Origin of the sequence: Halomonas aquatica (genome assembly GCF_040196335.1) — a bacterium.
In the GTDB taxonomy this organism is placed as follows: domain Bacteria; phylum Pseudomonadota; class Gammaproteobacteria; order Pseudomonadales; family Halomonadaceae; genus Halomonas; species Halomonas aquatica.
In genome coordinates this window covers 341,133-452,075 of record NZ_JBEGCJ010000001.1, presented here as the reverse complement: position 1 = coordinate 452,075, position 110,943 = coordinate 341,133, and the positions used below count along the sequence as shown (strand labels likewise).

The 110,943-nt window shown below is 66.3% G+C and carries 111 protein-coding genes, 2 pseudogenes and 1 riboswitch (2 of these 114 running past the window's edge); of the genes and pseudogenes, 66 read left to right on the top strand and 47 right to left on the bottom strand.

Annotated features, from left to right (window positions below):
* A protein-coding gene (gene recC, locus ABE960_RS02050) for an exodeoxyribonuclease V subunit gamma (RefSeq protein WP_349760553.1) crosses the window boundary here: on the bottom strand, positions 1-1,581 show its beginning. The gene continues 2,118 nt to the left of window position 1, outside the view; the window shows 1,581 of its 3,699 coding nt (coding positions 1-1,581); its start codon is at positions 1,579-1,581; its stop codon lies off the left edge, out of view.
* A 136-nt stretch (positions 1,582-1,717) separates the two neighbouring features.
* Between recC and ABE960_RS02045 the strand changes: the two genes are divergently transcribed.
* Positions 1,718-2,368 (top strand): flavin reductase family protein, encoded by a 651-nt coding sequence (locus ABE960_RS02045; RefSeq protein WP_349760552.1) that lies wholly within the window; start codon positions 1,718-1,720, stop codon positions 2,366-2,368.
* 20 nt (positions 2,369-2,388) lie between these two features.
* Here the strand turns inward: ABE960_RS02045 and ABE960_RS02040 are convergent, their stop codons facing one another.
* The 8 genes from ABE960_RS02040 to dctP all read right to left on the bottom strand — a co-directional run bounded on the left by ABE960_RS02040 (position 2,389) and on the right by dctP (position 10,674).
* Entirely contained in the window at positions 2,389-3,342 is a 954-nt protein-coding gene (locus tag ABE960_RS02040; RefSeq protein WP_349760551.1) for a D-2-hydroxyacid dehydrogenase family protein, read from the bottom strand.
* On the bottom strand, positions 3,339-4,091 hold the full coding sequence (locus tag ABE960_RS02035; protein ID WP_349760550.1) for a haloacid dehalogenase type II: 753 nt from the start codon (positions 4,089-4,091) through the stop codon (positions 3,339-3,341). Before ABE960_RS02035 ends, ABE960_RS02040 begins: the two co-directional genes overlap by 4 nt.
* Before the next feature lie 102 nt (positions 4,092-4,193).
* Positions 4,194-4,796: a 2-hydroxychromene-2-carboxylate isomerase gene (locus tag ABE960_RS02030; protein ID WP_349760549.1), complete on the bottom strand. Its 603-nt coding sequence runs from the start codon at positions 4,794-4,796 to the stop codon at positions 4,194-4,196.
* Between the two features lie 10 nt (positions 4,797-4,806).
* On the bottom strand, positions 4,807-6,324 hold the full coding sequence (locus tag ABE960_RS02025) for a malonate--CoA ligase (RefSeq protein ID WP_349760548.1): 1,518 nt from the start codon (positions 6,322-6,324) through the stop codon (positions 4,807-4,809).
* Positions 6,321-7,706: a malonyl-CoA decarboxylase gene (locus ABE960_RS02020; protein ID WP_349760547.1), complete on the bottom strand. Its 1,386-nt coding sequence runs from the start codon at positions 7,704-7,706 to the stop codon at positions 6,321-6,323. Before ABE960_RS02020 ends, ABE960_RS02025 begins: the two co-directional genes overlap by 4 nt.
* 27 nt (positions 7,707-7,733) lie before the next feature.
* Entirely contained in the window at positions 7,734-9,062 is a 1,329-nt protein-coding gene (locus tag ABE960_RS02015; protein WP_349760546.1) for a TRAP transporter large permease, read from the bottom strand.
* Entirely contained in the window at positions 9,063-9,584 is a 522-nt protein-coding gene (locus ABE960_RS02010; protein WP_349760545.1) for a TRAP transporter small permease subunit, read from the bottom strand.
* A gap of 91 nt (positions 9,585-9,675) precedes the next feature.
* Positions 9,676-10,674: a TRAP transporter substrate-binding protein DctP gene (gene dctP, locus ABE960_RS02005; RefSeq protein WP_349760544.1), complete on the bottom strand. Its 999-nt coding sequence runs from the start codon at positions 10,672-10,674 to the stop codon at positions 9,676-9,678.
* A gap of 232 nt (positions 10,675-10,906) precedes the next feature.
* Between dctP and ABE960_RS02000 the strand changes: the two genes are divergently transcribed.
* Positions 10,907-11,587 carry a GntR family transcriptional regulator gene (locus ABE960_RS02000; RefSeq protein WP_349760543.1) on the top strand — a complete coding sequence of 227 codons (681 nt, stop codon included), beginning with the start codon at positions 10,907-10,909 and terminating at the stop codon, positions 11,585-11,587.
* A gap of 13 nt (positions 11,588-11,600) precedes the next feature.
* Here the strand turns inward: ABE960_RS02000 and ABE960_RS01995 are convergent, their stop codons facing one another.
* Complete coding sequence (locus tag ABE960_RS01995) at positions 11,601-12,092, bottom strand: methylated-DNA--[protein]-cysteine S-methyltransferase (protein ID WP_349760542.1); 492 nt, start codon at positions 12,090-12,092, stop codon at positions 11,601-11,603.
* A gap of 121 nt (positions 12,093-12,213) precedes the next feature.
* The gene (locus ABE960_RS01990; RefSeq protein ID WP_349760541.1) at positions 12,214-13,158 is read right to left on the bottom strand and encodes a DMT family transporter; all 945 of its coding nucleotides are present in this window, start codon (positions 13,156-13,158) and stop codon (positions 12,214-12,216) included.
* 104 nt (positions 13,159-13,262) lie between these two features.
* Here ABE960_RS01990 and ABE960_RS01985 point away from each other — a divergent pair, with 104 nt between their 5' ends.
* Complete coding sequence (locus ABE960_RS01985; protein WP_349760540.1) at positions 13,263-14,129, top strand: LysR substrate-binding domain-containing protein; 867 nt, start codon at positions 13,263-13,265, stop codon at positions 14,127-14,129.
* Between the two features lie 86 nt (positions 14,130-14,215).
* Complete coding sequence (locus ABE960_RS01980) at positions 14,216-15,727, top strand: protein adenylyltransferase SelO (RefSeq protein ID WP_349760539.1); 1,512 nt, start codon at positions 14,216-14,218, stop codon at positions 15,725-15,727.
* 81 nt (positions 15,728-15,808) lie between these two features.
* Here ABE960_RS01980 and ABE960_RS01975 read toward each other — a convergent pair whose 3' ends face one another.
* The 3 genes from ABE960_RS01975 to ABE960_RS01965 form a co-directional block, all read right to left on the bottom strand.
* Positions 15,809-16,204 (bottom strand): cupin domain-containing protein, encoded by a 396-nt coding sequence (locus ABE960_RS01975; protein WP_349760538.1) that lies wholly within the window; start codon positions 16,202-16,204, stop codon positions 15,809-15,811.
* 329 nt (positions 16,205-16,533) lie between these two features.
* A complete protein-coding gene (gene katG, locus ABE960_RS01970) occupies positions 16,534-18,714 on the bottom strand; it encodes a catalase/peroxidase HPI (protein WP_349760537.1) in 2,181 nt (726 codons plus the stop codon).
* 329 nt (positions 18,715-19,043) lie between these two features.
* Positions 19,044-20,048 carry a LysR family transcriptional regulator gene (locus ABE960_RS01965; protein ID WP_349760536.1) on the bottom strand — a complete coding sequence of 335 codons (1,005 nt, stop codon included), beginning with the start codon at positions 20,046-20,048 and terminating at the stop codon, positions 19,044-19,046.
* A 291-nt stretch (positions 20,049-20,339) separates the two neighbouring features.
* Between ABE960_RS01965 and ABE960_RS01960 the strand changes: the two genes are divergently transcribed.
* The 7 genes from ABE960_RS01960 (at position 20,340) to ABE960_RS01930 (ending at position 27,265) form a co-directional block, all read left to right on the top strand.
* A complete protein-coding gene (locus ABE960_RS01960; protein WP_349760535.1) occupies positions 20,340-21,839 on the top strand; it encodes a CoA-acylating methylmalonate-semialdehyde dehydrogenase in 1,500 nt (499 codons plus the stop codon).
* Between the two features lie 153 nt (positions 21,840-21,992).
* Positions 21,993-23,231 carry an ABC transporter substrate-binding protein gene (locus tag ABE960_RS01955; RefSeq protein WP_349760534.1) on the top strand — a complete coding sequence of 413 codons (1,239 nt, stop codon included), beginning with the start codon at positions 21,993-21,995 and terminating at the stop codon, positions 23,229-23,231.
* A gap of 65 nt (positions 23,232-23,296) precedes the next feature.
* A complete protein-coding gene (locus ABE960_RS01950) occupies positions 23,297-24,166 on the top strand; it encodes a branched-chain amino acid ABC transporter permease (RefSeq protein WP_349760533.1) in 870 nt (289 codons plus the stop codon).
* A complete protein-coding gene (locus ABE960_RS01945; protein ID WP_349760532.1) occupies positions 24,163-25,107 on the top strand; it encodes a branched-chain amino acid ABC transporter permease in 945 nt (314 codons plus the stop codon). Before ABE960_RS01950 ends, ABE960_RS01945 begins: the two co-directional genes overlap by 4 nt.
* The gene (locus ABE960_RS01940) at positions 25,104-25,874 is read left to right on the top strand and encodes an ABC transporter ATP-binding protein (RefSeq protein ID WP_349760531.1); all 771 of its coding nucleotides are present in this window, start codon (positions 25,104-25,106) and stop codon (positions 25,872-25,874) included. Before ABE960_RS01945 ends, ABE960_RS01940 begins: the two co-directional genes overlap by 4 nt.
* Positions 25,874-26,575 (top strand): ABC transporter ATP-binding protein, encoded by a 702-nt coding sequence (locus ABE960_RS01935; RefSeq protein ID WP_349760530.1) that lies wholly within the window; start codon positions 25,874-25,876, stop codon positions 26,573-26,575. Before ABE960_RS01940 ends, ABE960_RS01935 begins: the two co-directional genes overlap by 1 nt.
* A 102-nt stretch (positions 26,576-26,677) precedes the next feature.
* Positions 26,678-27,265, top strand: coding sequence for a peroxidase-related enzyme (locus ABE960_RS01930; protein ID WP_349760529.1), 588 nt, complete (start codon positions 26,678-26,680; stop codon positions 27,263-27,265).
* A 137-nt stretch (positions 27,266-27,402) separates the two neighbouring features.
* Here the strand turns inward: ABE960_RS01930 and ABE960_RS01925 are convergent, their stop codons facing one another.
* From ABE960_RS01925 to ABE960_RS01915, 3 genes are read right to left on the bottom strand one after another with little or no spacing between them, the layout of a single operon-like run.
* Positions 27,403-27,855 carry a very short patch repair endonuclease gene (locus ABE960_RS01925; RefSeq protein WP_349760528.1) on the bottom strand — a complete coding sequence of 151 codons (453 nt, stop codon included), beginning with the start codon at positions 27,853-27,855 and terminating at the stop codon, positions 27,403-27,405.
* A 26-nt stretch (positions 27,856-27,881) separates the two neighbouring features.
* Positions 27,882-29,012 carry a hypothetical protein gene (locus tag ABE960_RS01920; protein ID WP_349760527.1) on the bottom strand — a complete coding sequence of 377 codons (1,131 nt, stop codon included), beginning with the start codon at positions 29,010-29,012 and terminating at the stop codon, positions 27,882-27,884.
* On the bottom strand, positions 28,972-30,486 hold the full coding sequence (locus ABE960_RS01915) for a DNA cytosine methyltransferase (protein ID WP_349760526.1): 1,515 nt from the start codon (positions 30,484-30,486) through the stop codon (positions 28,972-28,974). The genes ABE960_RS01920 and ABE960_RS01915 overlap by 41 nt, the downstream gene beginning before the upstream one ends.
* A 303-nt stretch (positions 30,487-30,789) precedes the next feature.
* Between ABE960_RS01915 and ABE960_RS01910 the strand changes: the two are divergent.
* The 15 genes and pseudogenes from ABE960_RS01910 to ABE960_RS01840 form a co-directional block, all read left to right on the top strand.
* Positions 30,790-31,065 (top strand): annotated as a pseudogene (locus ABE960_RS01910) (carboxymuconolactone decarboxylase family protein); the annotation flags it as partial.
* Between the two features lie 65 nt (positions 31,066-31,130).
* Positions 31,131-31,247, top strand: a riboswitch (TPP riboswitch).
* Entirely contained in the window at positions 31,237-32,625 is a 1,389-nt protein-coding gene (locus tag ABE960_RS01905) for a sodium:solute symporter family transporter (protein WP_349760525.1), read from the top strand. Its footprint overlaps the riboswitch before it by 11 nt.
* Positions 32,626-32,696: 71 nt before the next feature.
* Positions 32,697-34,385: a dihydroxy-acid dehydratase gene (gene ilvD, locus ABE960_RS01900; protein ID WP_349760524.1), complete on the top strand. Its 1,689-nt coding sequence runs from the start codon at positions 32,697-32,699 to the stop codon at positions 34,383-34,385.
* Positions 34,386-34,710: 325 nt separating this feature from the next.
* Positions 34,711-34,902, top strand: a complete 192-nt coding sequence (locus ABE960_RS01895; protein WP_349760523.1) for a hypothetical protein — start codon at positions 34,711-34,713, stop codon at positions 34,900-34,902.
* A gap of 49 nt (positions 34,903-34,951) precedes the next feature.
* The gene (locus ABE960_RS01890) at positions 34,952-36,196 is read left to right on the top strand and encodes an arginine deiminase (protein WP_349760522.1); all 1,245 of its coding nucleotides are present in this window, start codon (positions 34,952-34,954) and stop codon (positions 36,194-36,196) included.
* A 67-nt stretch (positions 36,197-36,263) separates the two neighbouring features.
* Entirely contained in the window at positions 36,264-37,175 is a 912-nt protein-coding gene (gene arcC, locus ABE960_RS01885; protein WP_349760521.1) for a carbamate kinase, read from the top strand.
* Between the two features lie 9 nt (positions 37,176-37,184).
* Positions 37,185-38,579, top strand: coding sequence for a F0F1 ATP synthase subunit beta (gene atpD / locus ABE960_RS01880; RefSeq protein WP_349760520.1), 1,395 nt, complete (start codon positions 37,185-37,187; stop codon positions 38,577-38,579).
* Positions 38,576-38,989, top strand: coding sequence for a F0F1 ATP synthase subunit epsilon (locus ABE960_RS01875; protein WP_349760519.1), 414 nt, complete (start codon positions 38,576-38,578; stop codon positions 38,987-38,989). Before atpD ends, ABE960_RS01875 begins: the two co-directional genes overlap by 4 nt.
* 20 nt (positions 38,990-39,009) lie before the next feature.
* Positions 39,010-39,294: an AtpZ/AtpI family protein gene (locus ABE960_RS01870; protein WP_349760518.1), complete on the top strand. Its 285-nt coding sequence runs from the start codon at positions 39,010-39,012 to the stop codon at positions 39,292-39,294.
* A complete protein-coding gene (locus tag ABE960_RS01865) occupies positions 39,284-39,586 on the top strand; it encodes an N-ATPase subunit AtpR (protein WP_349760517.1) in 303 nt (100 codons plus the stop codon). The genes ABE960_RS01870 and ABE960_RS01865 overlap by 11 nt, the downstream gene beginning before the upstream one ends.
* The gene (locus tag ABE960_RS01860) at positions 39,577-40,296 is read left to right on the top strand and encodes a F0F1 ATP synthase subunit A (RefSeq protein ID WP_349760516.1); all 720 of its coding nucleotides are present in this window, start codon (positions 39,577-39,579) and stop codon (positions 40,294-40,296) included. Before ABE960_RS01865 ends, ABE960_RS01860 begins: the two co-directional genes overlap by 10 nt.
* Positions 40,293-40,580: a F0F1 ATP synthase subunit C gene (locus ABE960_RS01855; RefSeq protein ID WP_349760515.1), complete on the top strand. Its 288-nt coding sequence runs from the start codon at positions 40,293-40,295 to the stop codon at positions 40,578-40,580. The genes ABE960_RS01860 and ABE960_RS01855 overlap by 4 nt, the downstream gene beginning before the upstream one ends.
* A gap of 3 nt (positions 40,581-40,583) precedes the next feature.
* Complete coding sequence (locus ABE960_RS01850) at positions 40,584-41,354, top strand: F0F1 ATP synthase subunit B family protein (RefSeq protein WP_349760514.1); 771 nt, start codon at positions 40,584-40,586, stop codon at positions 41,352-41,354.
* Complete coding sequence (locus ABE960_RS01845) at positions 41,344-42,885, top strand: F0F1 ATP synthase subunit alpha (RefSeq protein ID WP_349760513.1); 1,542 nt, start codon at positions 41,344-41,346, stop codon at positions 42,883-42,885. The genes ABE960_RS01850 and ABE960_RS01845 overlap by 11 nt, the downstream gene beginning before the upstream one ends.
* On the top strand, positions 42,882-43,790 hold the full coding sequence (locus ABE960_RS01840) for a F0F1 ATP synthase subunit gamma (protein WP_349760512.1): 909 nt from the start codon (positions 42,882-42,884) through the stop codon (positions 43,788-43,790). The genes ABE960_RS01845 and ABE960_RS01840 overlap by 4 nt, the downstream gene beginning before the upstream one ends.
* A 40-nt stretch (positions 43,791-43,830) precedes the next feature.
* Here the strand turns inward: ABE960_RS01840 and senA are convergent, their stop codons facing one another.
* Complete coding sequence (senA, locus tag ABE960_RS01835) at positions 43,831-45,180, bottom strand: selenoneine synthase SenA (protein WP_349760511.1); 1,350 nt, start codon at positions 45,178-45,180, stop codon at positions 43,831-43,833.
* Between the two features lie 28 nt (positions 45,181-45,208).
* On the opposite strand from senA, the gene senB reads away from it, so the two are divergent.
* Entirely contained in the window at positions 45,209-46,198 is a 990-nt protein-coding gene (gene senB / locus ABE960_RS01830; RefSeq protein ID WP_349760510.1) for a selenoneine biosynthesis selenosugar synthase SenB, read from the top strand.
* A gap of 9 nt (positions 46,199-46,207) precedes the next feature.
* On the opposite strand, the gene selD is transcribed toward senB, so the two are convergent.
* On the bottom strand, positions 46,208-48,538 hold the full coding sequence (selD, locus tag ABE960_RS01825) for a selenide, water dikinase SelD (protein WP_349760509.1): 2,331 nt from the start codon (positions 48,536-48,538) through the stop codon (positions 46,208-46,210).
* A 177-nt stretch (positions 48,539-48,715) separates the two neighbouring features.
* On the opposite strand from selD, the gene egtD reads away from it, so the two are divergent.
* The gene (gene egtD, locus ABE960_RS01820) at positions 48,716-49,690 is read left to right on the top strand and encodes an L-histidine N(alpha)-methyltransferase (protein WP_349760508.1); all 975 of its coding nucleotides are present in this window, start codon (positions 48,716-48,718) and stop codon (positions 49,688-49,690) included.
* Between the two features lie 93 nt (positions 49,691-49,783).
* Here egtD and ABE960_RS01815 read toward each other — a convergent pair whose 3' ends face one another.
* On the bottom strand, positions 49,784-50,068 hold the full coding sequence (locus ABE960_RS01815) for an XRE family transcriptional regulator (protein WP_349760507.1): 285 nt from the start codon (positions 50,066-50,068) through the stop codon (positions 49,784-49,786).
* Positions 50,069-50,457: 389 nt separating this feature from the next.
* Between ABE960_RS01815 and ABE960_RS01810 the strand changes: the two genes are divergently transcribed.
* From ABE960_RS01810 to ABE960_RS01785, 6 genes are all read left to right on the top strand, one after another.
* Complete coding sequence (locus ABE960_RS01810) at positions 50,458-50,907, top strand: APC family permease (RefSeq protein WP_349760506.1); 450 nt, start codon at positions 50,458-50,460, stop codon at positions 50,905-50,907.
* 153 nt (positions 50,908-51,060) lie between these two features.
* On the top strand, positions 51,061-52,041 hold the full coding sequence (gene glaH, locus ABE960_RS01805) for a glutarate dioxygenase GlaH (RefSeq protein ID WP_349760505.1): 981 nt from the start codon (positions 51,061-51,063) through the stop codon (positions 52,039-52,041).
* A 100-nt stretch (positions 52,042-52,141) separates the two neighbouring features.
* Positions 52,142-53,338, top strand: a complete 1,197-nt coding sequence (gene lhgO / locus ABE960_RS01800) for an L-2-hydroxyglutarate oxidase (RefSeq protein ID WP_349760504.1) — start codon at positions 52,142-52,144, stop codon at positions 53,336-53,338.
* 195 nt (positions 53,339-53,533) lie between these two features.
* Entirely contained in the window at positions 53,534-54,493 is a 960-nt protein-coding gene (locus ABE960_RS01795) for a TAXI family TRAP transporter solute-binding subunit (protein WP_349760503.1), read from the top strand.
* A gap of 6 nt (positions 54,494-54,499) precedes the next feature.
* Positions 54,500-55,009, top strand: a complete 510-nt coding sequence (locus ABE960_RS01790) for a DUF1850 domain-containing protein (protein WP_349760502.1) — start codon at positions 54,500-54,502, stop codon at positions 55,007-55,009.
* A gap of 37 nt (positions 55,010-55,046) precedes the next feature.
* On the top strand, positions 55,047-57,038 hold the full coding sequence (locus tag ABE960_RS01785; RefSeq protein WP_349760501.1) for a TRAP transporter permease: 1,992 nt from the start codon (positions 55,047-55,049) through the stop codon (positions 57,036-57,038).
* 97 nt (positions 57,039-57,135) lie between these two features.
* Here the strand turns inward: ABE960_RS01785 and ABE960_RS01780 are convergent, their stop codons facing one another.
* Entirely contained in the window at positions 57,136-57,261 is a 126-nt protein-coding gene (locus ABE960_RS01780; RefSeq protein WP_349760500.1) for a hypothetical protein, read from the bottom strand.
* A 257-nt stretch (positions 57,262-57,518) separates the two neighbouring features.
* On the opposite strand from ABE960_RS01780, the gene purE reads away from it, so the two are divergent.
* Both purE and ABE960_RS01770 read left to right on the top strand, forming a co-directional pair.
* On the top strand, positions 57,519-58,040 hold the full coding sequence (purE, locus tag ABE960_RS01775) for a 5-(carboxyamino)imidazole ribonucleotide mutase (protein ID WP_349760499.1): 522 nt from the start codon (positions 57,519-57,521) through the stop codon (positions 58,038-58,040).
* 39 nt (positions 58,041-58,079) lie between these two features.
* Positions 58,080-59,192 (top strand): 5-(carboxyamino)imidazole ribonucleotide synthase, encoded by a 1,113-nt coding sequence (locus ABE960_RS01770; protein WP_349760791.1) that lies wholly within the window; start codon positions 58,080-58,082, stop codon positions 59,190-59,192.
* A 78-nt stretch (positions 59,193-59,270) separates the two neighbouring features.
* On the opposite strand, the gene ABE960_RS01765 is transcribed toward ABE960_RS01770, so the two are convergent.
* The gene (locus ABE960_RS01765) at positions 59,271-59,822 is read right to left on the bottom strand and encodes a DUF2231 domain-containing protein (protein ID WP_349760498.1); all 552 of its coding nucleotides are present in this window, start codon (positions 59,820-59,822) and stop codon (positions 59,271-59,273) included.
* On the bottom strand, positions 59,819-61,258 hold the full coding sequence (locus ABE960_RS01760; RefSeq protein ID WP_349760497.1) for an ethylbenzene dehydrogenase-related protein: 1,440 nt from the start codon (positions 61,256-61,258) through the stop codon (positions 59,819-59,821). Before ABE960_RS01760 ends, ABE960_RS01765 begins: the two co-directional genes overlap by 4 nt.
* 145 nt (positions 61,259-61,403) lie before the next feature.
* Here ABE960_RS01760 and ABE960_RS01755 point away from each other — a divergent pair, with 145 nt between their 5' ends.
* Both ABE960_RS01755 and ABE960_RS01750 read left to right on the top strand, forming a co-directional pair.
* Positions 61,404-62,618, top strand: coding sequence for a cation:proton antiporter (locus ABE960_RS01755; RefSeq protein WP_349760496.1), 1,215 nt, complete (start codon positions 61,404-61,406; stop codon positions 62,616-62,618).
* A gap of 124 nt (positions 62,619-62,742) precedes the next feature.
* Positions 62,743-63,462 carry a glutamine amidotransferase-related protein gene (locus tag ABE960_RS01750; protein WP_349760495.1) on the top strand — a complete coding sequence of 240 codons (720 nt, stop codon included), beginning with the start codon at positions 62,743-62,745 and terminating at the stop codon, positions 63,460-63,462.
* Between the two features lie 96 nt (positions 63,463-63,558).
* On the opposite strand, the gene ABE960_RS01745 is transcribed toward ABE960_RS01750, so the two are convergent.
* From ABE960_RS01745 to ABE960_RS01715, 7 genes are all read right to left on the bottom strand, one after another.
* On the bottom strand, positions 63,559-64,323 hold the full coding sequence (locus ABE960_RS01745) for a transporter substrate-binding domain-containing protein (protein ID WP_349760790.1): 765 nt from the start codon (positions 64,321-64,323) through the stop codon (positions 63,559-63,561).
* A 155-nt stretch (positions 64,324-64,478) separates the two neighbouring features.
* A complete protein-coding gene (locus ABE960_RS01740) occupies positions 64,479-65,210 on the bottom strand; it encodes an ABC transporter permease (protein ID WP_349760494.1) in 732 nt (243 codons plus the stop codon).
* On the bottom strand, positions 65,210-65,914 hold the full coding sequence (locus tag ABE960_RS01735) for an ABC transporter permease (RefSeq protein ID WP_349760493.1): 705 nt from the start codon (positions 65,912-65,914) through the stop codon (positions 65,210-65,212). Before ABE960_RS01735 ends, ABE960_RS01740 begins: the two co-directional genes overlap by 1 nt.
* 28 nt (positions 65,915-65,942) lie before the next feature.
* Complete coding sequence (locus ABE960_RS01730) at positions 65,943-66,713, bottom strand: ABC transporter ATP-binding protein (protein WP_349760492.1); 771 nt, start codon at positions 66,711-66,713, stop codon at positions 65,943-65,945.
* A 276-nt stretch (positions 66,714-66,989) separates the two neighbouring features.
* Positions 66,990-67,976 carry a succinylglutamate desuccinylase gene (locus ABE960_RS01725; RefSeq protein ID WP_349760491.1) on the bottom strand — a complete coding sequence of 329 codons (987 nt, stop codon included), beginning with the start codon at positions 67,974-67,976 and terminating at the stop codon, positions 66,990-66,992.
* Positions 67,966-68,814 (bottom strand): DUF1338 domain-containing protein, encoded by an 849-nt coding sequence (locus tag ABE960_RS01720; protein ID WP_349760490.1) that lies wholly within the window; start codon positions 68,812-68,814, stop codon positions 67,966-67,968. Before ABE960_RS01720 ends, ABE960_RS01725 begins: the two co-directional genes overlap by 11 nt.
* 116 nt (positions 68,815-68,930) lie before the next feature.
* Complete coding sequence (locus tag ABE960_RS01715; protein WP_349760489.1) at positions 68,931-69,470, bottom strand: lipocalin family protein; 540 nt, start codon at positions 69,468-69,470, stop codon at positions 68,931-68,933.
* A gap of 127 nt (positions 69,471-69,597) precedes the next feature.
* Between ABE960_RS01715 and ABE960_RS01710 the strand changes: the two genes are divergently transcribed.
* Positions 69,598-70,503: a class I SAM-dependent methyltransferase gene (locus ABE960_RS01710; RefSeq protein ID WP_349760488.1), complete on the top strand. Its 906-nt coding sequence runs from the start codon at positions 69,598-69,600 to the stop codon at positions 70,501-70,503.
* 69 nt (positions 70,504-70,572) lie between these two features.
* Here ABE960_RS01710 and ABE960_RS01705 read toward each other — a convergent pair whose 3' ends face one another.
* Positions 70,573-71,646 carry a tartrate dehydrogenase gene (locus ABE960_RS01705; protein ID WP_349760487.1) on the bottom strand — a complete coding sequence of 358 codons (1,074 nt, stop codon included), beginning with the start codon at positions 71,644-71,646 and terminating at the stop codon, positions 70,573-70,575.
* A gap of 111 nt (positions 71,647-71,757) precedes the next feature.
* Between ABE960_RS01705 and ABE960_RS01700 the strand changes: the two genes are divergently transcribed.
* Both ABE960_RS01700 and ABE960_RS01695 read left to right on the top strand, forming a co-directional pair.
* Positions 71,758-72,708: a LysR family transcriptional regulator gene (locus ABE960_RS01700; protein ID WP_349760486.1), complete on the top strand. Its 951-nt coding sequence runs from the start codon at positions 71,758-71,760 to the stop codon at positions 72,706-72,708.
* The gene (locus ABE960_RS01695) at positions 72,705-74,033 is read left to right on the top strand and encodes a glycosyltransferase (RefSeq protein WP_349760485.1); all 1,329 of its coding nucleotides are present in this window, start codon (positions 72,705-72,707) and stop codon (positions 74,031-74,033) included. Before ABE960_RS01700 ends, ABE960_RS01695 begins: the two co-directional genes overlap by 4 nt.
* 6 nt (positions 74,034-74,039) lie before the next feature.
* Here ABE960_RS01695 and ABE960_RS01690 read toward each other — a convergent pair whose 3' ends face one another.
* From ABE960_RS01690 to glcD, 10 genes are all read right to left on the bottom strand, one after another.
* Complete coding sequence (locus ABE960_RS01690) at positions 74,040-74,720, bottom strand: TVP38/TMEM64 family protein (RefSeq protein ID WP_349760484.1); 681 nt, start codon at positions 74,718-74,720, stop codon at positions 74,040-74,042.
* Positions 74,721-74,808: 88 nt separating this feature from the next.
* Positions 74,809-74,940, bottom strand: a complete 132-nt coding sequence (locus ABE960_RS01685; protein WP_349760483.1) for a hypothetical protein — start codon at positions 74,938-74,940, stop codon at positions 74,809-74,811.
* Between the two features lie 48 nt (positions 74,941-74,988).
* Positions 74,989-75,795: a M90 family metallopeptidase gene (locus ABE960_RS01680; RefSeq protein WP_349760482.1), complete on the bottom strand. Its 807-nt coding sequence runs from the start codon at positions 75,793-75,795 to the stop codon at positions 74,989-74,991.
* A 4-nt stretch (positions 75,796-75,799) separates the two neighbouring features.
* Positions 75,800-77,371, bottom strand: coding sequence for a GNAT family N-acetyltransferase (locus ABE960_RS01675; protein ID WP_349760481.1), 1,572 nt, complete (start codon positions 77,369-77,371; stop codon positions 75,800-75,802).
* A gap of 173 nt (positions 77,372-77,544) precedes the next feature.
* Positions 77,545-79,311: a PHA/PHB synthase family protein gene (locus ABE960_RS01670; RefSeq protein ID WP_349760480.1), complete on the bottom strand. Its 1,767-nt coding sequence runs from the start codon at positions 79,309-79,311 to the stop codon at positions 77,545-77,547.
* A 161-nt stretch (positions 79,312-79,472) separates the two neighbouring features.
* Complete coding sequence (locus ABE960_RS01665; protein ID WP_349760479.1) at positions 79,473-80,393, bottom strand: DMT family transporter; 921 nt, start codon at positions 80,391-80,393, stop codon at positions 79,473-79,475.
* Positions 80,394-80,459: 66 nt separating this feature from the next.
* The gene (locus tag ABE960_RS01660; RefSeq protein WP_349760478.1) at positions 80,460-80,861 is read right to left on the bottom strand and encodes a heme-binding protein; all 402 of its coding nucleotides are present in this window, start codon (positions 80,859-80,861) and stop codon (positions 80,460-80,462) included.
* Positions 80,862-80,918: 57 nt separating this feature from the next.
* A complete protein-coding gene (gene glcF / locus ABE960_RS01655) occupies positions 80,919-82,151 on the bottom strand; it encodes a glycolate oxidase subunit GlcF (RefSeq protein WP_349760477.1) in 1,233 nt (410 codons plus the stop codon).
* A gap of 21 nt (positions 82,152-82,172) precedes the next feature.
* Positions 82,173-83,291, bottom strand: coding sequence for a glycolate oxidase subunit GlcE (gene glcE / locus ABE960_RS01650; RefSeq protein WP_349760476.1), 1,119 nt, complete (start codon positions 83,289-83,291; stop codon positions 82,173-82,175).
* A gap of 9 nt (positions 83,292-83,300) precedes the next feature.
* Entirely contained in the window at positions 83,301-84,800 is a 1,500-nt protein-coding gene (gene glcD / locus ABE960_RS01645; protein WP_349760475.1) for a glycolate oxidase subunit GlcD, read from the bottom strand.
* Positions 84,801-84,993: 193 nt separating this feature from the next.
* Between glcD and glcC the strand changes: the two genes are divergently transcribed.
* Together glcC and ABE960_RS01635 are read left to right on the top strand one after the other, a co-directional pair.
* Positions 84,994-85,773: a transcriptional regulator GlcC gene (gene glcC / locus ABE960_RS01640; protein WP_349760474.1), complete on the top strand. Its 780-nt coding sequence runs from the start codon at positions 84,994-84,996 to the stop codon at positions 85,771-85,773.
* Between the two features lie 162 nt (positions 85,774-85,935).
* Positions 85,936-86,460, top strand: coding sequence for a gamma carbonic anhydrase family protein (locus tag ABE960_RS01635; RefSeq protein WP_349760473.1), 525 nt, complete (start codon positions 85,936-85,938; stop codon positions 86,458-86,460).
* Positions 86,461-86,489: 29 nt separating this feature from the next.
* On the opposite strand, the pseudogene ABE960_RS01630 reads toward ABE960_RS01635, so the two are convergent.
* Positions 86,490-86,597: pseudogene (locus ABE960_RS01630) on the bottom strand (L-lactate permease); the annotation flags it as partial.
* A 214-nt stretch (positions 86,598-86,811) separates the two neighbouring features.
* On the opposite strand from ABE960_RS01630, the gene ABE960_RS01625 reads away from it, so the two are divergent.
* The 4 genes from ABE960_RS01625 to ABE960_RS01615 all read left to right on the top strand — a co-directional run bounded on the left by ABE960_RS01625 (position 86,812) and on the right by ABE960_RS01615 (position 88,722).
* Positions 86,812-87,519 carry a glutathione S-transferase N-terminal domain-containing protein gene (locus ABE960_RS01625; RefSeq protein ID WP_349760789.1) on the top strand — a complete coding sequence of 236 codons (708 nt, stop codon included), beginning with the start codon at positions 86,812-86,814 and terminating at the stop codon, positions 87,517-87,519.
* A gap of 25 nt (positions 87,520-87,544) precedes the next feature.
* Complete coding sequence (locus ABE960_RS14840; protein WP_432765325.1) at positions 87,545-87,979, top strand: glutathione S-transferase N-terminal domain-containing protein; 435 nt, start codon at positions 87,545-87,547, stop codon at positions 87,977-87,979.
* A complete protein-coding gene (locus ABE960_RS14835) occupies positions 87,945-88,235 on the top strand; it encodes a glutathione binding-like protein (protein ID WP_432765324.1) in 291 nt (96 codons plus the stop codon). The genes ABE960_RS14840 and ABE960_RS14835 overlap by 35 nt, the downstream gene beginning before the upstream one ends.
* Positions 88,236-88,401: 166 nt before the next feature.
* Positions 88,402-88,722: a phasin family protein gene (locus ABE960_RS01615; RefSeq protein WP_349760472.1), complete on the top strand. Its 321-nt coding sequence runs from the start codon at positions 88,402-88,404 to the stop codon at positions 88,720-88,722.
* Between the two features lie 150 nt (positions 88,723-88,872).
* On the opposite strand, the gene ABE960_RS01610 is transcribed toward ABE960_RS01615, so the two are convergent.
* Together ABE960_RS01610 and uraD are read right to left on the bottom strand one after the other, a co-directional pair.
* Positions 88,873-89,496 (bottom strand): phosphoribosyltransferase, encoded by a 624-nt coding sequence (locus tag ABE960_RS01610; RefSeq protein ID WP_349760471.1) that lies wholly within the window; start codon positions 89,494-89,496, stop codon positions 88,873-88,875.
* A 104-nt stretch (positions 89,497-89,600) separates the two neighbouring features.
* A complete protein-coding gene (gene uraD / locus ABE960_RS01605; protein WP_349760470.1) occupies positions 89,601-90,125 on the bottom strand; it encodes a 2-oxo-4-hydroxy-4-carboxy-5-ureidoimidazoline decarboxylase in 525 nt (174 codons plus the stop codon).
* 186 nt (positions 90,126-90,311) lie between these two features.
* Between uraD and uraH the strand changes: the two genes are divergently transcribed.
* The 11 genes from uraH (at position 90,312) to ABE960_RS01550 (ending at position 99,509) form a co-directional block, all read left to right on the top strand.
* Positions 90,312-90,665 (top strand): hydroxyisourate hydrolase, encoded by a 354-nt coding sequence (gene uraH, locus ABE960_RS01600; RefSeq protein WP_349760469.1) that lies wholly within the window; start codon positions 90,312-90,314, stop codon positions 90,663-90,665.
* Between the two features lie 47 nt (positions 90,666-90,712).
* A complete protein-coding gene (locus ABE960_RS01595; RefSeq protein ID WP_349760468.1) occupies positions 90,713-91,924 on the top strand; it encodes a urate hydroxylase PuuD in 1,212 nt (403 codons plus the stop codon).
* 143 nt (positions 91,925-92,067) lie between these two features.
* Positions 92,068-92,811 carry a GntR family transcriptional regulator gene (locus ABE960_RS01590; protein WP_349760467.1) on the top strand — a complete coding sequence of 248 codons (744 nt, stop codon included), beginning with the start codon at positions 92,068-92,070 and terminating at the stop codon, positions 92,809-92,811.
* Between the two features lie 169 nt (positions 92,812-92,980).
* Complete coding sequence (gene puuE, locus ABE960_RS01585) at positions 92,981-93,913, top strand: allantoinase PuuE (protein ID WP_349760466.1); 933 nt, start codon at positions 92,981-92,983, stop codon at positions 93,911-93,913.
* A gap of 72 nt (positions 93,914-93,985) precedes the next feature.
* Positions 93,986-94,522, top strand: a complete 537-nt coding sequence (locus ABE960_RS01580) for an ureidoglycolate lyase (protein WP_349760465.1) — start codon at positions 93,986-93,988, stop codon at positions 94,520-94,522.
* Positions 94,519-95,370 (top strand): bifunctional allantoicase/(S)-ureidoglycine aminohydrolase, encoded by an 852-nt coding sequence (locus ABE960_RS01575; protein ID WP_349760464.1) that lies wholly within the window; start codon positions 94,519-94,521, stop codon positions 95,368-95,370. The genes ABE960_RS01580 and ABE960_RS01575 overlap by 4 nt, the downstream gene beginning before the upstream one ends.
* Positions 95,371-95,481: 111 nt before the next feature.
* Complete coding sequence (locus tag ABE960_RS01570) at positions 95,482-96,243, top strand: GntR family transcriptional regulator (RefSeq protein ID WP_349760463.1); 762 nt, start codon at positions 95,482-95,484, stop codon at positions 96,241-96,243.
* 100 nt (positions 96,244-96,343) lie between these two features.
* Entirely contained in the window at positions 96,344-97,144 is an 801-nt protein-coding gene (gene modA, locus ABE960_RS01565; protein ID WP_349760462.1) for a molybdate ABC transporter substrate-binding protein, read from the top strand.
* Complete coding sequence (gene modB / locus ABE960_RS01560) at positions 97,144-97,812, top strand: molybdate ABC transporter permease subunit (protein ID WP_349760461.1); 669 nt, start codon at positions 97,144-97,146, stop codon at positions 97,810-97,812. The genes modA and modB overlap by 1 nt, the downstream gene beginning before the upstream one ends.
* The gene (locus ABE960_RS01555; RefSeq protein ID WP_349760460.1) at positions 97,805-98,965 is read left to right on the top strand and encodes an ABC transporter ATP-binding protein; all 1,161 of its coding nucleotides are present in this window, start codon (positions 97,805-97,807) and stop codon (positions 98,963-98,965) included. The genes modB and ABE960_RS01555 overlap by 8 nt, the downstream gene beginning before the upstream one ends.
* A gap of 10 nt (positions 98,966-98,975) precedes the next feature.
* Positions 98,976-99,509, top strand: a complete 534-nt coding sequence (locus ABE960_RS01550) for a DUF192 domain-containing protein (protein ID WP_349760459.1) — start codon at positions 98,976-98,978, stop codon at positions 99,507-99,509.
* Here the strand turns inward: ABE960_RS01550 and ABE960_RS01545 are convergent.
* A complete protein-coding gene (locus tag ABE960_RS01545; protein ID WP_349760458.1) occupies positions 99,504-100,370 on the bottom strand; it encodes a DMT family transporter in 867 nt (288 codons plus the stop codon). The two genes, ABE960_RS01550 and ABE960_RS01545, sit on opposite strands and share 6 nt — an antisense overlap.
* A gap of 208 nt (positions 100,371-100,578) precedes the next feature.
* Between ABE960_RS01545 and ABE960_RS01540 the strand changes: the two genes are divergently transcribed.
* The 3 genes from ABE960_RS01540 (at position 100,579) to ABE960_RS01530 (ending at position 103,507) form a co-directional block, all read left to right on the top strand.
* Entirely contained in the window at positions 100,579-101,598 is a 1,020-nt protein-coding gene (locus ABE960_RS01540; RefSeq protein ID WP_349760457.1) for a DctP family TRAP transporter solute-binding subunit, read from the top strand.
* A 123-nt stretch (positions 101,599-101,721) separates the two neighbouring features.
* Positions 101,722-102,198: a TRAP transporter small permease gene (locus ABE960_RS01535; RefSeq protein ID WP_349760456.1), complete on the top strand. Its 477-nt coding sequence runs from the start codon at positions 101,722-101,724 to the stop codon at positions 102,196-102,198.
* Complete coding sequence (locus ABE960_RS01530; RefSeq protein ID WP_349760455.1) at positions 102,188-103,507, top strand: TRAP transporter large permease; 1,320 nt, start codon at positions 102,188-102,190, stop codon at positions 103,505-103,507. The genes ABE960_RS01535 and ABE960_RS01530 overlap by 11 nt, the downstream gene beginning before the upstream one ends.
* Before the next feature lie 67 nt (positions 103,508-103,574).
* Here the strand turns inward: ABE960_RS01530 and ABE960_RS01525 are convergent, their stop codons facing one another.
* Together ABE960_RS01525 and ABE960_RS01520 are read right to left on the bottom strand one after the other, a co-directional pair.
* Positions 103,575-104,102, bottom strand: coding sequence for a macro domain-containing protein (locus ABE960_RS01525; protein ID WP_349760454.1), 528 nt, complete (start codon positions 104,100-104,102; stop codon positions 103,575-103,577).
* 31 nt (positions 104,103-104,133) lie between these two features.
* Positions 104,134-104,958, bottom strand: coding sequence for a carbon-nitrogen hydrolase family protein (locus tag ABE960_RS01520; RefSeq protein WP_349760453.1), 825 nt, complete (start codon positions 104,956-104,958; stop codon positions 104,134-104,136).
* A 395-nt stretch (positions 104,959-105,353) separates the two neighbouring features.
* Between ABE960_RS01520 and ABE960_RS01515 the strand changes: the two genes are divergently transcribed.
* From ABE960_RS01515 to ABE960_RS01495, 5 genes are all read left to right on the top strand, one after another.
* On the top strand, positions 105,354-106,331 hold the full coding sequence (locus ABE960_RS01515; protein WP_349760452.1) for a TAXI family TRAP transporter solute-binding subunit: 978 nt from the start codon (positions 105,354-105,356) through the stop codon (positions 106,329-106,331).
* A 125-nt stretch (positions 106,332-106,456) separates the two neighbouring features.
* Positions 106,457-109,051, top strand: a complete 2,595-nt coding sequence (locus ABE960_RS01510; RefSeq protein ID WP_349760451.1) for a TRAP transporter permease — start codon at positions 106,457-106,459, stop codon at positions 109,049-109,051.
* Between the two features lie 13 nt (positions 109,052-109,064).
* Entirely contained in the window at positions 109,065-109,493 is a 429-nt protein-coding gene (locus ABE960_RS01505) for a universal stress protein (RefSeq protein ID WP_349760450.1), read from the top strand.
* A 301-nt stretch (positions 109,494-109,794) separates the two neighbouring features.
* Positions 109,795-110,610, top strand: coding sequence for a DUF2189 domain-containing protein (locus ABE960_RS01500; RefSeq protein ID WP_349760449.1), 816 nt, complete (start codon positions 109,795-109,797; stop codon positions 110,608-110,610).
* A 135-nt stretch (positions 110,611-110,745) separates the two neighbouring features.
* Positions 110,746-110,943, top strand: the start of a protein-coding gene (locus ABE960_RS01495) for a putative pterin-binding protein (protein ID WP_349760448.1). Its footprint extends 318 nt past the window's final position; 198 of the gene's 516 nt are visible here — the first part of the coding sequence; the start codon lies at positions 110,746-110,748; the stop codon falls past the right edge of the window.

The window sequence follows — 110,943 nt, the reverse complement described above, 5'->3', positions numbered from 1 at the left end:
GAAGCGGGCGCGCAGGGCGGGCACCTCGAGGAGGTCCAGCAGATCGCTCACCGAGAGGCGCAGCTCCGGCAGGCGCAGCAGTTGCTCCAGGGCGATCAGCAGCGGCAGGCGGTGGCGGCTGGCCTGGTCGGAGAGGGTGAAGGGTATGTGGCGCGGGTCGTCCGGGTCGAGGCGGCCGAACACCGCCTGCACGGCGGCGGCGTACTGGTCCACGTCGGGCACCATCACCAGCACGTCCCGCGGCTTCAGGGTGTCGTCCTCGCTGAAGGCGGCGAGCAACTGGTCGTGGAGGATCTCTACCTCGCGCAGGGCGCTGTGGGCGATCTGGAAGCGCAGCGAGCCGTCCCGGGCCGGGTCGACGGCGGGCCAGGTCTCGCGGGTCTCGCGCAGCGGGCGCAATTCGAGGATGTCGTCCTGCAGCTGGCGCAGCAGGCGGGGCTCGGCCTCACTATTTCCCTCATCATTTCCTTCATCCAGCGGCGAGTCGAAGAGATCGATACGCAGCGCCTCGGCCTCGAACATCTCGCGGTAGCCCTGGGCCTCGTCGAACTCGTCGAGCAGGCGCAGGTAGTCGCGTCCCTGCTTGCCCCAGGCGGCCAGCAGCGGCTGGGCGTGCAGGTGCAGTTCGGTCTCGGCGAGGTCCGCCGGCATGCCGGGGCGGCGTTGCTGGCGCTTCCTTTCGGCACGCAGCAGATCCTTGTGCTCGATGATGTCGGCCCAGAAGTGGCGGCAGGGATTGTGCACGCAGAGCAGTACCTGGCTGACCCGCGACATGGCGGCCAGGGCCTCGAGGGTCTGGGCGGGCAGCGAGGAGATGCCGAACACCACCACCCGGCGCGGTAAACCCGCCAGGTGGGTGCCTGTAGTCAGCTCGCGGCAGGCCTCGAGGAAGCGCTCATGGACCATGGCGCGGCTTGAGGCCAGGCCCTCTGGGCCCTGGGCTTGCAGGATGTCGTCGCGAAGGGCACGCCACAGCTCGGCCTGCCAGCGCTGCTCCGGGGGCAGGCCGCGGCGCTCGCCCCGGGCGGAGATCAGCACGTCCTCGCCCGCCGCCCAGGCGGTCAGCCAGTCGGCGCGGTAGACCTGGTACTGGTCGAAGAGGTCGGCCAGCCGTTCGGCCAGCTGGTGGCGCTTGCGCAGGTCGTCGTCCTCGGCCAGGAAGCGGGCCAGGGGAGCGAAGACCGGGTCATCCAGCAGGGCAGGGAGGAGGCGCATCAGCCGCCACAGCAGCCGCGGCTTGTCGAAGGGCGAGACCGGCGGCACGGCGTCTTCCCCCTCCCTTTGTGAAAGGACACTGCGGTAGGCCTGCCACAGGAAGCGAGCCGGCAGGGTGACGTCCAGGGCGGCGGCGATGCCGGCGCCGCCGTTGGCCTCGCCTTCGGACGGGTCTTGCGCGAGGGCCAGTTTCAGCCACTGGCTGATGCCGTTGCTCTGCACCAGGATCGTCTCGTTCTCCAGCGGCCCTAGCGGGTGGCGGTGCATCCACTCCACCGCCAGGCCGCGCAGGGCTTCCAGGCGGTTGCCGTGGATCACCATGAAGCCGGGGGCGAGCTCGGGATTCCGTGGAGCGGGGGGAGGCATGGCGATTCCTTCGCGACGAGCGGGCAGGGGTCCATGGTGCCGCAAATCGGCGCCGGCTTGAATCGATGAGGGCTCGGCGATGGCCGGCCGAGCGGTTACCATCGGAAATCCTTCATCCGCGACCGGAGAGATGTCCATGAGCGACTACCTGCTGGACGAGCACGGCCTGAGCCCCGGCAAGATCTACCGCCTCTTCTCGGGCAGCATCTGCCCCCGGCCCATCGCCTGGGTGTCGACCCGGGACGCCGAGGGCCACCACAACCTGGCGCCGTTCTCCTTCTTCAACGTGGTGAGCGTCAATCCGCCGGTGTTGGGCTTCTCGCCGCTGCTCGATGGCGACGGCAACGCCAAGGACACCATCCGCAACCTGGACGAGGTGCCCGAGTGCGTGGTGCACATCGGTGGCGAGGGGCTGGTGGAGGAACTCAATGCCACCAGCACCGGCCTGCCTCGCGATGAGGACGAATTCATCTTCGCGGCGCTGGAGAAGGCCGAGATGCCCGGTGTCTCGGTGCCGCGTGTGGCGGCCGCGCCGGTGGCCTTCGGCTGCCGCCTGCGCGAGATCATCCGCTTCGGCGACCAGCCCCTGGCCGGCAACCTGGTGCTCGCCGAGGTGGTATCCATCCACGTCGATGAGGCCATCTGGGACGGGCGCCACGTCGACCGCGAGGGTCTCAGGCCCATCGGGCGGATGGCCGGCAACGACTATGCCCGCTCCACCGACCTCTTCGTGGTGGAGCGCCCGGCCTCGGGCAATGGCATGAGCCAGAAGGACGCCGGGCGCTGAGCCGCCGGACTGGCGGCGGTTCAGTCGCCTCCGGCGTGGTCTGCGACTGGTTGGCCCGCCGCGAAGGCCATCAGGTTGGCGAAGGCGTCGCCGAAATAGAGCTCGTAGCTGTCCTTCTCCACATAGCCCAGATGCGGCGTGGCCAGCAGGTTGGGCAACTCGAGCAGGGGATGGGTGACGACCGGCTCCTCATCGAAGACATCCAATGCGGCCTGTCCCGGTCGTCCGGCCCGCAGTGCCGCCTCCAGGGCCCCGGTCGCGATGAGCGGGGCGCGGGCCGTGTTGACCAGCACGGCGCTCGGCTTCATGCGCGCCAGGTGATCCGCGGTGACGATGCCGCGTGTCTCGTCGTTCAGGCGAAGGTGCAGGCTCAGCACGTCGCTGTGCTCGAACAGTGCCTCCTGGCTGTCCGCGAAGTCGAGCCCTGCCTCGGCGGCGCGCTTGCGACTGCCCTCGCGCCCCCAGACCAGCACCTTCATCTCGAAGGCCTGCGCGTAGCGTGCCATCAGGGCGCCGATCTTGCCGTAGCCGAAGATGCCGAGGGTACGGCCCCTGAGGCCGGTGCCCAGGGTGCATTGCCAGCGGCCGGCGCGGAGGTTGGCCATCTCCTCCGGAAGATGTCGCATGGCGGCGAGCACCAGGCCCCAGGTCAGTTCCGCCGCGGCATGGGGCGAGCCGGTGCCGGCCATCACCGTGATCCCCCGCCGACGACACGCCTCGAGATCGACATGGGCCACGCCGCCGCCGGTCTGGCTGATCACCTTCAGGGCCGGCAGGCGGTCAAGGAGCTCGGCCGTGATCGGCGTACGCTCGCGGATCAGCACCAGCGCCTCGGCATCGGCCAGGCGTTCGGCCAGGGTGTCGAGATCGGTGACGGTGTCGTGGTGCAGCGCCACGTCGTGACTGGCTAGCCGGTCGAAGGCGTCGAGGTGGCGCACGGCGTCCTGGTAGTCGTCGAGGATCACGATCTTCATGAGCGGGGGTTCTCGGGGAGACCAAGCTGGTCGGCCAGGTCATGGAAATCGTCGGCCACCCGGTCGAAGCGAGGATCGACGGTGAGGTCGGGGATGGCGTCGGGACCGTGCTCCAGGGGGCGTTTCACGAAGGCGGTGCGAAAGCCCTCGTTGTAGGCCGCCTGCAGGTCGTTCTGGTGGGCGGCGACCAGCATGATCCGCTCGGGTGGCAGGTCGAGCAGGTGCGCCACCATCTGGTAAGCCTCCGGGTCACGCTTGTAGTGGCCGGCGAGCTCCGCCGAGAGCACGCAGTCCCAGGGCAGGCCGGCGCGTTTAGCCATGTTCACCAGCAGGGAGACGTTGCCATTGGAGAGGGTGGTCAGCACGTAGCGCTGGCGAAGCCGGGCAAGGCCCGTCACGCTGTCCGGCCAGGGGTCCAGGCGGTGCCAGACGCGATTCAGGTGCTCCCGGTCGGCCTCGTCGAGGGCCTCGGCGAGGCCGAATTCGTCCAGCAGGCGCTCAAGAGTCATGCGGTGCAGGTCGTCGAGCCGTGTCCACGGCAGCTCGCCGCGCCGCACCCGATCCATGGCCGGGGCGTAGCCGCCCCGCCAGGCATCGGCGAAGGCGGCCCAGTCCACCTCGAGGCCGCGCGCGGCGCCCAGCGCCTCGCCCTCACGGATCACGCTGCTGCGCCAGTCGACCACGGTGCCGAAGACATCGAAGGCCAGGGCCCTGACATCGGCCAGGTCGGAAGGGGGATGGGAAATCATGAGTCTCCATAACGAAACAAGTCAGGCAGGAAAAGGTCAGGCGGTAACGAGTCGAGAGCATGCCCCGGGTCGAGTGATCCGGCCATCCACAGAGGTGTCCGCTCAGCCTCGACGGCCGACGGCGTCCTCGACCAGCTCCAGATGATCCTGTCCCCAGAACGGCTCGCCGTCGACCATGTACCAGGGCGCCCCGAAGCAGCCATCGGCCAGGGCCGCCTGGCAGGTATCCTCGAGGCGCTGTCGTCCGGCATCGCTCTGCGCCTCGTCGAGCAGCGCCCGGCCGTCCAGCCCGCAGGCATCGGCGATCTCGCGCAGTGTATCGAGGTCCGCGATGTTGCGCTCCTCGACCCAGCAGGCTCGCATCAGGGCGAGGGACAGTTCGGCGATTTCGTGCCCCTGGGCCTTGGCCGTCAACGCCAGCCGGCCCGACGGACGATCATCGGTGGGGAAGTACGCCGGCTCCGGGTTGAGGGGAATGCCGAGGCGCTGCGGCCAGCGCTGGAGCTCGACCAGGCGGTAGGCCTGGCGCTCGGGCGCGCGCTTGGCCAGCGGCAGTCCACCCGTCTTGGGGAAGATCGAGCCCATGCTGATCGGCACATAATCGATGACGGCGCCGTGCCGGGCGGCAATGTCGCCGAGGCGTGCATGGCCGAGGTAGCTCCACGGCGAGACATGGGTGTAGTAATAGCGTATCGATTTCGACATGGAGTGCGCCTCAGCGGTAGGTGTCTCGGTACTGCTCGCGCAGCTGGTTCTTCTGTACCTTGCCCATGGTGTTGCGCGGCAGGTTGTCGGTGAAGAAGACCCTCTTGGGCTGCTTGTATTTCGCCAGTTGGCCCTGCAGGAAGTCGAGCACCTGCGCCTCGCTCAGCGTGGCCCCCGGCTCAGGGACCACCACAGCGGTGACGCCCTCGCCGAAATCCGGGTGGTGCACTCCGATCACCGCGGACTCGTTGACGCCCTCGAGCTCGTCGATCACCTGCTCGACTTCCTTGGGATAGACATTGTAGCCCCCCGAGATCACCAGGTCCTTGTCGCGGCCGACGATATGCACATAGCCGCGCTCGTCGACCATCGCCAGGTCGCCGGTGATGAAGAAACCGTCCTCGAGCAGCTCCTCCCGGGTCTTCTCGGGCATGCGCCAGTAGCCGACGAAGACATTGGGCCCGCGGATCTCCAGCATGCCGATATCGCCCTTCGGCACCGGCTCGCCGGTCTCGCGGTCGGTGATGCGATACTCCACGCCGGGCAGCGGCATGCCCACGGTGCCGGCGCGGCGCTCTCCGTCATAGGGGTTGGAGAGGTTCATGTTTGTCTCGGTCATGCCGTAGCGCTCGAGGATCGCATGGCCGGTCATCTTCTCGAAGGCCTGGTGGGTCTCGGCGGTCAGCGGGGCCGAGCCGGAGACGAACAGGCGCATCTCGGCGGTCACCTGAGGGGTCAGGCGCGCATCCTGGACGAGGCGGGTGTAGAAGGTCGGCACGCCCATCATCACCGTACCGCGAGGCATCTCCTCGAAGATCACGTCGGCATCGAACTTCGGCAGGAACAGCATGCTGGAGCCGGCCATCAGGGTGACGTTGCAGGCCACGAAGAGCCCGTGGGTGTGGAAGATCGGCAGGGCATGAATCAGCCGGTCGCGCTCGTTGAAGTGCCAGGCCTCGACCAGGGTGGCGGCGTTGGAGCCCAGGTTGCGGTGGGTGAGCATGGCTCCCTTGGAGCGTCCGGTGGTGCCCGAGGTGTAGAGGATCGCCGCCAGGTCGTTGGCGTCGCGCTCGACGATGTCTTCGCGCGGCGTGGCGCGCTCGGCGGCCTCCATCAGGCTGCCCTCTGCCTGGGTGCCGAGGGTCGCAACCTGTGGGCAGCCGTTATCTGCGGCGATGCTGCGCGCCATGTCGACATCCTCTGGCCGGCAGACGAACAGTGCCGGTTCGGCATCGGCCAGGAAGTAGTGGATCTCCTCACCCGTGTAGCCGGTATTGAGCGGCAGGTAGACCCCGCCGACCCGCAGGGTGGCCAGGTAGAGCAGGATCGCTTCGGGGCTCTTGTCGACCTGCACGGCGACGCGGTCGCCCGGCGTCACGCCCAGTGAGGTCAAGGCGCCGGCCAGGCGTTCGGTGGCGGCGAGGGCCTCGTCATGGCGGTAGCCATGCCCCTGGAGCGTGGTGATGAAGTCGGCACCGCCGCGCTCGCGCATGCGTCTGGCGAAGGTGTTGAAGAGGTTCTGGTTCATTTGGCGGTTTCTCCCTTGAGCAGCTTGCGGGCACGGCGGTTCAGGTCACGTACGGCCGAGGAATGGGCGATCGTGCCGCTGGTGATGTATTGCTCGTGGTTGCGTTCGATGTTGTCGAGGACATAGAGGTAATTGACCATCAGGCCGGCGGACTGCTGCATGCCCTTGCGCGACACGTCGCCCAGCCAGTTGAGGCGATGCAGCTCGGCGCCGTTGCCGAGGTGGAAGCGGGCCACCGGGTTGAGCGGCAGTCCCCTGGCGTTCTTCTCCTCGAGCAGGTAGCGCGCGGCGAGCGGCTTGACGAGGTCGCCAAGGCGTTCGGAGCGCTCCTTGTCCTTCGGCCAGCCCGGGTCGTCGAGCGCCTCGAGCAGGGCCAGGGCCTCGGTGTCCAGGGGGCTTCCCTTGTCGACCTCCTTGTCTCGGTTGGGCTCAAGATAGGTCGCCTCCAGCCAGGCACGGAAGCCGGGCACCGGCGAGAGCGTCACGAAGTGCTTCAGGTCCGGCAGCTCCTGCTTCAGCTCCTGGACGACCTGCTTGATCAGGAAGTTGCCGAAGGAGGTGCCGCGAAGGCCGGTCTGGCAGTTGCTGATGCCGAAGAAGGCGGCGGTGTCGGCGGCTTCCGGGTCCTCGATGTCGTAAGTGTCGGGGTCGATGATCGCCTGTATCTGGTCCGGCAGTCCCTTGTGCAATGCCACCTCCACGAAGATCAGCGGCTCGTCGCCGATGGCCGGGTGGAAGAAGGCGAAGCAGCGGCGGTCGCGGTCATCCAGACGACGGCGCAGGTCGTTCCAGTCGTGGATCTCGTGCACCGCCTCGTAGCGGATGAGCTTCTCGAGGATCGCCGCGGGCGTGTTCCAGTCCATGCGCTTGAGCACCAGGAAGCCGCGGTTGAACCAGGAGCCGAAGAGGTGCGCGAAGTCCGCATCCACTGCCCGCAGCTCCGGCTGGTCGCGCAGCAGGTCGAGCAGGTCCTCGCGCATGTGTACCAGCTCGTGGGTGCCGCCGCTGGTCAGGTTGAGTCGGCGCAGCAGCTCCTGGCGGCTCGGTTCGCAGGCATCGAAGAGCACCTGCAGGTCACGGTTGTCGCGGGTCTCGCGGTAGGTGGCGTAGGCCGCGTCGACCGCCACCGGGTCGGCGGAGAACTCCGCGGTCAGGCGCTCGAAGAAGCGTTGCTTCTCGGCGGCGTCGAGCCGCGCGTAGATGTCCAGGGCGCGGCTGGCCAGGGCGATGCTGGAGGCCTCGCCATCGCTTTGCAGCAGGGCCCGGCAGGCCTCCAGCAGATGGGTGTGGACGAAGTGGGTGCGATCGTCCGTTCGCCGCCGGAGCAGGGCATCACGCCGGGTGATGTTGCTGAAGAGCTCCTGCAGAAAGCTGATGTTCATGACGTCTTGCTCCTGGTCGACTGCGCGTCAGTTCATGATCAGATCGGGCAGCCAGGTGGCGATGCCGGGGAAGATGCACAGCAGGACGATGCCGAGCACCATACACAGGGCATAGGGCAGGCTTCCGAGCAGGAGGTCCCTGAGAGCGATGTCGGGGGCGATGCCCCTGATGATGAACAGGTTCAGGCCCACAGGTGGCGTGATCAGGCCGATCTCCAGGTTGATGGTCAGCACCACCGCGAACCAGTAGGGATCGAAGTTGGCCGCCAGGATGATCGGCAACAGGATCGGGGCGGTCATCACGATCACCGCCACCGGGGGCAGGAAGAAGCCGGCTACCAGCAGGAAGACGTTGATCACCCCCATCAGTACCCAGCGGTTGACCTCGAGATCGGCGATGGCGCCGGCCACGGTCTGGGTGATGAACAGGGAGGAGAGCGCATAGGCGAAGATCTCGGCACAGGCGATGATCAGCATGATCATCACGCTCTCGCGCAGGGCATCGCGGAAGACCACCTTGAGCGGCTTCACCTGCCACATGCGGTAGACCAGGATGGCCAGCGCCAGGCACAGGAAGGCACCGGCGCCCGCCGCCTCGGACGGCGTGGCGACCCCGCCATAGAGGGCAAAGAGGATGCCGGTGACTACCACCAGGAAGGGCAGTACGCGCACCAGGGCCTTCATGTTGCTCTCGACGTTCTCCTTGATCTGGTTCGCTGCCGCGGCCACCGGGCTAGGGGTGTCGTAGCCGCCGGCCATCTTGCAGGCGATCAGCGTCCAGGCCATGAACAGCAGGGCCAGCATCAGCCCTGGCATGGCACCGGCGATGAAAAGGCGGCCGATGGAAGTCTCGGTGGAGATGCCATAGACGATCATGGTGACCGAGGGCGGGATGAGGATGCCCAGGGTACCGCCCGCGGCGATGCAGCCGGCCGCCACGCCGTCGGGGTAGCCTCGCTTGCGCATCTCGGGGATGCCGAGCTTGCCGATCGCCGCGCTGGTGGCCGGTGAGGAACCCGACAGGGCGGCGAAGATCGAGCAGGCGCCGATGTTGGCGATGGCCAGGCCCCCGGGCACCTTGCCGAGCCACAGGTCCAGCGAGCGATACAGGTCGCGGCCGGTCGGCGACGAGGCCACGGCGGCGCCCATCAGGATGAACATGGGGATGGCGACGAAGCCGAAGGAGGCGAGGCTGCCGAAGAAGGTCTCGCCGAAATAGGTCAGCTCGCTCATGCCCTGGTTGAGGACGAGTGCGGTCAGGGAGACGCCGCCCAGGGCGAAGGCGATCGGGGTGCCGATGGCCATCAGCACGAACAGCGCCACGACAATGAGAATTCCGCTGGTTACCGGGTCCATTCAGGTGTCTCCGCGAAGGATTTCTGCGACGTACTGCAGTGACAGCAGGCTGATGCCCACGGCCATGGGCAGCAGGGCCGGCCAGAGGGGAGGGTTCCACACCGTGCCGGTGGTCCAGCCCCCGTGCAGGGCTTCCAGCACATAGAGCCAGGAGGCATAGGCCAGGGCGACGCAGAAGGCCAGGCCCACCAGCGAGGCGACGAGGTTCATCAGCCGCCGGGTCAGGCCACCCAAGGCGTCGGGCAGGACCGTCACGGCCACGTGGCCCCCGGTCAGCAGGACGTAGGGGGCGCCGAGCAACATGGCGGCCGTGATGGAGAAGACGGCGAATTCGGTCTGCCAGATGGTGCTCTCGCCCAGCATGTAGCGCATGAAGATCATGTGGCAGACGACCAGCACGCCCACCAGCAGCAGGGCGCCGGCGAGGACGGCGGTGGCGCTGGATAGCGTGTCCATCAGGCGTATGTAGAGGCCGATCACGCCACGCCTGGGCGCAATCGTGTGGCTGTGTGTGTCCATCATGCGTCTTCCGGTGTCGAGGAGATGAGGGCCGCCCCAGCCGGGGCAGCCTTGGAAGGAAGGGCCGGGTGATTCAACCGGCCCATGGGCCCGCTCACTCGACGGCCAGGGCCGCGTCGATCAGCGCCTGCCCGTTGGGCACGTTCTCGGCGAAGGTCTTGTAGGAGCTCTCCTGGGCGATGGACAGCCAGGCCTGGTAGTCCTCCGGCGACATCTGCACGACCTCGACGCCGTTCTCTGCGAACACGTCGGCCATCTTCTGGTCGAGCGCCGCGGCTTCTTTGGCGAAGTAGGCCTCGGCCTTCTCGCCGGCCGCGTTCAGGGCCTGCTGCTGCTCCTCGGTGAGGTTGTCCCAGCTCTGCTCGGAGATCAGGATCGGCTCGTACATGAACCACAGGGCATTCTCGCCGGGGGCGGTCAGGCAGCTTACCTGCTCGTAGATGCGGTAGGAGACGAAGGAGCCGGAGGAGGTGTTGGCCCCGTCGAGCACCCCGGTCTGCATCGCGGTGTAGATATCCGAGGAGGGCATCGAGGTGATCGAGGCGCCGGCGGTGGCCAGCATCTCGTCGAAGGCCGGACCCGCGGCACGCATGGTCTGCCCCTCGACGGTGTCCGGCGAGGTGATGCAGCGAATGTCGGAGGCGAAGCCGCCGGCCAGCCAGGCATCGGCCAGCACGCGGGCACCAGCCTCATTGATGACCTCCTTGATCATGCCCATGAACTCGGAGTCGTTGAGGCGCTGGGCACGCTCATGGTTGCGCACCAGGCCCGGCATCAGGGTGGCGGAGAATTCCGGGTGGCGACCGCTGGCGTAGTCGAGCGGCAGCGAGGTCATGTCGAGGCGGCCCCGCACCAGGGCGCCCCACTGCTCCTTGGCCTTGAACAGCGACTGGCCCGGATAGACCTGGATCTTCAGGTCGACGCCGGCGGCCTCGACCTCATTGGCCATCATCTGGACCATCTCATCACGCACGTCACCCTGGCCACCCGGGAACTGGTGGGAGGCGCGCAGCACGGTCTCGGCGCTGGCGGAGGAGGCGAAGGCGAGGGTCAGCGCGGCGGCGGCCGCCACGGGGGTGAGCTTGGCATTCATGGTTGGCATCTCCTGGGACTCTTGTTTTTGTGCAATGTTTTTGTGAGGCGTTGTTGTGAGGTGTCGTTGTGAAATGAGCGTGTGTAGTTGTTGTGAAACATCTATCAGCTATGCTGATATATATTTCAATAGTCTCTAGGCATACCAGTGTCAATATTAGAGGCTTAGACATAGGTGGGGGCAGCCCGATGTCCCATCGTCGATTCTCGCCAGTTTGTCAGGGAGATACCCCGTGAAGACCAAGCGCTCAAATGCCCAGCGACTCAGGGATTCGCTGGAAGACGACATCATCAATGGACGACGGACGCCCGGCGAGAGGCTCGACCCCGAGTCGCTGTGCCGGGAGTTCGATGTTTCCCGGACCCCGGTGCGGGAAGCCATCCAGCAATTGGTGGCGAGTGGCCTGGTGACGGTGGAGCCGAAGAAGGGAACCTTCGTGGCCAGGGTGGGCCTCGACCAGCTGATCGAGATGTTCGAGGTGATGGCGGAGCTGGAGGGCATGTGCGGACGCCTCGCCGCCCGGCGCATCTACGAGGAGGAACTCGTTGCCTTGCGCGAGGCGATGGAGCGCTGCGAGGCGGCGGCGAGGGCCGGCGACACCGACGAGTACTACTACGAGAACGAGGGCTTCCACCACGCCATCTATGCGGCCAGCCACAATGCCTTCCTGGCCGATGAGGCGCGCCAGCTCAAGCAACGCCTCAAGCCCTATCGCCGCCTGCAGCTGCAGGTCCGCAAGCGCATGAGTCGTTCCCTGGCCGAGCATCGCGAGATCCTGAACGCCATCGAAGGCGGTGATGCCGATTCGGCGGAGCAGATCATGCGCGAACACGTGCTGATCCAGGGCGAGCGTTTCAGCGACTTCGTCGCCAGCGTGCGACGCTTCGAGGCCTGCCAGGGAGATGTCGACTGATCATGCGGACCCGTCAGGTCAGTTCCAGCGGGACCTCGCCGGCCTCGAAGGCGAGCAGCCACTGCTTGCGGCCGATACCTCCGGCATAGCCGGTCAAGCCACCATCGCTGCCGATAACCCGATGGCAGGGCACCACGATGGCCAGCGGGTTGCGCCCATTGGCGGCTCCAACCGCGCGCTGGCCGCCCTTGCAGTTGAGCTGCTCGGCGATCTCGGCATAGTTGCGCGTCTCGGCGAAGGGGATGGTGGATAGCGCCGTCCATACCCGTTCCTGGAAGGAGGTGCCCTCGGCCGCCAGTGGCAGGTCGAAGGTCCGTCGGCGCCCGTCGAAGTACTCGGCGAGCTGGGTGATGGCGCGTTCCGTCAAGGAACTGGGCCGGGGCGCCTCGTCCTCGTTGTCGACGAAGTCGATCTCGGTGAGCCCGGTGTCGTTGGCGCGAAGGCGGATCAGGCCCAGGGCATCGGAGCGGGGCGGCCGGAAGTAGTCGAGTGCCTCGGTGCTCATCGTCTTGGCTCCAGGGTGGTGGGTGGAAGCCCTGCCTCGGGAAGCCCTTCCTCGGGAAGCCCTTCCTCGGGAAGAGCTTCCGGATGGCTCTTCCATGAGTGTATCGCATTGCGCTCCGCTGTCAGCGGGCGGCGGTCATGCTGCCGGCGAGTACCAGAACCGCCGCCATCGGCAGTCTCCAGTCCGGCGTGGTGACCCCGGCAATCACCAGGAATAGGGTGGCCAGCACCGGTACGGCGTGGGCCAGGTTGCCCAGCCGGTGAGCCTGCGGATCGCCGAGGGCGCGGTCCCAGGCGAGCATGGCGATGCCGTAGGGCCCCAGTCCCAGGGCGGCGGTGGCCAGCAGTGCCTGAGGCGAGGGCGGCTCGATTACCCCCTCCATCGCCAGACTGGCGACGCCGGTCATGACGCTGGCGATCAGCAGCAGATGCGGCATGCGCTCGCCGAGGCGATAGCCGGGGACCTGGCTTGCCAGCGAGAAGATCGCCCAGCACAGCGCCGCCACGAACGCCAGCAGGTAGCCGCCCCAGGCCCCTGAGAGGCCCCCCGACAGCGCCTGGGGCACCACCAGCAGGGCGGCGCCCGAGAAGGCCAGCAGGGTGCCGCCCAGGGTGGCCAGCGGCAGGCGCCGCAGCACGAGCCAGCGGTTCGCCAGCAGGAAGAGCACCGGCCAGGTGTAGGTGATCAGTGCCGCCTCGGCGGTCGGGACCCTGTCGAAGGCGACGAAGCAGGCGCCCACCGCCCCGGCCACCAGCAGCGCTCCCCCGGCGTGCACCGCCATGTTCTTCACCGCCTGATCCTTCACCTCTATGCCCTTCAAAACCGGGCCAGGCACTCCTCCGCCATGCCCCCGATCGCCTGCCGACTCGTGCCGATGCCTGCGGCTCGCCATGGGCAGGGTGCCCAGGGCACCGGCCAGCAACGCCAGGGCCGAGAGGCGCAGCGGCGGCAGTTCCCCGGCGGCGCTCACCAGCAGGGGGACCAGCGCCCATAGGAGCACGGCGAGACCGGCGGCGCCGGCGCCGTGCCAGTGGGAACGGGTGATGCGTAACGTATGGCTCAGCATGGTCGTGACCTCCCTGCCCGGTGAGTGACGACGGCATGCTATCCGGTCCATAATCATCACAAAATCAATCCTTATTGATGTATCTCATCAAGGATGGTGATGTCATGCGCGCCCCGACATTCGACCTCGGCCTGCTGCGGACCCTGGTGGCGGTCGCCGATACCGGCAGCGTCACCGCCGCCGCGCGGCGCCTTTCCTATACACAATCCACCGTCAGCATGCAGCTGCAGCGCCTCGAGAGTGCGCTGGGCCTGGTCCTGCATGAGCGGGAAGGGCGGCGGTTGCGGTTCACCGCCGAGGGAGAGCGACTGCTGGGTCATGCCCGCCGTCTGCTGGCACTCAACGATGAGGCGCTCGCCGACATGCGCACGCGCCGGGTCACCGGTGAGCTGAACCTGGGGATTCCCGAGGACTACGCCAGCCTGCTCACCTCGGTGTTCTCCTGGTTTCACCAGCTCTATCCCGAGGTGCGTCTGCAGGTTACCTGCGGCACCAGTGCCCACCTGATGGATCAGGTCCGCAACGATGAGCTGGACCTGGCGCTGGTAACCCGCCAGCGCCGTTCGCCAGGCGGCGAGATGATCCGTCGCGAGCCGCTTGCCTGGGCGGTGGGCTTGCAGCACCAGCCCTCGCTGACCGACCCGCTGCCGCTGGCGCTCTACTCCCCCGGGGCCGACCTGTTCCGGGAGGTGGCTGAACAGGCGCTGGCCGCCGCGGGCCGGGACTGGCGGGTGGCCTACATCAGCCAGTCCATGGCCGGCCTGGGCCCGGTGGTGCAGGCTGGCCTGGCCATCGTGGTGGTGACCCGCAGCATGCTGACGCCCCAGTTGCGTGCCCTGGACGAGGGCAGCGGCCTGCCCCCGCTACCGGCCGTGGAGCTGGCCCTGCACCGCGCCGCACGGCGGCCCACCGAGCCGGCCCGGCGCCTGGCCGAGCTGATCCGCGAGCAGCTCGCCCTCGGGGAGGGATGAGCACGGGTCGATAACCACAATTCCGAGCGATATACTCGGGTATTCATCTATCGGCTGTCGTGCGGCAGCCGCCGATCGGAGTCGCCATGTTTCCCGAGTTCACACTGCGCTATGCCCGACTGCCGGAACGCTTCTACCTGCACTTCGACCCCGTTCCGGTGAAGGCTCCGCGACTGGTGGCCTTCAACCGGCCGCTGGCCGAGCAGCTGGGCTTCGACCTGGCGGCCTTCGACGAGGCCCTCGATGAGGGGCAGGCCTCCGAGGCGTTCGCCGGCAATGCCGTGCCGGACGGCGCCGAGCCCCTGGCTCAGGCCTATGCCGGCCACCAGTTCGGCCACTTCAACCCCCGGCTGGGCGACGGCCGGGCCGTGCTGCTGGGCGAGGTGACCGATCGAGAGGGAGTCCTGCGCGATATCCAGCTCAAAGGCGCCGGTTGCACGCCCTTCTCGCGTGGCGCCGACGGGCGGGCGCCCCTCGGCCCGGTGCTGCGCGAGTACCTGGTCAGCGAGGCGATGCACACCCTGGGCATTCCCACCACCCGTGCCCTGGCCGCGGTGACCACCGGCGAGCGTGTCTTCCGCCGGGTGCCCGAACCCGGCGCCGTGCTGACCCGGGTGGCCTCGAGCCACCTGCGCGTGGGCACCTTCCAGTACTTCGCCGCCCGCGACGACGAGGAGGCCCTGCGCATCCTCGCGGACTTGACCATCGAACGGCACTATCCAGACCTCGCGGCGCAGCCCCCGGAGACACGCTACCTGGCGCTGGTGGAGGCCGTCCTGGCGCGCCAGGCCAGACTCGTGGCCGGCTGGATGGGGCTGGGCTTCATCCATGGCGTGATGAACACCGACAACATCTCGGTCGCCGGCGAGACCATCGACTACGGGCCCTGCGCCTTCATGGAGGCCTACGATCCCGAGCAGGTGTTCAGCTCCATCGACGAGGGCGGGCGCTACGCCTATCGCAACCAGCCCTGGGTCGCCCAGTGGAACCTGGCGCGCTTCGCCGAGACCCTGATCCCGCTGATCGATGACGATGCGGATCGCGCTGTGGAGCGCGCCACCGCGCTGATCCAGGCCTATCCCGACCGGTACGAGGCCGAGTGGCTGGCGGTGATGCGTGAAAAGCTCGGACTCGAGCAGGCAGAGGAGGGCGACCACGAACTGGTGGAGGCCTTCCTCGAGGCCATGAAGGCGGGCCAGGCCGACTTCACCCTCGCCTTTCGCACCCTGGCCGATGCCGTCGAGTCCGGCGCGGGAGAAGACCCGAGCAGGGGCGAAGGCGAGGCAGCGCTGCTGGGGCTCTTCGAGTCGCGCGAGGCCATCGAGGCCTGGCTGCCCCGCTGGCGCGAGCGACTGGCCCGGGAGGAGGTCGACCCGGCGGTGATCGCCGCGCGGCTGCGCTCGGTCAACCCGCTCTATATTCCGCGCAACCACAAGGTGGAGGAGGCCCTGGCCGCCGCGGTCGAGGGCGATTTCGCCCCCTTCGAGGCGCTGCGCGAGGTGCTGGCGCGCCCCTTCGAGGCGCAGCCCGGCCACCAGGCCTACGCCATGCCGGCCCCGGCCACCGAGGCGGTCTTTCGCACCTTCTGCGGGACTTGATCCCTCCCTGTTCTCCACAAAACGACGGCCGACACTGTCGGCCGTCGCGGATGATGCGCCGCAGTCACGAATGACGAGGCGTCACTCCGGCTGGAACACCATGATGTCCTCGCCCTTTGGTCCGATCTGGAAGACGAGGAACCTGGCGCCTTCATCACCGATTACGCGCCCGACCATCGGCTGGTCGGGCCGTTCATGGATCACCTCGCCCGCCGAGGCTCGTTGCGGCTCCTGCCCCTCGACATCGGCCTGGATGGTCCCCTCCAGGACATAGACGAAGACATGGCCCGGATGGATGTGGCGCTCGTAAACCTTCCCGGGCTCTTCCTCGAACAGGACGACGTTCGCCTCCATGCCCTCCATGCCTTCCAGATCCGTGGTGAGCAGCGAGGTGGGGTCGCCGACCGCGAGCATGGGCATGCCCAGCGCCACGACGAACGTCGAGGCGGCACAGGCGTTAGGGATGTTCAGGTTCATGATGGCCTCCCCCGTCTGGGAGACGGTAGGGTGTGTTGGATGAGCGGAATGCATCCAGGCCATGGAGAGAGGTGGGCCTGCTCGGACAGAAACTCTGTCCGGTCATGTCGCGAAGCCGTCCTGGGCCCGGCCTGCATTTCGGGGCGACAGCCATCTGTCGCCTTTCTTTGGAATAGACCGGTCCGGCAAGACGGTCAAGGCAGGCCTGGGGCACTGAGGACGCCCACGAAAAGAGGCCGCGCCGCCCGGATGGGCTGGCGCGGCCTGTGGGTCATGGACCTCGGTGTGCCGCCCCGGCCCCACCGCCTCGGCGGGTCCGGGAAAGGGCCTCACTCCAGGTCGAAGCGGTCGGCGTTCATGACCTTGGTCCAGGCGGCCACGAAGTCCTTCACGAACTTCTCCCTGGCGTCGTCCTGGGCGTAGGCTTCCGCCAGGGCGCGCAGTTGGGAGTTGGAGCCGAAGACCAGGTCCACGCGGGTCCCGGTCCACTTCACCTGGCCGGTCTTGCGGTCACGGCCCTCGAACACATCCTCGTCGGTTGCGGTCGGCTTCCACTCTGTCTCCATGTCGACCAGGTTGACGAAGAAATCGTTGGTGAGGGTGCCGGGACGGTCGGTGAGTACCCCGTGCTTCGAACCGCCCTGGTTGGTATCCAGGGCCCGCAGACCGCCCACCAGCACGGTCATCTCCGGGGCGCTGAGGCCCAGCAACTGCGCGCGGTCGACCAGCATCTCCTCGTCGGAGACGGTGAACCTGGCGCGGCGGTAGTTGCGGAAGCCATCGGCCTCCGGCTCGAGGGGCTCGAAGGATTCGGCGTCGGTATGCGCCTCGGTCGCATCGCCGCGTCCGGGCGAGAACGGCACGACGACGTCGACGCCGGCGGCCTTCGCGGCCTGTTCGATCCCGACATTGCCGGCCAGCACGATCACGTCGGCCACGCTGGCGCCGGTGTCGGCCGCGATACCTTCCAGTACTCGCAGCACCTTGGCCAGGCGCTCGGGCTCGTTGGCTGCCCAGTCCTTCTGGGGGGCCAGGCGAATGCGGGCGCCGTTTGCGCCGCCGCGCAGGTCGGAGCCACGGAAGGTCCGCGCGCTGTCCCAGGCGGTGGCGACCATGTCGCTGATAGAGAGGCCGCTGTCGGCGATCCGGGTCTTGACGTTATCCACGTTGTATCCGGTCTTGCCGGCCGGCACCGGATCCTGCCAGATCAAGTCCTCCGCCGGCACTTCCGGGCCGAGGTAGCGGACCTTCGGGCCCATGTCGCGGTGGGTCAGCTTGAACCAGGCGCGGGCGAAGGCGTCGGCAAACTCCTCCGGGTTCTTGTGGAAGTGCTGGGAGATCTTGCGGTATTCCGGATCCTCGCGCATGGCCATGTCGGCGGTGGACATCATGATCGGCACGCGCTTGCTGCCATCTTCCGGATCCGGGGCCATGTCACTCTCGGTGAGCCCCTTCGGCTGCCACTGGTTGGCACCTGCCGGGCTCTTGGACAGCTCCCACTCGTAGCCGAACAGCACGTCGAAGTAGCTCATGTCCCACTTCGTCGGGGTCGGCGTCCAGGCGCCTTCCAGGCCGCTGGTGGTGGTATCACGGCCCTTGCCACTGCCATGGCTATTCTTCCAGCCGAAGCCCTGGGCCTCGATGGGCGCGGCCTCTGGCTCGGGCCCCACCAGGTCCGGGTCGCCGGCGCCATGGGTCTTGCCGAAGGTGTGACCGCCGGCGGTCAGGGCGACCGTCTCGTAGTCATTCATCGCCATGCGCGCGAAGGTCTCGCGGATGTCCCTGGCCGAGGCCAGCGGGTCCGGGTGGCCGTCTGGACCTTCCGGATTCACGTAGATCAGGCCCATCTGCACGGCGGCTAGCGGGTTCTCGAGATCACGGTCGCCGGTGTAGCGGCTCTTCGGCTTGTCGCTGGTGGCCAGCCACTCTTCCTCGGCCCCCCAGTAGATGTCCTCTTCCGGGGCCCAGATATCCTTGCGCCCGCCACCGAAGCCGAAGGTCTTGAAGCCCATGGTTTCCAGGGCGACGTTGCCGGTAAGGATGAACAGGTCGGCCCAGGAGAGCTTGTTGCCATACTTCTGCTTGACCGGCCAGATCAGGCGGCGTGCCTTGTCCAGGTTGCCGTTGTCCGGCCAGCTGTTGATCGGCGCGAAGCGCTGGTTGCCGGTGGAGGCGCCACCGCGGCCATCGGCGGTGCGGTAGGTGCCGGCAGCGTGCCAGGCCATGCGGATGAAGAAGGGCCCATAGTGGCCATAGTCGGCCGGCCACCACTCCTGTGAGTTGGTCATCACGTCGGCCAGGTCCTTCTTGACGGCCGCGAGGTCGAGGGTCTTGAACGCCTTGGCGTAGTCGAAGTCCTCGCCCATGGGATCAGACGTCGGGCTGTGCTGATGCAGGATGCTCAGGTTCAGCTGGTTCGGCCACCAATCCTTGTTCATGTTGCCCCTGCCACCCATGCGCGTGTTGGAACCGTGCATCACCGGGCATTTGCCTGCTTGTTGTTCACCCATGTCGCTCTCCGATCGTTGCTGCATTGATGGATCTGTTCCGTATGGATAGACGACGTCTGTCCTGGAGGACAGTGTAGTCTTTCAGCTGGCGTCGTCAGTCTGGCCAATGACATCCGCCGTCATCACATCCTTTCACGCTACCCCGCGACGATTCACGGGTTCCAAGTGCCTTTTCCGACCATGCCGATAGTTATTTCATATCGGCAATCTTGCATGCATAAGCGAATGCCGTGTCGCCCCCCATGCTCGCTGTCATCTTCGCAGCAATCTTCACAGCAATCTTCACAGCAATCTACGCAGACACCTGCGCTGCCAAGGCGGCAGGCATGTCATTCCGCTCTTGGGGAATAAGATGTTGGGGAAGCCGCTGTTGGTGATGAAGAGGTTGGAGAAGGAAGATCGGGGATCACCAGTGCCCGGGTCTCGCCCATCAGGAAGGCGCGGTTGGCCTCCAGGGCCTCGCGCAGGAAATCCCACAGCAGGCGGACTCTCGCCAGGCGGCGCTGCTCCTGGCGGGCGGTGATCCAGAACTGGCGCACGATCTCCACGTCGTCATCCAGCACGTTCACCAGTTCATCCGAGGTGCTCGCCATGAAGCAGGGCAGCACGGCGAGCCCCGCGTCGTGGAGGCAGGCGGCATGCTGGGTGGTCACGCTGGTGCTGCGCATGGCGAAGTGCGGTCCGGGGCGGCCCACCACCGAGGGGTCGAGCAGGGGGTCCAGGTAGCTGAGCTGCTCGCTGAAGATCAGGTCATCGACATAGCCGACCAGCCGGTGCTCGCCCAGCTCGGGTAGCCGGGACGGGGTGCCGTGGCGGGCGAGATACTCTCGGCTGCCGTAGAGCCGCAGCCGGTAGTCGCACAGCCGCGAGATGACCAGCCCGGGGCTCACCGGGCGCTCCACGGTGATGGCGAGGTCCGCCTCGTGCCGGCTCAAGTTGACCACCCGGGGCAGGGCGAGCAGGTCCAGGGTCACCCCCGGATGGCGTTCACAGAAGGCCGAGAGCAGCGGGGCGATCACCCAGGTGCCGAAGCCCTCGGTCACGCCCAGGCGGATCTGGCCGCTGATCTGGTGGTTCTTGTCGGTGAGGCTCTCACCCGCCTCGAAGGCGTGGCGGGCCATCTCCTCGGCGTGGGCGAGTAGTTGCTGGCCGGCCTCGGTGAGGTGGTAGCCATGGGTGCTGCGCTCGAACAGCTGGGTGTTGAGCGCCTGCTCGAAGCGTCGGGTGCGCCGCGACACGGTGGAGTGGTCCAGCCCCAGGCGCCGGGCGGCATCGGTGAGCCGCTCGCTGCGCGCCACTTCCAGGAAGATCTGGATGTCCTGCCAGTCCAGCATGGGGCGTCTCCAACGGTCGCTGGTTGTGCGTAAATGCACAAGCAATGTGCCTGAGTGCCCGTTGTCACGCCATCCGACGTCTGTATAGACTCGAGAGCATCACGCTTCGTGTAATCATACACACAAAGTCTAATGTCCCGCCGGCCTGCCACCACGATCCCTCGCCGATCAAGACATGGCCGGGTCACTTCCGGCCGAGACATCATCCCCAATGACGTCACCAACAGCGACATTACCAACAGCGACATCACCAACAATCAGGCCGCACGAGCCACAGAGGAGCACGCCACCATGAGCCTTCGCGAAACCCCCATGTACATCGACGGCAAGCCCGTCCAGTCCCAGAGCCAGGAGTGGCGTGACGTGGTCAACCCGGCCACCCAGGAAGTGGTCGCCCGTGTGCCGTTCTGCACCGCCGAGGAGGTGGAGCAGGCCGTGGCCAGCGCCAAGGAAGCCTTCAAGACCTGGCGCAAGGTGCCGCTGGGCAAGCGCATGCGCATCATGCTCAAGCTCCAGGCGCTGATCCGCGATAACACCGACGAGCTGGCCGCGCTGATCAGCGAGGAGCACGGCAAGACCCTGCCGGACGCGGCCGGCGAGGTGGGACGCGGCCTGGAAGTGGTTGAGCACGCCTGCTCGATCACCTCCCTGCAGCTGGGCGAGCTGGCCGAGAATGCCGCCAGCGAGGTCGATGTCTACACCCTCAACCAGCCGCTGGGCGTGGGTGCCGGCATCACCGCCTTCAACTTCCCGATCATGCTGCCCTGCTTCATGTTCCCGCTGGCCATCGCCACCGGTAACACCTTCGTGCTCAAGCCCTCGGAGCAGGACCCGAGCTCTACCATGCGCCTGGTCGAGCTGGCCCACGAGGCGGGCGTGCCGGCCGGTGTGCTCAACGTGGTGCACGGTGGCCCGGACGTGGCCAACCAGATCGCCGATCACGCTGACATCAAGGCACTCTCCTTCATCGGTTCCACCCACGTCGGTTCGCTGCTCTACGACCGCGCCGCCGCCGCCGGCAAGCGCATGCAGGCGATGATGGGGGCCAAGAACCACTGCGTGGTGATGCCGGACGCCAACCGCAGCCAGGCCATCAACAACCTGCTGGGCTCCGCCTTCGGCGCCGCCGGGCAGCGCTGCATGGCCAACTCCGTGGTAGTGCTGGTGGGCGAGGCCCGAGAGTGGCTGGACGACATCGTCGAGGGCGCCCGCAACATGAAGGTCGGCCCCGGCACCCAGCAGGACGCCGACCTCGGCCCGCTGGTCTCCCCGCAGGCCAAGGATCGGGTGGAGCGCCTGATCGCCACCGGTGAGCCGGAGGGCGCCAAGTTGCTGGTCGACGGCCGCGGCTGCCAGGTGGAGGGCTACCCGAACGGCAACTTCGTCGGCCCGACCCTGTTCAGCGACGTGACCCCGGAGATGACCATCTACCGTGAGGAGGTCTTCGGCCCGGTGCTCTGCGTGCTCAGCGTCGAGACACTGGACGAGGCGATCGCCTTCATCAATGCCAACCCCAACGGCAACGGCACCTCGATCTTCACCAACTCCGGCTGGGTGGCGCGTCGCTTCGAGAGCGACATCGACGTCGGCCAGGTGGGCATCAACGTGCCGATCCCGGTGCCGGTCGCCTACTTCAGTTTCACCGGCTCGCGGGGCTCCAAACTCGGTGACCTGGGCCCCAACGGCAAGCAGGCCATCGCCTTCTGGACCCAGACCAAGACCGTCACCGCGCGCTGGTTCGAGCCTGAGAACGTCTCCAGCGGCATCAACAGCACCATCTCGCTGAGCTGATCGCGATCCGCTCTCGCTGGGCGGAGGTGCGTTGAGAAGCGCAGGGGCGGGCCGTTTGACAGTCTCACGGCCCCGACCCTAAATGTAGGGACCGCCGCCTCCCGGGTGGCGAGCTCAATCGACCCGACAACGACAAGACAAGAGGTGGAGAGCATGCCAAATCATACACGTACCATTCCCCCGTTACGGACGCTGTGCACCGCCGTGTGCCTGGCGCTCGGGCTCGGTGCCACGACGAGCGCCCAGGCCGAGGACCCGGTCCGCATCGGCGCCATCTACATCATGTCCGGTTCCCCCTCGGTCTACGGCCAGTTCGCCCAGCAGGGCATGCAACTCGCCGTGGACGAGATCAACGAGTCGGGCGGCATCCTCGACCGCGACGTCGAGTTCGTGCTGGAGGACAGCCAGATCAAGGCCGATGCCGCCATCCAGGCTGCCCGCAAGCTGGTCTATTCCGAGCAGGTGCACGCACTGATGGGCCTGGACAGCTCCGGCGTGGCCACGGGCGTCGTCCCGGTGGTGCCGGAACTGCAGCGGCCCTTCATCATCACCCACGCCGCCACCCCGGACGTCACCGGCAAGCTCTGCAACCGCTACACCTACCGGCTGAGCGTCAACATCAGCCAGAACACCAAGGCGGCCGCCGAGATCGCCGAGCAGACCGGCGCCAAGCGCTGGACGACCATCGGCCCGGACTACGCCTTCGGCCACCAGTCCTGGGAGTTCTTCGGCAACTACCTCAAGGAGCTCGACCCCGAGGTGGAGCTGATGGAGCGCACGGCCTTCCCGCGCTTCGGCAACGAGGACTTCACCCCCTTCATCAACAACGTCATGGACGCCGAGCCCGATGGCGTGCTGGTCTCGCTGTGGGGCGGTGACCTGGTCAACTTCATCCGCCAGGCCAACAACCTCGGCTTCTTCGAGCAGGACTTCGAGGTGCTGATGACCCTGGGCGGTGCCACCGAGGTGATGTCCGCGATGGGCAATGACATGCCCGAGGGAATCTGGGTCGGCACGCGCTACTGGTTCGCGGCTCATGACAACGACGTCAACAACGCCTTCGTCTCCGCCTACATGGAGCGCTACGGCAAGCCGCCGAGCTACAACGCCCAGGGCGCCTACACGGGCATCCAGGCCTACAAGGCGGCCATCGAGAAGGCCGGCTCCACCGACCCCGAGGCGATCACCGATGCGCTTTCCGGCCTGACCTTCCTGGCGCCCAACGGCGAGCTCACCTTCCGCGCCGGTGACCACCAGGCCGTGGTCGGCCCGACCTGGGGGCAGACCGCCGCGCTCAGCGAGGAGTACGGCGTGCGCATGCTCGAGCCGATGAAGACCTTCGACGGCGACCTGGTGACGCCCGACGTGTCCGAGACGGGCTGTTCGCTCTGACGACGACTGCCGGCCGCCCCTTTCGGGCGGCCGGCCTGCCTGACTGATCCAGCGGGGAGTCCACGATGCAGAGCTTTATTGCCGCGCTGCTGAACAGCCTCGACATCGCGTTGCTGCTGTTCGTCATTGCCGTCGGCCTCAACATCATCTTTGGCGTGCTGAACGTCATCAATTTCGCCCATGGCGCCCTCTACATGCTGGGCGCCTACTTCGCCTACACCGCGATGGGTCTGCTCGGTCTGTCGTTCTGGGTGGCGCTGGTGGTGGCCCCGCTGCTGGTGGCCGTGGTGGCGATCGCCATCGAACGGCTGATGCTGCGAATGGTCTACGACCGCCACATCACCGACAGCCTGCTGCTGACCTTCGCCCTGCTGCTGATCATCGACGAGTCCGTGCGGATCATCTGGGGGCCGTCCATCCAGGTGGTGGACCCGCCGGCGCTGCTCGCCGGGACCGTCTCCGTGCTTGGCGTCAACTACCCCCTCTATGGCCTCTTCGTGATCGCCATCGGGATCGCCATGATGCTGGGCCTGTGGCTACTCTTCACTCGCACCCGTCTGGGGCGCATCGTGCGCGCCGCGGCGCTGGACCGTGAAATGGCCCAGACCCTCGGGATCAACGTGCCCCTGGTGATCACCGGCGTGTTCGCCTTCGGTGCCTGGATCGCTGCCGTGGGCGGCGTGGTAGCCGCCCCCATGCGCGCCATCGGGCCCGCGATGGGCGAGAAGATCATCATCGAGTCGTTCATCGTGGTGGTGATCGGTGGGCTCGGCAGCTTCCCAGGCACCCTGCTCGGGGCACTGGTGCTCGGCTTCATCCACGGCTTCGGCGGGCGCTTCCTGCCCGAGATCAACCTCGTGCTGCCCTATATCGGCATGGCGCTGGTGCTGCTGATCAAGCCCCAGGGCCTGATGGGCAAGGGGGCAAGCGCATGACCACACGACTGATGATCTTCGGGGTGCTCGGGCTGGTCCTGGCGGCACTCTTCCTGCTGCCCTACGGCGTTTCCTACTTCTACATCTTCGTGGCCACCGAGATCCTGATCATGGGTCTCTTCGCGGCCAGCTTCAATCTGGTGTTCGGCTACACCGGCATGCTCTCCTTCGGGCATGCGGCCTTCTTCGGCATGGGCGCCTACACCACCGCGATGCTCTTGCTCCACCTGCAGGTTCCGCTGGTCTGGGCCCTGCTGGCCGCGATGCTGACCTCGATGCTGCTCGCCGCCGTGATCGGCTTCTTCTGCGTGCGGCTAAACGAGGTCTACTTCGCCATGCTGACCCTGGCCTTCGGCATGATGGTATTCGCCGTGGCCCACCAGTGGCGCAGCGTGACCAACGGCAGCGACGGCATCACTGGCTTTCCTCTCACCGAGTTCGGCCTGGGCCTCGATGTGCAGCTCGCCAACCCGCTGGTCTACTACTACGTGGTGCTGGTGGTGGTGGTGCTCGCCGCGGCGCTGCTCTACCTCATCACGCGCTCGCCCTTCGGCCTGATCCTCAAGGCCATCAGCGAGAACCCGGAACGGGTGGCGTTCTGCGGGCTTAACGAGCGGCGCTTCCGGCTGATCGCCTTCATCGTGGCCGGGCTCTTCGCGGGGCTGGCCGGCGGGCTCTTCGCCCCCTTCAACCGGGTGGCGAGCCCCGACATGATCCACTGGAGCCAGTCCGCGGAGGCCGTGCTGATGACCATCCTTGGTGGGTCGGCCTACTTCCTGGGTCCCTTCTTCGGCGCCATGGTGTTCGTGTTGCTGGAGACCTGGATCACCAGCTACACCGACCACTGGATGCTGTTCCTCGGCATCATCCTGGCGCTGATGGTGATGTTCTTCCGCCGCGGTATCCTCGGTACCGTGCTCGACCGGGTGCTGAGACGATGACCGAACCGCTGCTCTCGATCCGCGACCTGACCAAGACCTTCGGCGGCGTGCACGCCGTGGACGGGGTTTCCCTCGATGTGCGGCCGCGGGAGACCGTGGCCCTGATCGGTCCCAACGGCGCGGGCAAGACGACCTTCTACAACATGATCTCGGGGCGCATGATGCCGACCTCGGGGAGCATTCACTACGATGGCGACGAGATCACGGGGCTCCCGCCGCACCGCATCAGCCGGCTGGGCATCTCCCGCTCTTTCCAGATCACCAACATCTTCCAGGAGCTCTCGGTGCGCCAGAACGTCGAGGTCGCGCTGACCGCCTTCCACGGCAAGGCGCTCGCGATGCTGCGCCTGGCCTCCCGTGACCGTGAGATCATCGACGAGGCCCATGGCCTGCTCGAGCGGCTGGGGCTCGAGGCCCTGGCGGAACAGCGGGCCGGGGTGCTCAGCTATGGCGACAAGCGGCTGCTCGAGATCGCCATCGTGCTGGCGACACGCCCCCGCCTGGTGCTGCTCGACGAGCCCACGGCGGGCATGACCCCGGAGGAGACCCGGCACGTCACCCACCTGATCCGCAAGCTGGCCGACTCCGGCGACTACACCTTCCTCGTCACCGAGCACGACATGAGCGTGGTGTTCGGCCTGGCCGACCGCATCCTGGTGATGCACCGCGGCCAGCGGTTGGCGGAGGGCACGCCCGAGGAGATACGCAACGACCCCGAGGTGAAGCGCGCCTATCTCGGCGAGGAAGAAGAGGAGGCGGCATCCTGATGCTGAAAGTCGAGGATATCCACACCTATTACGGCGAGAGCCATGCCCTGCAGGGCGTGAGCCTGGAAGTCGAGGCCGGTGAGGTCGTCTGCCTGCTGGGGCGCAACGGCGCCGGCAAGAGCACGACGCTCAAGAGCATCATGGGCGTCACGCCGCCGCGCAGCGGGCGGGTGATGTTCGAGGGTCAGGACATCCGTGGGCTGCCGGCCCACCGGATCGCCCGGCTCGGCATCGCCCTGGTCCCGGAGGACCGGCGCATCTTCCCCGGGCTCAGCGTCTACGAGAACCTGGAGGTCGCGATGCAGCCCGGCCACGCCGGGGAGCTGCGCTGGACCCCGGAACGTGTGCTCGACACCTACCCGATGCTCGCGGAGCTCCGCGACCAGGACGGCGCCACCCTATCCGGCGGCCAGCAGCAGATGCTGGCCATCGCCCGGGCGCTGGTCACCGAGCCGCGCCTGTTGCTGCTCGACGAGCCCAACGAGGGGCTGGCCCCGGTCATCGTCCAGCAGATCGGCGAGCTGATCGACGACCTGGCGAGCACCACCACCATCCTCTTCACCGACCAGAGCGTGCCCTTCGCCCTGCGCCACGCCAGCAAGGCCTACATCCTGCAGAAGGGACAGGTCGCCTATGCCGGCACCACTGCTGAACTTCGCGAGAACCCCGAGTTGCAGGAGCGCTATCTCTCGGTCGCCTGAGCAGGGATGAACGCTAATATCGAAGGGATCATGGCCAATGATCAGACGTTGACGTTAACTGTTGGGTAGCCCGAGACAACCACCACAACGTCAGGAATCATCATGTCCGCACCGATCAGCCGTTTCGCCATACCAGAATCGATCCAAGACCTTCCGGACGACATCCGCGACGCCATGCTGGCGGTTCAGGAGAAGGCTGGCTTCGTGCCCAACGTCTTCCTGATGCTGGCCCACAGGCCGGCCGAGTTCCGGGCCTTCTTCGCCTACCACGATGCCTTGATGGAGCGAGAGTCAGACACGCTCACCAAGGCCGAGAAGGAGATGATCGTGGTGGCCACCAGCGCCCGCAACCGCTGCCTCTATTGCGTGGTGGCCCACGGTGCCCTGGTGCGCATCTACAGCAAGGATCCGCTGCTCGCCGACCAGGTGGCCATCAACCACCGCACCGCCACCATCAGCGAACGCCACCGTGTGATGCTGGACTTCGCCCTATACTGCGGCCTGGAAGTGGGGGAACTCACCGACGAGTGGGAGGCGCGCCTGAAAATGGTCGGCTTCACCCACAACGACATCTGGGACATCGGCGCCATCACCGCCTTCTTCGGCCTCTCCAACCGCCTGGTCACCCTGACAGGTACTCCTCCCAACGAGGAGTTCTACCTGATGGGGAGGGTGCCGAGGGAGAAGTGAGGAGCAAGCCTGATACATTCCCGGTGGATCTGGAACGAGGCTGACAACCTGAAATGATGCCTAGATGGCATGTGGGAGAAACAGCCTCTTTAGGTAGCGGTTTTGCTGAATTGTAAATACAGCTCTGCGGGTAGGTGTCAGTCAGCCTGACTTCTTGGTGGTTCGGGGGGCCATTCCTGATACTGATTGACTGCAGTGATCATGACAGGAATGTCGGACAGCTCATCCTTACAGTGCTTGAAGCCGCATTCCCATACGACCAAGACGCGCCAGCCGAGGTCGGACAGTTCTTTCCTATTTCTTTCATCCCTCATGACGTTTGCGTCGAACTTAGCTTTCCAGAATTCTGGTCGTGCGTGTGGTGTGGTGGCGTAGAAGCAGTCGCGGTGGCGGTGCCAGAAACAGCCATGAACGAAGATGGCGAGTCGGTGTTTTGGCAGCACAAGGTCGGGCTTACCAGGTAAGCCCTTTTTATGGAGTCGAAAACGAAACCCGGCCGCGTGCAAAAAACGCCTGATGACTATTTCAGGCTTCGTGTTCTTGCTCTGAATACGAGACATGCAGTAACTGCGCTGCTCTGGTGTCAGCACGTCTCGTTCTGGTGGTTGATCAGAATTCACACATTCTCAAATTCATCGTTGATGTCAATGGTCTGTTCCTCGCCAAATTCGAGCATTGCCGGGTCCACAGAAACACTGTCACTACGTACCCCGTCCGGTAGTGTCTCGAGGCTTTTGATAATGGTATTGGAAAATTCTTTCATGGGTGCTGAAACTCGGAGTCTGGCAAAGCCCTCCTTAACCTCATAAAGGCGATAAAGAAGATATGCTTTATCTGAATAAGCCATTTCCAGCAACTCACCAAGAGAGATATGAACGGGATTGGTAAAGGGGCCGGCTGTGGATTTTGCATCAATCAAATGACTTGCTTCTCCAGGCATTGTGCACTCGAAGTCGTGAGGCGCGATCGCATTTTCCTGAGAAATCCAAGTGTATTTGGTCACCTCGCCCTGTGACTTGAGTGATTCCAGGTGTAAGTTCAAGACTTCTTCACCTAGTCGACCGATAGCTTCAGCAGCCTGGATGGCTTTTCTCAGTTCTTCCTCGGATACTCCCCTTGCCTTTCGACGCTTGCGAAGGTTGCCGACCCCAGCTTGGCCGCCCAGGGCCGCATCTTCGAGGTCAAAGGCATCTAGGAAATCTCGTACGGCGTGTGACTCAGGAAGATCGGAGCCTGCAGAATTTACGATATTTTCGAGATCCGAGATTTGAAGCTGAACCATACTTTTGGTCTTGAATCGGCTCTCCAGCTCTTTGTGGAGAACCATGTCCTCTTCTGATCCTTGCGATACCATAATCATTCTCATGGAAGTTGGCATCGCTGCGCCCATGAATTCTATAATGGCGTAATCATCGGCTTGTAAATTTGCGTAGCGTTCCTCACCATCTGGGGATTGAATAACTTTACCATTCAGGCGCCAGTTCTTGGAGGCTCTGCTTTTTATGATCTTCTGCGGCAGCGTGTTTTCTCCACAGTTTCCCGGCCCTAGAATTGTCAAATTCAGAATGAACGATTCCCGGTTCTGCTCCTCACCTAGTTCGGCAAGGTGAGGGTAAAATATATCTTCAAAAATATCCTTGTTTAAATTTATCGATTTCTGATTTCCGGCTTTAATTACTCTGAAGTGATAATCAAAAATCGTCAGGTCAGACCGTGTCAGCTTTTTTAGCGCGATTCTTCTCGACATCTGTAACAGTCCCTGTTAATTGCTCTTTGATTTTCTCTGCCAATGCTCTGGCCATAAGCGGCGGTACCGCATTTCCGATCTGACGGAACGCGGGGTTCATCGGCCCCTGAAAAATAAAGCCATCCGGGAAGGACTGTAGGCGAGCGGCTTCCCGAACTGAGATCGTCCTTGCTTGCCGGCTGTCATAATGAATATGCGAATAGCTGTCCTTGCCTAGGTGCGCCATCAGAGTGCGGGCAGGTTGATCGGACTCCATTTTCCGCCATTTGTTCGGGAACTTCCCTGGATCGTAGGGCGGAATAAAGTTCTTCTTCTCTTTTTCAAACCGAGCAGACCCTTCCGAAGGGCGTTTCCCTTCCACGCGCTCAATTTCGTTAAGACGTTCCTCAAACATCTCAGAGGCAAGGCGAAATGCCTGGGGATACTGATCTCCGGGCTTCATGCGCGCAAATATTTTGTAATCGCGAGGCAAGTATCGGATGACGTGGTCATATACCCCTTCTCCGGCCTCGAAGTCGGGCCAGTGACGCATCGCTCTCTGAAATTCGTTAAGACGTGCGCTCTGCGAGTAATGGGTCAACAAGTCAAAGCGGCGCGGCCCTTTCTTCAGTTTCTGCTCCGAGTCGTCTGCGATGGGGGCGAGGTCGGATAAGGCCTGTTTCGCGGTTACCGCCGGTTTGAAACCGGCAGGCTCAGGCTCAGGTGGATCAACGAAAAAACGAGTCTCGTCATCAAGCAAGTCCTGCTTGATGGTTTTCATCGCCACTTGACGAGAACCATGATAACCCCGTGGCAGGTTGATCCAGTGACTGGGATCCGGGAACCAGTCTGTACACGACAGTTCCTTACGGAAGGCGACAAGGAACATGCGCTCACGCATTTCCGGCACTCCGTAGAAGACGGCGTTGAGCATAGTGTAACGAGCGTCGTAACCTAGGTCTCGAAGGGCCTCGCACACTTCTTCCGCGATGTTATGCCCGCCGTAGTTAAGAACATCGGGCACGTTCTCCATCAGGATCGCCACAGGTGACAGTTCCTGAACATAGTGCAGATAGCGGAGGTACAGGTTGCCTCTGGGATCATTGAGGTAGGCTTCCGGGTGCTCAGCCACTTCACGCAACTTGGCACGTCCCACCCGAGCGAAGGATTGGCAGGGTGGTCCGCCGACAACTACATCGACATGTTCAGTGGGATCACCTTCCAGGCCAAACTCCCTCAGGAGGTCAACGGGTTCGGTTTGCACGATATCTCGTGCCTGCCCGTGAACTTCTTTCATGGTGTCACTGGCATCGCGATGAAAGTTCATCGCGTGGGATCGCGCGGCAGCCGGGTCAAATTCCACAGCACCGACGTTTTTGAAGCCAGCTGCCTGAAAACCTAGGGAAATGCCGCCACAGCCAGCGAAAAGGTCCAGTACTCTGGGGGCCTCACCATCACGCAGGCGTTGAATTTTCTGCTGAATAGTCATGCTCATGGAGCTTGCCACCGAGTCTTGGTTGATCCCCCAACCGCGGCCGGACACCGTCGGAGGATGGTTTTCTGTCAGCTAGGCTTCGCGCAGACCGCAAATCCGGGGATGGTACCACCTGCCGAGTAGCCGAGCACATTGCCTTGAGAGGGTGCAGGTTCCGGATTCCGGGAGCCTGGAGACAGCGAGTAGCCTCCTTGTCTTTCCAACTCGCAATGTTGTTTTTTTATACAGTATTAAGGATGGGGCACCAAGCTGAAAATTTCCACTTTTTGGAGAAGCAGACAAGAGCGTCAAAAGACAAAGCAGCTCACTGGTCAGGTGGCCATCAACCACCGCACCGCCCCTATCAGCGAACGCCACCGCGTGATGCTGGACTTCGCCCTCTACTGCAGCCTGGAGGTGGGGGAGCTCACCGACGAGTGGGAGGCGCGCCTGGAAACGGTCGGCTTCACCCACGACGACATCTGGGACATCGGCGCCATCACCGCCTTCTTCGGCCTCTCCAACCGCCTGGTCACCCTGACCGGCACCCCGCCCAACGAGGAGTTCTACCTGATGGGTAGAGTGCCGAGGGAGAAGTGATGAACACGGTCAGTTAGGTTAGGATTGCCTTCGACCTGCCAAGGGGCAGGTCCCACAATCCATTCACTTGTCGCCAGGGGAGTCCCGCCGCATTCGTGCAGGCGAGGGCTGAGAAAGCATCACGCTGACCCTGGAACCTGATCCGGTTCATACCGGCGGAGGAAGTGCGACATGCCCTACCTGACGTCTGCCGTGCTCGGCGCGGCGCTGCTGTGCTTTGCTTTCCTGGGCCTCAGGGCCCGCCGGGCCGATGGCCCCCTCGATGACTATGTCACTGCGCGCAACTCCCAGGGGGCCCAGTCGCTGGGCCTCTCCTTTCTGGCCTCCGGGATGGGCGCCTGGATCCTCTTCGCTCCCCCCGAGATCGGCGCCTTCGTCGGCCCGCTGGCGCTGGCCGGCTATGCCATCGGCTCGGCGCTGCCGTTCATCGTGCTGGGGCTCTACGGTCCGGCGATCCGCCGCCACCTGCCGGAGGGGCGCAGCATCGGCGCGTTTGCGGAGGCCTGCTACGGCGCCGGGGTGCGGCGCTGGGTATCGCTGGTCTCGGTGCTCTACATGGCCTGCTTCCTGGCCGCGGAGCTCACCGCCATCGGGGCCATCACCGCGCTGCTCTCCGACGTGCCGCCGGCGCTGGTGGTCATCGGTGTGGCGGTCGCCACGCTGCTCTACACGGCGGTGGGCGGCCTGCGGGCGAGCCTGGCCACCGACCGCTGGCAGGCCTGGCTGCTGATGGCGCTGCTGGCGGTGGTCGGGGGCGTGGCGCTCATGCGCCTGCCCGAGATGCCGGCGGGCGCCGCGCTGCCGTCGATTCCCGCCGGCAGTGCCCTCGCCGTGGCACTGACCCTGGTGATCGCGGTGACTGCGGCGAACCTCTTCCACCAGGGCTACTGGCAGCGGGTGTGGGCGGCGCGCGATGATCGCGCCCTGGGTCGCGGCGCCTGGCTGGGCGGCGGCGTCACCGTGCTGGTGGTGATGGCGGTCGGCGGCCTCGGCATGCTGGCGGCCATGTCCGGCGTGGCGCTGGGCGAGCCGCCGATCCCCTTCTTTGCGCTGCTCTCGGAGGCGCCGGGCTGGCTGGCTCTGCCGGCGCTGGTGCTGGCGGTGACCCTGGTCGCCTCCAGCGTGGACACCCTGCAGAACGGCATCGCCTCGCTGGTAGTGGCGGGCTCCGGGCGGCGCGGGTTCTCCCTCGGTGCGGCACGCTGGGTCACGGTGGCGCTGATGTTGCCGGTAGTGGTCGTGGCGCTGCAGGGGCTCTCGGTGCTGCGGCTGTTCCTGATCGCCGACCTGCTCTGCGCGGCCATCGTGGTGCCGGTGCTGCTGGGGCTCTGGTCGCGGATGGGCGCCACGGCCGCGGTGGCCGGTGGCGTGGCGGGCATGCTCGGCGCCATCCTGCCCGGCTGGGTGGCCCAGGGTAGCCTCCAGGCGGGTGTGCTGGCGGCGAGCTTCCCCGGCAGCATCCCGACCCTGCCACCATTCCTCGGGGCGCTCGCCGCCTCCACCCTGGTCAGCCTGTTGATCGCCGGGCTCAGGCCGGCGGGGAGGGCGCATACCGCCTGATAGAGTTGTCAGGCCGGGCCAGGCGGGGCACTCTCTGGGGGCAATCATCATCGACCAGAGGAGACCGCCCCATGTCTGATACGCCAGAGGATCCACGTCGTCGCCATTCCGCCACCGTGGTGGATGGCGTCGGCAAGTCCGCCAGCCGCGCGATGCTGCGGGCGGTGGGCTTCACCGACGAGGATTTCAAGAAGCCCCAGGTAGGCATTGCTTCCACCTGGAGCAACCTCACCCCCTGCAACAGCCATATCGACGGTCTGGCTCGCGAGGCCAGCGACGGCGCCGATGCGGCCGGCGGCAAGGGGGTGATCTTCAACACCATCACGATCTCCGACGGCATCGCCAACGGTACCGAGGGCATGAAGTACTCGCTGGTGTCGCGGGAGGTGATCGCCGACTCCATCGAGACGGTGGCCGGCTGTGAGGGCTTCGACGGCCTGGTGGCCATCGGCGGCTGCGACAAGAACATGCCGGGTTGCGTGATGGGCCTGGCGCGGCTGGATCGTCCCAGCGTCTTCGTCTATGGCGGCACCATCCTGCCCGGCAGCGGCCACACCGACATCGTCTCGGTGTTCGAGGCGATGGGCGCCTACAGCCGCGGCGACATGGACCTGATCGAGGTGAAGCAGATCGAGGAGACGGCGATCCCCGGCCCCGGCTCCTGCGGCGGCATGTACACCGCCAACACCATGGCCTCGGCCATCGAGGCGCTGGGCATGAGCCTGCCGGGCAGCTCGGCACAGAACGCCATTTCCCGCGAGAAGCGTGACGACTGCCATGCCGCCGGCCAGGCGGTGCTCGAGCTCCTGGCGCGTGACATCAAGCCCTCGGACATCATGACGCGGGAGGCCTTCGAGAACGCCATCACCGTGGTGATCGCGCTGGGCGGCTCCACCAACGCGGTGCTGCACCTGGTCGCCATGGCCAGCACCATTGGCGTCGAGCTTTCACTGGATGACTTCACGACCATCGGCAAGCGGGTGCCGGTTCTCGCCGACCTGCGCCCCAGTGGCCACTACATGATGAGCGAGCTGGTGGCGATCGGTGGCATCCAGCCGATGATGAAGATGCTGCTGGATGCCGGCCTGCTCCATGGTGACTGCCTGACGGTGACGGGCAGGACCCTGGCCGAGAACCTAGCGGGAGTGGCGCCCTATGACGAAGGCCAGCAGATCATCGCGCCGCTGGACAAGCCGGTGAAGCTCGAGAGCCATCTGCGCATGCTCTACGGCAACCTGGCACCGGAAGGGGCGGTGGCCAAGATCACCGGCAAGGAGGGCACGCGCTTCTCCGGCAGTGCCCGAGTGTTCGGCTCCGAGGAGGAGGCCCAGGCGCGCATCAACGACGGCACCGTGGTAGCCGGCGACGTGGTGGTGATCCGCTATGAGGGGCCGAAGGGCGGCCCCGGCATGCGCGAGATGCTCACCCCCACCTCGGCGATCATGGGCCGTGGGCTCGGTAGCGAGGTGGCGCTGATCACGGATGGGCGCTTCTCCGGCGGAAGCCACGGCTTCGTGGTGGGCCACATGACGCCCGAGGCCTTCGACGGTGGTCCCCTGGCGCTGGTGGAGGATGGTGACCTGATCACCATCGACGCCGAGGCCGATACCATCGACGTCGACCTGCCCGACGAGGAACTGATGCGCCGCCGCGCTGCCTGGCAGCCGCCGGTACCGCGCTATACACGCGGGGTGCTGTCGAAATACGCCAGGACGGTGAGCTCGGCCTCCACCGGGGCGGTGACCGACCTGCCGGAATGACGTTTCACGACGTCCCATGACCTCTGCCGGTTGTCCGCTTCGGATGACCGGCATGCGACTTCTGCTTCGCGTGGAAACCGCCTCCCCCCGCGGAGGCCTCCCGTGCCACGCCCATGATCCGCCTGCTGCCTCCTGTCCTGGCGATGTGCCTGGAGGTGGTGGGGCTTTCGGCATGAGCTATCCTTTTGTCAAGGAACGTGTCAAGGCGCGCTTGATCAGGGTATCGCCGGTGCCTGGCGAGGTGTTTCGGATGGTCGTGTCTGACATCGAGCGTGTGGTGGACGACCCTGGTTGACGACTGTGATGGACGACAAGGAGTCGCATCATGACCGAGCACGACACGCCACCGCCTGTACCTGAGAAGGATCTCGCCTCTCGTTTCCCGACCGCATTCACCATTCTTTTCGGCCTGGCCATCGGTCGGGTGTCCTACGACCGATGGATCGCCTTCATCTGGCCGCTGCTGGTGCTGACCCTGTTCATCAGCGTGGTCATCAGTATCGGCACCCTGTTCTGATGCCCTGTCCTGATGCCCTGTGTGATATCCGGTGACAAGGAGGTGCCCCATGACTGACGCGACCCTTGGCGTGTATTCCGAGACCGGACACCTGCGGCAGGTGATCGTCTGCCGGCCCGGCCTGGCCCATCGGCGGCTGACGCCTTCCAACTGCGATGCCCTGCTGTTTGACGATGTGTTCTGGGTCAAGCAGGCCCAGAAGGATCATGACGTCTTCGCCAGCGTGATGCGGGCCCGAGGGGTGGAGGTGCTGGATGTCAACGAGCTCCTGACCGAGACCCTCGATATCGCGGAAGGCCGTGCCTGGGTGCTGGATCACCGCATCACCTGGAATCACATCGGGGTGGGGATGGTGTCGGACCTGCGCGCCTGGATGGACGAGCTGCCGAGCAGGACACTGGCCGAGTTCCTGATCGGCGGGCTGGAGGTGGGGGATCTGCCCTTCGACCCGGTGGGGCTGTTCGGCAATCACCTCGGGCATTTCGGCTTCGTGCTGCCGCCGCTGCCCAACTTCCTGTTCACCCGTGATAACAGTGCCTGGATCCATGGTGGTGTCACCCTCAACCCGATGTACTGGAGTGCACGCAAGCCGGAAACCCTGTTGATGTCGGCTATCTATACCTTTCACCCGACCTTTGCCGGCAGGGTGATGGTGCATTGGGGCGACCCGCTGACCGACCATGGCCTGGCCACCCTCGAAGGCGGCGACATCATGCCGGTGGGCAACGGCACGGTGCTGGTGGGCATGGGTGAGCGTTCCTCCCCACAGGCCATCGGCCAACTGGCGAAGGCGCTGTTCGAGGATGCCCGGTCCGCGAAGGGCAGCGTTCATCGGGTGATTGCCTGCCAGCTCCCCAGGACCCGCTCGGCCATGCATCTGGACACGGTCTTCACCTTCTGTGGCGGCAACGTGGTGACCGCCTTCAAGGAGGTCGCGGATGCGGTGGTCTGCTACGACCTGCGTCCCGGTGAGGAAGGCAGGACGCTGGCGTTCCACCAGGACCCGCGGCATCTGTTCGAGCTGGTCGCGGAAGTCCTCGGTTACCCGACCCTCGAGGTGGTGCCCACCGGCGGAGACACGCCGGAAGAGCGGGAGCGTGAGCAGTGGAATGACGGCAACAACGTGCTGGCGTTGAGCCCCGGGGTCGTCGTGGGCTATGACCGCAACGATGACACCAATGCGGCACTGGAGGCGGCGGGCATCGAGGTGCTGCCCATTCCCGGCGCCGAACTGGGAAGGGGGCGCGGTGGCGGGCGCTGCATGAGCTGCCCCACCCGCCGTGACCCGATCTGATTCGACGACCGACGGCATCCACCGTGATCCATCGACGCGGTGCGGGTCGCGACCCTGGGAGGCTGACATGCTGGTGGTGGCGGCACTTGGCGGTAACGCCCTCTTGAAACGCGGTGAACCTCTGACCGCAGCGGCGCAACGCGGCAACGTGAACGTTGCCGTGCGGGCACTGGCGGACATCGTGCGGGCCGGGCACCAGCTGGTGATCACCCATGGCAATGGTCCCCAGGTGGGTCTGCTGGCGTTGCAGGGGGCCGCCTACCATCCTGACGAGACCTTTCCACTGGATGTGCTGGGGGCCGAGACCGAGGGCATGATCGGCTACATGATCGAACAGGAACTGGAGAATGCCCTCGACCACGATCGCCCGGTGGCCACCCTGCTGACCCAGGTGGTCGTGGATCCCCGGGACCCCGCCTTTGACCACCCTACCAAGTTCGTCGGGCCGATCTACGAGCGGGACGAGGCCGAGCGTCGCGCGTCGGCGGCCGGCTGGAGCATCGCCAGGGACGGGGACAGGTGGCGCCGAGTCGTGGCGTCGCCCAGGCCCCTGGAGATCCCGGACCTGCGGGTGTTACAGCTGATGATCGCCCAGGACGTGGTCGTGGTCTGCACCGGTGGTGGGGGGATCCCGGTCATGCGCCGTGACGATGGCAGCATGATCGGCGTGGAGGCGGTGATCGACAAGGATGCCGCCAGCGCGCTACTGGCTCGCCAGCTGGGTGCCGACGCCCTGCTGCTGCTGACCGATGTGGAAGGGGTGTACCGGGATTACGGCACAGACTCGGCGGCACTGATTCATTCACTGACGATTGACCAGGCCGCTGAGATGGATATGCCTGCCGGTTCCATGGGGCCGAAGCTCGCGGCCGCCAGTGACTTTGCCCAAACGGGGGGGATCAGCGGCATTGGACGGCTGATCGATGCCATCGACATACTCGAGGGAACGGCGGGCACTCGGGTGTCTGCCGACGCATAGGACGCGATGATGACGCAGCATGAAGCGCATGTTCAGGCCGAGCGTGATACCGGCACCATTATCGCCATTCGTGGCGGTGTCGTGGATGCCCGGTTCACGATGCAGGTGCCCGCCATCCGGGAGCTCCTGTATGTCGGGAAGACGGCCCTGGAGGTTGCCGGCCTGGAAGACAACGGCATCGTGCGTTGCATGGTGCTGGGGTCGGTCAGGGGGCTCGGGCTGGGGATGTCGGTGCGGGCCACGGGAGCTCCGGTCAGTGTGCCGGTCGGCGATGCCGTCCTGGGTCGCATGCTCAATGTGTTCGGTGAGCCTATCGACCGCAAACCCGCACCGGAAACAGGCGAGCGGCGCTCCATCCATCAGGCGCCGCCTCTGCTGGAAGACCGTGTTGTTCGCAGCAGGGTGCTGGAGACCGGCATCAAGGCCATTGACCTGCTCTCTCCCATCAAGCGAGGCGGGAAGACGGGTCTGTTCGGTGGCGCCGGCGTGGGCAAGACGGTGCTGATTACCGAGCTGATCAACAACACGGTGCAGGAACACAAGGGCGTGAGTCTGTTTTGCGGCATCGGGGAGCGCTCGCGCGAGGCGGAAGAACTCTATCGTGAAATGGGCGAGGCCGGCGTGCGTGATAACACCGTGATGCTGTTCGGCCAGATGAACGAAGCGCCCGGTGTGAGGTTTCTGGTCGGGAAATCCGCCCTGACCATGGCGGAGTATTTTCGCGACGATCAGCAACGGGATGTGCTGCTGCTGATCGACAACATCTTCCGCTTCGTGCAGGCCGGCTCCGAAGTCTCCGGGCTGATGGGGCGCATGCCCTCGCGGGTGGGGTATCAGCCGACGCTGGCGACCGAACTGGCGGAACTGGAGGAGCGCATTACCTCCACCCGAAAGGCGGCCATCACCTCGGTCCAGGCTGTCTATGTGCCGGCCGACGACTTTACCGACCCCGCGGCCGCCCATATCTTTTCTCACTTGTCGGGCTCGGTCGTGCTGTCCCGCAAGCGTGCCAGTGAAGGCCTGTACCCGGCGATCGATCCACTGGCCTCATCCTCTGTCATGCTCACGCCATCGGTGGTGGGGCAGCGTCATTACGACATCGCTCGGGCGGTGCGCCGTACCCTCGCTGAATACGAGGAACTGCGGGATATCATTGCCATGCTGGGCATCGAGGAGCTGTCGACTGCTGACCGGGCAACCGTCGCCCGTGCCCGCCGGCTGGAACGGTTCCTGACCCAGCCCTTCTTCACCACCGGCTCCTTCACCGGAACCGAGGGCAAGCGCGTGTCCATCGAGGATACCCTCGAGGGGTGCGACACCATCCTGAACCAGACCCGTTTCGAGCATGACGAGGGCGATTACTACATGATCGGGGCCCTCTCCGACCTGGAGGTGGAAGCATGACCCTGGCGGACGAGATGCAGGTGACCCTGCGATTGCCGACCAGGACCCTGCATGAGGGTCCGGCAAGCAGGCTGTTTGCGGAGGCGGAAAACGGGGCCTTCGGGATGCTGCCGAACCATATCGACTTCGTCACCGCCCTGGTGCCCTCCGTGCTGATCCTGACCCTGGCGGACGGTTCGGAGCAGATCTTCGGCATCGACGAGGGGATCCTGGTGAAGAAGGGTCATGACGTGGACATCGCCATCCGGCGGGGCGTCCAGGGCACTGACCTGGCCTCGCTGAGGGAGACCGTGCAGGAGAGCTTCATCGAGATGGATGAAGACGAGCGGGTGGCCCGCTCGGCATTATCACGCCTGGAGGCGGGCATGATGCGCCGATTCGCCGATCTGCAGCGGCCCAAGACACCATGACCCGGCGGCGGAGGTCTCCGGTGGATGACATCGGCCGTCGTGCACGGCGCCTGGAAAGGGCGAGGGATGACCCGGGCAAGAGCCCGCTGCGAGGCCTTGGCGTCTTCGGCATGATCGGATGGTCGATTGCGGTACCTACCGTGGGCGGGACCTTTCTCGGGCTGTGGCTCGATCGCCACATGCCGCAGGCGTTCAATTGGACCATTGCATTGATCCTGGGGGGCGTGGCGCTGGGCAGCCTCATTGCCTGGGGCTGGGTCAGCAAGGAAGTCAACGACAGCGGGAGTGACCATCATGACGATTGACTGGCATGCCGTGATCACGGGCTTAGGTTCGGGTGTCATCGTCAGTGTCCTTTACTTCGTGGGCCTGGCGCTGACTGTCCGTCTGACGCTGAGCGCGCCCCGGCCCATGTCTGTTCTGCTGCCCAGTGCAGCGGCGCGGATCGGGGTGCTGCTGGCGGCCGGCTGGTGGGTGACCGATGGGGGAACCCTGGGCTGGGCGTTCACCGGCTATGTGCTCGCGTTTTTCCTGGTGCGCTTCATCGCCACTCTGATGGCCCGGACGCCTAGGGCGAAGGAGGCAGGATGCAACTGACACCTGACCAGACGACGGTCTTCACCCTCTGGGGCCTCGGGATCAACGAGACCATCTTCAATACGTGGATCGTGATGGCCATGCTGACCGGGGCCTCGATCCTTGTGACCCGCAGGCTTCGCCCGGATGTGCCACCGAATCGCTGGCGAACGACTCTTGAAGTGATCGTGACCGGCATCCAGGGCCAGATAAAGGAAATCTCGCCGCAGTCGACGCGCCACGTCCTGTATTTTTCGGGGACGCTGTTCCTCTTCATCGCGTTATCGAACCTCTTGCTTGTCGTGCCGGGATTCACGCCGCCCACTTCATCGCTGTCGACCACGGCGGCACTGGCCCTGTCGGTGCTGATCGCCGTGCCGCTGTTCGGCATCACCCGACAGGGCATCGGCGGCTACCTGAAGACCTATATCCAGCCCTCCATCGTGATGCTGCCCTTCAACATCATCAGCGAGTTCTCCCGGGGGATCTCGCTGGCCATCCGCCTCTACGGCAACGTGATGAGCGGGGCGGTCATTGCCGGCATTCTGCTGAGCGTGGCGCCCTTCTTCTTTCCCGTGGTGATGGACGTGCTGGGCCTGCTGACCGGCCTGATCCAGGCCTACATCTTCGCCATCCTGGCGACCGTCTATATCTCGTCGGCCACGGCCACCGTGAAGAAGCTCGACCACGATCTCGGCCGCGGACGTGACCATAAGGAGCAAGATCGATGACAGATGCAGCCATGATTGCGGCCATTTCCATCTTCACCGCGGGACTGACGGTGTCCTTCGGCTCGCTTGGCCCTGCGTTGGGAGAAGGCCGTGCCGCCGCCGCCGCCCTGAACGCCATCGCCCAGCAGCCGGATTCGGCATCCACCCTGTCGCGCACCCTGTTCGTGAGCCTGGCCATGATCGAGTCCACCGCGATCTACTGTTTCGTGGTGGCGATGATCCTGTTGTTCGCCAACCCGTTCGTGGATCAGGTGGTGCAAGCGACCCAGTCGGCGGCAGGCTAGGTCATGTCGATCGATTGGGTCACGGTCCTCGCCCAGATCGCCAATTTCCTGGTGCTGGTCTGGTTGCTGAAACGTTTTCTTTACAAGCCGATCCTGAATGGCATCGATTCCCGGGAAGCCGAGATTGCCGAACAGATGGGTGAGGCCGCACTCGCCCAGGAGAAGGCCGCCGCCGCCGAGGCAGATTTTGTGGCACAGCAGCAGAAACTGCAGGCAGACCAGGAAGCCCTGTCGGAACGGGTCCGCGAGGAAGCAGAGCAACAGCGGGATGCCCTGCTGGCCAAGGCCCATGGAAAACTGGAACAGGAACGCAAGGACCAGCAGGCGCACCTCGCGCGCGAACAGGAACGCTTCACCACGGAGTTATACAAGGCGAGTGCCGAAGCGCTTTATCAGCTGGCGGGCCGGGCGCTGCATGACCTGGCGGACGAGCGTCTGGAGGAGCACATTGCCCTGCATGTGGTCAGCAAGCTGAAGCCAATGGCGGAAGATCTGGCCTCTGCGGCCGATAACGCCGAAGAAGCGGTTGCCACCACCCATGCTCCGCTCCCCGAGAGCGCCCAGGAAAAGATGAAGGCTGCACTGGAGGACCTGCTGCCGGGACTTCCCCTGCGCTTTGCCACGGATGACAGCCAGTCCCCGGGTCTGGACCTGCGCATTGGCAGCATCCAGCTGGCCTGGACGGTAGACAGCTACACCGATGAGCTGGTCGGTCTGCTGGAAGATCGCCTGGCGAGTGGTGAATCGGGCAGGGTGCATGATCATGGCGGATGAATCGCTGCTGCCCGGTGTACAGGCGTTCATCGACGTCTTGCTGGACAGCCCGGCACCTTCGCCGGTGCTGGCCGAAGTGGGCAAGGTGGCCGCGGTCGGTGATGGCATCGCCGAGGTGTCGGGCCTGGGGCGTGCCCTCGCTGATGAGCTGCTGGTGTTTGCCTCGGGTGTCCGCGGCGTGGTGCTGGACCTCGAACCGGACCGGCTGGGTGTCGTCCTGTTGGGACCCTCGGAGCGGGTGTTATCCGGGGAGGATGTCTGGCGCACCCACAAGGTCATCAGTGTGCCGGTAGGGCCGGGCCTGATCGGCCGGGTGGTCGATGCCACCGGCCAGCCCCGGGACGGCAAGGGCAGGGTGACCGCCGTGGCCGAACGGCCGGTGGAATCCCGAGCGCCGGACATTCTCAGCCGTGCGGCCGTTACCCGGCCCCTGGCGACGGGCCTCAAGACGATCGATGCCGCGGTGCCGGTGGGGCTGGGGCAGCGGGAACTGATCATCGGCGACCGGCAGACCGGCAAGACATCCATCGCCGTGGATACCATCCTGAACCAGGCCCGCTCGGATGTCCTCAGTATCTATTGCGCTATCGGCCAGCGCGGGGATGCGGTGGCCAGAGTCATCGAGGCACTCAGGAACAGCGAGCAGATGGCGCAGACGATCGTGGTGGCCGCCGGTGATGAAGACCCGCCGGGCCTTGCCTTCATCGCACCCTATGCCGCGATGACGATGGCGGAATACTTCGCCAACCAAGGCCGGGATGTACTGGTCGTCTTCGATGACCTCACTCACCACGCCCGGTCCTACCGTGAGCTCTCGCTGCTGTTGCGACGCCCCCCCGGGCGCGAGGCGTTTCCCGGCGACATCTTCTATGTACACGCCAGGCTGCTCGAACGTGCCGGCCAGTTCACCCCTGAGGCAGGAGGAGGTTCCATCACCGCCTTGCCCGTGGTGGAAACACAGGCGGAAAACCTGTCGGCCTATATCCCGACAAATCTCATCTCGATTACCGACGGCCAGATCTATCTGTCGCCGCGGCTGGTACGCAAGAACCAGTTCCCGGCGGTGGATCTCGGGGTATCGGTGTCGCGGGTGGGCGGCAAGGCCCAGCATCGCGCGTTTCGGGATGTGGCCGGTAACCTGCGTGTCACCCTGTCCCAGTTCGAGGAGCTGGAAGATTTTGCCCGATTCGGCACCCGGCTGGATGACGCCACCCGGGCTCGCCTGACCCGCGGCGCTGCCGTCCGTGCGGCATTGCGCCAGCCTGAGCGGGATCCGGTGCCGGCGGTGGAGCAGCTGCTGGTATTGCTGGCGGCGATGAATGGGATATTCGACGGGCTGTCGGAAACCGAGGTGGTGGCCGCCATGGAAAGCGTCAGGGCGGCGGTGGGAGACGACCTCACGGAGATCGCAGCGCGTATCGCCCGCAACGAGCCCCTGGCCGAGGAGGACCGCGCCGCCATCCTCTCGCTGGCGCGCAAGGCGCTGGGACAGGCCGACGATGGTCCCGGGACAGGCGGAGGACGGCCGTGACGCAGACGCTTGAAGCCCTCTCCCGCCGCGACGAGACGCTGACCAGCATCCGCGGGATCGTGCATACCATGAAGACGATCTCGGCCATCAATGCCGTGCCCTACGAGCGGGCCGCCCGTTCCATCGAGGCCTATCACCGGACGGTGCGCCGCGGATTCCAGGCCTTCGTCGCCCGAACCGGCCCTATCGCCATGCCGACCATGGAGCCGGCCGAGAGCATCGTGGTGGTGTTCGGCTCCGACCATGGCCTGTGCGGCAACTACAACGAGCTGCTCGCCGAGAAGGTGCAGGCGGAGCTGGTGCCGACGACGGCCGGATGTGCCGCCCTTCGGGTGCTGTGCGTCGGCGCCCAGATGAATGACGCCCTGGCGGGGCAGGGACTCAGCCCCGAGAGCGTGCTGCTGCCCCCGGCCTCGGCGGATGGCATCGGGCGCCTGGCGGGCAGCATCGTCACCCGGCTGGACGACATCGGCGGCGGCGAGCCCCACCACCGGAAGGTCACGCTGGCCTTCACCCAGCGCGCCGGCCGCGGGCAGCACGAGCCGGTGCTGATGCCGCTGCTGCCCCTGGGGCAGGCGTTCCTGTCGGAGCTCGCCGACCGGCCATGGCACTCCCGCTCCCTGCCCGACTACTCGATGCCCAGCGCCGAGCTATTCGCCGCCCTGCTGCGCAGCCATATCTTCGCCAGCGTCTTCCGGGCCTCGGCGGAGGCCATGGTCACCGAGAATGCCGCGCGGCTGGCCCTGATGCAGCAGGCCGAACAGTCGGTGGACGACCGCCTGGACGAGGTGAAGGGCCAGCTGCGAATGGTGCGCCAGGACGACATCACCACCGAACTGCTGGACGTCATCATCGGCTTCGAGGCGTTGCGCCACTCTCCTCACAAGACGTCCCGCCGGACCTGAAGGTCCGAGCTCAAGGGAGGGCGTTCTGGCGCCGCGGCGTTCAACGGGCGCAGGTGCGAAAGCCGGCCAGGGTGTCGTGGCGGTCCGGGGTGAAGAAGTTGCGGTAGGTGGTGTGGGCCAGCCGCGAGCGGGTGGCCCAGGCGCCGCCGCGCAGCACGTAGCGCCCCTCCCGGAACCAGGGGGCCGAGTAGTCGCGGTAGAGCTCGGGCGTGAAGCCCGGGAAGGGGGCGAAGGGCGAGGCCGTCCATTCCCAGACGTTGCCGAGCATCTGGCGACAGCCGAAGGCGCTGTCGCCCTCGGGCAGCGCCGCCACGTCCAGCGGGCCGAGCCGCCAGCCGTCCAGGTTGGCCAGGCCACCATCCGGCGTTGCCTCGCCCCAGGGGAAGCGTCGCTTGCCGGGCGCCAGAGACTTCCCGCCGGCCGACGGCGCGCGGCTGGCGGCCACCTCCCATTCCGCCTCGCTCGGCAGGCGTCGTCCGGCCCAGCGGCACCACGCCTCGGCCTCGTGCCAGCTGACGTGCACGACCGGCTGGTGGGGAGGCAGCGGCTGCCAGCGGTCGAAGTGGCGAACCTCCCAGCGGCTCCGGTCGTCACGGCGCCAGTAGGCCGGCGCCTGGCGCCCCTGGGCCTCGCGCCACCGCCACCCGGCCTCGCTCCACCATTCGCGCCGCGCATAGCCGTCGTCGTCGACGAAGGCGGCGAACTCGGCGTTGGTGACCGGTGCCCGGGCGATCGAGAAGGGCGCCACCTCGACCTCAAAGGGCGGCTTCTCGTTGTCGAAGCGGAAGGGGAGGGTCGCGTCGGAGCCAAGCAGGTGGCGCCCGCCGGGGATGGCGACATCCCCGGGCAGGGCACCGGTCGAGGCCGCGTAGGGAGCCTGGCCCGGCGGCGGCGTGCCCAGGTCCGGGGCCGGGTCGCCCAGCGTCTGGCGGGTATACAGGAAGGCCTCGCCGTGCATGTCCTCGTGCAGGGTGGTGAGCTGGTACACATAGCTCTGGGCGGCGCTGGCCTCGCCCTCGGGCAGGCGCGCGAGCATCTCCTTCTGCACCCGCGACAGGTAGTCCAGGGTCTGTTCACGGGAGGGCAACGCTAGCGCCCAACGGTCGTCATGGGCGATGCTGCCGGAATCGAACAGCCTCTCGGCCCCGGCGAACTGGTAGTCGGGCAGCCCATGCAGGCCCCGCAGGGCGAAATGGTCGTGGAAGAACCCCAGGTGGCCGAGCTCCCACAGCGGCGGGTTGACGATCGCCAGCCGCGGGCCGAGCTCGCGTGCCTCCAGGATGTCGCGCATCAGCGCCAGGCTGCGAAAGCGGGCATCGACGAGCATGTCCGCCAACTCGGCGGCGGCCCGGGGAGGCGTTGGCGGTGTGCTGAGTGTTGTAGAGAGCATGCCGACCTCGTTGAGGAGAACGCCTGTGTTGAAAATAGCGCTGATCACCCCGGCGGGTCGAGGCTCACATGCCGGCAACCGCGCCACGGCGACCCGCTGGGCACGCCTGCTGCGCGACCTGGGTTGCCGGGTGCGGATCACCGCCCCCGAGGCCGCCCCGGAGGACTGCATGTTAGATGGCAAGCCGCCCGACCTGGTGATGGCGCTGCATGCCTGGCGCAGCCACGCGGCCATCGTCTCTTGTCGCCGCGCCTTCCCGCGATGCCCCCTGATCGTGGTGCTGACGGGCACCGACGTCTATCGCTTCCAGCACAGCCATCCCGACGCCTTCCTGGAGAGCCTCGAGGCGGCGGATGCCCTGGTCGGCCTGCATGACGGCCTGGACGATGATCTGCCCTCGCGCTTCCTGTCGTGCCTGCACGTCGTCCACCAGTCGGCGCTGCCGCTGCCCAAAGGTGCCCCGCGGCCGAGCCGACGGTACCTCGATGTTCTGGTGGTGGGCCACCTGCGCGAGGAAAAGGATCCCCTGCGTGCGGCCCTGGCGGTGCGCGACCTGCCGGCAGACTCGCGCTTGCGGGTCATCCAGCTGGGCGGTGCCCTCGACGAGACGTGGGCCCAGGCGGCCCGTGACGAGGCGGGTTCCAACCCGCGCTACCGCTGGCTCGGCGACCTGCCTCGCTGGCGGGTGCGCCGGTGGATGGCACGCGCCCGGCTGATGGTGATCAGCTCGCGCATGGAGGGCGGGGCCAACGTGGTCAGCGAGGCCTGCGTGGCCGGGCTGCCGGTGTTGGCCTCCGATATCCCGGGCAACCGCGGCCTGCTGGGCGACGACTATGCAGGCTATTTCCCGGTCGCCGACACCTCGGCGCTGCGCGGCCTGCTGCGCCGCGCCGAGGTGGGGCCGGCCTTCGTCGACCGGCTCCGCCGTCAGGTAGTGGCCCGGGCGGCGTTGTTCACGCCCGCGGGCGAGCGCGAGGCGTTGGCAAGGGTGATCACTGCCTGCGGGCTGGATGCCTGACCACCTCCGTCACCCCTTGAGATGGATGGGCTCCAGAACTTCGCCGGGCGCCTGGATGCGGCCGATGATCGCGGCGCGTTCGTAGCCCAGGGCGTGCAGTGCCTCCAGGCACGCCTGTGCGCGCTCGGCGGGCACGCCGGCCAGCAGCCCCCCGGCTGTCTGGGGGTCGAAGAGCAGGGGGTAGCGGGGGTGCTCGACCCAGGCTTCCTGGTCTCGAATGGCCCGACGCAGGCGCACGTTGGCGGGCTGGAGGGAGCTCAGGATGCCGGCGGCGACAGTCTCCTCGGCGCCCTCGAGCAGCGGCAGGGTCGCCAGGTCGAGCTCCGCATCCACGCCCGAGGGGCGCGTCATCTCCACCAGATGCCCCAGCAGGCCGAAGCCGGTGATGTCGGTGCAGGCGGTGGCGCCGTGCTCGCGAAGGCAGGCCGCTCCCTCGCGGTTGGACTGGCACATGCTCGCCAGTGCCGCGTCGATCCAGCGCCCGCGGGCGGCGAGCCTCGCATGGGCGGCGAACAGCGTGCCGGTGCCGATGGGCTTGGTGAGGATCAACACCTGGCCGGGGCGCAAGCCGCCCTTGGTCATCAGGGCCGTGCCGGCATGGCCGTCGTCCTCCGTACGTTCCCCCATGCTGCCGCTGTCGATGAGGCCATTGACGGCGAAGCCCAGGGCCAGCTCGCTGCCCTCGCCGGTGTGCCCGCCTACCAGGGCGCAGTCGGCGGCGTTGAGCACCTCCACCGCGCCGCTCATCATCTGGAAGACGGTGTCCTCGACCTTGGCCTCGAGCCCCTGGGGCACGGTGGCCACGGCGGTGGCGGTCTGCGCCTCGGCGCCCATGGCGAAGATGTCGCCCAGAGCGTGGTTGGCGGCCACCTTGCCGAACACGTAGGGGTCGTCGATGAAGGCACGGAAGAAGTCCACGGTATGCACCATGTCCTTTCCCGAGGGCACCCGCACCACGGCGGCATCGTCCGGGGAATGCAGGCCGACCAGGACCTCCTCGCGTGCCACCGGCTCGAGGGTCGAGAGCGCGCGGGAGAGGGTGGTGGCGCCCACCTTGGCCCCACAGCCGCCGCAGCGCATGGCGATGGCCGAGATCGCCTGGGCGCTCTCCTCGTCGTCCAGCACCACCCGGCTCGTGGCCGGGGCCTTCATGGTGTCCTCCGCCATGGGCGCCAGATCGTTGAAGCGGGCCATGAAGCGCCGGTCGATCCAGTCCTTCCAACGCCACAACCAGTCGCCGGCCAGGTACCACTTGCCCCGCGAGGCCACGGCATGGCGGTCGCCGGTACTGATCAGCGCCAGCCAGTGGCGCTGCGGGCGATAGGGGGACAGCGGCCTGCCGGTCATGGCGGCGCGCAGGTTGTCGGCAAGCGGACGGCCCTGGCGCACGGCGAAGACCCCGGCCTTCTCGCGGGGATGGTTGACCTGGTGGGCGATGTCGCCGGCGGCGAAGACCCGCGGGTCCGACAGCGTCTGCAGGGTGTCGCCGACCTTGATGAAGCCGTCGTCGTCCAGGTCGAGTCGGGTGTCCTTGAGCCAGTCGGCCCCGCCGGCGTTGGTCACCCAGACGATCTCGTCGGCGGAGTGCCAGGTACTGTCGTTCGCCTTCAGCCGGCCCGCCTCGACGGCAGTGATCTCGGTGCCGGTATGTACCTCGACTCGGCGCCTGGTCAGGGTGGCGAGGAAGTGGGCGCGCACCCGTGCGTTGTGGGTCGGCAGGATCTGCTCGCCGCGGGTGAACAGCGCGAAGGAGAGCTCCTCAGGGTCACGTCCCCGGGCGGCCAGTTCGTGGCCCAGCCGGTACTGCATGGCCAGCAGCAGCTCGACCCCGCCGGCGCCGCCCCCGACCACCGCCACACGGGTCCTGCCGGGGTGCTCCTCGACACGCTGGAGCAGCGTCTGCCAGCGATCGTTGAAGCGGTGGATCGGCTTGACCGGCACGGCATGGGCATCGGCGCCGCTGACCTTGCCCACCCGGGGGGTAGAGCCGATGTTGATCGACATCCAGTCGTAGGGCACCGGGGGGCGCGATTGGCAGAGCACCTGGCGGGCCTCGTGGTCGATGCCGATGGCCTCGTCGCGGTAGAAGCGGGCCCCGGCGTACTCCGCCAGCCGTCGCAGGTCGATATGCACGTCGTCGTAGCCATAGTGCCCGGCAACGTAGCCCGGCAGCATGCCAGAGTAGGGGGTGTGGGTGTCGCGGCAGATCAGGGTGAGCCTCACGCCCGGTTCGGGGCGCATGGCGAAGCGCTTCAGCACGCCGACATGGGTGTGGCCGCCGCCGACCAGCACGATATCCCGTAACGCTTGTAACCCCTGGGGCGGCTGCGGTTGCTGCATGATGGGGCTCGCTCTAGATTGGTTGGAGGTTGGCAAGAAGGATGGAAGGTTTGCAAGAGGGGTAGAAGGTTCGCGAGATGAAGCTTTGCGTCGCTGCCCAGTCTAGCCGGATTCCGGCTTCGGAATCTCTTCGGCGCCCGGCATCGTGCCGGTTCCAGCCGTCACTGAGGGTCTTTGATGTCCACTGCCGTGCACTTCCATGATCAGCATGTCGAGGGGGCGGGGGACTCGTTTCGCGACGACGTCATCAAGGGTCTCGGCCGCTCGCCGAAGGCTCTCTCGCCAAAGTACTTCTATGACGAGCAGGGCTCGCGGCTCTTCGAGGCCATCTGCGAGCAGCCCGAGTATTACCTGACCCGCACCGAGGAGGGCATCCTGGCCGGCGCCGCCGCGGAGATCGCGGCGCTGGTCGGGCCGGACACGCTGATGGTCGAACTCGGCAGCGGGGCCAGCCGCAAGGTCAGGCTGTTGCTGGAGGCGATGCGCCCGAGCCGCTACCTCGGCGTGGACATCTCCCGCGACTTCCTGTTGCAGAGCACCCGTCGCCTGGCCGCCGACTATCCCTGGCTCGAGGTGCATGCCGCCTGGGGCGACTTCTCCCGTCGCCTGAACCTGCCGCCCGGCGTCGAGGGGCGACGGGTGGTGGCCTTCTTCCCCGGCTCGAGCATCGGCAACTTCACCCCGGCCGAGGCCGAGGCCTTCCTCTCCCGGCTGCGCCGTGCCTTGCCGCCGGGAAGCGGGGTGCTGATCGGCGTCGATCTGGTCAAGGAGCGCCGCCTCCTCGAGGCGGCCTACAACGATGCCGCAGGCATCACGGCGGCCTTCAACCTGAACCTGCTGGAACGTATGCGACATGAGCTGGGGGCCGAGGTCGAGGTCGATACCTTCCGGCATCAGGCCTTCTACAACGAGGCGGCCTCGCGCATCGAGATGCACCTGGTCAGCGATCGGCGGCAGGGCATCCTTCTCGATGGCCGGCGATTCGCCTTCGAGGAAGGCGAGACGCTGCATACCGAGAATTCCTGCAAGTACAGCGTGGAGGCCTTCCAGGCGCTGGCCGAGCGGGCCGGTTACCGGTCCAGCGCCGTCTGGTCCGATGACCAGGCGCTGTTCAGCGTCCACTACTTGTCGGGCGACCCGTCGAACGACTGACAAGGGGCCGGTCGATGCGAGTCCCACGAGAACGCCCCGCCTTGATGAAGGCGGGGCGTCTGCTGTTCGGGAGGTCTCAGGGGAGACAATCGATCAGGGCGGCGTGGGAGTCCCGCTCGTGTCGATGGTGTGGTAGACCAGGCGCATCTCGTCGATGGACAGATGTTCCAGCTTCCCCGAAAGGAGGTCGCTGATCTTCTGCATCGGCAGACCGGCGCGGCGAGCTATCTCGCGGCTGCCCAGGTCAGACACGGCGATCAACCGTGTGATGATACGCATGAGGCGTGTTCGGTTTTCCAGGTCCCTGACATCTAGGCCAGGGCAGCTTCGCGGGGGGTCGGTCAGCTCCGCGTGGGCGATGTGTCGTGCCGTGCTCATGGTGCTCCAGTTGGCAGTTGCGACACGCACAGCATGAAGCCTTTTTTCGGGTTTCGCCAGTACCGATTCGGGGATTTTTTGGTGGAAAAATCAGCCCGCCAGAGGAATACGGCCCGGTATTGGTTGTCAAGGATATCGAACGCTCTCGATGGGCATCCCGGGACCCGGTATCCGGTGCCGCGGCCGTCCTCATGATCGTTATATGCCTATCTTTCATGGGTTTCTTGTCGATCTGCAGGGTCCCCGTGTCGGGAGACCCCAGGCCGGCCGCGACAAATGTCTACTTCGTGGGTGTTCGAAATTCCTTGAGCATAAGCCATTTATTTATTATTTTTTTCTACGTTTTAAGAAAGTAGCCATTATTTACAAGAATCAACGAAGAGGTGGACATGAACAACGAGACGCACCTGTCGCGAGTGCTGGCCCGCAAGGATGTGCTGGCCCTGGCCTTCGGTGCCATGATCGGCTGGGGCTGGATCGTGCTGACCGGCAGTTGGATCCAGTCGGCGGGTAGCCTGGGCATCGTCATCGCCTACCTCTTCGTGGCGCTCTCCTTCGTGGTACTGCGTCGCAATGAGCCGGAGATGGAACGCCCCTTCCGAGTCCGTCGCGGCAAGACCGTCGGTGCCCCGGCGGTGATCCTCTCGGTGGCGCTGATCGGCATGTACTTGCCGGGCAGCCCTTCGGCGCTCTCGTTCATCGAGTGGTGCATCTTCGCTGGCTGGATGTTGCTGGGCCTGGCGCTCTATGCCTGGTCGCGGGCCCGCTATGGCGTCGCCAACAGCGATAGCATGATGAACCGCGAACTGGCCGGCGCGAATCCCTACCCCGGTCGCTGAAGGCGCTGATCGGACTGGCTGTCCCTCTCTCGTCGGGGCGGCCGGGCAGGGAGTCTGAAAAGGGCAGTCCATGGCTGTCCTTTATTTTTGACAAAATATAAAAACGTAGATACTTTTAATATGTGTCTATGAAATGCGATGGAGATCCCCGACATGACCGTACTGACCCGGCTTCCCGAGACCGCCATGCCCCTGCCCGCTGATATCCGCGGCTTCACCCTTTCGCCTTCGGCCCAGTCGCCGCGGCTGATCCAACTGACCGTCAGCCGCGAGGTGGTCGAAGCCTTCCTTGATGCCGTCGCCGAGTGGCCGGTGCAGGCACTGGAATACAAGTCCATGCTGCGCTTTCGGGTGGCGAAGATCCTCGATGACCTGTGCGATAACACCCTGCAGCCGGTGCTGATCAACACCCTGGTGGATCGCGCTACCGGAGGCTTTCAGGTCGTGCCCGAAGGGCTCGATCGGGTGGAGCAGGCTGAAGAGATGGTCAAGTTCGCTACCGCCGTGGCTCACCTGATGGGTCGCTCCAACTTCGACGCCATGAGCAGCCAGTACTTCGCACGCTTCGTGGTGAAGAACGTGGACGAGTCAGACAGCTACCTTCGTCAGCCGCATCGCGTGATGGAACTGCACAACGACGGCACCTTCGTCGAGCAGGACACCGACTACGTGTTGATGATGAAGATCGACGAGCAGCACATGGAGGGCGGCAATTCGCTGCTGCTGCATCTGGACGACTGGGAGGGGCTGGAGTATTTCTACCACCACCCGCTGGCGCGCCGGGCGATGCGCTGGACCGCGCCGCCCAGCAAGAACGTCGCCAGGGATGTCTTCCACGCGATCTTCGATGTCGACCGGGGGGGGCGGCCGATCATGTCCTATATCGACCAGTTCGTGCAGCCCAAGGACTTCGAGGAGGGCAACTGGCTGACCGATCTCTCCGAATCTCTGGAGGAGAGCCCGGCGACCCTCTCGGTGCCCAACCCGGTGGGCAGCTTCCTGTTGATCAACAATCACTTCTGGCTGCACGGCCGCGACCGTTTCACGCCACATCCGAAGCTGCGTCGGGAGCTGATGCGCCAGCGGGGTTACTTCACCCACGCCAAGACCCTGAGAAACCCGCGGCAGTGCTGAAGAAAGCGACCTGAGGCGAAAAGCTCCGGGCGACGGGTTACCCTGATGGGGCCATGTCATGACGACGGCGTGGCCATCGCATTGCAAGAACGAGGACGGCATGTACGATTTCATCATCATCGGTGGCGGCATCCTGGGCATGTCCACCGCCATGCAGCTCAAGCAGGCCTGGCCCGACCGCCGCATGCTGGTGGTGGAGAAGGAGAGCGGGGCGGCGCGTCACCAGAGCGGCCACAACAGCGGCGTCATCCACGCCGGGGTCTACTACACCCCGGGCAGCCTCAAGGCCCGCTTCTGCCTGGAAGGCAATCGGGCCACCAAGGCGTTCTGCGAGTCCCACGGGATCGCTTATGACGCCTGCGGCAAGCTGCTGGTGGCCACCGATGAGTTGGAGAGGCAGCGCATGGAGGCGTTGTGGGAGCGCACCGCGGCCAATGGCCTGGAGCGCGAATGGATCTCCGGCGAGGCGCTCGCCGAGCGCGAACCGAACATCACCGGTATCGCCGGCATCCTCGTGCCCTCCAGTGGCATCGTCGACTATGCCGAGGTCACCCGGGCCATGGCCGCGGAGTTCGAGAGGATGGGCGGCGAGATCCGCTTCGATGCCGAGGTCACGGCACTGGAGGAGCGCACCCGGGAGGTCGTGGTGAGCACCAACCGGGGCGAGGTCACCGGCCGCTACCTGATTTCCTGCTCTGGCCTCATGGCCGACCGCGTCGTGCGCATGCTCGGCCGCGATCCCGGCTTCAGCATCTGCCCCTTCCGCGGCGAGTACTACCTGCTTCCCGAGCAGCACAACGCCATCGTGAACCACCTGATCTACCCCATCCCGGACCCGTCCATGCCGTTTCTTGGCGTGCACCTGACGCGCATGATCGACGGCACAGTGACCGTGGGTCCCAACGCGGTGCTGGCATTGAAGCGTGAGGGTTATCGCAAGCGCGATGTGTCGCTTGGCGACATGGCGAAGATGTTCAGCGACCCTGGCATTCTCCGGGTGCTGGGCAAGAACCTGCGGCCGGGACTCGCGGAGATGAAGAACTCGCTGCACCGCAGGGGCTACCTGGAACTGGTGCGCAAGTACTGCCCGAGCCTGACACTGGATGACCTGCGACCCTATCCGGCCGGGGTACGGGCCCAGGCGGTGACCCGCGACGGCAAGCTGGTGGATGACTTCCTGTTCGTCAATACGCGCCGCACCGTCAACGTGGGCAATGCCCCGTCACCGGCGGCCACCTCGGCGATCCCCATCGGCGCGCATATTGTCGGCAAGGTAAAGGAGCTCGTCGACGACTAGTCTCGGAGTGCTATCTTGAGGGAGTTGCCGAAAACCTCGGATAAGAATGGCCCGGATGACGCCTAGCTCGAATGGCGCATAAAGAGTGATGTTGGTTAATCACCATTGAGCCATGGTAGCGTTGCAGCAGGCGCCGAGACTCGAAGAGCGCCGGAAAAACTCACAACAACCTGGTCCCAGGACCGGAGGAATGCCATGCGAATCCTGAAGTACGCCGCCACCGCCGCCTTGCTGGCCACGGCCCCGCTGGCCGCCGCCCAGCAGATTTCCGTCGCCACCGGCGGGACCGGCGGCACCTACTATCCCTACGGAGGGGGCCTCGCCGAGCTGATCGGCAACCACATCGAGGGGGCCGAGGCCGTCGCCGAGGTCACGGGTGCCTCGGTGGAGAACATGGGCCTGGTGTGGCGCGGTGACTCCGACCTGGCCCTGGCGCTCGCCGATACCGTCTACCAGGCCTACAATGGCACCGGCGACTTCGAGGGGCGCCAGCTGGAGAACATCCGCGCGCTGGCCTCGATCTATCCCAACGCCGTGCAGATCGTGACCCTGGCCGGTTCCGGCATCGAGTCGCTCTCCGACCTCAAGGGCAAAGCAGTCTCCGTGGGCGCCCCGGGCAGCGGTACCGAGGTCAACGCTCAGGCCATTCTCGAGGCCAACGGCATCACCTATGACGACATCGACGCACGTCGCCTGAACTTCAACGAGACTGCCGACGCCATCCGCGACGGCGACATCGAAGCCGGTTTCTGGAGCGTGGGCCCGCCCACCAGCTCGATCATGAACCTGGCCACCACCCGCGACATCCGTCTGGTCGGCTTGACCGAGGAGGAGATCGCTAAGGCCAAGGAAGCCGAGCCCGTGTTCGCCGCATACCAGCTCAAGGCCGGCCTCTACGAGGGCATGGAAGAGGCGGTGCAGAGCATCGGCATCCCCAACGTGCTCGCCGTGAGCAGCGAGATGGACGAGGAGCTGGCCTATCAGATCACCAAGGTGCTCTTCGAGTACACCGACGAGCTGATCGCCATCCATCCGGCGGCCAACGACACCACGGTGGAGTTCAGCGTGGATTCCACGCCGATCGCCTTCCACCCGGGGGCGCTGCGCTACTATGAGGAAGTGGGCGCCGAGATCGCCGATCATCAGCGTCCCTGACGCTTGATGCGTGTATCACGCCTGATCGCAGGGCGGGCCTGGCTGCCCGCCCTGCTGCTTTGTGCGGGCCTGGCGGCCGGCGCTCCGTCGGCCGCGGCCGACGAGGCCCGGCTGGAGGTGCTGGACGCCGGCGGCAAGCGACTGGTGAGCGTGCCCATGCCCGAGGGCGAAGGCTGGTGCCTGGAGTGGAATCACTCCGTCGAGGGCTTCCCGGTGCTGGACTGTTACCGCCACTGGAAGGGTCGCATGGTGCTCAAGCGCAGCCACCTGCCCGATTTCGCCGCGGGACTGGACCACATCCCCGGACGCGGTCGTCAGGTCTCCGACGGCGAGGGCGGTTACTGGATCGAGGATATCGACGAACCCGTGCCGGGCAATGCCTATCGGCTTCGGGTGGGAGCGATACGCGTCGATCATCGCCTGGTGATCGACGAGTCCCGCACCAGCCTGAGCCGCCTGGCGGCCAACGAGCGGGTGACGATCCGGCTGGCCCTGCCTGCCGGCGCTCCCGAATGAACGACAAACCTGCGGACAATCCTGCGAGAGGACCACGATGAGCGATTCGGGCACCTCCCCCATCATCCCCGGCAGCCAGGCGAACCATTCTCGCCGGGTGCTGTGGCTGATCACCCTGGTGGCAGTGGGGCTGTCGCTGTTCCAGCTCTACTCCGCCGGCATCCAGCCGCTGGGGCTCTTCTACCAGCGCAGCATCCACCTGATGCTGATCATGATGCTGGCCTTCCTGATGTTTCCGCTGCTCGGGCCCGGTCGTCACCGTGGTCCGGTCAGCGGCCTAGTCGACGCCGTCTTCGTCGGCGGGGCACTGATCACCGGGGGCTACCTGGTGCTCTACCTCGACGCGATCATTGATCGCGCCGGCTTCTGGAGCCAGACCGACATCCTCGTCGGCTGCATCGCCACCGTCACCGTGCTGGAGGCGGCCCGCCGGGCGGTGGGGCTGGCGATGACCATCATCGGCCTTATCGCCATCCTCTATGCCTTCGCCGGGCCGAGGGGCGAGCTGCCCTGGCTGGGCCAGTTCCTGCCGGGCATCCTCGAGCACCGCGGCTACAACCTGGACCGCGTGGTGGGTCAGCTCTACCTGGGCCAGGAGGGCATCTTCGGCCTGCCCATGGGCGTGGCCGCCACCTACATCTTCATCTTCGTGCTGTTCGGCGCCTTCCTGGAGATCACCGGCGCGGGCAAGTTCTTCATCGACCTGGCCTATGCCGCCACCGGGCGACAGCGCGGCGGCCCGGCCAAGGCGGCGGTGATCGCCTCGGCGGGCATGGGCTCGATCTCCGGCAGTGCCATCGCCAACGTGGTGACCACCGGGGCCTTCACCATCCCATTGATGAAGCGCCTGGGCTTCAAGCCGGCCCAGGCCGGCGGCATCGAGGCGGCGGCCTCCACCGGTGGGCAGATCATGCCGCCGCTGATGGGGGCCGGGGCCTTCCTGATCGCCGAGTACACCCGGATGCCCTACCTCGAGGTGGTCAAGGTGAGCATCCTGCCGGCGGTCATGTACTTCGCCACCGTCTACCTCTTCGTGCACATCATCGCCCTCAAGCAGGGCATGCAGGGCATGGCGCGCTCGGAGCTTCCCCAGATGCGCGACGTCATGGGCGCCGGCTGGCACTTCCTGCTGCCGCTGCTGGTGCTGGTGTGGCTGCTGGTGATGAACATGTCGCCGATGCGGGTCGGCTATTACGCCATCCTCACCATGCTGGCGGTGGCGGTGTTGCGCTTCACGGTGTGGTTCCTGTTCATCGCGCCGCGCGAGGGTCAGAAGGTGACCGGGGATACCCTGCGCGAGGCGCTGAAGGCCGGGCTGGTCAAGCTGGTCGGTGGCCTGGAACTGGGCGCCCGCAATGCCGTGGCGGTCTCCATGGCCTGTGCCGTGGCCGGCGTGATCGTCGGCGTGGTGGGGCTGACCGGCCTGGGCCTGAAGTTCTCCTCCATGATGATGGCCTTCTCCGGCGGCAACCTGCTGCTGGCGCTGGTGATGGTGCTGCTGGCGAGCCTGGTGCTGGGCATGGGCCTGCCGGTGACCGCCAGCTACATCGTGCTGATCGTGCTGGTAGGCCCGGCGCTGACCGCCGAGTTCGGCGTGCCGCTGCTGATCGCCCACCTGGTGGTGTTCTGGTACTCCCAGGACTCCAACGTCACGCCGCCCATCGCCCTGGCCGGCTTCGCCGGGGCGGCCATCGCCGGGGCCAAGCCTATGGATACCGGTTTCCAGGCCTGGAAGTTCGCCAAGGGGCTCTACCTGATCCCGCTGTTCATGGTCTATAACCCGGAGATCATCATAGGGGGGCCGTTGCCGCTGCTGGTGTGGACCGCCTTCACCGGCTTCCTGGCCTTGGGCGCCTTCGCCGCGGCCCTGGAGGGGTACCTGTTCACGCGCATGGCCTGGCCGATGCGCCTGCTGCTTCTGCCGGCGATCGTCGCGGTCTTCTACCCGAGCCTCTCGGTGGAGATCGCCGGGGCGGTGGTGATGGTGCTGACCCTGGCCGGCAACTGGCTGGTCAGCCGGCGCCATTGAGGAGGACCTGGGGCGGATGCTCCGGTCTGAGAATGCCCCCGTCATGACGGCACAGGCCCCCGCCCGAGGCGACTCGGGCGGGGGCCTGGCGTTAGGGTCACTGGCTGGAGGAGGTCTCGGCGTCGGCTGAGGCTTCTGTTTCGGTCTCGACCGGGGCCTCGGCGCCGGTGTCCTCGGCCGCGTACATGGCGTCGCTAGCCGCCTCCTCGGCGGCCTGCTGCATGTCCTGCTCGACCAGCGACTCCGCCTGGGTGGTCGTCTCGCTCGCGGCGGTGTCGCCCCGTCGTCGCAGCCGGCCAGCGTCAGGGTGGCGGTCAGGGCGGCGATCAGGATGAAAGCGTTGTCGCGACGTGGCAACGGGGGGCCGGCGGGTGAGGAAGCGGGCGCACGGCTCTGCTAGAATGCACGTCTTCCATTCGTGACCGTGCCACGGGGTGCCTGCCCCGTGGCGCTTTCGTCGTTCGTTTTCAGGAGTCGCAGATGTCGTCATCGCAGGAGTCGCCGAAGGTCGGCGTGATCATGGGGTCGAAGTCGGACTGGCCCGTCATGGAGCATGCCGTGGCGATGCTCGAGCGCCTGGGCGTGCCCTTCGAGACCCGGGTCGTCTCCGCCCACCGCACGCCGGACCTGCTGTTCGACTACGCCAAGCAGGCCGCCGGGCGCGGCCTGCAGGTGATCATCGCCGGTGCCGGCGGGGCGGCCCACCTACCGGGTATGGTGGCCTCCCAGACGGGGCTGCCGGTGTTCGGCGTGCCGGTGGAGTCCAAGGCGCTGAAGGGGCTGGATTCGCTGCTCTCCATCGTGCAGATGCCTGGCGGTATCGCGGTGGGCACCCTGGCCATCGGCAAGGCCGGCGCGACCAATGCCGGCCTGCTGGCCGCCCAGGTCATCGGCCTGCAGGATGCCGAGGTGCGCCGCGCCGTGGAGGCCTTCCGTGCCGAGCAGACCCAGACCGTGCTTGACCATCCTGATCCCCGGTCCGACCCGCGCCCCCAGCCCTGATCGACAGCGATGAGTGAGGAGAAGGTTATGGAAAAAGCCATGAACATCGGCGTATTGGGTGCCGGCCAGTTGGGGCGCATGCTCGCCCTGGCTGGCTATCCGCTGGCCAACCGCTTCACCTTCCTCGATACCACCGGCCACCCCAGCGCCGGTATCGGGGACGTGATGATCGACACCGACAGGAAGCACCTCGAGGCCTTCCTCGAGAAGGTCGACCTGGTCACCTACGAGTTCGAGCACCTTCCTGTGTCGCTGGTCCAGGCCATCGAGGAGCACAAGCCGGTCCATCCTTCCAGCGAGGCGATCCGGATCTGCCAGAACCGCGCCGAGGAGAAGGCGCTGTTCGACCGCCTGGGTATCCCCACGCCGGCCTATCGCCTGGTGGAGAGCGTCACGGAACTCGAAGCGGCGGCCCGGGAGCTGGGCACGCCGGTGGTGGCCAAGTCGGTCACCGAGGGCTACGACGGCAAGGGTCAGGCGGTGGTCAAGGATCCGGCCGAGGCCTCGGATGTCTGGCGCTCGATCAACCATCCACGGCTGATCGTCGAGGCCTTCATCGACTTCGTGCGCGAGGTGTCGATCATCGCCGTGCGTGGACGCGACGGCGAGGTGGTCTTCTACCCAATGGCCGAGAACCAGCATGTGGACGGTATCCTGCGCTATTCCATCGCACCGATGCCGGACCTCGACGACAGCGTCCAGCAGGTCGCCGACGGCTACATCCGCTCGCTGCTCGACGAGCTCGACTACGTGGGCGTGCTGACCCTGGAGTTGTTCCAGGCCCGCGACGGTGGCCTGCTGGCCAACGAGATGGCACCGCGGGTGCACAACTCCGGCCACTGGTCCATCGACGGTGCAGTGACCAGCCAGTTCGAGAATCACCTGCGGGCCATCCAGGGCCTGCCGCTGGGTGACACCTCGGCGCGCATGCCCACCTGCATGGTCAACGTGATCGGCCGGGAGGGGGAGTCGGCCGAGATCCTCGCGCTGCCGGATGCCCACCTGCACCGCTACGACAAGTCCGAGCGTGCCGGTCGCAAGCTGGCCCATGTGAACCTGCTGGCCCCCACCCATGCCGAACTGCTTGAACGGGTGCGAGCCTGTGCGGCCCTGCTGCCCGAGGCGCCTGAGCCCCGTTTCAGCTTCGAGTAGGGCCGATTGTCCCTCCCTCAACGTCGAAGGCCCCGCATCATCGGGGCCTTCTTCATGGTAGCGGGGCTGGGTAGCGGATCAGGTGGCCGTGCGGCGCCCCTTGAGTCCCACCACAGCGGAGCCGATCCCGATGAGCACCATCACGGCGATCACCCACAGCGGACTGTAGAAGGTGGTATAGACCTCCCAGCCCATCAGGCCGAGAACATCCGAGAAGGCCGTGGAGGCGCCCACCAGGTGGCCGCCCAGGGTGCCGGCAGAGGAGAACATCAGGCCACCGGTCAGTGCCAGGATTACCAGCACCCAGCGACGATTACCCTCGAAGGCGGCATCACCGGCTTTCCATACCAGCACAGTGATCATCGAGAAGATTCCCAGTGACCAGAAGGCCATCAGGATATGGTTGCGCGCCAGTGGGCTGGTCAGGTTGGCCTCCATGGGCCAGACAAGAAACCCGATAATGATCGCTGCCAGGGCGCCGAGCACACTGAGGATGAGTACCGGCAACAGGGCGGCGCGACTGATCTCGGCCAATCGGCCGGAGAGGAAGGCGCCGACCAGAATCATCAGGGTCGCAAGAGCCCAGAAACCCACCGGGAAATGGGAGAGCATGGCGTGAGTGCCGTTCATGAGCGGTCTCCTTGACGAGTGAAGCGGAAGCTTGGCAGCAGGGCGAGGGTGGTGCCGAGCATGGCGATCAAGCCGGCGAACAGGGTCATCCACCACCGGGAGGTGATCGTGTCGTTGAACTCCATCTCTACGCCGTATAGGGCCAGCTGCTCCTCACTGTGGCGCGCACGCACCGGGGTGCCCTCGGCGATGTCCTCTGCGCCCGCATGGGCGCGACTGATCAGCAGCGGCCAGTCCACCTGTCCCGGGTAGAAGAGGGTCATGTCGAACCAGTCATCGCTCCAGGCGGGCGAATTTCCCGAGAAGCTGGCGGCCTGGAGGTCGGCATCACGACCGAGCCCCAGTGAGTAGGGGTGGGAAACATAGTGCCAGCGGCTGCCGGTGGCATTGCGATACACGGCAATGCCGATGTCGTAGATCCCCTGATCATTGAGGATCTTGTCGTCCAGCGGGCTGCCGGTGTCCAGGTCGCGCACCAGTGTCACGTCCCAGTAGCCTTCCTCCCAGCGCGCCTGGCCGTGGACAGCGATATTACCCCGCGAGCCCTCGGGCTGGCGCAACAGGCGGCGCGGTATCACGTCGCCTTCCTGCCATTCGTGGTCGGGATCGAAGTCGGTGCGGTTGTCCTCGGAAATATAGTAGACGTTGTCGAAGTCGATCTCTTCGGACACCACGTCCTCCCAGCGCAGGGCGCGCTGGCCCGTCTTCTCGGGGTCGAGCATCCAGCGTGGCTGGTTGTTATCGCCATCCCAGTTGGTGGTGTAGGGGCCCGAGCCAGCGTCACTGTTGCGATACTCGCCGACCCACTGGTCATCAGAGGCGCCGATGGGATTGGAGCGCCCGGCCCGCCAGTGCCAGAGGTCCAGGAAATAGCCGGCCTCGCGCTGGGCGGCCAGCACGTCGGCATCCGCGACACTTCGCCAGTCGGTCTGGTCGCGGCGGGTGGCCGGCAAGTACTTGCGCACGTCGCTCTTGCCCTTCTCCTGGCCGAGGTAGGGGTGCTCGGCGACCTCCGCCGGACTGGCGGAGTCACTGAAGAAGCGCATCCGATCGCCGACGGTGATGTAGCCGCCATAGCGACCGAAATCGGGCACACCACCATCGTCCACGAGCATGGCCACCCGGTCCTCGTAGGTGCCGTCTGGGTCGGGCCCCGGCCGGGAATTGCCGTGGCGTACCCACTGGCCATCCGTGTAGCGCAGCATGTCGTGGTAGACATGGGCCTGATCTGCCGGCCAGCGATAGCGAAAGAACATCTGTTCATCGTTGTAGGCAGCCTGGACCTGCAGTGGCATGGTCAGCTCGTCGGGGATCGAGATGTTACGATCAAGGTCGTTCTCGATCACCCCACTCCCCTGGGTGACCCAGGCCAGGCCCAGCGCGACGGGCAGCCCGAGGACCAGCCAGGGAGTGGCACCCTTGTCTTGATGTGACATGTAAACTCCTCGATCAGAGTAAGATGATGTTGCGGACCTTCAGTGTGGGACCTGCTGGTTCCCATGGCATGACGCAGGTCAAGCAAGTTGCGACAAGTTGCCACACCGGTCGATGGCGCCGGGCGTCCAGGAGGAAGACGAGACGGTGACGAGTACAGGAACCCAAGAAGATGTCTGGATGCCGATCGGCCTGTCGCCGACCGCGACAACGCTGATCCTGCTGGGCGTGATCCTCTCCTCGAGCATCTTCGTCGATGCCCTGGCGCGCCGAACCCGGCTGCCACGCATCTCCCTGCTGGTGATGGTCGGCGTCGTCGTGGCCGTCATCCAGCAGCTGGTGCTCGAGGTGCCGGACACACGTCCCCTCAACGGCCTCGGCGAACCCCTGGTCCAGGTGGCGCTGGTGATGGTGGCCTTCCTGCTCGGTGGAGAGCTCACCGTCTCCCGGCTGCGCAGCATCGGCCCGCTGCTGCTCATCCTGTCGATCTCGGTGATCGGGGTGGGAGGACTGGCCGTCGGCCTCGGCCTGCTGGCGCTGGGCTTTCCGCTGGTGGTGGCCGTGTCGCTGGCCGCCATCTCGGTGGCCACCGACCCGGCCGCCGTCCAGGAGACGGTGCGTGACAGTGGCGACACGCGACTGAGGGCGCGGCTGCTGCTGGGGATCGTGGCCATCGACGATGGCTGGGGCATCGTGGTCTTTGGCCTGGCCATGGCGGTGCTGGGTTGGGTGTTGGCCGGTGCCGGGAACGGTGAGCGCGTCTTGCTGGAGGCCGCCTGGGAACTGGGCGGTGCCTTGCTGCTCGGCAGCGTGGTGGGGCTGCCCGCCGCCTGGCTGACCGGGCGGCTGCGTCCGGGCGAGCCGACCCAGGTCGAGGCCCTGGCGCTGATCCTCTTGCTGGCCGGGCTCTCCGCCTGGCTCGGGGTCTCGTCGCTGTTGGCCGCCATGATCACCGGGGTCCTGGTCGCCAATCTCTCCACCCACCACACCCGTTCCTTCAACGAGATCGAGCATATCGAGTGGCCCTTCCTGGTGTTCTTCTTCGTCCTTGCCGGGGCCAGCGTCGACCTCTACCACCTTGATGACGCTCTCGGCCTGACCCTGGCGTATATCCTGCTGCGCCTCGCGGGGCGTTACCTGGGCGGCATGCTGGGGGTGCGCCTGGCGCGAGAGCGCCAGGCCGAGCTGCCAGGCAACATCGGTCTGGCGCTGACGCCTCAGGCGGGGGTGGCGATGGGGATGGCGCTGCTCGCTGCCGAACGGTTCCCCGAGTATGGTGCCGTGCTGCTCTCCGCGGTGGTGGGCTCCACGTTGGTGTTCGAGATCCTCGGTCCCTTCCTGGTCAGGCGGGTGCTGGATTGACGGCCCTGCCGGATGGAGGGCCAGCAAGCATGTACAGCAAGCATGGTTGGCAGGATCATCGGCAGGCCACCATGGTCGCGAACAGGGGGAAGTCGATGTGGCCGCTGAAGGAGGAGGGCGAGACATGGTGATCGGACTGCTGCAGTGCGACGACGTGGCACCCGAATTGTGCGAGGCCCACGGCAACTATCCCGAGATGTTCGAGCGGCTCTTCCACCGGGTCGACCCGGCCCTCGAGTTTCGTGTCTGGCGTTGCCTGGATGGCGAGATTCCCGATGATCTTGAGGCGGTGGACGCCTGGCTGACCACGGGGTCCAAGTTCGGGGTCAACGATGATCTGCCCTGGATCGCCGCCCTCGGGGTCTTCGTGCGCGCCCTGTGGGTGGCGGGCAAGCCGCTGGTGGGCATCTGCTTCGGCCACCAGCTGATGGCAAAGGCGCTTGGGGGGGAGGTGGCGAAGAGCGGCAAGGGCTGGGGCGTGGGCCTCTCTTCCAACCGGGTCAACGAGCGGGCCGACTGGATGGTGCCCTGGCAGCCTGGCCTCGACCTGCTGGTGAGCCATCAGGACCAGGTGGAACGACTGCCATCGGGGGGCCGGGTGCTGGGCGGCAGCGAGTTCTGCCCCTGCTACCTGATGCAGATCGGTGAGCATTTCCTCGGCGTGCAGGGTCACCCCGAGTTCACCAGGGAGTATTCCCGCGACCTGATGGCCCTCCGCGCCGACCTGGTCGGCCACCAGCGGGTGCGCCAGGGCGAGGCGTCACTCTCCTCGCCGCCGGACGATACCCTGATGGTGCGCTGGATCCTGGCCTTCATGTGTCGGGCGATCGCGGCGCGCCGGTGACGGCCGGGGGCCGGTACCTCAACGCACGACCGGGGCCCCTTGGGGCCCCGGTCGCGTGCATGAGGCGTCAGGCTGTTGCCTCTGACGCCAGCCGACTCAGTCCTCGCCGAAGTACCTGGCGTGAATCTCGTCGTAAGTGCCATCGGCCTGCAGTGTGGCCAGGGCCTCGTTGAAGGCCGCGGCCAGTTCCTTGTCGCGCTGGCGGAAGGCCAGACCGAAGCCTTCGCCGAAGTATTCCTTGGGCTCGGTAATCTTCTTGCCGACCACCTTGTAGTCACCGGCCTCGCTCTCGAGCAGGGTGGACTTGCCGATCGGGAAGTCGAGGAAGGCGGCATCGAGGCGGCCCGAATCCATGTCCAGCACCATGTCGTCGGCGGTGGCATAGCGGTTCACGTCTGCCACGTCGCCGTACATGTCGGTCACGTAGTTGTCCTGAAGGGTGCCGCGTTGCACACCGAGGGTCAGACCTTCCAGGGTCACGTCGGACGGGGTGCCGATCTCGACGTCAGCGGGGGCGAACCAGGCCGAGGGCGGCGTGATGTAGGGGTCCGAGAACAGAACCTGCTCGCGACGCTGCTCGTTGATGGTCATGGAGGACATGATGGCGTCGTACTTGCGCGCCTGCAGGCCGGGGATGATGCCGTCCCAACCCTGCACGACCCATTCGCACTGGATGCCGATCTCGGCACACATGGCGTTCCCCAGCTCGATGTCGAAACCGGTCAGCTCGCCATCGGGGGTGCGAAATTCCATGGGTTCATAGGGGACGTCGACGCCGATGCGGATGTCGCGGACCTCGGCACTGGCACTGCCGGCGATCAGGGTGGCGCCGATCATGCCGAGACTCAGGAGTTGCTTCAGTTTCATGGGGTGTTTTCCCGTGTTGTTGGTGGTGTCACCTTGTGGGTGATGTCCTCGAACACGATATTCGATGACCCGGTCAGTCGAAAAGGGGATGGCGCCCATGGCGAGCGCCTGTCTCCAACGGTGATTCGACGATCTCTGTCGGCGGTGGTTCAGCCGCCGGCCGGTTTCAGGTGCGCCAGCAGCCGCTTTTCCAGATAGCGGAACAGGTAGAGGATCGCGAAGGTGAGGCACAGATAGATCGCCGCCACGAACAGGAAGGCGTCGAAGGGCGCGTAGAAACGCGCATAGACGAAACGGGCCGCTCCGGTGAGGTCCATGATGGTGACCACGCTGGCGATGGCACTGGCGTGGAGCATGAAGATCACCTCGTTGCCGTAGGCGGGCAGGGCGCGTCGAAAGGCGCTGGGCAGCACGATGCGCCGCAGCATCAGCCCCTTGGACATGCCGTAGGCCCGCGCCGCCTCGATCTCGCCGCGGTCCGTGGACTTGATGGCACCGCGGAAGATCTCGGTGGTGTAGGCCGCGGTGTTCAGGGTGAAGGCGATCAGTGCCGGCACGAAGGGCTTCTCGAGAATCACCCACAGCCAAGTCTCCTGGATGCCGTCGATGAAGACCACGCCATAGTAGATCAGGTAGAGCTGAACCAGCAGCGGCGTGCCGCGGAACACGTAGCAGTAGAAGAAGATTGGCAGGCTCACCCAGCGGTGCTTCGAGCCGCGGGCGATGGCCAGCGGTACCGCCGCCACCAGGCCGATGATCAGCGACAGGACCACCAGCTGCACGGTGGTGACCAGGCCTTCGCCGTAGTAGCCGAGGGTCTGCAGGGTGAAGATGCTGTTGTCGGCCAGCCGGGCCTCCAGCCAGGTCATCAGGGCTTCCATCAGTCTGCCTCCCGGTAGCCGACGTCATAGCGTTTCTGGAGCCGTGCGAAGCCCCACTCGGAGACACTCGCGATCAGCAGGTAGATGGCGGCCACGATGATCATGAAGGTGAAGGGTTCGCGGGTGGCCTTGGAGGCCTCTGCGGCCACGCGGACCATGTCCGAGAGACCGATCACCGAGACCAGGGCGGTGGTCTTGAGCAGCACCATCCAGTTGTTGGAGAGCCCCGGGATCGCATGGCGCATCATCTGCGGGAAACGGATGCGCCGGAAGACCAGCCAATGGTTCATGCCGTAGGCCCGGCCCGCCTCGATCTGGCCGCTGTCGACCGCCATGAAGGCGCCCCGGAAGGTCTCTCCCATGTAGGCACCGAAGATCAGTCCGATGGTGACCACGCCCGCCACGAACTCGTTGACGTTGATGAAGATGTCGATCCCGAACTGGTTGTAGAGGGCGTCGGTGATCTGGTTGATGCCGATCTGGCCGCCGAAGAACAGCAGCATCATCAGTACCAGGTCTGGCACGCCGCGGATGATGGTGGTGTAGAGGGTGCCGATGCGGTGGGCCAGCCAGCTGCGCGACATCTTGGCGCTGGCGGTCAGCAGGCCGAGCACCACCGACAGGATCAGCGACAGCACCCCCAGCTCGATGGTGATCAGGGCGCCTTCCAGCAGGCGCGGGCCGTAGCCATGCAGGTCGATCATGTCTCTCTCCTTGTCCCGGGGCGGCCCATCAGTGCTTGGGCGCCAGGAACTGCTTGAGGCGCTCGGAGGTGGGGTTGTCGAGCACCTCGCCGGGGGGGCCGGCCTCCTCGACCTGCCCCTGATGCAGGTAGATCACCTGGGTGGAGACATCCCGGGCGAAGGCCATCTCGTGGGTGACCACGATCATGGTGCGGCCTTCCTTGGCGAGGTCGCGCATCACCTTGAGGACGTCGCCGACCAGCTCGGGGTCCAGCGCCGAGGTCGGCTCGTCGAACAGCATCACCTCGGGGTCCATGGCCAGTGCCCGGGCAATGGCGCCGCGCTGCTGCTGCCCACCGGACATCTGGGCCGGATAGTAGTCGGCGCGCTCGGCCAGGCCGACCCGCTCGAGCAGCTGTCGGGCATGCTCGATCGCCTCCTTCTTCGGCTTGCCGAGCACGTGGACCGGTGCCTCGATGATGTTCTCGAGCAGGGTCATGTGGGCCCAGAGGTTGAAGCTCTGGAAGACCATGGAGAGCTTGGCGCGCATGCGCACCACCTGCTTCCAGTCGGCGGGTTCGCGGCCGTGCTTGGTTTCCTTGAAGAGGATCTGCTCGCCGTGCACGAACAGGTCGCCTTCATTGGGCTGCTCGAGCAGGTTCATGCAGCGCAGGAAGGTGCTCTTGCCGGAACCGGAGGCTCCGATCAAGGTGATCACATCGCCCTTCTGGGCCTTCAGGGAGAGGCCCTTGAGGACTTCGGTGTCGCCGAAGCGCTTGGTGATGTTGCGCACTTCCAGGGGAATCGGGCTATCGGCCATGAAACGGGCTCCAGATCGTGGGTGGTTCGCCGCATCTAGGGTCGACCGGCATGGACCGGGGATCAAAACCGGCGATCAAAACCGGGGATAACAAAGAGGACGATTCTAGCAGGCCGGAGAGATTCCGGCAGGAGGCCGCGACGCATCGGCCAGTCTAGCGTGATCCGGGGCGTGGGGGGCATCGGTCATGGGGGGCTCCTGTATGTTGTTGTTGTGCTGGGCGATTATAGTGTCGTGTTCTTCCTGGCTGCTGTGACGGTCGCCGGGACGGAGGCCTCAGGCCGGTGGCGGGCTCGGCACCACCAGCAGCGCCGCCCGGGCGCCGATCTCGACGTCGGCATTGGGAAAGACCACCGACAGCGGGGTCTCGCCGACGTCGAAGGCCCCGGCGCTGGCATCCTCCGCAAGCCGGGTACCCGGCGGAAATTCGGTGAAATTCGGCGTGTCGTCGGGGAAGCAGAGTCGGAAGTCCGGGTCACGGCGCATCAGTTCATGCTCGGCGCGGAAGAAGGCCATGCCGGCCGGCTCGCCACTCGCGGGCGCTCGGCCCTCGACCAACGCCTCGAGCAGGCATCCCATGGGGGCCAGGGGCGCCAGGTCGTTTTGGCCGAAGGGCAGGGCGCGGCCCAGCTCCAGGGTGAAGGACGCCGCGCCATGGTAGTGCTTCGAATAGTGCGAGAAGGTCCAGCTGTGCCGGTGCTGGTGGAGCACCGCCTGGATGTCGGCGGCGGCCATCCAGCGCCACTGCTCCTGCGGCGTCGGCGTCTCGCCGAAGGGCTCGACCACGAAGCGCGGGAAGCGGCTGTCCCTGATGGCCGTGTGCAGGTCGTAGTGCAGCGGGGGAAGCCCCGGATGGCGGCCATAGAAGGCGTCGACCTCGGCCATCAGCGCCCGGGCCCGATCGGCCTCGTCGCCCGTTTCCTCGAGGTCGCGCCGGAACAGCCGGTTGAGGTTGGTGTCGACGTAGCGCTCGCCACGCCGGATCGCCTCCATGTTGCCCAACATGACCAGCAGCGGGGCGCCCAGACGCAGCAGTCCCGATTCCAGCCGCGCGAGGACCTCGCCCAGCAGCTCGATGGGTGCGGTCTCGTTGCCGTGGATGCCGACCGAGAGCACGCTGGCCCTGGCCTCGGCGCCAGTGGCGTCCGGCAAGAGCTCGAGCACCCCGGGGGTGAGCAGCCGGTAGCGTCCGCCGGGAATCCGGCCCTCTTGCGTTGCGGGCCGACTCCCCTCCAGGCCGTGGTCCAGCCATTCAGTCAGCATGTTTACGGTCGGCATCTTCACGGCGCACGTCGACGTCGGTGGATTCGAAGATCCGGTCGGCGCTGGCGGCGACGAAGCCCTGATAGAGGCGGCCCTCGGCGTCCGCATGTCGGAGGGCGAACTCGTAGTAGCAGGTGGGGATCTCCTCGATCCGGCCACCGGCGAAGGTGAAGGGCATGCGGTCGGCCAGCGTCGATGCCTGCTCCAGCAGCACCTCGGAAGACCCCTTGATGCGCCCGCCGGAAGTGTTGATGGCAAGCCCCAGCGACTCCACCTTCGACAGGAGCTTCTCCAGGGTGTCGTGGTGCCGGAGCCGGTTGACGCTGATGGTGAAATGGTTGGCCCGCAACCCGATGATCGACAGCCAGGCGGCGTACTCGCTCTCCTCCGCCAGGGTCCGGTATTCCGCCCAGGTCGGCGCTTCCCACAGGCGTCCGGCCCACATCACCTCCGGCGAGGCGATCCGGGCGGGGTCGATCTGGGCCACCATCTCGTCGATGATCTCCTGGCACCGGGCCGAGAGCTCCCCGCACTTCAGCTCCGAGAGGAAGACCCGCGGCTGGTCGTCGCGGGGAGGCAGGTAGCCCCAGGCGCTCAGCTTCTTCGCCTCGAAGTCGTAGGGCTCCAGGCGTGTGTAGCCCAGCGCCAGCAGGTGAGGCTCGAGATCGGCCAGGCGGATCGGCCCGCGGTCGAAGGTGCGGAAGGCCACATGGTCGTTGACGATGGTCTCGCCGTCGGCGACCAGGGCGTCATGGATGCGGCTCGCCTGGGGCGTCATGGCGGTATAGTCATCCCATAGGCGGGCGAAGAACTGCTCGAGGCTCATCTCGGAGGACATGTCGGCACCTGCTTTCCGTGTTGTTATGTCTGTCTACACCTTCCCGCCAGGGGGCCGTGGACTCAAGGACCCGCGTCGGTCGGATGAAAGTGGCGGGGCCCAGGGTGAAAATTCCGTCAGCGCCAGGGCGCGCAGGCCTCTCCCTGTTCCACCTCGATCAGCCCCTCCACCGGGAAGTCCAGCGCAGCTGCGCGGGCGACCAGCGCCCGATAGGTGGCCTGCTCGAGCGCCGGCGAGCGTGACAGGATCCACAGGTAGTCGCGGTCGGGGCCGGCGACCAGGGCCCAGTCATAGCCGTCATCCAGTGCGAGCACGTTGTAGCCGGCATAGAAGGGGCCGAAGAAGCTCACCTTCAGGCGCCCCACGTCCTCGTCGCCGACGAAGTAGGCCTTGCCCTCGGCGATGCTTTCCTCACCGGCCGCGAGGTCCACCCCGCGGTTGATCACTCGCACGCCGCCGTCATCGCGCATCGAGTAGTCGGCGGTGACGCAGTCGAGACCCTCCTCGAAGGAGTGGTTCAGTCGAGCGATCTCGTACCACTGGCCCAGGTAGCGGTCGAGCGTGAAACCGGTGACGGCGCGGGTGCCGTCGGGAAGGCCGGCGCAGCCGGCTAGACCGAGCCCGGCCAGGGCCATGGTGATCGTCAATCGGGACATCTGGGGGCTCCTTTTGGGAAACGGTGGTCAGCGCCTCAGGCTGTGACCTTTGCACGATGGGGGGCGGATCGCCCTGCGGATAGACTGGCGGCGCACCCACTTATCAGGATGCCGCCAGGAAACCGCCATGACAGACCTTGTGGACCGCTTCGATGTCCGCCATCTCGATGCCCGCCATCTAGATGCCCACTATGATGCGCCTGAGGCCGGTGACGGGCAAAGCCTGTCGGCCCGGCTGCGGGCGGCCTTCCGTGAGGTGGGGTGCGACCCGGACCACCTCGCTCTCGACGAGATCGCCGGCATCGACCAGTTGCACCTCGGCGGGCGCCGTGCCAGCCGTGCCCTGGCGGCCCTGGGCGAGCTGGCGCCCGGCGACCGGGTACTGGACGTGGGGTGCGGCACCGGCGGGGCCAGCCGGCTGCTGGCGGCAGAGTTCGGCTGCGAGGTGACAGGGCTGGACATCACCGCGGCCTTCGTCGAGGTGGCGGGCTGGCTGAGCCGCGCCACCGGGCTGGATGACCGGACGCGATTCCTGTGCGCCGATGCCGCGCGGGTGCCGCTGCCGGACGCCAGCCTCGAGGTCGTCTGGTGTCAGCGCGCTCTGATGAACATGCCCGATGCGGCGGCGGTGCTGGCAGAGTGGTGGCGGTTGCTGGTACCTGGCGGCATGGTGATGCTGCACGAGGTGGTGGCCGGCCACGACGACTCGCCGCTGCGCCTGCCGGTGCCCTGGGCGCGCGAAGTCGCGACCAGCCACCTGCGTGCCCGAGAGGCCCTGGAGGCGCAGCTCGTCCAGGGAGGCTTCGCCCCGGTGGCGGTTCATGACGTCACCGAGGCGGCGCTCGACTGGCGGCGCAAGCACAGCCGTCGAGAGGCCGACCAGGCGCCTCGGAGAGACTCGCATCCAGGGCCCTCGCTGCCGGGGCCGGCGCTGATCTTCGGCAAGGTCTTCGTGGAGATGGGGCGTAACCTGCGCGACAACCTGGCCGCCGACCGGATACGCATCCTGGAAGGAGTATGGCGCAAGGCCTGAAGGCTCCCCTGGGCATCGAACACCGGGCAGGCCTCGTCGGCCTGCCTGGCGCATGCGATGGCCATGGCGTCAGCCGGCGATACGTTCGGCGATTGCGCGGCCGAGGGTCTCGGTGGTGCCATGGCCGCTGACGTCCGGCGTCAGCACCGCCTTGTCGCCCTCGGCGAGCACCGCCTCGAAGGCATCGACGATGGCCTTTCCGGCATCCTGGTGGCCCAGGTGCTCTAGCATCATGGCCGCAGACCAGACCTGGCCGATGGGGTTGGCGATGCCGCGTCCGGCGATGTCCGGGGCGCTGCCGTGCACCGGCTCGAAGAGGCTCGGGAAGATGCCGTCCGGGTTGATGTTGGCCGAGGGCGCCACGCCAATGGTGCCGGTGCAGGCAGGGCCCAGGTCGGAGAGGATGTCGCCGAACAGGTTGCTGGCCACCACCACGTCGAACCAGTCGGGATGCATCACGAAGTTGGCCGTCAGGATGTCGATGTGGAACTGGTCCACCGAGACCTCGGGGTAGTTCTTCCCCATTGCCTTCACTCGCTCGTCCCACCACGGCATGGTGATGGCGATGCCGTTGGACTTCGTGGCCGACGTGAGCTTCCGGCGCGGGCGGGTCTGGGCGAGGTCGAAGGCGTACTTCAGCACCCGGTCGACCCCGGTGCGGGTCATCACCGTCTCCTGGATCACCACCTCGCGGTCGGTGCCCTCGAACATCCTGCCGCCGACGCTGGAGTACTCCCCCTCGGTGTTCTCGCGCACCACGTAGAAGTCGATGTCACCCGGTCGGCGGTCCGCCAGCGGGCTCTTGATGCCCGGCAGCAGGCGGCAGGGGCGCAGGTTCACGTACTGGTCGAAGCGGCGGCGGAACTGCAGCAGCGAGCCCCACAGCGAGATGTGATCAGGCACCGTCTCCGGCCAGCCCACGGCACCGTAGAAGATGGCATCGACGTCCTTGAGCTGTTCGAACCAGTCGTCGGGCAGCATCTGGCCGTGCTCGAGATAGTAGTCGCAGCTGGCGAAGTCGAAATGCTCGAGGGACAGGTCGATACCGAAGCGTTCGGCGGCAGCGTCGAGAGCGCGCAGCCCCTCGGGCATCACCTCCTTGCCGATGCCGTCGCCGGGAATGACCGCGATGCGATGGGTCATGCTGGTTCTCCTTGGGTGAACTATGGACGATGCCTGCCAGTCTAGTCCTCCACGAGGAAAAGATAATCGCGTTATCCTTCAATTCATTGTTGCTAAAAAGTAGAGAATGGCATGCCCGCCCTCGATGACCTGGCCTTCTTCCGCCGCCTGGCCCATGCCGGCAGCCTCACCGCCACGGCCCGCGAGCTTGGGCTCTCGCTGTCGGCAGTGAGCAAGCGTCTCAAGCAGCTCGAGGCGCGGCTGGGGGTGGAGCTGGCCAGCCGTACTACCCGACGCCTTTCGTTGACTGCCGAGGGGGAGCGCTACCTCTCCCGCGGCGGGATAATCCTCGATGAGCTCAGCGAGCTCGAGGAATCCCTGGGCGAGCATCGCACCGAGCTCTCCGGTCCGCTGCGGGTCAACGCCACCTTCGGCTTCGGCCGCCGCCACGTGGCCCCGCTGCTCTCGGCCTTTTGCCACGAGCATCCCGGCATCGAGGCGATGCTGGAGCTCTCCGGCTTCCCGCTGAGCCTCGGCGACCAGGCCTTCGACATCGGCATCCGGGTGGGCGAGCCGCCGGACTCTCGCCTGGTGGCAAGGCGGATCCTGGCCAACCGCCGTGTGCTCTGTGCGGCCCCCGCCCGGGCGGCGACCCTGCCGCCGCTGCACTCACCGGCCGACCTGGCCTCGCTGCCCTGTCTGCTGCTGCGCGAGAACGACAGCGACTTCGCCGTCTGGCGCTTCCAGCATCGCGACGCCCCAGAAGTGGAACAGGCGGTCAAGGTGGCGGGGCCCTTGGCCAGCAACGACGGCGAGGTAGTCATGCAACTGGCGCTGGATGGCCACGGCATCGCCCTGCGTTCCTGGTGGGACGTGCACGAGCACCTGGCCCACGGCCGCCTTGTCGAGCTGTTGCCCGAGTGGCAGGGTGTGCGCGCCGACTTCCATGCGGTCTATCGCCAGCACCGACACGTGCCGGCCCGCCTGTGGTCGTTCGTCGCCTATCTTGAACAGGAGATGGCCAGCCGCGTGCCACCCCTGCAGAATGTCGCCCCTGCCAGCCGTGGAGAGACGTCACCGTGAATGTATTGATGTTCACCAATACCTACCTGCCCATCGTCGGCGGGGTCAGCGAGTCGGTTCAGCGGCTCAAGCGCCAGCTGCAGGACGCTGGCCACCGGGTGCTGGTGGTGGCGCCGCGGCTGGAGGGACAGCCGCGTGAGGAAGGCGATGTGGTGAGGGTGGCGGCCATGCAGCATTTCAACGGCAGTGACTTCTCGCTGCCGGTGCCGATCCCCGGCCAGCTCCACGAGGCGATCGAGACCTTCGATCCGGACATCGTCCACGCCCACCATCCCTTCCTGCTGGGCGATACCGCCGCCCGGGCGGCCGAGACCTACGGCCTGCCGCTGGTCTTCACCCACCACACCCTCTACGAGCACTACACCCACTATGTGCCGGGTGACTCGGCCCGCATGCAGCGTTTCGCGGTGGCACTTGCCACCCAGTACACCTGGCTGTGCGATGAGGTGATCGCTCCCAGCGAGAGCGTCCGCGACCTGCTGCTGCGGAGGGAGGCCAATCCCGCCATCAGCGTGGTGCCGAGCGGCGTGGACACCGCGCGATTCGCCCTTGGTGAGGGCCGGGACTGGCGCGCGCGGCTGGGCATCCCCGATGAGGCCTACGTGATTGGCCACCTGGGACGACTGGCGCTCGAGAAGAACCTGGCGTTCCTGAGCGAGGCGGTGGCCGGGGCGCTGGTCGCACGGCCCGAGGCCCACTTCCTGGTGGTGGGAGAGGGCGAGGCGCGACCTGACATCCAGGCGGTGGCCGAGGCATGGGGCGTGGCTGGCCGCCTGCATTTCACCGGCCGCCTCCAGGGCCAGGCGTTGATCGACGCCTACCATGCCATGGACGTCTTCGCCTTTGCCTCCCACAGCGAGACCCAGGGCATGGTGGTGGCCGAGGCTATGGCGGCCGGGTTGCCGGTCGTGGCCGTCGCCGCCCCCGGGGTGCGCGAGGTGGTGGTCGATGGACACAACGGACGGTTGATCCAAAGGGACGACCGCGACGCCATGGTCGAGGCGATGGTCACGCTGGCCGCACCTGACGTGCGGATTCCCTTGGCCGAGGCGGCCCTCGAGACGGCCGCCGACTATGACGAGGCACGTTGCGCCGAGCGTTGCCTGGCCGTCTATCGCCACGCCATCGCCCGGGGCGGACCCTTCACCCATGCCGACGAGGGAGGCTGGGAGCGGATCCGCTATCGGCTGGGGGCCGAATGGCAGATGTTCCGCCATCGTGGCCGACTGTTGCGCCATCTCATGCAGGATGAGTGGGAGCAGGATCGCCCCGCCTGGTGGCCCGGCCAGCGCGAGAAAGACGAGACCGAGGCGCCACCGAAGTAGCTCGCCTCAGCGGAGAGGGCGGCGGCGGTCAGACCAGCGCTTCAGCCCGACCAGCAGTGCTATCCCCACCAGCAGGCCCCCGGCAGCCCAGAGCAGTTCGCCATGAGTGTCGGCCGTGGCCAGCTGTCCCAGCTGGCTGCCCAGCAGGGTGACGCCGGCGAGACCGGGGGCGATGCCCAGCAATGAGCCGATCATGTAGTCACGAAAGCGCAGGCGGAAGGCACCGGCCATCATGTTGGTCAGGGTGAAGGGCGCCAGCGGGAGCAGGTTGACCAGGGTCATGGTGCGGATGCCGCGACCGGAGAGGTAGCGGGACAGGCCGTTCAGGCGCCGGCCGCCGTGACGCATCAGGGTCTCCCGGCCCAGCCGGCGTCCGACCCACCAGGTCAGCACCGAGGCGGCCAGGGTCCCGGCAAGCGCATAGCCGAAGCCCCACCAGGGCCCGAACAGCAGGCCGGTCAGCGCCACCAGCAGGCTCAGGGGGAACATCACCAGCGAGGCGCCGGCATAGACGGCCATCACCACCAGCACCGCCCAGGGGGCGTCCCGCCAGGCCACGGCCCCCTTCACGAGGGCCATCAGCGCTTCTACCGTCAACAGCTCCTGCATGGCCAGCCACTGCCAGAGCAGGCCAAGGGCCACGAGGGTGACCAGCAGGCCGGTAACGATGGTGAGGCGGTGGCTCATGTCGCGGGACATCCATGCTGATCGAGGCCCTCAAGCATACGGTAGAGCGCCAGGGGGCCAAAGGGGACGTCGCATGAGGGCCCGCGTTTCAGGCCGGCAAGTCGGCCCTCCCGCGCTCCACCAGCGCTGCGATCTGCGCGACGAGATGCAGCGAGGCCCCGATTGCTACCCCGCCGATGACATGGGTCGTCGCCCAGACCAGCGCCGCGGCGATGTTCAAGGCGTAGAACCGGCTCGGTGGCATCCCGGGGCGGCTACCGCGGGGACGCTAGCCGCCGATACGGGCCAGGCGGGACAGCGGATCCTGATGGAAATAGTGTGATAGGAGCCCGTAGAGGGTTGGATAGGCCCGGTGGAGCCTGTCGGGGTCGCTGAAGAAGGTCTCGCAGCAGACCGCGAAGCACTCGCCGGGGTGGGTCGCCGCGTACTCATCGATGGGCGTCGCCTCGCCCCGGGCGAGGCGCACCTGGAGATCCTCCCAGACCCCCATGAAGATGCGATACCACTCCTGTGGGTCGAGCTCCCGGGGAAGGGGCGGGAAGCCGTCGACATCCAGGGAGTTACCCAGGTCGAGCTTGTGGGCCAGTTCATGGATCAGCACATTGAAGCCATCGAGCCCGCCGCTGGTCATGAGGTCGGCCCAGGCGACCACCACCGGGCCCTGGTGGGAGGTCTCGCCGGCACGCTCGTCATCGTACTCGTGCACCACTCCGTATTCGTCCATTTCCTCCACCCGGCGATGGAACGCATCGGGCAGCACCAGGATCTCGTGGACGTTGGCGAAGGCCTCCTGGTGTTCGCTATCGCACCAGCCCAGTGTCATCAGGCAGGCCTGGGCCGCCAGGGCGAGCCGGGCCGGGGCGTCGAAGGTCACGCTTTCGGCGAGTTCCGGGTGCAGGCTCAGGCGCTTGGCATGGATGAACTGCCAGGCACGCCGCCCCAGCCTTTCGGCCTGGTCGTCGGACAACCCGTCGAGCAGCGGAAGCCTGTCTCGGGCCTCTGCCCAGTCGGCGGCGGGGAAGGGTGTGCCTTGCTCGAGACGCCTGCCCCTCAGGCGCAGCAGTCGTCCGAGCATGGCGTCAGCTCTCCTCCAGGTTGGCGCCTGATTTCCATGACCAGTCACGCCAGCGCAGGTCGAAGAGGTCCTTGCGACGGTCCTTGAGGTTGGTCACCGAGCCTTCGGCACGCACCACGGTCAGCCGTGTCAGGTCGAGATCCGAGAACATCACCATCTCGGTGTTGGGCGTGGTCTCGGAGAGCACGGCATCATGGGGAAAGGCGAAGTCCGAGGGTGAGAAGACCGACGACTGGGCGTACTGAATGTCCAGGTTCTCGATGGAGGGCACGTTGCCGACACTGCCGCACAGCACGACGTAACACTCGTTCTCGATGGCTCGCGCCTGCGAGCAATGGCGCACGCGCAGGTACCCGTTCTTGGTGTCGGTCCAGAAGGGCACGAAGAGGATGTCCATTTCCTGGTCGGCGAGCAGGCGCGAGAGCTCGGGGAACTCGACGTCATAGCAGATCTGGATGCCCACCCGGCCGGCATCGGTCTGGAACACCAGCAGTTCGTCGCCGCCTTCGATCACCCAGTCGCGGCGCTCTTGGGGCGTGATGTGCAGCTTGGCCTGACGCTCTATCTCGCCGTCACGATGGCAGAGGTAGGCGATGTTGTAGAGGCGGTCGTCTTCGCCGACCTCGATCATCGAGCCGGCAATGATGTTGATGTTGTAGGAGACCGCCATGCGCGACAGCTCGGTCTTGAACCGCTCGGTGAAGCCGGCCAGGAAGCGGATGGCGGCTTGCTGGTCCTGCTGGTCGGCGCGATCCTGCAGGCCCATCAGCGGGGCATTGAAGAGTTCCGGGAAGACGGCGAAGTCGCTCTGGTAATCCGAGAGGGCATCGACGAAGTATTCCACCTGCTGGAGGACTGCCTCGACGGATTCGAACTCGCGCATCTGCCACTGCACGGCACCGACGCGAACCTGGGTGGGTCGATTCTCGAGCACCCGTTCGGCCGGCTCGAAGAGAATGTTGTTCCACTCCAGCAGGGTGGCATAGCCCTTGGACTTCTCATCTTCCGGCAGGTACTTGCGCAACAGGCGCTTGACCTGGAAGTCGTTGGCCAACTGGAAGGAGAGGATGGGGTCATGGATCTCCTTGCGGGCCACCTTGTCGAGGTATTCGGCGGGTGAGAGTTCGTGGGCGTGTTCGTGGTACTGGGGAATGCGGCCCCCGGCCAGGATCGAGCGCAGGTTGAGCGACCGGCAAAGCTCCTTGCGTGCCTCATAGAGGCGCCGTCCCAGGCGGTAGCCGCGATAGTCAGGGTGGATCAGCACGTCGAGGCCATACATGGCATCCCCATCCAGTTCGTTCAGGATGGTCTCGCGCTTGCCGATCAGGTCGTCGTAGCGGTGGGGGTTGGAGAAGGTGTCGTACTCGACCAGGGCCGTCAGGGCCACGCCGACAATGGTCTCGTCATCCTCGATGATGATCTGTCCGTCGGGGAATTCCTTGATCAGCTTGTCGATGGTGGCCTTGGGCCAGGCGCCGCCGATGTCGTCATAGACCCGGTCCATCAGCGCCTTGAGCTGCGGGTAGTCCTCAGGGGTCAGGTTGCGCAGGTTGAGATGCAAGTCTTCGAGGGACATGTGTGCAGGGGCTCCCGCCATGGAAAATTGTTGCAGTCTACCATGGGGCCGAGCGGCGCATGATGCAACGGCGCGGCGGCTGGTGGCACGCTCGGAATGGCGTGATCGAGCGCCCGCCGGCGGGCTCTGGCGTCGGTATGGGGCCGCTATCGATGCCTCAGGAAAAGCAAACGCTACTCCTGAAGCACATAGCGTCCGGGGGCATCGTCGAGCGGGGGATAGTCGGCCGAGCCCATCGTGGGAAGCGACCGGGAATCGCCGGAATGCACCGCCAGCCAGCCCTGCCAGGCGGGCCACCAGGAGCCTTCGACCACCGGCGTGCGGCTGAGCCAGGTGTCCGGGTCGACGTAGGTCTCGCCATCGGTGGCCATGCGGTAGTGGCGTCCGGTGTCCGTGGGCGGACAGACGATGCCCACGTTGTGACCGCCGCTGGTCAGCAGGAAGGTGAGCTCATGGGTGTCGGCGAGCAGGTGGATCTTGTAGGTCGAGCGCCAGGGCGCCACATGGTCCCACTCGGTGCCCACCGCGAAGATCGGCACCCGGATGTCGCTGACCGTCACCGGTCGGCCCTCGACCTCGAAGCGACCCTCGGCGAGGTCGTTATCGAGGAACAGCTGTCGCAGGTACTCGCTGTGCATGCGGTAGGGCATGCGGGTGGCATCGGCGTTCCAGGCCAACAGGTCGTTGAGGGGGCGATGCTCGCCCAGCAGGTACTCGTTGACCAGACGCGACCAGATCAGGTCATTGGAGCGCAGCAGCTGGAAGGCGCCGGCCATCTGCTTGGTGTCGAGCACCCCCTGGGCCCACATGGTGTCCTCGAGGAAGGAGAGCTGCTTGTCGTCGATGAACAGCATCAGCTCGCCGGCCTCGCGGAAGTCGGTCTGGGCGGCGAACAGCGTCATCGAGGCCAGGCGATGGTCGCCATCGCGGGCCATGGTCGAGGCGGCGATGGCCAGCAGGGTGCCCCCCAGGCAGTAGCCGACGCCGTGCACCGGCGCCCCGGGGCAGATCGACTCGATCACCGTCAGGCTGTCCATGATGCCCTGGCGGCGGTAGTCGTCGATCCCGATATCCCGATCCGCCTCGGTGGGGTTGCGCCAGGAGATCATGAACACCGTGTGACCCTGGCCGACCAGGTAGCGCACCAGGGAGTTGTCCGGCGAGAGATCCAGGATGTAGTACTTCATGATCCAGGCCGGCACGATCAGCACCGGCTCGGCGTATACCTCGTCGGTGGCGGGGGCGTACTGGATCAGCTCGATCAGGTGGTTGCGGTAGACCACCTTGCCGGGCGTCACGGCGACCGCCTTCCCGGGCTCGAACTGCTCCGCGCCGGCCGGCTTCTTGCCCTGCAGCTGGCGCTGCCAGTCATCGATGAACTGCTCGGCGCCCTGCATCAGGTTGGCGCCGCCGGTGGCCAGCGTCCTGTCCAGCACCCGGGGGTTGGTGGGCAGGAAGTTGGCGGGGGAGATCATGTCGAGCAGCTGGCGCGCGCCGAACTCCAGCGCCTGTTCGTGGTGCGGCGACAGGCCGGCGAGGCCGGTGGTCGCGTTGCACCACCACTGCTGCTGCAGCAGGAACGACTGGTAGATCAGGTTGTAGGGGAAGCGTCGCCAGGCCGGGTCGCGGAAGCGCCGATCCTGGGGCAGCGGCTCGATGCAGGGGGGCGCCGCGGGGTCGAGCGCCGAGTGGCTGGCCCACACCGCCAGGCGCATCTGTTTCTTGAGCGCCTTCTGGACCAGGGTCGCCTGCTTGCCCGGCGACACGGCCACGCTGGTCAGCCAGTCGACGTAGGTCAGCATCATCGCCGCCGGAGAGAGGCCGAACGTCATCCTCGCCAGCGACGCCCGCATCAGCCGATCGGTACTCTCGGCCAGGCCGGCCTCGTCGAGGCTCGTGCCGGTGTCGTTCGGGGCGTCCTCGTGGTCGGGCCTGATCATCGCGCGTCTCCTCGTGGCCGAGGGAGGTTGCCTACCCGCTGTCGGGTCGGTGTGTCCCTGTGTAGCCATCCTAGGGGGCAGGATGGGCCCTTCGCCTTGATCCAGAACAGGCTTTTCCGGCATCCGGACGGCCTCGCGAGGGCCGCCGTCGCCTGCCTGGCTCAGCGCGGGTCCACGTCGGGGCGACTCGTCCCGGCGGGGCGTGGCCTCAACGGCCGGGTCAGGGTCTGCGCCATGATCACGCCCGCCAGCACCAGTGCACCGCCGGCGAGGTGGTAGGCGGCGACCCGCTCGCCGAGCAGGGCCATGGCGATCAGGGCACTGAACACCGGCATCAGGTTGATGAAGATGCTGGCCTGGCTGGCGCCGATCTGGCGGATGGCCCGCATCCACAGGAAGGTGGTGATGATCGAGGCGGGGATGCCCGCGTAGAGGATCAGCCAGACGTTCTGGTCGTCCACCGGCGTCATGGGGCCGAGCAGGTAGCCGGGCAGCAGGAAGAGAGTGGCGAAGGCCGCCTGCAGGTAGAGCACCACCCAGGGCGGCATGTCCAGGGGCCAGCGTTTGAGCATGACGCCATAGAGCGCGTAGCAGGTGGCGGCCACCACCATCAGCAGGTCGCCGATGGCCACCTCGAGCTCGAGAAGCGACAGCGGGTTGCCGTGCCCCAGCAGCAGAGAGACGCCGACCAGGGCCACCAGGCCGCCAAGAGTGCCGCCGAGGCTAGGCGCCTCGCGCAGGATCAGCGCGCTGAGCAGCACCGTCAGCAGCGGCACCATGGCCGCCAGGATGCCCATGTTGGTGGCCGAGGTGGTTTCCGCGGCCACGTAGGCGAGCCCTTGCCACATGGCCATGCCGAGCAGGCCCAGCACGGCGAGCTTCGGCCACTGGCGACGGATGGCCTCGCGATGACGCCAGGCGGCGGGCAGCACGAAGGGGGTGAGCACGGCCAGCGCCAGCACCCAGCGCAGGAAGGCGATGCTGCTCGGGGCGATGCTGCCCACGGTGAGCTGGTTGATGGTCATGTTGCCCGACCAGATCAGGACGGCGCCCAGCGGGGGCAGGAAATGCAGCAGCGGCATGGTGACCTCGGACCAATGACGAGGCCCCGCCATGGCGGGGCCTCGAGGGTACAGGGAGGGTGGTGATCAGCCGACGGCGGCGACCGCGGCCTTGGCCACCTGCACGTCCTGGTCCGGCTTGACGCCGGAGATGCCGACGCTGCCGGCCACCTGGCCATCGACGATCACCGGAACGCCGCCGGCCAGCAGGGCCTCCATCGGCGCGGTGACGAAGGCGGTGCGGCCGTTGTTGATCATGTCCTCGAAGACCTGGGTCTCCTTGCGGCCAATGGAGGCGTTGCGTGCCTTCTCGCCGGCCACGCCTGCGCTGAAGGGCGGCGCGCCGTCTAGGCGGCGCAGCCCGAGCAGGTGGCCGCCGTCGTCGGCGACGGCGATGGTCACGGCCCAGCCGTTGTCCTCGGCTTCCTTCTGGCCCGCGTCCAGCAGGGCGTTGACGTCATCCAGGGTCAGGACGGGTTTGGTCTGCATGGGAATCTCCTCGTTCTTGGGTCTCGCGTATCGGGGTGTTGGGCGTCGCGTTGATGGTCAGGCCAGGGCGTCGTCGACGATCTCGATCCAGTGCCGCACCGGGGTGCGGTTGGCGCCGGCCAGGTGGGTCTGGCAGCCGATGTTGGCCGTGACGATCATCTCGGGGTTGCCGGCCTCGAGGTTGTCGAGCTTGTTGTCGCGCAGCTGGGTGGCGAGCTCCGGCTGGGTGACGGAGTAGGTGCCGGCCGAGCCGCAGCAGAGGTGGGCGTCCTGTACCGGGGTGAGGGAGAAGCCGAGCCCGCGCAGCACCTGCTCCACGGCACCACCGAGCTTCTGGGCGTGCTGCAGGGTACAGGGGCAGTGGAAGGCGAGCCGGCGACTCTCCTCCGCCTCGAGGGACGAGAGGTCCTCGTCGCGCAGCACCTCCACCAGGTCCTTGGCCAGCGCGCTGATGCGCTCGGCCTTCTTGGCATAGGCGGGGTCGTCGGCGAGCATTTCGCCGTACTCCTTGACGAAGGCACCGCAGCCGCTGGCGGTCTGGACGATGGCCTCGCAGCCGGCCTCGACGTGAGGCCACCAGGCGTCGATGTTGGCGCGCATGCGGGCCCGCCCGGCCTCCTGGGCGTTGAGGTGGAAGTCGACCGCGCCACAGCAGCCGGCTTCGGGGGCCGGGGTCAGGCCGATGCCGAGGCGGTCGAGCACCCGGGCGGTGGCGGCGTTGGTGTTGGGCGAGAGCCCGGGCTGCACGCAGCCCTCGAGGATAAGCATCTGGCGCGCATGGCGCTTGCCCTCGGGGCGTGCCCCGGCATCCACCGGCGTCGGCGGCATCTTGTTGGCCAGCGCGCTCGGCACCAGCGGGCGGAAGGTCTGGCCCAGCTTGAGCAGCGCCTGGAAGCGCTTCGGCTCCACGAGTGCCTTGCGCAGCCCGAAGCGCAGGGCGCGGTCGGCGGGCTTGCGCGGCACCCGCCGCTCGATCTCGGCGCGGCCGATGTTGAGGAGCTTGTGGTACTCCACCCCGGAGGGGCAGGTGGTCTCGCAGTTGAGGCAGGTGAGGCAGCGGTCGAGGTGCAGCCGGGTCTCCTCGGTGACCTGGGTGTCGTCCTCCGGGCTCTCGAGCATCTCCTTCATCAGGTAGATGCGTCCGCGGGGGCCGTCGCGCTCGTCGCCCAGCAGCTGGTAGGTCGGGCAGGTGGCGTTGCAGAAGCCGCAGTGCACGCAGCTACGCAGGACCCGGTCGGCCTCGCGGATGTGGGGCTTCTGGAGGTCTTCCTCGGTAAAGTGCGTCTGCATCTCGGCTGTTCCCCCTAGGTCTCAGATCGCCGCGTAGAGTCGGCCAGGATTGAAGATGCCCTTCGGGTCCATCTGGGCCTTCAGGTTGCGATGGTACTTCTCCACCACGGGTTCCAGCGGCATGAACGGGTCGTCCTGGCCCGGGCCCTGGCGGTCGCCCAGGCAGGTGGCGTGTCCGCCGGCGCGGGCGCAGGCCTCGCGCACGGTGTGCGCCTCGAGGTCGCTGCGCAACCAGCGCTGGGTGCCGGCCCAGTCGTAGAGCAGGTCCGCTTCCTCCACACCGGGCAGGCACAGCGACGGGGTGTTGTGGGGCAGCGAGAGGCGCCACAGGGCCCGGGCGTCCTCGCCAGAGAAGAACGCTAGGTGCTGCTCGCGCAGGTCTGCCCAGAAGCCGTTGTCCAGCTCCTCGCCGCCCAGCCGCTCGCGGGTGGCGGCCACCGAGCTCGGCCCGCCCTCCAAGCGCAGGTTCAGGGCGCCGTCGTGCCAGGCGGCGGCGGTGATGGGCAGCGGGGAGCGTCCCCACTCGGCCAGCTTCGCCAGGGCCTCGGCCAGCGGCATCTCCAGGCGCAGGCTATGGCGAGCGCCGGGCGTCGGCAGCACCTTGAGCGACACCTCGGTGATCAGCCCCAGGGTGCCCTGGGCGCCGACCATCAGCCGCGACAGGTCGTAGCCGGCAACGTTCTTCATTACCTCGCCGCCGAAGCGCTGCTGGTGCCCCTCATGGTTGATGACCCGGGTGCCCAGCACGAAGTCACGCACACTGCCGGCCCAGGGGCGGCGAGGGCCCGAGAGGCCGGTGGCGACCATGCCGCCCACGGTGGCGTCTTCGCCGAAGTGGGGCGGCTCGCAGCCGAGCATCTGGCCGTTGTCGGCAAGGGTGGCTTCTAGCTCGGAAAGCGGAGTGCCGGCGCGCACCGAGACGATCAATTCCACCGGGTCATAGTAGGTGACGCCCCGGTGCTCGAGGGTGGACAGCGTCTCGATCTCCTCGGGGCGGCCCTGAATCTTTCGACCATAGAAGGCCTTGGTGTCACCGCCGACGATGCGCAGTGGCGTGCCCGTGTCGGTGGCCCGGCGAATGCGTTCGCCAAGCGCCTCGCTGATGTCCTGGTCGGTCGATTGGGGTCGTGTCTCGGCCATGGGAAATCCTCAGAATCGGGGCAGCTCGGGGTGCGGGAGCTCGTTGTTGTGGACGTGCATGGCACCGAATTCGGCGCAGCGGGCGAGGGTGGGGATGTTCTTGCCCGGGTTGAGCAGGCGATCGGGATCGAAGGCTGCCTTCACCGCATGGAAGGTGGTCAGTTCGCCTGGATTGAACTGGGCGCACATCTGGTTGATCTTCTCGCGGCCCACGCCGTGCTCGCCGGTGATCGAGCCGCCGACCTCGACGCACAGCTCGAGGATCTTGCCGCCGAGTTCCTCGGCCTGCTCGAGCTCACCGGGACGGTTGGCATCGAAGAGAATCAGCGGGTGCATGTTGCCGTCGCCAGCATGGAAGACGTTGGCGACCCGCAGCCCATACTCCTCGGAGAAGTCCGCGATGCCCTTCAGCACCCGTGGAAGCTCGCGACGGGGAATGGTGCCGTCCATGCAGTAGTAGTCCGGCGACATGCGGCCCACCGCAGGGAAAGCGTTCTTGCGCCCGGCCCAGAAAAGAGCGCGTTCGGCTTCATCACGCGCCTGCTGGATGTCGGTGGCCCCGGCCTTCTCCAGCGCCTCGCGAACCGTGGCGCAGTCGTCGTCGACGTCGGCCTCCACGCCGTCCAGCTCGCACAGCAGGATCGCCTCGGCCTCCACCGGATAGCCGGCCTTGATGAAGTCCTCGGCGGCACGGATGGCGAGCTTGTCCATCATCTCGAGCCCGCCGGGGATGATGCCCGCGGCGATGATGTCGCCCACCGCCCGTCCGGCCTTCTCGACGTCGTCGAAGCTGGCCATCAGCACCTTGGCGGTCTCGGGCTTGGGCAACAGCTTGACGGTGATCTCGGTGACCACGCCGAGCATGCCCTCGGAGCCGGTGAACAGGGCCAGCAGGTCGAAGCCCGGGGCGTCCAGTGCCTCGCTGCCGAGCGTCATGCGCTCGCCCTCGATGGTGATCACCTCCACCTTCATCACGTTGTGCACGGTCAGCCCGTACTTCAGGCAGTGCACGCCGCCGGCGTTCTCGGCCACGTTGCCGCCGATGGAGCAGGCGATCTGCGATGAGGGGTCCGGGGCGTAATAGAGGCCGTAGGGCGCCGCCGCCTCGGAGATGGCCAGGTTGCGCACGCCGGGCTGGAGCCGGGCGATGCGGGCATCCGGGTCCACGTCGAGGATGCGATTGAAGCGTGACATCACCAGCAGCACGCCCTTCTCCAGCGGCAGGGCACCGCCGGACAGGCCCGTGCCGGCGCCGCGGGTCACCACGGGCACGCCCAGCGCCCGGCAGCGCTTCATCAGCGTCTCGACCTGCGCGAGGGTCTCGGGCAGGGCAACGAGCATGGGCAGGACGCGGTAGGCCGAGAGACCGTCGCACTCGAAGGGGCGCAGATCTTCCTCGCGGTGCAGAAGGGTCAGGCCGGGGGCCGCCTGCTGCAGGTCGGCCAGGACCTCGGCCTTGTCGGTTTCCTGCAGCTCTCCGTCGAGCCGCTCATCGTAGAGGATGTTCATGGGGCTTCCTCGCTGGAGTGCCCACCACCCATCCGGGCCGGGCACATGACCTGTGTGCCATCAATCTGTGCCTTATCGACGGGCCTGTCCAGTCTGTGGTTCGCTGGTCAGACCAGTTGTTGGTGGTATTGTGGAAAGGTTTTTCACGATACACCCTTGGGTCTCACGCTGGCAGCCCCGGAGAACCACGATAATGCCCCGCTATCATGAAGAGCTGGTGACCACGTCACGCACGCCCGATGCCATCGCGGCACGGCTCGAGGAGCTGATCCTCGATGGCGTGTTCCGTCCGGGCCAGCTGCTGCCTTCCGAGCGGCGGCTCAGCGAGCGGCTGAAGGTCTCCCGGGCCTCGCTTAGAGAGGCGCTGAGGACGCTGCGCAGCAAGGGGGTCATCGTCACCCGGCAGGGCCGGGGCTCGGAGGTCGCGCAGATGGTACCGACGGCCCAGGACAACCCCCTGATGCATCTCTTCCGCGACCATCCGCGGACCCTGTTCGACCTCCTGGAAGTGCGCGCCCTGCTTGAGGGAGAGTCGGCCAGCCTGGCGGCAAGCCGTGGGACGGCCTCGGACCGGGTGCTGATCACCCGCCGCTACCGGGAGATGGTCGACTATGTGGAGACGGCCGAGACGATCGAGGCCGAGCGCCTGGCCCGGTTCGATCATGGCTTCCACCTGGCCATCTGTCAGGCGTCCCATAACCCGGTGCTGGTCCACACCCTGCAGAGTCTGACGGACCTGCTGCTGAGCTCGGTGTTCGCCTCGGTGAAGAACCTCTATCACCGCCCCCGGTCTCGCGAGATGATCAACCGTCAGCATGCCCGGCTGTTTCGTGCGGTGGTCGAGGGCAAACCCGTCCTCGCCCGTCGAGCCGCCCTGGAGCACCTTTCCAGCGTCGGGGAGCAGCTTCGCGAGATCGAGGCGGAGGACCAGCGGCTTGAGCGCTCGGCCATGCGCCTGGAGGGCTGGGAGTAGCGGGGACGCGCCGTGGCGGGGTGCCTCTCATGATGGGCCCGCACAGGGCTGGCACGATCCATGGCCGGGAGGCATCATCGAATCGACGGCCATCGGGTTGCCGCGGCAACGGCGACCAACCGGGCCCACAGTGGCGATCCTACAAGACAATGAGGAAGCAGCATGGCGATCTACCAGTACGGCGACGACCGTCCCGCGGTCGGTGACGACGTCTACGTGGCCGAGACGGCGGACGTGATCGGTCGCGTCACCCTGAAGCGCAATGCCAGCGTCTGGTACCAGGCGGTGCTGCGGGGCGATACCGATCATCTCGAGGTCGGCGAGGGCAGCAACATCCAGGACGGCGCGGTGATGCATGCCGACCCGGGATTTCCCCTGACGGTGGGCAAGGGCGTCACGGTAGGCCACCAGGCCATGCTGCATGGCTGCATCATCGGTGACGGCAGCCTGGTCGGCATCCAGGCGGTGATCCTCAACGGCGCGGTCATCGGCCGCAACTGCCTGGTGGCGGCGGGGGCGGTGGTCATGGAAGGGGCCCACTTTCCCGACAACTCGCTGATCGTCGGCGCACCGGCCAAGGTCAAGCGTGAGCTCTCCGCCGAGGCCATCGAGGGGCTCAAGAAGAACGCCGAGCGTTATGTCGAGCGAGGGCGGCGGCATGCCGAGACCCTGGTGCGCATTGACTGACCCGCTGATAGGGCCGGGCCGGCCTCGCACAGCATGTAGGGCACCACGAAGGCGGCCCCGGCGAAGAGCGCGAAGGGCGTGATGGAGAGCCCTTCCTTCCAGGAGCGGTTGGCGCCGAAGAAGCGCACCATGATAAGCGGCATCTGCCAAAAAAGATTTACATTCAATGGCATATGCCTCCCGTCTTCGGTTCGCGTACACCGGAATGACGGTATGGCGTTAGACTAATGGGTAAGACGCGGTCGTCGGGCTACCGCACATGACCGGCGTTGGCGGGGGCCGGAAAAGGCTGGCACTATCCTATACGTACCCCATCAAGAAAGACCCATGAACCGAATTCGAGGAGGCGGCATGACACGGGTGCTCTATGATCTCTGTGGCATCGACGAGGGGCTGCGTTTCTCGCCTTTCTGCTGGCGGGTACGCTATGCCCTGGCCCACAAGGGGCTAGAGGCTCGGACCCAGCCCTGGTACTTCACCGAGAAGCAGGCCCTTGCCTTCGCCGACCACGACAAGGTGCCGGTGCTGGTCGACGGGGACGAGGTGGTCACCGACAGCTACGAGATCCTGCGCTACCTGGATCGCACCTACCCCGAGGCCCCACTTCTCGGCGATGGGCTGGCCGAGGCGCGCGGTCGCTTCTTCAAGCACTACGCCGAGCGCGCGATCGCCCCGGCCATGATGCGGACCATCATCATGGACCTGCTGAACGCCATCCATCCCGACGACCGGGCCTACTTCCGGGAGACCCGTGAGAAGCGTTTCGGCCGCACCCTCGAGGAGTTCCACTCCCCGGCCAAGGGTCTGGCCCAGCTGGACGCCGCCCTGGAGCCGCTGCGCGGCCAGCTCAAGGAGACGGACTTCCTCGACGGCCAGTCCCCTGCCGGCGCCGACTACCTGGTCTTCGGCAACTTCATGTGGGCACGTAGCGTCTCCAGCGCCGACCTGGTCTCCAATGCCGACCCGGTGCACGGCTGGATCGAGCGCATGCTCGACCAGCACGGCGGCCTGGGCCGCAAGGCCCTGCGCATCACCGACATCGAGGGCGCCTACCGCTGAAGTGATGCCGCCCGGGAGGAGTGCCATGATCGACCTCTACTACTGGACCACGCCCAACGGCCACAAGGTCTCGATCTTCCTCGAGGAGGCGGGACTCGAGTATGCCGTCAAGCCGGTCCACATCGGCCGGGGCGAGCAGTTTTCCGACGAGTTTCTCGAGATAGCGCCCAACAACCGCATCCCGGCCATCGTCGACCGGGCCCCAGCGGATGGTGGACAGCCCCTGGGGCTATTCGAGTCCGGGGCGATCCTCGAGTACCTGGCCGACAAGACCGGTCGCTTCCTGCCTCGGGCGGGGCGCGAGCGCTACGTGGTGCTGCAGTGGCTCTACTGGCAGATGGCGGGACTCGGCCCCATGGCCGGGCAGAACCACCACTTCCGCCTCATATGCGCCGGAGACGGTCGACTACGCCATCGAGCGCTATGTGCAGGAGACGGCCCGACTCTATGGCGTGCTTGACCGTCGTCTTGAGGACCACGACTTCCTGGGGGGCGATGACTACTCCATCGCGGACATGGCCAGCTACCCCTGGGTGAGGTCATGGCAGAAACAGGGGCAGGACATCGAGGCGTTTCCCTCCGTGCTGCGTTGGATGCAGGACATCGAGGCGCGTCCGGCGGTTCGGAGGGCCTATGCACTGGGGGAGGAAATCAACCCGGGCAACGGGGTCGTGATGGACGAGGAGGCCCGACGGCATCTGTTCGAGCGGCGATGATCGGCACTCCGACCCCAATCTACATGGACGCCTGGCCTCGGCCAGGCGTTGTCGTTCAGAAGTGGCGATCGAACATCGTTGGAATGTTGCGTCGCACAAAAAGGCCTGCTATGTTGCAACGCAGCACGGGGAAGCCCCGATGCCCCTTAATAAACGGAGGTGTTACATGAGCAAGGCAATCACTCAACAGGCTACCGAACAGTTCGAGTCCGCGTTCGTGGCACCCGCACGTAGCGTCGGCGCCCTCAACCTCGACTACACCGAGAAGCTGGTCGCCGCACAGTTCGACGCCGTGCGCGCCCTGATGGGCATGGGCGTGGCCCAGGCACGCGGCTGGCTCGACGTCCGCGACGCCGACAGCCTGAAGAAGGTCGTGGAGACCCAGCAGAAGGCCAGCCAGGACATGGGCGAGCGCCTGCGCGGCGACGCCGAGAAGATCATGAGCCTGAGCCAGGAGTACGTCCAGCAGAGCCAGAAGCTCGCCTAGGACGGCATCAAGGCCGCGACGGCAGCCGTCAAGTAAGGCTCTCACCACCGAGCATGGCAAGCACCGGCATCGCCGGTCTTCACGGGTCGTCACCCTCGGGTGGCGCCCGTGTTCTTTTTTATGGCCCCTCCTCCCGACCCCTGCTGACGTTCAGCCGTGCTCGCCGCCCAGCAGCATGATCACCTCCTCGTCCTCCACCTGATCGAAATCGGTGAAGAACTGGCCCACGGCCTGGAAGTTCCAGGGCGTCTCCAGGCAGACCACCTCATCGGCCAGAGACTCGAGCCGTGCCACGGTATCGGGCGGCGCCGCCCCCAAGGCGGCGATCAGCCGCTTCGGGCCCCTCGATCGCAGGGCGGTGAGGGCGGCCGCCATGGTGGCCCCCGTGGCGCTGCCGTCATCCACCACCACCACGATGCGTCCCTCGGGATCGATGGCCGCGCGCACCGGGGTATAGCGTCGGCGTCTTTCCTCGAGCAAGGCCTGCTGCTTGTCGATCTCCCGGTTCACCGCCTCTTCGCGGTAGTGTCGCGCCGTTGCCTCAAGGGCCAGGCTGCCGTCCTCGCTGACCGCCCCGATGGCATATTCGGGATTGCCCGGCGCGCCCACCTTGCGCACCAGCACCACGTCCAGATCCCCCTCCAGGGCATCGGCCATCAGCCGGCCCATGGGTACTGCACCCCGCGGGATGGCCAGGATCAGGGGGTCCTGACCCTTCAGATGGGAGAGTCGGCGCGCGAGCCGTTCGGCGGCATCGAGGCGATCACGGAACATGATGGCGCTCCTTACAACGAGGTCTCGCCTTAAGTGTAGGCTGGCTGCAGCGATTATCGCCGGCGTCATCACGCCACCCAATACCATCTTAGGTGTCGCAGGGGTCAGCCCAGGAGGGCATCCAGGCGAAAGCGGGCGATGCGGTTGATCTGCTCGACGGCAGCGCGACGCTCCTTGGCCGGGTCGTTCTCGAGCCGAGTCTCGAAGGCGGCCAGGATGGCGTGACGGTCGCTGCCCTTGATGGCCATCACGAAGGGGAAACCGAATTTCGCCTTGTAGTCGGCATTGAGGCGCTCGAAACGCGCCATTTCCTCGGGCGTGCACTGGTCGAGGCCGGCGCCGAGCTGCTCGCGGGTGGAATCGTCGGTCAGCTCGCCGGCAACCGCCGCCTTGCCGGCCAGGTCAGGGTGGGCGCGGATCACCTCGAGCTGGCGCTCGGCGCTGGCGTCGCTCAGCACTCGGCCCATGACCTCGGCAAGGCCCTCGGGTGTGTCCTGCTCGGGGCCCAGGCCTTGCTGCCAGGCCAGTTCCGCCACCCAGGGAGAGTGCTCGTAGATCTCGCCGAACTGCTCGACGAAGTGCGCCTGGTCGAGCTCGCTGGGCTTTGGGGAGGGGGGCTTGTCGCTCATGGTTTGACCTCCACTGACTGTCGTGAGCCTGGCAACTATGGCAGCACCTTGATGTATACAATAAATGCTTTGAAATGTATTTGAAATATAGCTAAAAATGTCTTCATCGGTGCCGGGCGCGCCGACGTACGTTGCTTGCCGGTCTCCTGGTCCATGGCGGCCGGAAATCGCGGAGAGGAGAGACGCATGGGATGCTTGACCACACACGTGCTGGACACGTCGCAGGGTCGACCGGGGCAAGGCATTCGCATCGAGGTCTATCGCCTCGAGGGCGAGCGCCGCCGCCGCATCGGCGAGGTGGTGACCAATGATCACGGCCGCTGCGATGCACCGATCCTGGAGGGCGAGGCCTTCACCGAGGGCGAATACGAGCTGGTCTTCCATGCCGGCGAGTATCTCGATCGCCAGGGCCTGACCGGCGAGTCGCCGCGCTTTCTCGACATGATCCCGCTGCGCTTCGGCGTCGCCGACGCCTCGCAGCACTACCACGTGCCGCTGCTGGTATCACCCTACGGCTACTCCACCTACCGCGGCAGCTGAGCCGCTGGGTGCTGCCCGCCACAAGCGCACAAGACGAGAGCTGAGGCATGCACGCTTACCTGCTGGATTCTGCCAACCTCCTGCTGAGGTGGTTGCACGTCATTGCCGCCGTCGCCTGGATCGGCGAGTCGATCTACTTCGTGATGCTGGACAACGCACTGCGTTCGCCCAAGGCCGCCGAGGACCATGAGAAGGGCGTGTCCGGCGAGATGTGGGCGGTGCATGGCGGTGGCTTCTACCACAACCAGAAGTATGCCAGTGCACCGGAGAAGCTTCCCGAAGACCTGCACTGGTCCTTCTGGAAAGCCTATACCACCTGGCTGTCTGGCTTCGGCCTGTTCGTGCTGCTCTACATGGCCAACCCCGACTTCTATCTGGTCAATCCCGGCAGTTCCTGGGCGTGGGCCGCCCAGCTGACCGGCTGGCAGGCCAACACGGTGGCCGTGCTCTTCCTGCTGTCGGGCTGGGTGATCTACAACGAGCTGTGCAAGCGCATCAGCCCCGACATGCAGCGCGATGGACTGCTGAGTCTCGCCGTGGCGGTGATGATGGTGTTGGTGGCCTATCTCAGCACCCAGATCTTCGCGGGACGCGCCGCCTTCCTGCTCACCGGTGCCGTGATGGCGACCGCCATGTCGGCCAATGTCTTCTTCTGGATCATCCCGGGGCAGCGTCGCATGGTGACGGCCATGAAGGCCGGTGAGCCCCCGAACCCCATCGACGGCAAGCGCGGCAAGCAGCGCTCGGTGCACAACACCTACTTCACGCTGCCGGTGGTGCTGCTGATGCTCAGCAACCATTACGCCTTCACTTTCACCCACGAGCTGTCCTGGGTAATCATGTCCCTGTTTATCTTCGCCGGCGCGCTGATTCGCCAGTTCTTCGTGCTGATGCATGCCGGCTACGTCAAGTCGGCCTATCCGGCTGGCGGCGTCGCGCTGATCCTGGTGGCGATCTGGATGGGCGCCCCCGTCAGCAACGTGGGACCGGCGGTGACTGACGAAAACGAGAGGCTGGCCGTGTCCATCGGCGAGGTGCATGCCATCATCGAGCGGCGCTGCGTCGCTTGTCATGCCCAGTCTCCGTCGCATGATGGCTTCGTGGCGGCCCCGGCCGGTGTGGTCCTTGAGACCGAGGATCAGCGGCTTCGCCAGGCCGACCAGATCAGGCAGGTGGTGGCGAGTGGTTACATGCCGCTCGGCAACATCACCCGCATGACCGACGAGGAACGTGGGCAGATCCTCAACTGGGCGCCATGATCTCCAGAGCCGAACCCGGCTCGGCCGAGGGCCGCGCGACTCGGTTCCCATGGCCCGTCCTTTTGGCGAGGCCTGATCGTTTCCAGCGACAGAAACCGTATACAATGATGGCATCTCCGGGACATCAGAGAGTCCAGTCTTTCATGAACCAGCGTCAGGACGCATCCCAACGCAGGCCTGCCGGTGGCGTCAGCCGAACCGGCAAGATTGGGGACGGCGCAGAGCGGCATGAGGCGATCTACCATTCCATCAGCGATGCCATCATCGAACATCGCCTGAAGCCCGGCGCCCGGCTGCGCGAGGATGCCCTGGCCGAGGTGTTCGGCATCAGTCGCACCGGCATCCGCAAGATCCTGCAGCGTCTGGCCCTGGAGCAGCTGGTGACGCTGACCCCTCGCCGCGGGGCCAGCGTGACGCGGCCCACTGCCGACGAGGCCCAGGACGTCTTCGATGCCCGCCAGATGATCGAATGCGGCCTGATGCCCGAGGTGGCCCGGCGGATTACCGCCGACGAGGCGCAGGAACTGCGCGACATGGCGCTGCGCGTGCGCCAGGCGTTGAGATCCGGCGAGCAGAGCGCGGCGATCAAGCTCTCCGCCGCCTTCCATGGCCGGCTGGCGCAGATCTCCGGCAATGCCACCCTGGCCGAGTTCGTCGAGCGTCTCTGTTCGCGCTCCTCGCTGATCCTCGCCGTCTACGGCAATGTCGGCCATCTGGGTTGCGAATCCCATGACCACGACGATCTGATGAGTTTTCTCGAAAGCGGCAACGGCGAGCGCGCCCAGGCCTTCATGGGCCGTCATCTCAAGGCCATCGAGGCCTCGCTGTCTTTACATGAAGAAGGGGTCGAGGCCCCGGATCTGTTCGAGATATTCTCTGGCTACTAGGCTCGCCCTTCCCCCGCTGTCCCGAACGCAGACGCGCCCCGTGACAGTGCGATGGGCGCGCTGGGCTTTTTCGCTGGCACAGCCATGAAGCCAGACCGGCTCGGGCTTTGACAGCACCACCATTCGGGGGCCGGTCGCCTCCTTTTCCACATCGCCAGGACCCCACGCCATGACCGCACCTGCTCTGTCGGATTACCCCCGCGACCTGATCGGCTACGGCGCCACCCCACCCCAGGCCAACTGGCCCGGCAAGGCTCGGGTCGCCGTGCAGTTCGTGCTCAACTACGAGGAGGGCGGCGAGAATTGCGTGCTCCACGGCGACAGTGGCTCCGAGCAGTTCCTGTCCGAGATCATCGGCGCCGACTCCTATCCCGATCGCCACTTGAGCATGGAGTCCATCTACGAATATGGCTCCCGGGCGGGTGTCTGGCGGGTGCTGCGCGAGTTCGAGCGACGCGGCCTGCCGCTGACGGTGTTCGGGGTGGCCATGGCACTCGAGCGCAACCCCGAGGTCGCCCAGGCCTTCAAGGAGCTGGGTCACGAGATCGCCTGTCACGGCTATCGCTGGATCCACTACCAGCAGGCGCCAGAGCATATCGAGCGCGAGCATATGCAGCGGGCCATCGAGATCTTTCAGTCGCTTTACGGTGAGAAGCCGCTGGGCTGGTATACCGGACGCGACAGCCCCAACACGCGCCGCCTGGTGATCGACGAGGGCAGCTTCCTCTACGACAGCGATTACTACGGCGACGACCTGCCGTTCTGGACCCGCGAGAAGGACAGCCAGGGCCAGTCGCAGTCGCACCTGGTGGTGCCCTACACCCTGGATACCAATGACATGCGCTTCGCCGCGCCTCAGGGCTTCAACACCGCGGATCACTTCTTCACCTATCTGCGGGATGCCTTCGACGTGCTCTACGCGGAAGGCGAGGACACCCCGAAGATGCTCTCCGTGGGGATGCACTGCCGCTTGGTCGGTCGCCCCGGTCGCTTCCGTGCCCTGCAACGCTTCCTCGACCATATCGAGGCCCATGATCGCGTCTGGGTGACCCGCCGCGTGGATATTGCCCGGCACTGGGCGGAACATCACCCGGCGTCCTGATCCGTATCTTCTCAACTACCCGGGGGAGGCTTGTTCGCCACCCGCCCAGCCCTGCGTTTTTCAGGAGGCAGCATGCTTGAACTCGAGGCCCAGCCCCTCACCCCGAAGGCCTTCGCGCCCTTCGGCGACGTGATCGACCCGCGCGTGTCCGACTACTTCCACATCAACGCCGGCCGTACACGGCGTTACCACGACCTGGCCCGGGTCGAGACCCTGGGCGAGAAGGCCCACACGCTGATCAGCATCTTCGTCAGCCAGCCTGTCGAGGTGCCCCTCGAGTTGCGGTTCCTCGAGCGCCACCCCCGGGGCAGTCAGGCCTTCGTGCCCATGCACGAGGAGCGCTTCCTGGTGGTGGTGGCGCCGCGGGGCGAGGCCATCGAGCCCGCAGAGGTTCGCGCCTTCGTTACCGACGGCCGTCAGGGCGTCAACTACCGCGCCGGCACCTGGCACGCCATCCAGTCGGTACTGGGGCGCGAGGGCGAGTTCCTGGTGGTGGACCGAGGCGGCGAGGGCGACAACTGCGACGAGCACCCCATCGACATCCGCGTGACCCTGCCGCCAGGCGAGGCCTTCGCGCCGACCCACAGCGAACAGGAGTCCACTTCATGAACCAGCAGCGTCAGTCCTCTCACCAATACTATGCCCCCCGGGGCGGCCACCCGAGCCAGAAGGTGATGACCACCGACCGCGCCATGTTCACCGAGGCCTTCGCGGTGATTCCCCGCGGCGTGTATCGCGACATCGTCACCAGCAGGCTGCCGTACTGGGAGAACACCCGGCTGTGGGTGCTGTCGCGTCCGCTGTCGGGCTTCGCCGAGACCTTCTCCCAGTACCTCATGGAGGTCTCACCCGGCGGCGGCAGCGATCGCCCCGAGACGGATGCCGGCGCCGAGGGCGTGCTGTTCGTGGTGGACGGCGAGATGACACTGACCATTGCCGGCGAGAAGCACCGCCTGGTGCCCGGCGGCTATGCCTTCCTGCCGCCCGGCAGCGACTGGCAGCTACGCAACGAGTCCGATGCCCCGGTGCGCTTCCACTGGATCCGCAAGGCCTATGAGTATGTCGACGACATCGAGGTGCCCGAGGCCTTCGTGGTCAACGAGAACGATATCGCGCCGAAGGTGATGCCGGACTGCAATGAGGTGTGGGCCACCACCCGCTTCGTCGACCCGGACGACCTGCGCCACGACATGCACGTGACCATCGTCACCTTCCAGCCCGGCGGGGTGATTCCCTTCGATGAGACCCACGTCATGGAGCACGGCCTCTACGTGCTCGAGGGCAAGGCGGTCTACCACCTCAACCAGCAGTGGGTCGAAGTCGAGGCCGGCGACTACATGTGGCTGCGCGCCTTCTGTCCGCAGGCCTGCTACGCGGGCGGTCCGGGTCCCTTCCGCTACCTGCTCTACAAGGACGTCAACCGACACATGGCGCTGCCTTACAGCCCGCGCCGCTGAGCACCTCAATGGGCACAGGCATGCATCGGAGCACCATATCGGTTGATGCATGAATCCTGTATACGATAAGTCTTTTCGATGTGTTCATCCCGTTGCCGGGATGAGAAGCTGATGACAGGCACACTCGGGGGGCGGCGCATGCATGATTGGCAGGAGGAGGTGCTGGCCGAGGTCAGGTCCGGGCGACGCATCAGCGACCGGGATATCGTCGACCAGGTACGTCGCGCCGTGCTGATGCAGCGCCTGCCACCCGGCACCCGGCTGCCGGAGGTGACGCTGGGAGAAGTCTTCGGGGTCAGCCGGTCGGTAGTGCGCAAGGCCCTCACTCGACTCGCCTCCGAGCACGTAGTGGATCAGCGTCCCAACCAGGTGGCGCGGGTGCGTGCGCCGAGCATTCAGGAGACTCGCGAGACCTTTGCGGCCCGCCGCCTGGTCGAGGGCGAAGTGGTGGCCTCGATGGCCGGTCACTTCGACGCGGCGTCGATGGCGCGCCTCCAGCATGAGGCGCAGTGCGAGCGGAAGGCCCATGGGCAGGGTGACGAGCCGGCCCGCATCGAGCATTCCCTGGCCATCCATCACCTGCTGGCCGAGCTCTCGCCGAATTGCGTGCTGGGGACCATGCTCACCGACCTGATCCTGCGCACCTCCATCGTCATCGCCCTATACCGGCGGTCGAACCTGGCCTCCTGCTTCCTGGAGGGGGATCACATGACGCTGCTGGCGGCCCTCGAGAGGGGTGAGGCAGAGGCCGCCCGTCGGGCCATCCATCACCACCTGGAGCGCCTCGAGGCACTGCTCGACCTGAGCCCTCGCGAGACACGCATTGACCTGATGGCCATCCTCGGGCATTCCGGCGGGTTGTCCACGCCTTGACGAGCATCAAGTCGAGGGGCAGGGCAGGGCCGTACGTCTTGTTCCTCCGTGGAGCCTGGCCGACAATGCCTGCACGTCGAACCGGGTCGGGAACCTCCCCATGAACGCTGTGCTCCGCCTCGCTCTGGCCTGCTGGCTGCTGGCGATCGCCCCGCTGGCCAACGCCGGGGAGGCTGCTGTGGCCGTTGCCTCGTCCCTGCAATTCGCCTTCCCCGAACTGGTCGAGGAATTTCGTTCCCAGGGTGGCCCGCCGGTGCGAGTCAACTATGGTGCATCCGGCAACTTCCGTCGTCAGATTGCCCAGGGAGCTCCCTTCGAGCTCTTCCTCTCGGCGGACGAGCAGAGCGTGCTGGCGCTGCATGACGCGGGCTTTACCGAGAGTGCAGGGGTGATCTACGCCGTCGGGCGGCTGTCCTGGATCCAGCGCCCCGGACGCGGCGCACTGCCGAGCGACCATGCCCCACTCTCCGCCGTCGAGGCGGCGATCGCGACCTACCGGGACGGCGAGGGCCGCCAGCGGGTGGCCCTGGCCAACCCGGAGCACGCCCCCTACGGCATCGCCGCGCGTCAGGCGCTGCAGCGGGCCGGCCTATGGGAGGACTCGGCCCCGCTGCGCGTGATGGGAGAGAACGTCTCCCAGGCCGCCCGCTTCGCCCTGGCGGACGAGGCCCGCGGCGGCCTGGTGGCCTACTCCCTGGCGCTGGCCCCGAGCCTGGCCGACCAGGCCGAACACGTGCTGGTCCCCGCCGGCTGGCATGCGCCCCTGCACCAGCGCATGGCCCTGATGCGCGGTGCGGGTGATGAGGCCCGAGCGCTCTACCAGTGGCTGGAGGGTGAGCAGGCGCGTGTCATTCTCCGGCGTTTCGGCTTCCAGCCCCCTGACGCGGCGGAAGGGCACTGATGGACTGGACGGCGCTGTCGATCTCGCTGCGCCTGTCGGCTATGACCTGCCTGCTGCTGCTGCCGGTGGGGCTCTGGCTGGGCCGTGCCCTGGCGCTGTCGCGCTTTCGCGGCAGGTCGCTCGTCGAGGCACTGGTGGCGCTGCCGCTGGTGATGCCGCCCACGGTGCTGGGCTTCTACCTGATGCAGGCCTTCGGTGTCCAGGCGCCCTTCGGCGCCTTCTGGCAATCGCTGACCGGGGGCGGGCTCAACTTCACTTTCAAAGGCATCCTGCTGGCCTCGCTGGTGGCCAACCTGCCCTTCGCCGTCCAGCCGATCCAGCGGGCCTTCGAGACGATTCCCTCTAACCTGCGCGAGGCGGCCTGGTGCAGCGGCCTCTCGCCGGCCCAGACGCTGTGGCGCATCGAGCTGCCGCTGGTGTGGCCGGGGATGGTCTCGGCCCTGGCGCTGACCTTCGCCCATACCCTCGGCGAGTTCGGGGTGATCCTGATGGTCGGCGGCGCCATCGATGGCGAGACCCGGACGCTCGCCATCTCCATCTACGACCGGGTCCAGGCCTTCGATGAGTCCGGCGCGGCCATCATGTCGGCCATGCTGCTGCTGGTCTCCTTCCTGACCATCGGCGTGGTCTACGGGCTGGCAGGGCGTAGCAGGTGGCGTCGTGGTTGACGACGGGGAGAGCGCGAACGTGCCGGAGGCGAGCAGTGAGCGGCTGGAGGTCAGCCTGCACCAGCCGGGGCCGATCCCGCTGGCGGCCGAGTTTCAGTGCGAGGCGGGGGAGCTGCTGGCCCTGGTGGGCCCCTCGGGCAGCGGCAAGACCACCCTGCTGCGGGCCATCGCGGGACTCTATCGGCCGGCCGGGGGCGTCATCCGCTGTGCCGGGGAGACCTGGTTCGATGCCGAGGCGCAGCGCTCGCTGCGCCCCCAGCAGCGCCGCGTGGGCCTGGTGTTCCAGGACTATGCGCTCTTCCCCCACCTCACGGCGCGCGCCAACGTCATGGTCGCCCTGGGCCACCTGCCTACCCCCGAGCGTCGTCCTGCCGCCGAACGGTGGCTCGCCCGGGTGCGTCTCGAGGGGCTCGCCGACAGGCTGCCCGCAGAGCTCTCCGGCGGGCAGCGTCAGCGTGTCGCCCTGGCCCGGGCACTCGCCAGAGGCCCACGGGTGCTGCTGCTCGATGAGCCCTTCTCGGCGGTGGATCAGGTCACCCGTCGTCGCCTGCAGCGGGAACTGGCCTTGCTGCGCGAGGAGATCCGCATCCCCATCGTGCTGGTCACCCATGATCTGGACGAGGCCGCCGCCCTGGCCGACCGCCTCTGTGTGCTGCATGGTGGGCGCAGCCTGCAGCAGGCCACGGCCGAACAGATCTTCCACCGCCCAGCGAGCCCCGCGGTGGCGAGGCTGGTCGACCGCCACAACGTTTTTGCGGGCAGCGTGATGGATGACGAGGCGGGCCGATGGTTGCACTGGGGCCCCTGGCGTCTGGAGGTGGCCTGCGGCCTCGAGCGCCTGGCGCCCGGGCAGCGGGTGAGCTGGTACCTGCCGCCCTCGGATGTGGTGCTGCATCGTCGCGGCCGTCCCTCCCGGGGAGAGCGCGAGAACCCCGTGCGGGGCCTGATAGTGGAGATGGCGGTGCTGGGGAGCATCACTTCCGTGGCGCTGGCCTTCGATCACTGCGACGATACCCTGCGCTTCGAGCTTCCCACCCATGCGGCTCGCCGCAATGGACTGGTCCGTGGCGAGCGAGTGGACGTCTCGCTGCTGGCCACCGGGATCCACCTGATGCCCGATGCTTCCGTCATTCTCGAACCCCCAGGCCGCTGAGGAGACCACCATGAATACGACCCGTCGTCAGTTGCTGCTGGGCCTGGCCCTGCTCCCAGCGGCCATCCTGGTGCCGCGTTCCCTGCCCGCTGCCGAGCCCGCCCCGGCCTCTGCCTCCCTCGAGACCGTCCCGTTGGTCATCCATGGCAGGCAGGGGCCCCGGCGCCTGCAGGTGGAAATGGCCCGCACCCCTTCACAGCGTAGCCGCGGCCTGATGGAGCGTGACCGGCTGGCGGAGGATGCCGGCATGCTGTTTCTCTATGGCCGGCGCCAGCCCTCTCGCAACGGCTTCTGGATGTACCGCACCCTGATCCCCCTGGATATCGCCTTCATCGACGAGACGGGACGCATCGCCGAGATCCATCAGATGACGCCCTGCACGTCAGGGCAGCCCGGCGACTGCCCGGTCACCCGCCCTGGGGTGCCCTATCGGGCGGCCCTGGAGGTCAATGCCGGCGCCTTCGAAGCAATGGGCGTGAAGGCGGGAGACTGCGTCAGCTGGCCGGGAGACGGCGGGCTTTGCGGCGGCAACGAGAGCTCATGATTCAGGGGCAGGGCGACGTGGGCCGAATCGCAGCACTATCAGGGCCAGTCCGGTGATCACCAGCCCACCCCCGGCTAGCTTGTGCCCCCCCAGGCCGTCGCCCAACAGCACCACGCCCAGCAGCACCGCCAGCACCGGCATCAGCAGGGTCAGCGGCACCACGCGATTGACCGGGTGGCGACGCAGCAGCCCATACCAGAGGCCATAGGCCACGATGGAGGACATCACCGCGGTGTAGAACACGGCACCCCATCCGGCCCATCCGGCCGCGCCGAGGGCCTGCCACTGGCCCTGCTCGAACCACCAGGAGCCAAGGGCCACCTGGGGGGTGGCGAACAGGGCGACCCAGCCGGCCAGTGCCATCGGTGACACGTTGGGGCCGCGCTTGATCAGTAACTGCGAGATGGCCCAGCCCAGGGCGCTGGCCAGCAGCAGGGCGGTGGGCAGGGGCGCGGGCAAGGTGGGCCCCCCGGCCAGCACCGCGACCCCGGCGAAGGAGAGGCCCAGACCGACCAGCCGTCGCGGTCCCAGGCGCTCCTTGAGGAACACCACGGCGAGCAGGGTCGCGAAGGGGGTGCCCATCTGCACCAGCAGGGCGCCGGTGCCCGCCTCGGCTTGTCCCAGGCCGATGAACAGCAGGGCGAAATGCAAAGACCCGAAGGTCACCGAGAGCAGCAGCAGGAAGGGCAACTGGTGGCGGGCCACCGGGTGGAATGGCACCAGCAGTACCGCCACCAGGGCGAAACGCAGCGTGGTCAGCAGCAGCGGCGGAAGCTCGACCACTCCCAGCTTGATGACGATGATGTTCAGCGCCCAGATGACGATGACGGCGAGGCCCAGGGCCAGGTCACGGAGCGGCACGGCGTCTCCTTGGGGTAGGGAAGGGGAAAAGCATCACAGCATAGCAAGTCCGTTGAATCCCGGGACAGGCCACGGCGGCGACTTCCCTTGCATGAGCATCGGATTACAGGGCATCTTGAGGCTCGCGGCGTCGATGACGCACTACCGACAACGATGCCGGGGAAGCCGCCGACGGGCCGCCCCGTGCCCAACACGACAAGGACACGCCATGAACTCGTCTCGTCCCATTCCCCGTTTGGTCGCCGTACTGGCCGGTGCCATTCTCGCCACCTCGTTCTCCGTCTCTTCGTCAGTTCAGGCCCGTGAGCTCTCCGTCTCCACCGTGCTTTCCGACGCCTTCCCCTGGGGGCAGGCTGCCGAGAAGTGGGCCGAGCTGGTGGCCGAGCGTTCCGGCGGCGAACTGACCCTGCGGGTCTACCCCAACTCCCAACTGGTCAACGGCGACCAGACGCGCGAGTTCTCGGCCATGCGCTCGGGGCTGATCGATGCGGCCGTGGGTTCGACCATCAACTGGTCGCCTCAGGTGCCGGAGCTCAACCTCTTCTCTCTGCCCTTCTTCATGCCCGACGTGGAGGCGATCGACGCCGTGACCGGCGGGTCCGCCGGCGAGATGGTCTTCGAGGCCATCGAGTCGCGTGGCGTGGTGCCGCTGGCCTGGGGCGAGAACGGCTTCCGCCAGCTCTCCAACTCCCAGGGCCCCATCGGCGAGCCGGCCGACCTCGATGGCCTGAAGATCCGCGTGGTGGGCTCCCCGCTGTTCCAGGACACCTTCACGGCGCTGGGCGCCAACCCCACCCAGATGAGCTGGGCCGATGCCAAGCCGGCGCTGACCACCGGCGCGGTGGACGGCCAGGAGAACCCGCTCTCGGTGTTCGACGTGGCCCGGATCGACCAGGTGGGGCAGGAGCACCTGACCCTGTGGAACTACATGAACGACCCCCTGGTCTTCGCGGTGAACCGGCAGGTGTGGGAGTCTCTTTCCGAAGAAGAGCGCACCCTCCTGCGCGAATCCGCCCAGGAGGCCGGCGCCTGGGAGATCGCCATGACCCGCGAGGAGGAGCCCGCCCGGCTGGCGGCGATCCAGGAGCGCGGCGTCACGGTCACCGAGCTCGATGAGGCCCAGCACCAGGCCTTCGTCGAAGCCACCGAGAGCGTCCACGACGAGTGGGTGCCGCGCATCGGCGAGGCGATCGTCGAGGCCGCCCGAACCGACATGCAGGCTGACTGACCCACACGCCATCCCATCGGCTGCTCTTGTCGGCCCTTCTCATTGTCGGCCATTCTCATCGACCCTTTTCATCGGCTCCTGGCGGGGCCGATCTCGTGTCGACTCATCTGACATCCGACGCCCATGAAACGTCCCGACGCAAGACTCGAACGCCTGCTGGCGACCCTGGCGATCCTGATCATCAGCCTGATTAGCCTGGCCAACGTGGTGGTGCGCTACGTTACTGATGCCTCTTTCGCCTTCACCGAGGAGTTCTCGGTGTTCCTGCTGGTGGTGCTGACCTTCGCCGGCGCCTCGGTGGCCCTGCGCCGCAATGGCCATATCCGCATCGGCCTGCTGGAGCGGGCCCTCCCGGCGGCGCCTCGCCGAGCATTGATCCTCTTCCAGGGGGTCTGCGGCCTGGTCGTGCTGGGGCTGATCACCTGGTTCGGGGGCCGGATGACCTGGCAGGAGATCCAGTGGGGCTCGCTCTCCCCGGGTCTTGGCCTGCCGCAATGGTGGTACCTGGCCTGGCTGCCGCTGCTCTCGGCACTGATGATGCTGCGCCAGGTGCAGCAGACCCTGGATCGCCTGCGCGGGAGGCTCGAGGATGAGTCCTGATCTGTGGATGATCCTGGCCTTCGCAGGCCTGCTGATGGCCGGGGTGCCGGTGGCCTTTGCGCTGGGGCTGGGGGGCGCCGTCGGCATACTGGCCGGGCTGTCGCCTTCCATGCTGGCGACGCTGGGCACCAATACCTACAACGGCATCGCAAAGTACCCGCTGATTGCCATCCCGCTGTTCATCCTCACCGGCCTGATCTTCGAGCGGGCCGGCGTGGCGGCGCGACTGGTGCGCTTCGCCCAGGCACTGATCGGCCCTCGCCACGGTGGCCTGGCTCTGGTGGCGGTGCTGGTCTGCATGATCATGGGAGGCATGAGTGGCTCGGGCCCCGCCGACGCGGCGGCGGTGGCCATGGTGATGCTGCCGAGCATGACGAAGGCCGGCTATCCAAAGCCCTTCTCGGCCACCCTGATCGCAGCCTCGGCCTCCACGGCGATCCTGATCCCCCCTTCGGTGGCGCTGATCCTCTATTCCATCGTGGTGCCTGGGGTTGACCTGCGGGCCTTGTTCGCGGCGGGCCTCTTCCCCGGCATCCTGGCCGGGCTGGCGCTGCTCGGGCCGGCGTTGCTGGCCTCCCGCCATTATGGTTGGGAAGGGGGAGGCCGGGCGGGCGGCGCGTCCTTGGAAGGAGCGCAGCGGCTCGGGGTGGCGGAGAGCTTCCGGCAGGCGCTGCCGGCCCTCTTCGCCCCCGTGCTGATCCTGGGGGGACTGCGCAGCGGCCTCTTCACGCCCACCGAGGCGGCCGTGGTGGCGGTGGCCTATGGCGCCCTGGTCGGACTCTTCCTGACGCGGGAGATGAGCTTGAAGGATCTCTGGGGGCTGCTGGGCGAGGCGGCGGCGATTTCCGGCGTGGTGATGCTGATCATCGCCCTGGCCGGCATCTTCGCCTGGTCCGGCACCATGCTCGGCACCTTCCGTCACCTTGCGGAGTGGATCGTCGGGCTCACCGACAACGGCACGCTGTTGCTGGTGCTGATCATGCTGGCGGTCCTGCTGGCCGGCATGCTGCTGGATGCCATCTCGATCTACCTGATCATGATGCCGATCCTTATCCCGGTGATGCAGCATTTCGGCTGGAACCCGGTGTGGTTCGGCATCCTGCTGGCCATGAACATCGCCATCGGTCAGTTCACACCGCCGGTGGCCGTGAACCTGATGGTGACCACCGAGGTTGCGAAGATCCGCCTGGAACAGACCGTGGGCTGGGCGCTGATCTTCGTGGTCGCCATGGCGTCTGCCCTGGCGCTGGTGGCCATCTTCCCCGAGATCGCCCTGTGGCTGCCCAGGGTGCTTGGCTACAACGTCTGAGGCCGTCTCCGGCAGCTCTCGTCCTGTGCGCTGCGGAGAATGGCCCCCGGCTCGCTCATTCGTTCACTCACGCTCTGCCGCCTACCAGGGTGGCCAGGGTGCGTTGATGAAGGTCTCGGCTGGTGGCATCGAAGAGCACGAAGCGGACGAGCTCGATGCCCGGGCACCGGGGCAGGGTGGTGAGCACCGTCGACAGCGCGATGCGCGCGGCCTCGGCAGGGGGATAGCCGAAGGCCCCGGTGGAGAGTGCCGGGAAGGCGATCGATCGGATCCCGTGGCGCTCGGCGAGTTCGAGGGCGTTGCGGTAGCAGGCAGCGAGCAGCTCGTCGGCGGGCTCGTTGGCACCGTAGACCGGCCCCAGGCAGTGGATCACGTGGCGGTTGGGAAGATCATGCGCCCCGGTGATCACCGCCTCGCCTGGCCGGATCGGCGCCTGCGCTCGACACTCCTCGGCGAGCCCCGGACCGGCGGCACGATGCAGGGCTCCCGCCACGCCGCCGCCGCTTTGCAGCTGCGAATTGGCGGCATTGACCACGGTGTCGATGTCGGGCTGGCGAGCGATATCGCCCTGGAGGCATTCGATGCGATCGGTCATGGCGCGACTCCTGCTGTTCTTGGCCCGACCGTCAGTCTGGCGCCCAGAGCGGCAAGACATCAAGGTCCCCCCGACGATCCCGGGCCAGTGGCAGCCGGTTGCGTGCCTCCACCAGCGTCTGCTTCTCAAGGGTCAGCCAGTGCCACTCCTCTTGGCTGCCGAAGGCCAGGGAAGGGTGGTGATCGTCCATCAGGGGAGGGCAGAGCAGCGAGTGCCCCCAGTCTAGACCGGCGCGATTAAGGCTCAGCCAGTAGAGCTGATTCTCCATGGCCCGTGTGGTGACGAAGGCGTGCCAGCTGGCGAAGCTGAAGTCGCGGGTGAAGGCGACGGGATGCAGGATGAGTTCGGCACCCTCGGTGGCGAGCCGCCGAGCCAGCTCCGGGAAGCGCAGGTCATAGCAGATGACCACCCCGATCCGCCAGCCGGCGATCTCGGTGACCAGCAGGTGTTCGCCGGGCGAGAAGTGGGCGGCTTCGCCCGAGGCACCGAACTGGGCGCAGTGTAGCTTGTCGTAGATCCCCGTCAGGCGGCCATCGGCGCCCACAAGGACCTGGCTGATATGGCGACGATCGCCCGCTCGGCGGGCCATGCCGAAGGCGATCGGGCAGCCGAGTTCCCTGGCCATGTCCGCGAAGGTCTCGCACACCGGGCCGGTAAGGTCGTCGTCCAGTGCCTCCAGGCACGCGAAGGCCTCGTCGCCATACTCCTGGGCGGCCAGTTCCGGCAGCACGATGAGGTCGGGCACCTCATCGTCACAGGCGGCCCGCATGCGGGCCGCCAGCTGTTGCAGATGGGCGAGCTGGTCATCGCGACTTCGGGTGACGGGAATCTCGATCTGGCCGGCGAGTATCTGCATGGTGTCTCCTGTGGCATCACTCGGGCGCCCGCGACGCTCGCGACGCAGGCATGTCACTGCATAGTCTATTCCCGTATCTGGCTCACTGCCCGGAGACCCAGATGGTCTTCCCCCGGCGCCTGCAGCGCCTGGTGGCAATGCTGGTCCGCCGATTTGACAGCCGAGTCATGGTCGCAGGCGGGCCTTTCCCCCGAGGTGGATCTTGCGTGGACAGTACCTCTGAAAATTAACGCTTCAGATACGTAGACTGCGACTAGACTTCCCCCAAGGAAAATGGTCTAACGCAAGCGAACTTTTTTCGTTAGGCTAGGGGTGAGGCGAAATTAAGAGCCGCAGGCGGTTCCGGTTCGGGGTCGCCACATTAGAACTTGCTGCACAATACAAGAGGTGTGTTCATGAAACGCCATGCTTTCTCTGCCGCTGCCTTTTCCGGGGTACTCCTTGGCGCCGCGATGTTTTCATCGCCGGCCATGGCCCAGGAAGAGAAGTACATTACCATCGGTACCGGTGGCCAGACCGGCGTCTACTACGTGGTCGGGCAGTCCGTCTGTCGCCTGGTGAACCGTCTGGAAGACGCCAACATCAAGTGCAATGCACCCTCCACCGGAGGGTCGGTGGCCAACATCAACGGCATCAAGTCCGGCGAGCTGGACATGGGCGTGGTGCAGTCCGACGTTCAGTACCAGGCCTACAACGGTACCGGCAACTTCGATGGTGACGCCTACGGGGACCTGCGGGCCGTCTTCCGTGTCCACGGCGAGCCGCTGACCATGCTGGCCCGTGCCGATGCCGGCATCAACGGCCTCGACGACCTGGAAGGCAAGCGCGTCAACATCGGCAACCCGGGCTCCGGCCAGCGCAACACCATGGAAGTGGTCATGGAGGCCAAGGGCTGGACCATGGACACCTTCTCCCTGGCCTCCCAGCTAGGTGCCGCTGAGCAGGCCGCGGCCCTGTCCGACAACAACATCGACGCCATGGTCTATGTGGTCGGCCACCCCAACGGTTCCCTGCAGGAAGCCACCACCACCGTCGATGCCCGCCTCGTTCCGCTGGAGGGTCCTGTCATCGACGAGATCGTCGCTGAGCACCCCTACTACTCCAAGGTGCTCGTCCCCGGCGGCATCTACAAGGGCAACCCGGATGACGTGCCCACCTTCGGTGTGGCGGCCACCTTCGTGACCGACACCGGCACCGACGAGGAAGTGGTCTACCAGACCGTCAAGGCGATCTTCGACAACTTCGATCGTTTCAAGCGCCTGCACCCGGCCTTCGAGAACCTCGACCCGCAGGAAATGGTCAGCTCCGGCCTCTCGGCGCCGCTGCATGACGGTGCCGCACGCTACTACCGTGAGCAGGGCTGGATCGAGTGATCTCCGTGGTTTGAGATCACCTTATCCAGGTGTTGAGTGCGCGGTCATCCTGAGAGGGGGCCGCGCACTCTGGTTCTGACGCCTGGTCCCCCGTGTCAATCGACAAATTTGAACAGGGCACACTTATGACCGAGGACAAGATGAGGGCTCCCGGAGATGAGGTCGATCTGGAGGATCTGGTCGCCTCCACCGACTCGGGAGCTCGCAAGCCGGCCGGAATGCCGGGCAAGCTGCTGGTCAGCATCGCCGCAGTGTGGTCCCTCTTCCAGCTGTGGATAGCCTCGCCGATCCCATTCATTCTGGGCTTCGGGGTCTTCAATGCCACCGAGGCCCGATCGATTCACCTGGCCTTCGCGCTCTTCCTGGCCTACATGGCGTATCCGGCGCTGCAGCGCTCCCCGCGTGACCGCATTCCCATTCAGGACTGGGTGCTGGCCGCGGCCGCGGCCTTCTGTGGCGCCTACATGTTCATGTTCTACGAGCAGTTGGCTCAGCGCCCCGGCGCTCCCATCCTGCAGGACGTGATCATCGGCGTGATCGGTATCGTGCTGCTGCTCGAGGCCACCCGGCGTGCCCTCGGGCCGCCGCTGATGATCGTGGCCAGCGTCTTCCTCTTCTACAGCCTGGCCGGCCCCTGGATGCCCGGCATCCTGGCCCATGGCGGCGTGAGCCTGTATGGCCTGGTCAACCACCAGTGGCTGACGACCCAGGGCGTCTTCGGTATCGCGCTGGGGGTCTCGACCAGCTTCGTCTTCCTCTTCGTGCTGTTCGGTGCCCTGCTCGACAAGGCGGGCGCGGGCAACTACTTCATCAAGGTCGCCTTCTCCCTGCTGGGCCACTACAAGGGAGGGCCGGCCAAGGCCGCCGTGGTAGCGTCCGGCATGACCGGTCTGATCTCGGGCTCCTCGATCGCCAACGTGGTGACCACGGGCACCTTTACCGTGCCGATGATGAAGCGCGTCGGCTTCTCCGCCGAGAAGGCCGGTGCCGTTGAGGTGGCCTCCTCGGTCAATGGCCAGATCATGCCTCCGGTGATGGGGGCCGCGGCCTTCCTGATGGTCGAATACGTCGGCATCTCCTACGTGGATGTCATCAAGCACGCCTTCCTGCCGGCGCTGATCTCCTATATCGCCCTGATCTACATCGTCCACCTCGAGGCCATGAAGGCGAACATGCAGGGGCTGGAGAGCAGCAATCCGCCCAAGCCCCTGGTGCGCAAGGTGATCGGTTTCCTCGGCGGCCTCCTGCTGATGATGATCACGGCCATGGTGGTCTATTACGGACTGGGGTGGATCAAGCCGTTGCTTGGCGATGCCACCCCCTGGCTGGTCGCCGTAGTGCTGTCGGCGGTCTATGTGGGCCTGCTGAAGGTGGCCGCCGGCTACCCCGAGCTCGAGCTCGACGACCCCAACGAGCCGGTCTATAGCTTGCCCCAGACGCGCCCGACGGTGATGGTCGGCCTGCAGTTCATCCTGCCGGTCGTCGTGCTTATCTGGTGCCTGATGGTGGAGCGCCTCTCGCCCGGGCTGTCGGCCTTCTGGGCGACGGTACTGATGGTCTTCATCATGCTGACCCAGCGTCCGATCACCTCGATCTTCCGCGGCCGTGGCGACATGGCGGCGGATCTCCGGGAAGGGGTGCTGGACCTGTGGAGCGGTCTGGTGACCGGTGCGCGCAACATGATCGGCATCGGCATCGCCACCGCCACCGCCGGCATCATCGTCGGCGCGGTCTCACAGACGGGGGTGGGGCTGGTGCTGGCCGACGTGGTCGAGATCCTCTCCATGGGCAACCTCATGCTGATCCTGCTGCTCACCGCGGTGCTCAGCCTGATCCTCGGCATGGGCCTGCCAACCACCGCCAACTACATCGTGGTCTCGGCGCTGCTGGCGCCGGTCATCGTGACGCTGGGTGAGCAGAATGGACTGCTGGTACCGTTGATTGCGGTGCACCTGTTCGTGTTCTACTTCGGCATCATGGCCGACGTGACACCGCCAGTGGGCCTGGCCTCCTTCGCCGCGGCGGCGGTGTCGGGCGGTGACCCCATGCGAACCGGCTTCCAGGCCTTCTACTACAGTCTGCGAACCGCGGCGCTGCCGTTCCTGTTTATCTTCAACACGGACCTGTTGCTGATCGACGTGTCCTGGCTGCAGGGAATCCTGATCTTCGTGATCGCCACGGTGGCCATGCTGATCTTCGCGGCGGCGACCCAGGGCTTTATGGTGACCCGCAGTCGCTGGTACGAGTCGCTGCTGCTGCTGCTGGTGGCCTTCTCGCTGTTCCGGCCGGGGTTCTGGATGGACATGATCCACGACCCCTATCGCGAGATCCCGCCGGCCCAGTTCGTCGAGGCGCTGGGCAGCGTCAGCGATGAGGCGACCCTGCGGCTTCAGGTGAGTGGCCTGGACGCCTATGGCGACCCCATGACCACCTACATGACGCTTCAGGTCCCGGAAGGGGCCGACGGTCAGGAGCGCCTGGAGAACCTTGGGCTGGAACTGGTCATCCAAGACGAGAAGGCCGTGGTCGACATGGTGGCCTATGGCAGTCAGGCCGCCGACATGGGCTTCGACTTCGACCAGGAGATCATCCAGGTGCTGGCCCCGGTGGACCGCTGGACCAAGGAGTGGATATGGATCCCCGCCTTCCTGGTATTCGGTCTGGTCCTGATGCTGCAACGGCGACGGCGTGATCGTGAAGCCGTGCTGGCCCAAGCCTGAAGGAGGCGCAACCATGTACACCAAGATCTTGTTGCCGGTGGATCTCAACGAAGAGGCATCCTGGGAGAAGGCCCTGCCCACGGCCCTGGCACTGTGTCATAGCTTCGGTGCCTCGCTCCATGTGGTGACGGTCCTGCCCGACTACCACATGCCCCTGGTGGGGTCCTACTTTCCCAAGGACTTCGCCGAGAAGGCGCATGAGGCGGTCTCCCAGGCCCAGCACCAGTTCATCCGTGAGCACGTGCCGGAAGATGTCACCGTCCAGAGCGTGATCGTCGACGGCTCGCCGTGGGAGGCGATCATCAAGGCGGCGAAGCAGCTTGAGGTGGACCTGATCGTCATGGCCTCCCACAACAAGCGCAAGTTCGCCGACTACGTGCTCGGACCCAATGCCGAGCACGTCGTCCATCACGCGAAGATGTCGGTGATGGTCGTGCGCTGAGTGGCCCCATGCCTTCTGTAGCATCGAGAACGCCTCCCCGTCAGGGAGGCGTTCGCGTGTGCAGGCTAGGCCTAGTGCCTTGCTGCTGGTGTCACTGGGCAAGACGCTGGCATAAACCCTTGCCGTCAGGATATTCTGCGTTGAGTGCCGGCGGACAACGCCAACTGCGGGAACGTCGGCCCTCGTCTACATTGATCAGAAGTTAAGAGATGATGGCGGCATCCAGGCAAGGAGTCTGTATGCTGCCCTGAAACGACCCGGCAGTTCTGGGACATCAAAGGCGGCAACCAGGGGTGTAACAATGAATGCGGCATCAAGAGAGCATGGCAAGACTGCTGCGCCCAATGTCAGGATCATCATCCGGCCAGTGGGTATGGACAAGCCACGAGTCTGGCTGGCGGCAGGGTTCGAGGATTTTCGTCAGGCCATGTCGGTCAGCCTGGCCTATGGCATGTTCTGGGTGGGGCTGAGCATTGCCATTACTGCGGGTGCCTTCACGCTGGGGCTCTGGCACTGGCTGCTGCCGCTGCTTGCCGGTTTCATGTTCATGGGTCCGCTGGTGGCGGTGGGTTCCTACGGCATCAGTCAGGCGCTCGAGGCGGGTCGCGCTCCCAATCTGGGGGACGCCTTCGGCGGCTGGAAGGGGCATGCAGGACAGCTGGCGATGATGGGCGTGATGATGATGATCTTCTTCCTCGCCTGGATACGTCTGGCCACGCTGCTGTTTGCGCTGTTCTTCGGTTTCGAGGTTCCCAGTCCCGAGATGCTCTACACGTCGCTGCTGACCACGGCGGAGGGCCTGATGATGCTGGCGGTCGGAGGGGTGGTCGGTGCCATCCTGGCCTTCGGCGCCTTCACCATCAGCGTGGTGGCTATTCCCACCTTGATGGATCAGGACCTCACCTTCATGGAGGGCATCGAGGCCAGTATCCGTTCGGTGGCAAACAACTTCCGTCCGATGCTGCTGTGGGCGGCCATCCTCACCGGGTGCGTGCTGGTCGGGGTGATGACCTTCTATATCGGCCTGGCCCTGATCCTGCCGGTGCTTGGCCATGCCAGCTGGCATGCCTACGAGGATCTGGTCCGTATCGAGCCGGTCGAGGAACTGCCAAGTTGAGATAATGCCATGGGCAGTCACCGGCAATCAGAGGGCGCTCGGCGCCCTCTATGCTTGTGGTCCGCCCGTCTCCTGACTTCGGGCGCCGAGTCGCTTAGTCTGTGGTCTGCTTCCCCGTTATCAGGAATCCTGCCGATGCTGACCGGATTCACCCCGCGTCTTCTTGCAGCGCTGCTGTGGCTGCTGGTGTCGCTATCCAACGCCCAGGGAGCGACGCTGCCGGAGCCCTCGGGGAGGGTGCTACTGACCGTCAGCGGTGCCATCGCATCCACCAACGTGGGGGGCGAGGCGCGTTTCGATCGCGCGATGCTCGAAGCCCTGCCGTCTCGGGTC

What these genes read in the sequence shown, in the direction of transcription:
- ABE960_RS01540 (WP_349760457.1), top strand. Translation starts at nt 100,579, where the DNA reads ATGAACTCGTCTCGTCCCATTCCCCGTTTGGTCGCCGTACTGGCCGGT.
- ABE960_RS01680 (WP_349760482.1), bottom strand. Translation starts at nt 75,795, where the DNA reads ATGCTCGGACGACTGCTGCGCCTGAGGGGCAGGCGTCTCGAGCAAGGC.
- ABE960_RS01790 (WP_349760502.1), top strand. Translation starts at nt 54,500, where the DNA reads ATGCGTGTATCACGCCTGATCGCAGGGCGGGCCTGGCTGCCCGCCCTG.
- uraH (WP_349760469.1), top strand. Translation starts at nt 90,312, where the DNA reads ATGGGATGCTTGACCACACACGTGCTGGACACGTCGCAGGGTCGACCG.
- ABE960_RS01965 (WP_349760536.1), bottom strand. Translation starts at nt 20,048, where the DNA reads ATGCTGGACTGGCAGGACATCCAGATCTTCCTGGAAGTGGCGCGCAGC.
- modA (WP_349760462.1), top strand. Translation starts at nt 96,344, where the DNA reads ATGAACGCTGTGCTCCGCCTCGCTCTGGCCTGCTGGCTGCTGGCGATC.
- senA (WP_349760511.1), bottom strand. Translation starts at nt 45,180, where the DNA reads ATGCTCTCTACAACACTCAGCACACCGCCAACGCCTCCCCGGGCCGCC.
- ABE960_RS01705 (WP_349760487.1), bottom strand. Translation starts at nt 71,646, where the DNA reads ATGACCCATCGCATCGCGGTCATTCCCGGCGACGGCATCGGCAAGGAG.
- ABE960_RS01525 (WP_349760454.1), bottom strand. Translation starts at nt 104,102, where the DNA reads ATGACCGATCGCATCGAATGCCTCCAGGGCGATATCGCTCGCCAGCCC.
- ABE960_RS01720 (WP_349760490.1), bottom strand. Translation starts at nt 68,814, where the DNA reads ATGTCCTCCGAGATGAGCCTCGAGCAGTTCTTCGCCCGCCTATGGGAT.
- ABE960_RS01550 (WP_349760459.1), top strand. Translation starts at nt 98,976, where the DNA reads ATGAATACGACCCGTCGTCAGTTGCTGCTGGGCCTGGCCCTGCTCCCA.
- ABE960_RS01665 (WP_349760479.1), bottom strand. Translation starts at nt 80,393, where the DNA reads ATGCCGCTGCTGCATTTCCTGCCCCCGCTGGGCGCCGTCCTGATCTGG.
- ABE960_RS01895 (WP_349760523.1), top strand. Translation starts at nt 34,711, where the DNA reads ATGACCGAGCACGACACGCCACCGCCTGTACCTGAGAAGGATCTCGCC.
- uraD (WP_349760470.1), bottom strand. Translation starts at nt 90,125, where the DNA reads ATGAGCGACAAGCCCCCCTCCCCAAAGCCCAGCGAGCTCGACCAGGCG.
- ABE960_RS01940 (WP_349760531.1), top strand. Translation starts at nt 25,104, where the DNA reads ATGACCGAACCGCTGCTCTCGATCCGCGACCTGACCAAGACCTTCGGC.
- ABE960_RS02015 (WP_349760546.1), bottom strand. Translation starts at nt 9,062, where the DNA reads ATGGACCCGGTAACCAGCGGAATTCTCATTGTCGTGGCGCTGTTCGTG.
- ABE960_RS01785 (WP_349760501.1), top strand. Translation starts at nt 55,047, where the DNA reads ATGAGCGATTCGGGCACCTCCCCCATCATCCCCGGCAGCCAGGCGAAC.
- ABE960_RS02045 (WP_349760552.1), top strand. Translation starts at nt 1,718, where the DNA reads ATGAGCGACTACCTGCTGGACGAGCACGGCCTGAGCCCCGGCAAGATC.
- ABE960_RS01905 (WP_349760525.1), top strand. Translation starts at nt 31,237, where the DNA reads ATGCCCTACCTGACGTCTGCCGTGCTCGGCGCGGCGCTGCTGTGCTTT.
- ABE960_RS01615 (WP_349760472.1), top strand. Translation starts at nt 88,402, where the DNA reads ATGAGCAAGGCAATCACTCAACAGGCTACCGAACAGTTCGAGTCCGCG.
- ABE960_RS14840 (WP_432765325.1), top strand. Translation starts at nt 87,545, where the DNA reads ATGATCGACCTCTACTACTGGACCACGCCCAACGGCCACAAGGTCTCG.
- ABE960_RS01530 (WP_349760455.1), top strand. Translation starts at nt 102,188, where the DNA reads ATGAGTCCTGATCTGTGGATGATCCTGGCCTTCGCAGGCCTGCTGATG.
- ABE960_RS01960 (WP_349760535.1), top strand. Translation starts at nt 20,340, where the DNA reads ATGAGCCTTCGCGAAACCCCCATGTACATCGACGGCAAGCCCGTCCAG.
- ABE960_RS01815 (WP_349760507.1), bottom strand. Translation starts at nt 50,068, where the DNA reads ATGAGCACGGCACGACACATCGCCCACGCGGAGCTGACCGACCCCCCG.
- ABE960_RS01520 (WP_349760453.1), bottom strand. Translation starts at nt 104,958, where the DNA reads ATGCAGATACTCGCCGGCCAGATCGAGATTCCCGTCACCCGAAGTCGC.
- ABE960_RS01860 (WP_349760516.1), top strand. Translation starts at nt 39,577, where the DNA reads ATGCAACTGACACCTGACCAGACGACGGTCTTCACCCTCTGGGGCCTC.
- atpD (WP_349760520.1), top strand. Translation starts at nt 37,185, where the DNA reads ATGACGCAGCATGAAGCGCATGTTCAGGCCGAGCGTGATACCGGCACC.
- glcD (WP_349760475.1), bottom strand. Translation starts at nt 84,800, where the DNA reads ATGAACATCCTCTACGATGAGCGGCTCGACGGAGAGCTGCAGGAAACC.
- ABE960_RS01500 (WP_349760449.1), top strand. Translation starts at nt 109,795, where the DNA reads ATGAATGCGGCATCAAGAGAGCATGGCAAGACTGCTGCGCCCAATGTC.
- ABE960_RS01865 (WP_349760517.1), top strand. Translation starts at nt 39,284, where the DNA reads ATGACGATTGACTGGCATGCCGTGATCACGGGCTTAGGTTCGGGTGTC.
- ABE960_RS01995 (WP_349760542.1), bottom strand. Translation starts at nt 12,092, where the DNA reads ATGAGCACCGAGGCACTCGACTACTTCCGGCCGCCCCGCTCCGATGCC.
- ABE960_RS01975 (WP_349760538.1), bottom strand. Translation starts at nt 16,204, where the DNA reads ATGAACCTGAACATCCCTAACGCCTGTGCCGCCTCGACGTTCGTCGTG.
- arcC (WP_349760521.1), top strand. Translation starts at nt 36,264, where the DNA reads ATGCTGGTGGTGGCGGCACTTGGCGGTAACGCCCTCTTGAAACGCGGT.
- ABE960_RS01930 (WP_349760529.1), top strand. Translation starts at nt 26,678, where the DNA reads ATGTCCGCACCGATCAGCCGTTTCGCCATACCAGAATCGATCCAAGAC.
- ABE960_RS01690 (WP_349760484.1), bottom strand. Translation starts at nt 74,720, where the DNA reads ATGAGCCACCGCCTCACCATCGTTACCGGCCTGCTGGTCACCCTCGTG.
- ABE960_RS01915 (WP_349760526.1), bottom strand. Translation starts at nt 30,486, where the DNA reads ATGAGCATGACTATTCAGCAGAAAATTCAACGCCTGCGTGATGGTGAG.
- ABE960_RS01700 (WP_349760486.1), top strand. Translation starts at nt 71,758, where the DNA reads ATGCCCGCCCTCGATGACCTGGCCTTCTTCCGCCGCCTGGCCCATGCC.
- ABE960_RS01735 (WP_349760493.1), bottom strand. Translation starts at nt 65,914, where the DNA reads ATGATCGACCTGCATGGCTACGGCCCGCGCCTGCTGGAAGGCGCCCTG.
- ABE960_RS01580 (WP_349760465.1), top strand. Translation starts at nt 93,986, where the DNA reads ATGCTTGAACTCGAGGCCCAGCCCCTCACCCCGAAGGCCTTCGCGCCC.
- lhgO (WP_349760504.1), top strand. Translation starts at nt 52,142, where the DNA reads ATGTACGATTTCATCATCATCGGTGGCGGCATCCTGGGCATGTCCACC.
- ABE960_RS01920 (WP_349760527.1), bottom strand. Translation starts at nt 29,012, where the DNA reads ATGTCGAGAAGAATCGCGCTAAAAAAGCTGACACGGTCTGACCTGACG.
- ABE960_RS01670 (WP_349760480.1), bottom strand. Translation starts at nt 79,311, where the DNA reads ATGATCAGGCCCGACCACGAGGACGCCCCGAACGACACCGGCACGAGC.
- glcF (WP_349760477.1), bottom strand. Translation starts at nt 82,151, where the DNA reads ATGCAGACGCACTTTACCGAGGAAGACCTCCAGAAGCCCCACATCCGC.
- puuE (WP_349760466.1), top strand. Translation starts at nt 92,981, where the DNA reads ATGACCGCACCTGCTCTGTCGGATTACCCCCGCGACCTGATCGGCTAC.
- ABE960_RS01575 (WP_349760464.1), top strand. Translation starts at nt 94,519, where the DNA reads ATGAACCAGCAGCGTCAGTCCTCTCACCAATACTATGCCCCCCGGGGC.
- ABE960_RS01590 (WP_349760467.1), top strand. Translation starts at nt 92,068, where the DNA reads ATGAACCAGCGTCAGGACGCATCCCAACGCAGGCCTGCCGGTGGCGTC.
- ilvD (WP_349760524.1), top strand. Translation starts at nt 32,697, where the DNA reads ATGTCTGATACGCCAGAGGATCCACGTCGTCGCCATTCCGCCACCGTG.
- ABE960_RS01935 (WP_349760530.1), top strand. Translation starts at nt 25,874, where the DNA reads ATGCTGAAAGTCGAGGATATCCACACCTATTACGGCGAGAGCCATGCC.
- ABE960_RS01950 (WP_349760533.1), top strand. Translation starts at nt 23,297, where the DNA reads ATGCAGAGCTTTATTGCCGCGCTGCTGAACAGCCTCGACATCGCGTTG.
- modB (WP_349760461.1), top strand. Translation starts at nt 97,144, where the DNA reads ATGGACTGGACGGCGCTGTCGATCTCGCTGCGCCTGTCGGCTATGACC.
- katG (WP_349760537.1), bottom strand. Translation starts at nt 18,714, where the DNA reads ATGGGTGAACAACAAGCAGGCAAATGCCCGGTGATGCACGGTTCCAAC.
- ABE960_RS01660 (WP_349760478.1), bottom strand. Translation starts at nt 80,861, where the DNA reads ATGCAGACCAAACCCGTCCTGACCCTGGATGACGTCAACGCCCTGCTG.
- ABE960_RS01635 (WP_349760473.1), top strand. Translation starts at nt 85,936, where the DNA reads ATGGCGATCTACCAGTACGGCGACGACCGTCCCGCGGTCGGTGACGAC.
- ABE960_RS01675 (WP_349760481.1), bottom strand. Translation starts at nt 77,371, where the DNA reads ATGTCCCTCGAAGACTTGCATCTCAACCTGCGCAACCTGACCCCTGAG.
- ABE960_RS01740 (WP_349760494.1), bottom strand. Translation starts at nt 65,210, where the DNA reads ATGGAAGCCCTGATGACCTGGCTGGAGGCCCGGCTGGCCGACAACAGC.
- glaH (WP_349760505.1), top strand. Translation starts at nt 51,061, where the DNA reads ATGACCGTACTGACCCGGCTTCCCGAGACCGCCATGCCCCTGCCCGCT.
- ABE960_RS01780 (WP_349760500.1), bottom strand. Translation starts at nt 57,261, where the DNA reads ATGCAGCAGGCCGCCGAGGAGGCGGCTAGCGACGCCATGTACGCGGCC.
- ABE960_RS01760 (WP_349760497.1), bottom strand. Translation starts at nt 61,258, where the DNA reads ATGTCACATCAAGACAAGGGTGCCACTCCCTGGCTGGTCCTCGGGCTG.
- ABE960_RS01990 (WP_349760541.1), bottom strand. Translation starts at nt 13,158, where the DNA reads ATGCTGAGCCATACGTTACGCATCACCCGTTCCCACTGGCACGGCGCC.
- ABE960_RS01750 (WP_349760495.1), top strand. Translation starts at nt 62,743, where the DNA reads ATGGTGATCGGACTGCTGCAGTGCGACGACGTGGCACCCGAATTGTGC.
- selD (WP_349760509.1), bottom strand. Translation starts at nt 48,538, where the DNA reads ATGCAGCAACCGCAGCCGCCCCAGGGGTTACAAGCGTTACGGGATATC.
- ABE960_RS02035 (WP_349760550.1), bottom strand. Translation starts at nt 4,091, where the DNA reads ATGATTTCCCATCCCCCTTCCGACCTGGCCGATGTCAGGGCCCTGGCC.
- ABE960_RS01570 (WP_349760463.1), top strand. Translation starts at nt 95,482, where the DNA reads ATGACAGGCACACTCGGGGGGCGGCGCATGCATGATTGGCAGGAGGAG.
- ABE960_RS01730 (WP_349760492.1), bottom strand. Translation starts at nt 66,713, where the DNA reads ATGGCCGATAGCCCGATTCCCCTGGAAGTGCGCAACATCACCAAGCGC.
- ABE960_RS01875 (WP_349760519.1), top strand. Translation starts at nt 38,576, where the DNA reads ATGACCCTGGCGGACGAGATGCAGGTGACCCTGCGATTGCCGACCAGG.
- ABE960_RS01710 (WP_349760488.1), top strand. Translation starts at nt 69,598, where the DNA reads ATGACAGACCTTGTGGACCGCTTCGATGTCCGCCATCTCGATGCCCGC.
- glcE (WP_349760476.1), bottom strand. Translation starts at nt 83,291, where the DNA reads ATGGCCGAGACACGACCCCAATCGACCGACCAGGACATCAGCGAGGCG.
- ABE960_RS01765 (WP_349760498.1), bottom strand. Translation starts at nt 59,822, where the DNA reads ATGAACGGCACTCACGCCATGCTCTCCCATTTCCCGGTGGGTTTCTGG.
- ABE960_RS01890 (WP_349760522.1), top strand. Translation starts at nt 34,952, where the DNA reads ATGACTGACGCGACCCTTGGCGTGTATTCCGAGACCGGACACCTGCGG.
- dctP (WP_349760544.1), bottom strand. Translation starts at nt 10,674, where the DNA reads ATGAATGCCAAGCTCACCCCCGTGGCGGCCGCCGCCGCGCTGACCCTC.
- ABE960_RS01855 (WP_349760515.1), top strand. Translation starts at nt 40,293, where the DNA reads ATGACAGATGCAGCCATGATTGCGGCCATTTCCATCTTCACCGCGGGA.
- ABE960_RS01595 (WP_349760468.1), top strand. Translation starts at nt 90,713, where the DNA reads ATGCACGCTTACCTGCTGGATTCTGCCAACCTCCTGCTGAGGTGGTTG.
- ABE960_RS01535 (WP_349760456.1), top strand. Translation starts at nt 101,722, where the DNA reads ATGAAACGTCCCGACGCAAGACTCGAACGCCTGCTGGCGACCCTGGCG.
- ABE960_RS01770 (WP_349760791.1), top strand. Translation starts at nt 58,080, where the DNA reads ATGAACATCGGCGTATTGGGTGCCGGCCAGTTGGGGCGCATGCTCGCC.
- ABE960_RS02020 (WP_349760547.1), bottom strand. Translation starts at nt 7,706, where the DNA reads ATGAACATCAGCTTTCTGCAGGAGCTCTTCAGCAACATCACCCGGCGT.
- ABE960_RS01625 (WP_349760789.1), top strand. Translation starts at nt 86,812, where the DNA reads ATGACACGGGTGCTCTATGATCTCTGTGGCATCGACGAGGGGCTGCGT.
- ABE960_RS01510 (WP_349760451.1), top strand. Translation starts at nt 106,457, where the DNA reads ATGACCGAGGACAAGATGAGGGCTCCCGGAGATGAGGTCGATCTGGAG.
- ABE960_RS01980 (WP_349760539.1), top strand. Translation starts at nt 14,216, where the DNA reads ATGTTTCCCGAGTTCACACTGCGCTATGCCCGACTGCCGGAACGCTTC.
- ABE960_RS02025 (WP_349760548.1), bottom strand. Translation starts at nt 6,324, where the DNA reads ATGAACCAGAACCTCTTCAACACCTTCGCCAGACGCATGCGCGAGCGC.
- ABE960_RS01845 (WP_349760513.1), top strand. Translation starts at nt 41,344, where the DNA reads ATGGCGGATGAATCGCTGCTGCCCGGTGTACAGGCGTTCATCGACGTC.
- glcC (WP_349760474.1), top strand. Translation starts at nt 84,994, where the DNA reads ATGCCCCGCTATCATGAAGAGCTGGTGACCACGTCACGCACGCCCGAT.
- ABE960_RS01810 (WP_349760506.1), top strand. Translation starts at nt 50,458, where the DNA reads ATGAACAACGAGACGCACCTGTCGCGAGTGCTGGCCCGCAAGGATGTG.
- ABE960_RS01850 (WP_349760514.1), top strand. Translation starts at nt 40,584, where the DNA reads ATGTCGATCGATTGGGTCACGGTCCTCGCCCAGATCGCCAATTTCCTG.
- ABE960_RS02010 (WP_349760545.1), bottom strand. Translation starts at nt 9,584, where the DNA reads ATGATGGACACACACAGCCACACGATTGCGCCCAGGCGTGGCGTGATC.
- ABE960_RS01795 (WP_349760503.1), top strand. Translation starts at nt 53,534, where the DNA reads ATGCGAATCCTGAAGTACGCCGCCACCGCCGCCTTGCTGGCCACGGCC.
- ABE960_RS01725 (WP_349760491.1), bottom strand. Translation starts at nt 67,976, where the DNA reads ATGCTGACTGAATGGCTGGACCACGGCCTGGAGGGGAGTCGGCCCGCA.
- ABE960_RS01610 (WP_349760471.1), bottom strand. Translation starts at nt 89,496, where the DNA reads ATGTTCCGTGATCGCCTCGATGCCGCCGAACGGCTCGCGCGCCGACTC.
- ABE960_RS01985 (WP_349760540.1), top strand. Translation starts at nt 13,263, where the DNA reads ATGCGCGCCCCGACATTCGACCTCGGCCTGCTGCGGACCCTGGTGGCG.
- ABE960_RS02040 (WP_349760551.1), bottom strand. Translation starts at nt 3,342, where the DNA reads ATGAAGATCGTGATCCTCGACGACTACCAGGACGCCGTGCGCCACCTC.
- ABE960_RS01505 (WP_349760450.1), top strand. Translation starts at nt 109,065, where the DNA reads ATGTACACCAAGATCTTGTTGCCGGTGGATCTCAACGAAGAGGCATCC.
- ABE960_RS01515 (WP_349760452.1), top strand. Translation starts at nt 105,354, where the DNA reads ATGAAACGCCATGCTTTCTCTGCCGCTGCCTTTTCCGGGGTACTCCTT.
- ABE960_RS02030 (WP_349760549.1), bottom strand. Translation starts at nt 4,796, where the DNA reads ATGTCGAAATCGATACGCTATTACTACACCCATGTCTCGCCGTGGAGC.
- egtD (WP_349760508.1), top strand. Translation starts at nt 48,716, where the DNA reads ATGTCCACTGCCGTGCACTTCCATGATCAGCATGTCGAGGGGGCGGGG.
- ABE960_RS01945 (WP_349760532.1), top strand. Translation starts at nt 24,163, where the DNA reads ATGACCACACGACTGATGATCTTCGGGGTGCTCGGGCTGGTCCTGGCG.
- ABE960_RS01955 (WP_349760534.1), top strand. Translation starts at nt 21,993, where the DNA reads ATGCCAAATCATACACGTACCATTCCCCCGTTACGGACGCTGTGCACC.
- ABE960_RS01715 (WP_349760489.1), bottom strand. Translation starts at nt 69,470, where the DNA reads ATGTCCCGATTGACGATCACCATGGCCCTGGCCGGGCTCGGTCTAGCC.
- purE (WP_349760499.1), top strand. Translation starts at nt 57,519, where the DNA reads ATGTCGTCATCGCAGGAGTCGCCGAAGGTCGGCGTGATCATGGGGTCG.